At 65.8% G+C, this 102,076-nt stretch carries 99 protein-coding genes and 5 tRNA genes; 56 read left to right on the top strand and 48 right to left on the bottom strand.

Features of this window, described 5'->3' with window-relative positions; genetic code table 11:
- The first annotated feature begins 156 nt into the window (after window positions 1-156).
- The gene (locus U5A57_RS16820; RefSeq protein ID WP_321912639.1) at window positions 157-1,944 is read left to right on the top strand and encodes an acyl-CoA dehydrogenase; all 1,788 of its coding nucleotides are present in this window, start codon (window positions 157-159) and stop codon (window positions 1,942-1,944) included.
- 87 nt (window positions 1,945-2,031) lie between these two features.
- Here U5A57_RS16820 and U5A57_RS16815 read toward each other — a convergent pair whose 3' ends face one another.
- Window positions 2,032-3,318: a D-amino acid dehydrogenase gene (locus U5A57_RS16815; protein ID WP_321912637.1), complete on the bottom strand. Its 1,287-nt coding sequence runs from the start codon at window positions 3,316-3,318 to the stop codon at window positions 2,032-2,034.
- A gap of 177 nt (window positions 3,319-3,495) precedes the next feature.
- Between U5A57_RS16815 and U5A57_RS16810 the strand changes: the two genes are divergently transcribed.
- A complete protein-coding gene (locus tag U5A57_RS16810; protein WP_321912635.1) occupies window positions 3,496-3,984 on the top strand; it encodes an Lrp/AsnC ligand binding domain-containing protein in 489 nt (162 codons plus the stop codon).
- A 101-nt stretch (window positions 3,985-4,085) separates the two neighbouring features.
- A complete protein-coding gene (locus U5A57_RS16805; protein ID WP_321912633.1) occupies window positions 4,086-5,249 on the top strand; it encodes a PA0069 family radical SAM protein in 1,164 nt (387 codons plus the stop codon).
- A 14-nt stretch (window positions 5,250-5,263) separates the two neighbouring features.
- Here the strand turns inward: U5A57_RS16805 and U5A57_RS16800 are convergent, their stop codons facing one another.
- Both U5A57_RS16800 and U5A57_RS16795 read right to left on the bottom strand, forming a co-directional pair.
- Window positions 5,264-5,737: a TM2 domain-containing protein gene (locus tag U5A57_RS16800; protein WP_321912631.1), complete on the bottom strand. Its 474-nt coding sequence runs from the start codon at window positions 5,735-5,737 to the stop codon at window positions 5,264-5,266.
- A gap of 152 nt (window positions 5,738-5,889) precedes the next feature.
- Window positions 5,890-6,993: a PQQ-dependent sugar dehydrogenase gene (locus U5A57_RS16795; protein ID WP_321912659.1), complete on the bottom strand. Its 1,104-nt coding sequence runs from the start codon at window positions 6,991-6,993 to the stop codon at window positions 5,890-5,892.
- Window positions 6,994-7,274: 281 nt separating this feature from the next.
- On the opposite strand from U5A57_RS16795, the gene rpsP reads away from it, so the two are divergent.
- From rpsP to U5A57_RS16765, 6 genes are all read left to right on the top strand, one after another.
- Window positions 7,275-7,538 (top strand): 30S ribosomal protein S16, encoded by a 264-nt coding sequence (gene rpsP, locus U5A57_RS16790; protein WP_028206744.1) that lies wholly within the window; start codon window positions 7,275-7,277, stop codon window positions 7,536-7,538.
- A gap of 93 nt (window positions 7,539-7,631) precedes the next feature.
- Complete coding sequence (rimM, locus tag U5A57_RS16785) at window positions 7,632-8,396, top strand: ribosome maturation factor RimM (protein WP_321912629.1); 765 nt, start codon at window positions 7,632-7,634, stop codon at window positions 8,394-8,396.
- A 53-nt stretch (window positions 8,397-8,449) separates the two neighbouring features.
- The gene (gene trmD, locus U5A57_RS16780) at window positions 8,450-9,217 is read left to right on the top strand and encodes a tRNA (guanosine(37)-N1)-methyltransferase TrmD (RefSeq protein WP_321912627.1); all 768 of its coding nucleotides are present in this window, start codon (window positions 8,450-8,452) and stop codon (window positions 9,215-9,217) included.
- A 151-nt stretch (window positions 9,218-9,368) separates the two neighbouring features.
- The gene (gene rplS, locus U5A57_RS16775) at window positions 9,369-9,764 is read left to right on the top strand and encodes a 50S ribosomal protein L19 (protein WP_028206741.1); all 396 of its coding nucleotides are present in this window, start codon (window positions 9,369-9,371) and stop codon (window positions 9,762-9,764) included.
- A gap of 86 nt (window positions 9,765-9,850) precedes the next feature.
- Window positions 9,851-10,573, top strand: coding sequence for a CoA pyrophosphatase (locus U5A57_RS16770; protein WP_321912624.1), 723 nt, complete (start codon window positions 9,851-9,853; stop codon window positions 10,571-10,573).
- 148 nt (window positions 10,574-10,721) lie between these two features.
- Window positions 10,722-11,660 (top strand): CobD/CbiB family protein, encoded by a 939-nt coding sequence (locus U5A57_RS16765; protein ID WP_321912622.1) that lies wholly within the window; start codon window positions 10,722-10,724, stop codon window positions 11,658-11,660.
- A gap of 75 nt (window positions 11,661-11,735) precedes the next feature.
- Here U5A57_RS16765 and U5A57_RS16760 read toward each other — a convergent pair whose 3' ends face one another.
- From U5A57_RS16760 to U5A57_RS16750, 3 genes are read right to left on the bottom strand one after another with little or no spacing between them, the layout of a single operon-like run.
- Complete coding sequence (locus U5A57_RS16760; protein WP_321912620.1) at window positions 11,736-12,059, bottom strand: DUF2007 domain-containing protein; 324 nt, start codon at window positions 12,057-12,059, stop codon at window positions 11,736-11,738.
- Between the two features lie 22 nt (window positions 12,060-12,081).
- The gene (rsgA, locus tag U5A57_RS16755; RefSeq protein ID WP_321912618.1) at window positions 12,082-13,023 is read right to left on the bottom strand and encodes a ribosome small subunit-dependent GTPase A; all 942 of its coding nucleotides are present in this window, start codon (window positions 13,021-13,023) and stop codon (window positions 12,082-12,084) included.
- Complete coding sequence (locus tag U5A57_RS16750; RefSeq protein ID WP_321912616.1) at window positions 13,020-14,297, bottom strand: M48 family metallopeptidase; 1,278 nt, start codon at window positions 14,295-14,297, stop codon at window positions 13,020-13,022. Before U5A57_RS16750 ends, rsgA begins: the two co-directional genes overlap by 4 nt.
- 112 nt (window positions 14,298-14,409) lie before the next feature.
- On the opposite strand from U5A57_RS16750, the gene orn reads away from it, so the two are divergent.
- Window positions 14,410-15,039 carry an oligoribonuclease gene (gene orn / locus U5A57_RS16745; RefSeq protein ID WP_321912615.1) on the top strand — a complete coding sequence of 210 codons (630 nt, stop codon included), beginning with the start codon at window positions 14,410-14,412 and terminating at the stop codon, window positions 15,037-15,039.
- A gap of 96 nt (window positions 15,040-15,135) precedes the next feature.
- On the opposite strand, the gene mog is transcribed toward orn, so the two are convergent.
- Both mog and yjgA read right to left on the bottom strand, forming a co-directional pair.
- On the bottom strand, window positions 15,136-15,759 hold the full coding sequence (mog, locus tag U5A57_RS16740) for a molybdopterin adenylyltransferase (RefSeq protein ID WP_233882353.1): 624 nt from the start codon (window positions 15,757-15,759) through the stop codon (window positions 15,136-15,138).
- Entirely contained in the window at window positions 15,746-16,360 is a 615-nt protein-coding gene (gene yjgA, locus U5A57_RS16735) for a ribosome biogenesis factor YjgA (protein ID WP_321912610.1), read from the bottom strand. Before yjgA ends, mog begins: the two co-directional genes overlap by 14 nt.
- 254 nt (window positions 16,361-16,614) lie before the next feature.
- Between yjgA and pmbA the strand changes: the two genes are divergently transcribed.
- A complete protein-coding gene (gene pmbA / locus U5A57_RS16730; protein ID WP_321912609.1) occupies window positions 16,615-17,985 on the top strand; it encodes a metalloprotease PmbA in 1,371 nt (456 codons plus the stop codon).
- A gap of 115 nt (window positions 17,986-18,100) precedes the next feature.
- On the opposite strand, the gene U5A57_RS16725 is transcribed toward pmbA, so the two are convergent.
- The 9 genes from U5A57_RS16725 to U5A57_RS16685 all read right to left on the bottom strand — a co-directional run bounded on the left by U5A57_RS16725 (window position 18,101) and on the right by U5A57_RS16685 (window position 27,006).
- Window positions 18,101-18,598: a dihydrofolate reductase gene (locus tag U5A57_RS16725; protein WP_321912608.1), complete on the bottom strand. Its 498-nt coding sequence runs from the start codon at window positions 18,596-18,598 to the stop codon at window positions 18,101-18,103.
- Window positions 18,599-18,715: 117 nt separating this feature from the next.
- Window positions 18,716-20,245, bottom strand: a complete 1,530-nt coding sequence (locus tag U5A57_RS16720; RefSeq protein WP_321912606.1) for a sigma-54 dependent transcriptional regulator — start codon at window positions 20,243-20,245, stop codon at window positions 18,716-18,718.
- Between the two features lie 16 nt (window positions 20,246-20,261).
- Window positions 20,262-21,740, bottom strand: coding sequence for a hypothetical protein (locus U5A57_RS16715; RefSeq protein ID WP_321912658.1), 1,479 nt, complete (start codon window positions 21,738-21,740; stop codon window positions 20,262-20,264).
- A 164-nt stretch (window positions 21,741-21,904) separates the two neighbouring features.
- Entirely contained in the window at window positions 21,905-22,747 is an 843-nt protein-coding gene (locus tag U5A57_RS16710; RefSeq protein WP_321912604.1) for a peptidase C39, read from the bottom strand.
- A gap of 13 nt (window positions 22,748-22,760) precedes the next feature.
- Window positions 22,761-23,483 carry a C39 family peptidase gene (locus tag U5A57_RS16705; RefSeq protein WP_415765922.1) on the bottom strand — a complete coding sequence of 241 codons (723 nt, stop codon included), beginning with the start codon at window positions 23,481-23,483 and terminating at the stop codon, window positions 22,761-22,763.
- Window positions 23,484-23,597: 114 nt separating this feature from the next.
- The gene (locus U5A57_RS16700; RefSeq protein WP_321912602.1) at window positions 23,598-25,175 is read right to left on the bottom strand and encodes a cell wall anchor protein; all 1,578 of its coding nucleotides are present in this window, start codon (window positions 25,173-25,175) and stop codon (window positions 23,598-23,600) included.
- 27 nt (window positions 25,176-25,202) lie between these two features.
- On the bottom strand, window positions 25,203-25,841 hold the full coding sequence (locus U5A57_RS16695) for a hypothetical protein (protein WP_321912600.1): 639 nt from the start codon (window positions 25,839-25,841) through the stop codon (window positions 25,203-25,205).
- Entirely contained in the window at window positions 25,838-26,338 is a 501-nt protein-coding gene (locus tag U5A57_RS16690) for a hypothetical protein (protein ID WP_321912599.1), read from the bottom strand. The genes U5A57_RS16695 and U5A57_RS16690 overlap by 4 nt, the downstream gene beginning before the upstream one ends.
- Before the next feature lie 122 nt (window positions 26,339-26,460).
- Window positions 26,461-27,006 carry a hypothetical protein gene (locus tag U5A57_RS16685; protein ID WP_321912597.1) on the bottom strand — a complete coding sequence of 182 codons (546 nt, stop codon included), beginning with the start codon at window positions 27,004-27,006 and terminating at the stop codon, window positions 26,461-26,463.
- A gap of 549 nt (window positions 27,007-27,555) precedes the next feature.
- Here U5A57_RS16685 and U5A57_RS16680 point away from each other — a divergent pair.
- Together U5A57_RS16680 and U5A57_RS16675 are read left to right on the top strand one after the other, a co-directional pair.
- Window positions 27,556-28,941, top strand: coding sequence for a sigma-54 dependent transcriptional regulator (locus U5A57_RS16680; protein WP_321912595.1), 1,386 nt, complete (start codon window positions 27,556-27,558; stop codon window positions 28,939-28,941).
- Window positions 28,942-29,255: 314 nt separating this feature from the next.
- Complete coding sequence (locus tag U5A57_RS16675) at window positions 29,256-30,227, top strand: thymidylate synthase (RefSeq protein WP_321912593.1); 972 nt, start codon at window positions 29,256-29,258, stop codon at window positions 30,225-30,227.
- Window positions 30,228-30,322: 95 nt separating this feature from the next.
- Here U5A57_RS16675 and U5A57_RS16670 read toward each other — a convergent pair whose 3' ends face one another.
- From U5A57_RS16670 to U5A57_RS16660, 3 genes are all read right to left on the bottom strand, one after another.
- A complete protein-coding gene (locus U5A57_RS16670; protein WP_321912592.1) occupies window positions 30,323-32,851 on the bottom strand; it encodes a DUF6600 domain-containing protein in 2,529 nt (842 codons plus the stop codon).
- Between the two features lie 230 nt (window positions 32,852-33,081).
- Complete coding sequence (locus tag U5A57_RS16665) at window positions 33,082-33,798, bottom strand: helix-turn-helix transcriptional regulator (protein ID WP_321912655.1); 717 nt, start codon at window positions 33,796-33,798, stop codon at window positions 33,082-33,084.
- Window positions 33,799-33,984: 186 nt separating this feature from the next.
- On the bottom strand, window positions 33,985-34,161 hold the full coding sequence (locus U5A57_RS16660) for a hypothetical protein (protein WP_321912591.1): 177 nt from the start codon (window positions 34,159-34,161) through the stop codon (window positions 33,985-33,987).
- 111 nt (window positions 34,162-34,272) lie between these two features.
- Here U5A57_RS16660 and U5A57_RS16655 point away from each other — a divergent pair, with 111 nt between their 5' ends.
- Both U5A57_RS16655 and U5A57_RS16650 read left to right on the top strand, forming a co-directional pair.
- On the top strand, window positions 34,273-35,310 hold the full coding sequence (locus U5A57_RS16655) for a GlxA family transcriptional regulator (protein ID WP_321912589.1): 1,038 nt from the start codon (window positions 34,273-34,275) through the stop codon (window positions 35,308-35,310).
- A 130-nt stretch (window positions 35,311-35,440) separates the two neighbouring features.
- Window positions 35,441-35,944 (top strand): acyl-CoA thioesterase, encoded by a 504-nt coding sequence (locus tag U5A57_RS16650; RefSeq protein WP_069262939.1) that lies wholly within the window; start codon window positions 35,441-35,443, stop codon window positions 35,942-35,944.
- Window positions 35,945-36,038: 94 nt separating this feature from the next.
- On the opposite strand, the gene fumC is transcribed toward U5A57_RS16650, so the two are convergent.
- Window positions 36,039-37,448, bottom strand: coding sequence for a class II fumarate hydratase (gene fumC / locus U5A57_RS16645; protein WP_321912588.1), 1,410 nt, complete (start codon window positions 37,446-37,448; stop codon window positions 36,039-36,041).
- A 243-nt stretch (window positions 37,449-37,691) separates the two neighbouring features.
- Window positions 37,692-39,335 carry a phospholipase D family protein gene (locus U5A57_RS16640; RefSeq protein ID WP_321912586.1) on the bottom strand — a complete coding sequence of 548 codons (1,644 nt, stop codon included), beginning with the start codon at window positions 39,333-39,335 and terminating at the stop codon, window positions 37,692-37,694.
- Between the two features lie 256 nt (window positions 39,336-39,591).
- Here U5A57_RS16640 and U5A57_RS16635 point away from each other — a divergent pair, with 256 nt between their 5' ends.
- Window positions 39,592-39,987, top strand: coding sequence for a DUF2917 domain-containing protein (locus U5A57_RS16635; protein WP_321912584.1), 396 nt, complete (start codon window positions 39,592-39,594; stop codon window positions 39,985-39,987).
- 39 nt (window positions 39,988-40,026) lie between these two features.
- On the opposite strand, the gene panS is transcribed toward U5A57_RS16635, so the two are convergent.
- From panS to U5A57_RS16620, 3 genes are all read right to left on the bottom strand, one after another.
- Window positions 40,027-40,989 (bottom strand): ketopantoate/pantoate/pantothenate transporter PanS, encoded by a 963-nt coding sequence (gene panS, locus U5A57_RS16630; RefSeq protein ID WP_321912582.1) that lies wholly within the window; start codon window positions 40,987-40,989, stop codon window positions 40,027-40,029.
- A 322-nt stretch (window positions 40,990-41,311) separates the two neighbouring features.
- Entirely contained in the window at window positions 41,312-42,721 is a 1,410-nt protein-coding gene (locus U5A57_RS16625) for an MATE family efflux transporter (RefSeq protein WP_321912580.1), read from the bottom strand.
- 145 nt (window positions 42,722-42,866) lie between these two features.
- Entirely contained in the window at window positions 42,867-43,088 is a 222-nt protein-coding gene (locus U5A57_RS16620) for an RNA-binding S4 domain-containing protein (RefSeq protein ID WP_321912578.1), read from the bottom strand.
- A gap of 297 nt (window positions 43,089-43,385) precedes the next feature.
- On the opposite strand from U5A57_RS16620, the gene U5A57_RS16615 reads away from it, so the two are divergent.
- A complete protein-coding gene (locus U5A57_RS16615; RefSeq protein ID WP_321912576.1) occupies window positions 43,386-43,898 on the top strand; it encodes a hypothetical protein in 513 nt (170 codons plus the stop codon).
- A gap of 157 nt (window positions 43,899-44,055) precedes the next feature.
- The gene (locus U5A57_RS16610; protein ID WP_321912574.1) at window positions 44,056-46,314 is read left to right on the top strand and encodes an ATP-dependent helicase; all 2,259 of its coding nucleotides are present in this window, start codon (window positions 44,056-44,058) and stop codon (window positions 46,312-46,314) included.
- A gap of 37 nt (window positions 46,315-46,351) precedes the next feature.
- Here the strand turns inward: U5A57_RS16610 and U5A57_RS16605 are convergent, their stop codons facing one another.
- From U5A57_RS16605 to fdxA, 8 genes are all read right to left on the bottom strand, one after another.
- Complete coding sequence (locus U5A57_RS16605; RefSeq protein WP_321912572.1) at window positions 46,352-47,113, bottom strand: DUF4088 family protein; 762 nt, start codon at window positions 47,111-47,113, stop codon at window positions 46,352-46,354.
- Window positions 47,114-47,247: 134 nt separating this feature from the next.
- Window positions 47,248-47,571 (bottom strand): AzlD domain-containing protein, encoded by a 324-nt coding sequence (locus U5A57_RS16600; RefSeq protein WP_158758285.1) that lies wholly within the window; start codon window positions 47,569-47,571, stop codon window positions 47,248-47,250.
- Window positions 47,568-48,287, bottom strand: coding sequence for an AzlC family ABC transporter permease (locus tag U5A57_RS16595; protein WP_321912652.1), 720 nt, complete (start codon window positions 48,285-48,287; stop codon window positions 47,568-47,570). Before U5A57_RS16595 ends, U5A57_RS16600 begins: the two co-directional genes overlap by 4 nt.
- A 147-nt stretch (window positions 48,288-48,434) precedes the next feature.
- Window positions 48,435-49,343 carry an AraC family transcriptional regulator gene (locus U5A57_RS16590; RefSeq protein WP_321912571.1) on the bottom strand — a complete coding sequence of 303 codons (909 nt, stop codon included), beginning with the start codon at window positions 49,341-49,343 and terminating at the stop codon, window positions 48,435-48,437.
- A gap of 28 nt (window positions 49,344-49,371) precedes the next feature.
- Window positions 49,372-49,860, bottom strand: coding sequence for a CreA family protein (locus U5A57_RS16585; protein ID WP_321912570.1), 489 nt, complete (start codon window positions 49,858-49,860; stop codon window positions 49,372-49,374).
- Between the two features lie 166 nt (window positions 49,861-50,026).
- Window positions 50,027-50,102: transfer RNA gene (locus tag U5A57_RS16580), tRNA-Asn, on the bottom strand.
- 69 nt (window positions 50,103-50,171) lie between these two features.
- Window positions 50,172-50,247: transfer RNA gene (locus U5A57_RS16575), tRNA-Asn, on the bottom strand.
- Between the two features lie 107 nt (window positions 50,248-50,354).
- On the bottom strand, window positions 50,355-50,678 hold the full coding sequence (gene fdxA, locus U5A57_RS16570) for a ferredoxin FdxA (protein WP_321912568.1): 324 nt from the start codon (window positions 50,676-50,678) through the stop codon (window positions 50,355-50,357).
- Between the two features lie 326 nt (window positions 50,679-51,004).
- Here fdxA and pncB point away from each other — a divergent pair, with 326 nt between their 5' ends.
- The 5 genes from pncB (at window position 51,005) to U5A57_RS16545 (ending at window position 57,006) form a co-directional block, all read left to right on the top strand.
- Window positions 51,005-52,207, top strand: coding sequence for a nicotinate phosphoribosyltransferase (gene pncB / locus U5A57_RS16565; protein WP_321912566.1), 1,203 nt, complete (start codon window positions 51,005-51,007; stop codon window positions 52,205-52,207).
- Window positions 52,208-52,300: 93 nt separating this feature from the next.
- Entirely contained in the window at window positions 52,301-52,963 is a 663-nt protein-coding gene (locus tag U5A57_RS16560) for a lactate utilization protein C (protein WP_321912564.1), read from the top strand.
- Window positions 52,953-54,389 (top strand): sodium:proton antiporter, encoded by a 1,437-nt coding sequence (locus U5A57_RS16555; RefSeq protein WP_321912563.1) that lies wholly within the window; start codon window positions 52,953-52,955, stop codon window positions 54,387-54,389. Before U5A57_RS16560 ends, U5A57_RS16555 begins: the two co-directional genes overlap by 11 nt.
- 104 nt (window positions 54,390-54,493) lie before the next feature.
- On the top strand, window positions 54,494-55,483 hold the full coding sequence (locus U5A57_RS16550; protein WP_321912562.1) for a D-glycerate dehydrogenase: 990 nt from the start codon (window positions 54,494-54,496) through the stop codon (window positions 55,481-55,483).
- A complete protein-coding gene (locus tag U5A57_RS16545; RefSeq protein ID WP_415774634.1) occupies window positions 55,480-57,006 on the top strand; it encodes a DNA recombination protein RmuC in 1,527 nt (508 codons plus the stop codon). The genes U5A57_RS16550 and U5A57_RS16545 overlap by 4 nt, the downstream gene beginning before the upstream one ends.
- A 79-nt stretch (window positions 57,007-57,085) precedes the next feature.
- Here the strand turns inward: U5A57_RS16545 and U5A57_RS16540 are convergent, their stop codons facing one another.
- The 6 genes from U5A57_RS16540 to U5A57_RS16515 form a co-directional block, all read right to left on the bottom strand.
- Window positions 57,086-57,583, bottom strand: a complete 498-nt coding sequence (locus tag U5A57_RS16540; protein ID WP_321912561.1) for a GNAT family N-acetyltransferase — start codon at window positions 57,581-57,583, stop codon at window positions 57,086-57,088.
- Window positions 57,583-57,858: a hypothetical protein gene (locus U5A57_RS16535; RefSeq protein WP_028212919.1), complete on the bottom strand. Its 276-nt coding sequence runs from the start codon at window positions 57,856-57,858 to the stop codon at window positions 57,583-57,585. The genes U5A57_RS16540 and U5A57_RS16535 overlap by 1 nt, the downstream gene beginning before the upstream one ends.
- A 67-nt stretch (window positions 57,859-57,925) precedes the next feature.
- On the bottom strand, window positions 57,926-59,230 hold the full coding sequence (gene glp / locus U5A57_RS16530; protein WP_321912560.1) for a gephyrin-like molybdotransferase Glp: 1,305 nt from the start codon (window positions 59,228-59,230) through the stop codon (window positions 57,926-57,928).
- A 101-nt stretch (window positions 59,231-59,331) separates the two neighbouring features.
- The gene (gene mobA, locus U5A57_RS16525) at window positions 59,332-59,955 is read right to left on the bottom strand and encodes a molybdenum cofactor guanylyltransferase MobA (protein ID WP_321912558.1); all 624 of its coding nucleotides are present in this window, start codon (window positions 59,953-59,955) and stop codon (window positions 59,332-59,334) included.
- Window positions 59,956-59,971: 16 nt separating this feature from the next.
- On the bottom strand, window positions 59,972-61,093 hold the full coding sequence (gene moaA, locus U5A57_RS16520) for a GTP 3',8-cyclase MoaA (RefSeq protein WP_321912557.1): 1,122 nt from the start codon (window positions 61,091-61,093) through the stop codon (window positions 59,972-59,974).
- Window positions 61,094-61,255: 162 nt separating this feature from the next.
- Complete coding sequence (locus U5A57_RS16515; RefSeq protein ID WP_321912556.1) at window positions 61,256-64,510, bottom strand: Rne/Rng family ribonuclease; 3,255 nt, start codon at window positions 64,508-64,510, stop codon at window positions 61,256-61,258.
- 860 nt (window positions 64,511-65,370) lie between these two features.
- Here U5A57_RS16515 and U5A57_RS16510 point away from each other — a divergent pair.
- The 4 genes from U5A57_RS16510 to U5A57_RS16495 are packed head-to-tail and all read left to right on the top strand — an operon-like array spanning window position 65,371 to window position 68,549.
- On the top strand, window positions 65,371-66,420 hold the full coding sequence (locus U5A57_RS16510) for an RluA family pseudouridine synthase (protein WP_321912554.1): 1,050 nt from the start codon (window positions 65,371-65,373) through the stop codon (window positions 66,418-66,420).
- Between the two features lie 33 nt (window positions 66,421-66,453).
- Window positions 66,454-67,113 (top strand): HAD-IA family hydrolase, encoded by a 660-nt coding sequence (locus U5A57_RS16505; protein ID WP_321912553.1) that lies wholly within the window; start codon window positions 66,454-66,456, stop codon window positions 67,111-67,113.
- On the top strand, window positions 67,110-67,514 hold the full coding sequence (locus U5A57_RS16500; RefSeq protein WP_321912552.1) for a Rieske (2Fe-2S) protein: 405 nt from the start codon (window positions 67,110-67,112) through the stop codon (window positions 67,512-67,514). Before U5A57_RS16505 ends, U5A57_RS16500 begins: the two co-directional genes overlap by 4 nt.
- 30 nt (window positions 67,515-67,544) lie before the next feature.
- Window positions 67,545-68,549: a S49 family peptidase gene (locus U5A57_RS16495; RefSeq protein ID WP_321912551.1), complete on the top strand. Its 1,005-nt coding sequence runs from the start codon at window positions 67,545-67,547 to the stop codon at window positions 68,547-68,549.
- Between the two features lie 99 nt (window positions 68,550-68,648).
- Here the strand turns inward: U5A57_RS16495 and U5A57_RS16490 are convergent, their stop codons facing one another.
- Window positions 68,649-69,371 carry an SAM-dependent methyltransferase gene (locus U5A57_RS16490; protein WP_321912549.1) on the bottom strand — a complete coding sequence of 241 codons (723 nt, stop codon included), beginning with the start codon at window positions 69,369-69,371 and terminating at the stop codon, window positions 68,649-68,651.
- The gene (locus U5A57_RS16485; RefSeq protein ID WP_321912547.1) at window positions 69,368-70,006 is read right to left on the bottom strand and encodes a Maf-like protein; all 639 of its coding nucleotides are present in this window, start codon (window positions 70,004-70,006) and stop codon (window positions 69,368-69,370) included. Before U5A57_RS16485 ends, U5A57_RS16490 begins: the two co-directional genes overlap by 4 nt.
- A 366-nt stretch (window positions 70,007-70,372) precedes the next feature.
- Between U5A57_RS16485 and U5A57_RS16480 the strand changes: the two genes are divergently transcribed.
- The 22 genes from U5A57_RS16480 to nagZ all read left to right on the top strand — a co-directional run bounded on the left by U5A57_RS16480 (window position 70,373) and on the right by nagZ (window position 90,772).
- Window positions 70,373-71,014: a DUF177 domain-containing protein gene (locus tag U5A57_RS16480; RefSeq protein ID WP_321912545.1), complete on the top strand. Its 642-nt coding sequence runs from the start codon at window positions 70,373-70,375 to the stop codon at window positions 71,012-71,014.
- A 133-nt stretch (window positions 71,015-71,147) separates the two neighbouring features.
- Entirely contained in the window at window positions 71,148-71,327 is a 180-nt protein-coding gene (rpmF, locus tag U5A57_RS16475) for a 50S ribosomal protein L32 (RefSeq protein WP_018441573.1), read from the top strand.
- Window positions 71,328-71,462: 135 nt separating this feature from the next.
- Window positions 71,463-72,602 (top strand): phosphate acyltransferase PlsX, encoded by a 1,140-nt coding sequence (gene plsX / locus U5A57_RS16470; protein WP_201698203.1) that lies wholly within the window; start codon window positions 71,463-71,465, stop codon window positions 72,600-72,602.
- Window positions 72,602-73,591 (top strand): beta-ketoacyl-ACP synthase III, encoded by a 990-nt coding sequence (locus U5A57_RS16465; RefSeq protein ID WP_321912544.1) that lies wholly within the window; start codon window positions 72,602-72,604, stop codon window positions 73,589-73,591. Before plsX ends, U5A57_RS16465 begins: the two co-directional genes overlap by 1 nt.
- Window positions 73,592-73,715: 124 nt before the next feature.
- On the top strand, window positions 73,716-74,654 hold the full coding sequence (gene fabD / locus U5A57_RS16460) for an ACP S-malonyltransferase (RefSeq protein WP_321912542.1): 939 nt from the start codon (window positions 73,716-73,718) through the stop codon (window positions 74,652-74,654).
- Window positions 74,655-74,688: 34 nt separating this feature from the next.
- Window positions 74,689-75,438: a 3-oxoacyl-ACP reductase FabG gene (gene fabG, locus U5A57_RS16455; protein ID WP_321912541.1), complete on the top strand. Its 750-nt coding sequence runs from the start codon at window positions 74,689-74,691 to the stop codon at window positions 75,436-75,438.
- Between the two features lie 167 nt (window positions 75,439-75,605).
- Window positions 75,606-75,845 carry an acyl carrier protein gene (gene acpP / locus U5A57_RS16450; protein WP_004197638.1) on the top strand — a complete coding sequence of 80 codons (240 nt, stop codon included), beginning with the start codon at window positions 75,606-75,608 and terminating at the stop codon, window positions 75,843-75,845.
- Between the two features lie 190 nt (window positions 75,846-76,035).
- Window positions 76,036-77,277 (top strand): beta-ketoacyl-ACP synthase II, encoded by a 1,242-nt coding sequence (fabF, locus tag U5A57_RS16445; RefSeq protein WP_321912540.1) that lies wholly within the window; start codon window positions 76,036-76,038, stop codon window positions 77,275-77,277.
- Window positions 77,278-77,360: 83 nt separating this feature from the next.
- Window positions 77,361-77,780 (top strand): protein YgfX, encoded by a 420-nt coding sequence (locus tag U5A57_RS16440; RefSeq protein WP_321912538.1) that lies wholly within the window; start codon window positions 77,361-77,363, stop codon window positions 77,778-77,780.
- Window positions 77,781-77,893: 113 nt separating this feature from the next.
- Window positions 77,894-78,493 carry an RNA polymerase sigma factor RpoE gene (gene rpoE / locus U5A57_RS16435; protein WP_158758258.1) on the top strand — a complete coding sequence of 200 codons (600 nt, stop codon included), beginning with the start codon at window positions 77,894-77,896 and terminating at the stop codon, window positions 78,491-78,493.
- Window positions 78,494-78,584: 91 nt separating this feature from the next.
- On the top strand, window positions 78,585-79,226 hold the full coding sequence (locus U5A57_RS16430; RefSeq protein ID WP_321912535.1) for a sigma-E factor negative regulatory protein: 642 nt from the start codon (window positions 78,585-78,587) through the stop codon (window positions 79,224-79,226).
- Window positions 79,227-79,231: 5 nt separating this feature from the next.
- A complete protein-coding gene (locus U5A57_RS16425) occupies window positions 79,232-80,293 on the top strand; it encodes a MucB/RseB C-terminal domain-containing protein (RefSeq protein ID WP_321912648.1) in 1,062 nt (353 codons plus the stop codon).
- Between the two features lie 23 nt (window positions 80,294-80,316).
- The gene (locus tag U5A57_RS16420; RefSeq protein WP_321912533.1) at window positions 80,317-81,840 is read left to right on the top strand and encodes a DegQ family serine endoprotease; all 1,524 of its coding nucleotides are present in this window, start codon (window positions 80,317-80,319) and stop codon (window positions 81,838-81,840) included.
- An 18-nt stretch (window positions 81,841-81,858) separates the two neighbouring features.
- Complete coding sequence (locus tag U5A57_RS16415; protein ID WP_321912531.1) at window positions 81,859-82,182, top strand: glutaredoxin family protein; 324 nt, start codon at window positions 81,859-81,861, stop codon at window positions 82,180-82,182.
- Window positions 82,183-82,356: 174 nt separating this feature from the next.
- The gene (gene lepA / locus U5A57_RS16410) at window positions 82,357-84,150 is read left to right on the top strand and encodes a translation elongation factor 4 (protein ID WP_321912529.1); all 1,794 of its coding nucleotides are present in this window, start codon (window positions 82,357-82,359) and stop codon (window positions 84,148-84,150) included.
- A gap of 33 nt (window positions 84,151-84,183) precedes the next feature.
- Entirely contained in the window at window positions 84,184-85,080 is an 897-nt protein-coding gene (lepB, locus tag U5A57_RS16405; protein WP_321912527.1) for a signal peptidase I, read from the top strand.
- Window positions 85,081-85,301: 221 nt separating this feature from the next.
- Entirely contained in the window at window positions 85,302-86,471 is a 1,170-nt protein-coding gene (rnc, locus tag U5A57_RS16400; RefSeq protein ID WP_321912525.1) for a ribonuclease III, read from the top strand.
- 52 nt (window positions 86,472-86,523) lie between these two features.
- On the top strand, window positions 86,524-87,429 hold the full coding sequence (gene era, locus U5A57_RS16395) for a GTPase Era (RefSeq protein WP_321912524.1): 906 nt from the start codon (window positions 86,524-86,526) through the stop codon (window positions 87,427-87,429).
- A gap of 18 nt (window positions 87,430-87,447) precedes the next feature.
- On the top strand, window positions 87,448-88,452 hold the full coding sequence (recO, locus tag U5A57_RS16390; protein WP_321912522.1) for a DNA repair protein RecO: 1,005 nt from the start codon (window positions 87,448-87,450) through the stop codon (window positions 88,450-88,452).
- Complete coding sequence (gene pdxJ, locus U5A57_RS16385) at window positions 88,449-89,213, top strand: pyridoxine 5'-phosphate synthase (protein WP_321912520.1); 765 nt, start codon at window positions 88,449-88,451, stop codon at window positions 89,211-89,213. Before recO ends, pdxJ begins: the two co-directional genes overlap by 4 nt.
- A 53-nt stretch (window positions 89,214-89,266) precedes the next feature.
- A complete protein-coding gene (gene acpS / locus U5A57_RS16380) occupies window positions 89,267-89,677 on the top strand; it encodes a holo-ACP synthase (protein ID WP_321912519.1) in 411 nt (136 codons plus the stop codon).
- Between the two features lie 54 nt (window positions 89,678-89,731).
- The gene (gene nagZ / locus U5A57_RS16375; protein WP_321912518.1) at window positions 89,732-90,772 is read left to right on the top strand and encodes a beta-N-acetylhexosaminidase; all 1,041 of its coding nucleotides are present in this window, start codon (window positions 89,732-89,734) and stop codon (window positions 90,770-90,772) included.
- 101 nt (window positions 90,773-90,873) lie between these two features.
- On the opposite strand, the gene U5A57_RS16370 is transcribed toward nagZ, so the two are convergent.
- The 4 genes from U5A57_RS16370 to earP form a co-directional block, all read right to left on the bottom strand.
- A complete protein-coding gene (locus U5A57_RS16370; RefSeq protein ID WP_321912516.1) occupies window positions 90,874-92,259 on the bottom strand; it encodes a sigma-54 dependent transcriptional regulator in 1,386 nt (461 codons plus the stop codon).
- A gap of 329 nt (window positions 92,260-92,588) precedes the next feature.
- Window positions 92,589-92,798 (bottom strand): CsbD family protein, encoded by a 210-nt coding sequence (locus tag U5A57_RS16365; RefSeq protein WP_028206671.1) that lies wholly within the window; start codon window positions 92,796-92,798, stop codon window positions 92,589-92,591.
- A gap of 312 nt (window positions 92,799-93,110) precedes the next feature.
- Window positions 93,111-93,668, bottom strand: coding sequence for an elongation factor P (gene efp / locus U5A57_RS16360; protein WP_321912514.1), 558 nt, complete (start codon window positions 93,666-93,668; stop codon window positions 93,111-93,113).
- Window positions 93,669-93,849: 181 nt separating this feature from the next.
- A complete protein-coding gene (gene earP / locus U5A57_RS16355; protein ID WP_321912512.1) occupies window positions 93,850-95,034 on the bottom strand; it encodes an elongation factor P maturation arginine rhamnosyltransferase EarP in 1,185 nt (394 codons plus the stop codon).
- Between the two features lie 212 nt (window positions 95,035-95,246).
- Between earP and uvrC the strand changes: the two genes are divergently transcribed.
- From uvrC to U5A57_RS16320, 7 genes are all read left to right on the top strand, one after another.
- On the top strand, window positions 95,247-97,487 hold the full coding sequence (gene uvrC / locus U5A57_RS16350) for an excinuclease ABC subunit UvrC (RefSeq protein ID WP_321912510.1): 2,241 nt from the start codon (window positions 95,247-95,249) through the stop codon (window positions 97,485-97,487).
- 123 nt (window positions 97,488-97,610) lie between these two features.
- On the top strand, window positions 97,611-98,201 hold the full coding sequence (gene pgsA, locus U5A57_RS16345) for a CDP-diacylglycerol--glycerol-3-phosphate 3-phosphatidyltransferase (protein ID WP_042261239.1): 591 nt from the start codon (window positions 97,611-97,613) through the stop codon (window positions 98,199-98,201).
- A gap of 178 nt (window positions 98,202-98,379) precedes the next feature.
- Window positions 98,380-98,455, top strand: a tRNA-Gly gene (locus U5A57_RS16340).
- Between the two features lie 76 nt (window positions 98,456-98,531).
- Window positions 98,532-98,607: transfer RNA gene (locus U5A57_RS16335), tRNA-Gly, on the top strand.
- Window positions 98,608-98,744: 137 nt separating this feature from the next.
- Window positions 98,745-98,818, top strand: a tRNA-Cys gene (locus tag U5A57_RS16330).
- Window positions 98,819-98,919: 101 nt separating this feature from the next.
- Window positions 98,920-99,192 (top strand): DUF2164 domain-containing protein, encoded by a 273-nt coding sequence (locus tag U5A57_RS16325; protein ID WP_321912508.1) that lies wholly within the window; start codon window positions 98,920-98,922, stop codon window positions 99,190-99,192.
- A gap of 86 nt (window positions 99,193-99,278) precedes the next feature.
- A complete protein-coding gene (locus tag U5A57_RS16320; RefSeq protein ID WP_321912507.1) occupies window positions 99,279-99,767 on the top strand; it encodes a GNAT family N-acetyltransferase in 489 nt (162 codons plus the stop codon).
- Here the strand turns inward: U5A57_RS16320 and U5A57_RS16315 are convergent.
- The 3 genes from U5A57_RS16315 to U5A57_RS16305 form a co-directional block, all read right to left on the bottom strand.
- Complete coding sequence (locus U5A57_RS16315; RefSeq protein WP_321912647.1) at window positions 99,743-100,612, bottom strand: cytochrome c oxidase assembly protein; 870 nt, start codon at window positions 100,610-100,612, stop codon at window positions 99,743-99,745. The genes U5A57_RS16320 and U5A57_RS16315 overlap by 25 nt on opposite strands.
- An 86-nt stretch (window positions 100,613-100,698) precedes the next feature.
- A complete protein-coding gene (locus U5A57_RS16310) occupies window positions 100,699-101,166 on the bottom strand; it encodes a copper chaperone PCu(A)C (RefSeq protein WP_321912506.1) in 468 nt (155 codons plus the stop codon).
- Between the two features lie 80 nt (window positions 101,167-101,246).
- Window positions 101,247-101,876 (bottom strand): SCO family protein, encoded by a 630-nt coding sequence (locus tag U5A57_RS16305; RefSeq protein WP_321912646.1) that lies wholly within the window; start codon window positions 101,874-101,876, stop codon window positions 101,247-101,249.
- Between the last annotated feature and the right edge of the window lie 200 nt (window positions 101,877-102,076).

The following is a 102,076-nucleotide window of genomic DNA, read 5'->3' as shown; positions in this document are numbered from 1 at the left end:
ACTCGTGAAGGAACTCGGCTGAAGCTGGCCGGTGTATCTTGCGACGAGCGCCGCGATCATGATTGAGTGCGCGGCGTGAGACGAAGCAACAAAGGGGCGCTGCGGCGCCCCTTTGTCATTTGAGGAGCCGCACTCTGGAAAGGGGAGGAGACTGACATGTACCAGGCGCCAACGAGCGACATGCTGTTCGTCATGAAGGAATTGGCCGGCCTCGAAGAGATCGCGAAGCTGCCGGGCGGCGAAGACGCCACGCCCGAGACCGTCGAAGCGGTGCTGCACGAAGCGGCCAAGCTATGCGGCGAAGTGCTGGAGCCGCTGAACGCCGAAGGCGACCGCAATCCGAGCCGCTGGGAAAGCGGCAACGTGCATGCCACGCCCGGTTTCAAAGCGGCATTCCGGCAGTACGTGGAAGGCGGCTGGCAGGGCGTGCAACATCCTCAGGAATACGAAGGACAGGGCTTGCCGAAACTCGTCGGCACACCGTGCGTGGAAATGCTCAACGCGGCGAATCTCTCGTTTGCGCTGTGTCCGCTGCTCACCGACGGCGCTATCGAAGCACTCCTCACCGCCGGAAGCGAAGTGCAAAAGCAGCGCTTCGTGCCAAAGCTCATCTCGGGCGACTGGACCGGCACGATGAACCTCACCGAGCCGCAGGCGGGCTCGGATCTCGCGGCCGTGCGCACGCGCGCCGAGCCGCAAGGCGATGGTACGTTCAAACTGTTCGGCACGAAGATCTTCATCACGTGGGGCGAGCACGACATGGCGGAGAACATCATCCATCTCGTGCTCGCGCGCACACCCACTGCGCCTGAAGGCGTGAAGGGCATTTCGCTTTTTATCGTGCCGAAGTTCCTCGTGGGCGAAGACGGAACGCTCGGTGCGCGCAACGACGTGCACTGCGTGTCGATCGAGCACAAGCTTGGCATCAAGGCGAGCCCGACCGCCGTGCTGCAGTTCGGCGATCATGGCGGCGCGATCGGCCAGCTGATCGGCGAAGAGAATCGCGGCCTCGAATACATGTTCATCATGATGAACGCAGCGCGTTTCGCCGTGGGCATGCAAGGCGTGGCCGTTTCCGATCGCGCGTACCAGAAGGCGCTCGCCTATGCGAAGGAGCGCGTGCAGAGCCGCCCGGTGGATGGTTCTGCGAAAGCAGCGGTGAGCATCATCCATCACCCGGACGTGCGCCGCATGCTTGCGACGATGCGCTCCCTCACCGAAGCCGCGCGTGCACTCGCTTACGTGGCGGCGGGCGAGAGCGATCGCGCGCATGGCGATCCCGATGAGGCGGCCCGCGCGCGGCATCAGGCGCGTTACGAATACCTCGTGCCGATCGTGAAGGGCTGGAGTACCGAACTCGCGCTGGAAGTGACGAGCCTTGGCGTGCAGGTGCATGGCGGCATGGGCTTCATCGAGGAAACGGGCGCGGCACAGTTCTACCGCGACGCGCGCATTCTGCCCATCTACGAAGGCACGACGGCGATTCAGGCGAACGACCTCATCGGGCGCAAGACGCTGCGCGACGGCGGCGCGGCGGCGAAGGCGTTGCTTGCCGATATCGCGCAGACCGTCGACGCGCTAGCAGCGCAACAAGGCGCGGCGTTCGAGTCGATGCGCAAGCATCTTGCACTCGGCCGCGAGGCGCTCGCCTCGGCCGTGGACTTCGTGCTCGCGAAGGCGAAGAGCGATCCGAACGCGGTGTTCGCGGGCAGCGTGCCGTATCTGAAGCTGGCGGGCATCGTGCTGGGCGGCTGGCAGATGGCGCGGGCCATGCTCGCCTCACAGCGTCTCATGCAGGACGACCCGAAGTTCCATGGCGCGAAGATCGCCACGGCGCAGTTCTTCGCGCAACACGTCTTGCCCCAGGCTGTGGCGCTCGAAGCGGCGATCGTCAGCGCAAGCGGCAGCGAGGGCGTGCTGGCGCTGGCGGAAGATCAGTTCTGACGCCGCGCGCCAATCGTAGCGAGCGAGTCGAGAAATGAAACACGGCGCCCCAGAGGCGCCGTGTTCGTTCATGCTGAAAGCGTTGCTTCAGGCATAAGCCGGGCGATGCGAGCCCTGCGTGTCGCCGAGATAGCGGTGAACCGAAAGATCGTCGGCGCGGATCGCGGGTTGCTTGCCCGAGATCAGGTCGGCGAGCAGTTGGCCCGAACCGCACGACATGGTCCAGCCGAGCGTGCCGTGGCCTGTGTTCAGGAACAGGTTCGAGATCGGGGTGCGGCCGACGACCGGCGTGCCGTCCGGCGTCATCGGGCGCAGGCCGGTCCAGAAGGTGGCCTTCGTCGTGTCGCCGCCGCCCGGGAACAGGTCGTTCACGCACATTTCGAGCGTTTCGCGACGGGCTTGCTTGAGCGACTTGTCGAAGCCGACGATCTCGGCCATGCCGCCCACGCGGATGCGATCGTCAAAACGCGTGATCGCGATCTTGTAGGTTTCGTCGAGCACGGTCGAGACCGGCGCGGCGTCGGCGTTGACGATCGGCGCCGTGATCGAATAGCCCTTGAGCGGATAGACCGGAATCTTCACGATGTCCGCGAGCATCTTCGTCGAGAAGGAGCCGAGCGCGACCACGAACGAATCCGCGCGCACCAGTTCCCTGCCGCATTGCACGCCCGCGATACGGTCGCCTTGCAGGACGAGCTTGTCGATCGGCGTGTTGTAGCGGAATTTCACGCCCAGCTGTTCGGCCATCGCGGCAAGGCGCGTGGTGAACATCTGGCAGTCGCCGGTTTCGTCGCCGGGCAGACGCAGGCCGCCCGTGAGGTTGCCCGACACCGCGGCGAGCGCGGGTTCGGCGCGGCCCAACTCGTCGGCGGTGAGCAGTTCGTACGGAACGTTCGCGTCCTTCAGCACGGCAATGTCCTTCGCCGCGCCTTCGAACTGCTGCTGTGTGCGGAACACCTGGAGCGTGCCGCCCGTGCGGCCTTCATATTGAATGCCCGTGTCGGCGCGCAGCGCCTGCAGGCAGTCGCGGCTGTATTCGGCGAGGCGCACCATGCGACCTTTGTTGAGCGCGTAACGCTCGGCCGTGCAGTTCTGCAGCATCTGCCACATCCACTGCAGCTGGAATTTCGTGCCGTCCAGACGAATAGCGAGCGGCGCGTGCTTCTCGAACATCCACTTGATCGCCTTGAGCGGCACGCCAGGCGCGGCCCACGGCGCAGCGTAGCCCGGCGAGATCTGGCCGGCGTTCGCAAAACTGGTCTCGAGCGCGGGACCGGCTTCGCGGTCGATCACCGTCACTTCGTGGCCCGCGCGGGCGAGATACCAGGCGCTGGCCACACCGACCACACCACTGCCCAACACGACGACTCGCATAGCTGCTCCGTATAGATTCGTTGGGGCTACGCCGTGTTGCCGGGGCCCTGGAAGCGGTGTTTTGGCACCGATAGGGTGGAAGGCATGAAAATTCGCGTGTAGCCAGTATTTGTAGCTATGCTATTGTTGTATGCCTAGGTTTTGTTATCGTATTTTTCAGATTTTCGGGAAGAAATCATGAGAACGCAACGCCAGCCGGTCCGCGCGCTCGACCGGCTCGATCACCGCATCCTGAAACTGCTCCAGGAAGACGGCCGCATGGCCATGAAGGACCTCGCGGAACAGGTCGGGCTTTCGGTGACGCCGTGCATCGAGCGGGTGAAGCGCATGGAGCGCGACGGGGTCATCACGGGCTATTTCGCGCGCGTGAATCCCGCGGTGCTGGGCGCGGCGCTGCTCGTGTTCGTGGAGATCACGCTCGACCACAAGAGCGGCAATATGTTCGACCAGTTCCGCCGCGAAGTGCAGAAGATTCCCGAAGTGCTGGAGTGCCATCTCGTCTCGGGCGACTTCGACTATCTGATCAAGGCCCGCATCGGCGAGATGGCAGACTATCGCAAGCTGCTGGGTGACATCCTCTTGCAACTGCCCGGCGCGGTTCAGTCGAAAAGCTACGTGGTGATGGAAGAGATCAAGGAGACGCTGACCATCGCCGTGGGGGAGTGAGCGGCTGTCAGCGCCCCGTTTTTAGGACTCGACAACGCGGCTCAGTACTGTATATTTGTACAGTATTGAGCCGCGTTTTTTATGTCCTGTTCACTTTAGCCGTGACCGATTCCCGCCACCCCGATCCCGATACCGATACCTGGTATCCCGTTGCGCCGCCCACGGCACGCAAAGGGCGCGGTGCGGTTACGAACCTGCAAGGGCGCTATGAAGTGGACCAGCGCGAAGCGTTCGACGATGGTTGGCAGCAGGCGGGCGAAGGCGAGGAGGGCCAAGGGGACCAGGCCGACCACAACAGTGAGCCGAAGTTGCGCACTGAAGTCTTCGAAGAGCGTGCGAAAAGCATCCTCACGCGCAACCAGTCGCCGGACATTCCGTTCAACGTCTCGCTCAATCCATATCGCGGTTGCGAGCACGGTTGCATCTATTGCTTCGCGCGGCCCACGCACAGCTATCTCGGTCTCTCGCCGGGGCTCGATTTCGAAAGCCGTATCTACGCGAAGGTGAATGCCGCAGAACTGCTGGCGCGGGAGATCGCGAAGCCTTCGTACGAGCCCGAGCCCATTGCGCTCGGCGTGAATACCGACGCCTGGCAGCCGGTGGAGCGCGACATGCGCATCACGCGGCGCGTGGTCGAGGTACTGGCCGAGCGTCAGCATCCGTTCGCGGCCATCACGAAGTCCTCGCTGATCGAGCGCGATCTCGATCTGCTCGCGCCGATGGCCGCGCGCAAGCAGTTCATGGCGGCGATCACGATCACCACGCTCGACGCCGATATCGCCCGCTCGCTCGAACCGCGTGCGGCGACCCCTGCGCGTCGCCTGCGCACCATTCGCACGCTAGCCGAAGCCGGTGTGCCGGTCGGCGTGAGCATCGCGCCTGTCATTCCGTTCGTGACCGAGCCCGACATGGAGCGTGTGCTCGAAGCCTGCGCCGAGGCCGGCGCAACGAGCGCGAGCTATATCGTGCTGCGTTTGCCATGGGAGGTCGCGCCGCTCTTCCAGGATTGGCTGGCGGCGCATTTCCCGCAGCGCGCCGAGCGCGTGATGAGCCGTGTGCGCGACATGCGCGGCGGCAAGGACTACGAGTCGGCGTTCTCGCAGCGCATGAAGGGCACGGGGCTTTGGGCCGACCTGCTCAAGCAGCGCTTTCACAATGCCGTGCGGCGCCTCGGGCTCAATGAGCGGCGTCACGGCATTCTCGATATGTCGGCGTTCGTGCAGTCGAAAACCGAGCGCGAGAAGCCGCAACTCGACTTGTTCTGATCGGGCTCGCGGCGTTACTGCGAGATGGCCTTTGCGGCCTCGACCTGCGACTCGAAATAGGTCTGGAAAGAGAGCGCGAGTCCCGTCATCAGCAGGAATGCGCCAATCAGCAGCGAAAAGATCACGACGAAGATGACCGTCCAGCCCGAGCGGCTTGTGCGGCCTTGCTCCACGAACGCGGCGTTGAACTGCGCGTCCCATTTGGCGTCGGGGCGCAGCCCATAGACGATTGCCGCCAGAAACGCCGAAATGACGGAAACCGCGCCGATCACGGCGAGGCCCCAGCCGGGAATCGAGGCGCGTTCGGTTGCGACGAGCAGCATCACGCCCGGAATGCCGATTAGCGTGCCGAACAGATGCGCCCAGCCCCACACGTCGCGCGGACCATACAGATAGAAGCGATGTGCGCCGAGGCTGCCAAACAGGAACGCGAGGGCGGCGGTGAGGGTCTTGGAGCGAAAGCGTGCGGGGTTGTTTTCGTTGGGCATGGGCTCGGGCATAACGTGAACGTTTGGCCGTCATGGGCGCATCACGTCATCGCACACGGGCCGCCGGGCATTGTATGCCGCGCGCCTCGCTTGCAGCACAAGCGCACGCTTATGCCTGGCACCAGGCCAGCAGCTTTAACGCGGCGCGCGCGTCACGGTTTGGCGTACGTCACGCGATAGATCGCGCCCGCGTAGTCGTCGCTGATCAGGAGCGAGCCGTCGGGCAGCGGCAGCACGTCGGCGGGGCGGCCCCATTGGGTCTCGTCGGCGTTGAGCCAGCCCTGTGCGAACACGTCCTGACGTGCGTTCGTGCCGTCGGGGTTGGCGCTCACGCGCACTACGCGGTAACCGACCTTCTTGCTGCGGTTCCACGAACCGTGCTCGGCGATGAACAGGCTGTTCTTGTAATCGGCCGGGAACATCGAGCCGGTGTAGAAGCGCATGCCGAGCGACGCCACGTGCGCGCCGAGTTTCGCGACCGGGGGCGTGAAGCCGCTGCAAGGATGGCCCGCGCCGAACTCGGGGTCGGCGACGTTGCCGCCATGGCAATACGGAAAGCCGAAGTCCTCGCCGGTGTGCGCGAGGCGGTTGAGCTTGTCGTCGGGGATGTCGTCGCCGAGCATGTCGCGGCCGTTGTCGGTGAACCAGAGTTCGTGCGTCTGCGGATGCCACGCGAAGCCGACCGTGTTGCGCACGCCGCGCGCAATGGTCTCGTAGTGCGAGCCGTCGGGGTCCATGCGGCCGATCATCGCGAAATGCACGCGCTGCGGGTCGCTTGCCGGCAGGCAGACGTTGCACGGCGCGCCTTGCGGCACATATAGCCTGCCGTCGGGGCCGAAGGCGATGAACTTCCAGCCGTGGTGGCGCTCGGTGGGCAGCGAATCCGTGACGACTACGGCCTTGGGCGGATCGTCGAGATGACGGTCGATGTCGTCCAGCCGCACGATCGACGACACCGCCGAGACGTATAATGCGCCGTTGCGCCAGGCCACGCCCACCGGCATCGTCAGCCCGGATGCCACGATATGGCGCTTCGCCGCTTTGCCGTCCTTGAGTTCGAGCGCGTACACGTCGCCGCTCATGCTCCCTACATATAAGATGCCGTTGCCCGAGAGCGTCATTTCGCGCGCGCCGGGAACGTCCTCGGAGAGCGCCGCTATGTGGAAGCCTGGCGGGAGCTTGATGCGCTCGATGGGAAGCGCCCCGTGAGCGAGCGGTGCCGCGAGCAGGGCGGCGGCAAGGCCGAGCCACGCCAGTGCGAACCGTCCGGCCGACGCTCGGGGTGCCCGAAAAAGGGAGCTGTCACGCCCGCCGGCGCCGCAAGTGCGACGCAGCCATTGCACGAGTCGTCTGAAAGTCGCCACAATTCGCTCCAGGGCCCGCCCGCCGTGGCCACGAGCGGCACTTTGACTGCCGCGTCTTGCCGCTTTCCCGGCGCCAGCGCGCAATTTCCCGTTAAGTGTTTGTTATGCCTCCGGTTTCGGGCTATAATCGCATGTTTCAGTAGTCCCGAACCCCGGTTTTCAAGGATTTTAGTATGGTCATCATCCGTCTGGCACGCGGCGGCTCGAAGAAGCGCCCGTTCTACAACATCGTCGCAACCGATTCGCGCAACCGTCGCGACGGCCGTTTCATCGAGCGCGTGGGCTTCTACAACCCGGTCGCTACCAAGGGTGAAACGCTGCGTATCGCTCAAGATCGCGTGACGTACTGGAAGGAAAACGGCGCGCAAATGTCGCCGGCAGTCGAGCGCCTCGTGAAGGAAGCGCAAAAGACCGCCGCCGCTGCGCCGGCTGCTTAAGTTTTTAAGCGTCTTTCAGTCTGTTGTCCGTGTTTTACCCGCGTACGCGCTCCATGAGCGTGTGCGATATCAAGCTGGTCGCAAGGGGTGCCGATGTCCGCGCATGACGCTAAATCTGCCGTAAAGGCGAACGACGCGTCGGAAAGCGGGGCGCCCGACGTTGCAACAAGTGCTGCGACCAGCGGCGCTGGCAAAGCTGCGGCCCGCAGCGCGCCTTCGTTTGGTGCGTTCGTGCGCAAGCCTGCGCGCGAGAGCGCCGCGAAAGCTGCGCCTGCAACCGAGGGCCTGCGCGCCGAAACCGAAGCGAGCTGGCCGGACGACGCCGTTGAAGTCGGCGCCGTGATCGACGCCTATGGCCTCAAGGGCTGGTTGAAGATCGCGCCGCACGCGCAGGACGGCCGCGCGCTGCTTTCCGCTAAACGCTGGTGGCTTCTCAAGGGCCGCGAGGGTCAGGGGCATCGCGAGCGTCATTCCGCGGTGCGCGTGAGCGCCAAGGTTCATGGTGACAGCGTCGTCGGCGAGCTTTCGGGCCTGGCCGACCGCGACGCCGCGCTGCTGTTGCGCGGCGCGCGCGTGTACGTGAGCCGGGCCGAATTCCCGGCGCCCGCAGCCGATGAATATTACTGGGTCGACCTGATCGGCCTCGACGTCGCCAACGAGGCGGGTGTCGAGCTCGGCAAGGTTGCCGACCTGATCGACAATGGCGCGCAATCGGTGTTGCGTGTCACTTACCCGTCTACGGACAAGGATGGCAAGCCGGTCACCGGCGAGCGCCTGATCCCGTTTGTGGGCGTGTTCGTGAAAACGGTGGACCTGGCGGCGAAGCGTATCGTCGTCGACTGGGAAGCCGATTACTAAGCAACACGGCAATACCGCGCGCCGTGATTCAATTTCGCTGAACGGAGAGAGCGATGCAGTTCGATGTCGTCACGCTCTTTCCCGAGATGTTCCGCGCGCTGACCGACTGGGGTATTACCAGCCGGGCGGCGAAGCAGCAGCGTTACACGTTGCGCACGTGGAATCCGCGTGATTTCACGACCGACAACTATCGCACGATCGACGATCGCCCCTACGGCGGCGGCCCCGGCATGGTCATGCTGGCCAAGCCGCTCGAAGCGGCGATCGATGCGGCGAAGGCCGCGCAGGCGCAAGCCGGCGTGAGCGCTCCGCGTGTGCTGCTGATGTCGCCGCAAGGCAAGCCGCTCACGCACGAACGCGTCATGCAGTTCGCGCAGGAGCCAGGTCTCGTGATGTTGTGCGGCCGCTACGAAGCGATCGACCAGCGTCTCGTCGACCGCTGCGTGGACGAAGAAGTGAGCCTCGGCGACTTCGTGCTCTCGGGGGGCGAATTGCCCGCGATGGCCTTGATGGACGCCGTGGTGCGCAATCTGCCGGGTGTGCTCGGCGACGCGCTTTCGGCGGTGCAGGACAGCTTCGTCGACGGTTTGCTCGACTGTCCGCATTACACGCGCCCCGAGGAATACGACGGCGTGCGCGTGCCCGATGTGCTGCTTGGCGGCCATCACGCGGAAATCGAGTTGTGGCGGCGCCGCGAGGCGTTGCGCAACACGTGGAACAAGCGGCCCGATCTGATCGAGCGGGCCAGAAAGAACAAGATGTTGAGCCGTGCCGACGAGGCGTGGCTCACTAGTCTCGCGAAGGGCTCGAACGAAGCCTAAGGCTTCGGGCGTGCGCGACAAGGGGCGCAAAAGGCGGTGCCGCTTCATGCGTGAACGGCGCCAGTTGTGAATCCATCCTCTATCGGGGCCGTAGTTGCAGGTCATCCTGCACAGGTACGAACGCCGACAAGATGGCATACGGAGTCATTCCATGAATCTGATTGAAAAACTCGAGCAGGAAGAAATCCAGCGCGTGCTGGGCGAGAAGACCATCCCCGAATTCGCCCCCGGCGACACGGTGATCGTCAACGTGAACGTGGTTGAAGGTAACCGCAAGCGCGTTCAGGCATACGAAGGCGTCGTGATCGCGAAGCGTAACCGCGGCCTGAACTCGTCGTTCATCGTGCGCAAGATCTCGTCGGGCGAAGGCGTCGAGCGTACGTTCCAGACGTACTCGCCGCTGCTGGCCAGCATCGTGGTGAAGCGCCGCGGCGACGTGCGTCGCGCGAAGCTGTACTACCTGCGCAACCTGTCGGGCAAGAAGGCACGTATCAAGGAAAAGCTGGTGTCGAAAGACCGCGCAGCTGCTCCGGCCGATCAGGCGTAAAAGCTGTAAGAAAGAAGCACCCTTCGGGGTGCTTTTTTCTTTTTGGCCGCAAAATAATCTCGTGTACGTGTAATCCGGGACCGCCGTTGATCCGCCCAGTATTTGAACCCGAAAGCCTGCCGATCGAATCGACGGGCGCGAGCCTCCCGCAGGTCGCCGCGGAGCGCCTGACCGCCGCCGGCTTGCGCGCGCGCTTCGAGCAGCGTCTGCCGTGGGACCCCGAACCGCAGGAAGCCCGTCTCGCCGAGGTGCGCGATCCGCGCGAGGCCGCCGTGCTCGTGCCCATCGCCATGCGCGCGGGCGGCCTGACCGTGCTGCTCACGCAGCGCGCCGACAATCTCAGCAATCACGCGGGGCAGGTGAGCTTTCCCGGCGGCAGTCGCGAGCCTTCCGACCCCACACCCATTGCCGCCGCGCTGCGCGAAGCGCAAGAGGAAGTGAATCTCGACCCCGCGCGCGTCGAGGTGCTCGGCGCATTGCCCGAATATCTCACTGGCACGGGCTTCAGGGTCACGCCCGTGGTCGGCCTCGTGCACGAGCCGTTCAGCCTTGCCGCCGATTCGCTCGAAGTGGCGAGCATCTTCGAGGTGCCGCTCAGCTTTCTCATGAACCCGGTGCATCACCAGGTGCGCGTGTTCCGTTGGGAGGGAGGCGAGCGGCGCTTTTACGCGATGCCTTATCCCGACCGCAATGCACCCGACCGCAATGCGCCGGAATCCGCTAACGCGTCAGGCGTCGGGTCCTCGCACTTTATCTGGGGGGCCACGGCGGGCATGCTGCGCAACTTCTACCGCTTCCTGCTCGCGTAACACGTCTGGCGGCACGCGCAAGCGCCGCCGTGCACTGTTGCGAGATTGCCGCCCGATTGACCGGCGATGGTCAGGCACATCTGGCCCTGTGATATCGTTGCAACACTTTCTAAAACCCTTTCGCAACTCGATCTGCACGGCGCGTCGCATGACCTTCTTTTCCGTATTGCTGGCCCTCGTCATCGAACAGGTGCGGGCGCTGTCGCCCAATAATCCAGTCATGGCGCTCGTGCGCCTCAATGCGGAGTGGGCCGCTCACGGCTTCGACGCCGGCAAGCAGAAGCACGGCCTCATCGCCTGGCTCGTGGTCGTGTTGCCGTGGACGCTCGCCACGGCGCTCGTCTACTACGTGCTGTACCACATCAGCTTCGTGCTGGCCTTCCTGTGGAACGTGGTGGTCGTGTATTTCACGCTCGGCTTTCGCCAGTTCAGCCACTATTTCACCGACATTCATCTCGCGCTGAACAACGACGACGTGCCGCGCGCGCGCGAAATTCTCCACGAATGGACCGGCCTCGACGCGGTGGACATGCCCGTGAGCGAGATCGTGCGTCACACGCTCATTCATGCGGTGATCGCCTCGCATCGGCACGTGTTCGGCGTGTTCTTCTGGTTCCTCGTGCCGATCGGGCCCGCGGGCGCCGTGCTGTACCGCATTGCCGAATACCTCGCGCGCGAGTGGGCGCGTCCGGCGGAAGACCGCACCGAGGCGTTCTCGAACTTCGCGCAGCACGTGTTCTTCGTGATCGACTGGGTGCCGGCGCGGCTCACGTCGCTGGGCTTTGCGATCGTCGGCAACTTCGAGGACGCGATCTACGCTTGGCGCAATCACACGAACCAGTGGCCCGATACCAACGAAGGCGTGCTGCTCGCGACCGGCAGCGGGGCGCTCGGCGCTCGCCTCTCGGGTCCGCTCGCAGAGCAGTCCAGCGTCGATGCGCTGGCGCAGCCGGGCGAGGGCGGTCCGTACACGGTGGGCGACGACTGCACGCCGCGCACGCTGCAATCGGCGGTGGGCCTCGTGTGGCGCGCCGTGATCCTGTGGATGATCCTGCTCCTCATGCTGACGATCGCCGTGTGGCTCTGAGCGCCGGATCGCCAGCCGCGAACATGCAAATGGGCCGCTAAAAGCGGCCCATTTGCATTTGCGACGGTGCTTGCGTCATTCGTCGCGCACGTCGCGGTCGCGCCCGCAATTCCAGCACACGGTGAACTGCGCCTCGAGCACCTCGCCGCAGCGCGCGCAGCGCCATGTGGGCGAGCCTGGCGGCGGTCCGCTCACCGCCTCGTCGATCAAACGCCGGGCGAGCTTCTCGTCGCGTTCGTCCACGAGCCACAGTTCGGGTGCGCACTGCTCAGCGGGAATCTCGCCCATCGCGCCGCTCAGGTAGCGGTTGTGCAGCTCGCAGGGCACGCCCGCCGTCGCCAGGATGTTCATCCAGTGCTGGGCGATCAGCAGATTCGGCGCGCGTACGAGTTTGAGCATAGGCGCAGGGGCAGGCGGCGCGTCAGCGCACGACCTGGCTGATCTCGTGCATGAGCTGCGCGTAGAGCGCCTGGCGCTCCGGCGCGATGCGGCCATCGTCGACAGCTTCCAGAATCGCGCAGCCCGGCTCGTGCAGGTGATGGCAGTTGTAGAAGCGGCAGTGCGCGAGCAGCGGCCGGAATTCGGGAAACGCGCGCTCCAGCTTGCCTTCGGTTAGGTGATAGAGGCCGAATTCCTGGAAGCCCGGCGAGTCGATCAGCGCGCCACCCTCGGGCAAGCTGTAGAGCCGCGTGAACGTCGTGGTGTGCCGCCCGCTGTTGAGCGCCGTCGAAATCTCGCGCGTGGCGGCTTCGGCATCGGGAATCAGCAGGTTCACGAGCGTCGACTTGCCCATGCCCGACTGGCCGAGCAGGATCGTCTGATGGCCGTGCAGGTGCTCGGCGAGCACCGCGCGCGCCTCCTCGGGGCGGCCCTTCACCGAAACCTCGAGCACCGTATAGCCCAGCGCGCGATAGCGTTCGAGCCGCTCCCGCGCGAGCGGCAGCGCGCCCTGGACGTCGATCTTGTTGAGGACGATGAGTGGCTTGAGGTCGTTGGCCTCGGCGGCCACGAGCGCGCGCCCGAGCAGGTCTTCGCTGAAGTGCGGCTCGGTGGCCAGCACGATCAGCAGCTGGTCGAGGTTCGCCGCGAAGAGCTTCGACTTGAACTGGTCGGAACGGTAGAGCAGGTTGCGCCGCTCGCCAATCGCGACGATCACGCCCTGATCGGCGGAAGTCGATTGATACTCGACGCGGTCGCCGACCGCCACCTCGCTCTTCTTGCCGCGCGGGAAGCACTGCAGATGTGCGCCGCCGCCGTCGGGCGCGACGAGATAATGGCGCCCGTGGGCGGCGATCACCACGCCGTGCAGCGTGGCGCCTGCGGCTTTAGCATTGCCGGCGGCTTTCGTTGCGCGCCGGTTCATGCGTGCGCTAGCAGTCGGTCGATCCGCTGCGAAGCCGGCGGATGCGAGTAGTAGAACGCGGTATAGAGCGGGTCGGGCGTGAGCGTCGACGCGTTGTCCTCGTAGAGCTTCACGAGCGCGTTGACGAGATGCTGCGCGTCGGTTTGCGTGGCGGCAAAGGCGTCTGCCTCGAACTCGTGCTTGCGCGACGAGAGGCTGCCAAGCGGCGTGACGAAGAACAGGAACACCGGCACGGCGAGGAAAAACAGCACGAGCGCAAGCCCTTCGTTGCCGCCGAGCAGCGACGGCCGCACACCGAGGCCTTCATAGAACCACACGCGCTGTGAGAGCCAGCCGAGCAGGGCGAGCAGCGCGAGGCTGATCGCGAACGTGACAATCATGCGCTTGATGACGTGACGGCGCTTGAAGTGGCCGAGTTCGTGCGCGAGCACGGCCTCGATCTCGCTGCCGGAGAGGCGCGCGAGCAGCGTGTCGAAGAACACGATGCGCTTGGCTGCGCCAAAGCCCGTGAAATAGGCGTTGCCGTGCGCGGAGCGGCGGCTGCCGTCCATCACGAACAGGCCCTTGGCCGCGAAGCCGCAGCGCTGCATGAGCGCTTCGATGCGCGAGCGCAGGGCTTCATCGCGCAGCGGTTCGAACTTGTTGAAAAGCGGCGCGATGAAGGTGGGGTAGAGCACCAGCACGAGCATCTGGAAGGCGACCCAGACGGCCCACGTCCAGAGCCACCAGAGGCTGCCCGCCTGCTTCATGAGCCAGAGCACGACGAAGAGCAGCGGAATGCCGAATGCGGCGCCGATCAGGAGCCCCTTGATGCGGTCCATGATGAAAATGCGCTTGGTCATGCGGTTAAAGCCGAAGCGCTCCTCGACCACGAATTGGCGGTAGTAGTCGAGCGGCAGTTCGACCACGCCGGAAATGGCGAGCACGGCCCCGATCAGCGCGATCTGGCCCACATAGTCGCGCCCGATCGCGTCCGAAATGCCGAGGTCGAGCGCCTGCACGCCGCCGAGCAGCGTGAGCGCGATCAGCACCACGGCGCCGAGCACGATTTCGATCATGCCAAGGCGCGTGCGCGCGACCGTATAGTCGGCGGCGCGCTGGTGCGCGGCGAGCGGGATGGTCGCGGTGAACTGCGCGGGCACCGCGCCGCGGTGGGCGGCCACGAAGCGGATCTGGCGCGACGCGAGCCAGAGCTTGGTCGCGACCATGGCGAGCACGGCCACGACGAAGAGCACGCTGAAGTACAGCGCAGGGGAGGGGGACAGATTAGGCATCCAGGAAGTCCGTGGTATCTATGCGACAATTATATGTTCTCGCCGGCCGGGCATCGCATCCTGTCGATGCCGCGCACGCGCCGCGCCTCCAACGCTCTCCGGGTTGCCTTTCATGACTGACATTACCGCTGCCGGCGCGCCGCTCATCGAGCGCACCGACATGAACCTGATCTGGCTCGATATGGAAATGACGGGGCTCGATCCCGACAACGACCGCATCATCGAGATCGCCGTGGTGGTGACGAACTCGACGCTCGACAAACTCGTGGAAGGTCCCGTGCTGGCCATCCATCAGCCGGAGTCGGTGCTCGACCGCATGGATGAATGGAACCGCAACACGCACGGCCGCTCGGGCCTCACCGAGCGCGTGCGGGCCTCGACGGTCACGGAAGAAAGCGCGACCGAGGAGATCATGGCGTTTCTTTCGCAGTACGTGCCGCCGGGCAAGTCGCCGATGTGCGGCAACTCGATCTGTCAGGACCGCCGCTTCATGGCGCGCTGGATGCCCACGCTCGAGCGCTTCTTCCACTACCGCAACCTCGACGTGAGCACGCTCAAGGAGCTGTGCCGCCGCTGGCAGCCAACCATCTACAAGGGCTTCCAGAAACGCGCGATGCATACGGCGCTCGCCGACATCCACGAGTCGATCGACGAGCTCAAGTACTACCGCGAGCATTTCCTCGTGCCGGCGCCGGGCATCGTGCCGGATAACGCAACGGGCGAAGCCGGTCCGGCGCTTTGATCTGAGCCGACACGGCAACGCCGAGGCGGCGGGTTCGTCCCGTCGCCGCCGCGTTGTGGCACGCGTTGTGTCATAACGCAGCAAGAAGTTCGAGTCTTACGCGCGCGGCGCTCGCTGCGCGTTCTTTGGCCGGAACGCCGCCACGACGTTCGGATCGGTTTCGATATACGGGCCGCCGATCAGGTCGATGCAGTACGGCACCGCAGCAAAAATACCCGGCACCTTCACCGCGCCTTGATCGTCGCGCAGGCCTTCCAGCGTTTCCTTGATCGACTTCGGCTGCCCCGGCAGGTTGATGATGAGCGCCGCATGGTCGTCGTTTTCGCGGATCACGGCGACCTGGCGCGACAGAATGGCCGTAGGCACGAAATTCAGGCTGATCTGGCGCATTTGCTCGCCAAAGCCCGGCATCTCCTTGGTCGCCACGGCGAGCGTCGCCTCGGGCGTCACATCGCGGCGCGCGGGGCCGGTGCCGCCCGTGGTCAGCACGAGGTCGCAGCCCAGACCGTCCACGAGCGCCGTGAGCGTGGCGGAGATCGTCGCCGCGTCGTCGTGGATCAGGCGCGTTTCGGCGCGCCAAGGCGTTTTCAGCACGCTGCCGAGCCACTCCATCAGCGACGGAATGCCCTTGTCCTCGTAGACGCCGCTCGTCGCGCGGTCGCTGACCGACACAAGGCCGATCACGAGTTCGTCAGGGTGGCTGCGCTCAGGCTTCGTCATCTTCGCGGTCCTCGTCGGCGCGCTCGTCGTCGTGGTCGTCCGCCTCGCCGGCGCCTTGCGCGCTCACGTCCTTGATCCACTGGAACAGTTCGCGGAAGGACTTCGGCGGCCGGTTTTGCTCCTGCTCGCGGCGCGCGTTGCGGATCAGCGTGCGGCCTTCCTGCGGGTCGGCGGCGGGGTACTGGCGGATGAATTCGGTGAGCGCGGCGTCGTCGGCGAGCAGCTTGTCGCGCGTGCGCTCGATCCAGTGCAGGCGCGCCGTGGCGGCCCTGTTCACGCCGCGGTGCTCTTCGAACTTCGTGCGCAGCGCGGCGACTTCGGCTTCGGTCAGGCCGCGCATCATGCGGCCCACGTACTGGAGCTGGCGGCGACGGCCTTCGTGGTCGGTGATGCGGCGGCACTCGTGGACGGCGTCCGCGAGGTCTTCGGTCATCGGCATGCGCTTGAGCGCGTCCTTGGGCAGCTCCACGAGGGCCTGGCCCAGTTCCTGGAGCGCTTCCATGTCGCGCTTGAGCTGCGATTTGCTCGGGCGATCGTAGCCGTTGTCGTCCTGGTCGGCGACAGCGTCGTTCATCGGTTGAATGCGGGTTTTGCGTTTCATGGGGCGTATTGTAGCGTGCGCGGGCGTGCGGCCTGGGCTTGAAGGCGCCGCCGGCGGCCCGATATCGGTGTGAGGGTTCATGCGCAGCGCGAGGCGGCGAAAGCGCCTGTGATGCGTGTTCACATACCTTGCTATGATCGCGTGATGCGCTTTGCGAACGCAGCGCGTTCCGAAGCACCGGTCGCACTCGAAGCGACACCAGCGAAACACGACATCAGCGGGCCGCATCGGCCCAGAACCGGACCGTAACGACAATGGCAGCAGACATCGAAGCCCGGCAACGCTTTTTCCCGCACACCCAGGACGAACTGAAGGAGATCGCGTCCGACATCCTCCGGCACGCCAATGCGCTCGGCGCAAGCGACGCCGCGACCGAGATCTCCGAAGGCGACGGCTTGTCCGTCTCGGTGCGCCGCGGCGAGGTCGAGACGATCGAGCACAACCGCGACAAGATGGTCGGCGTGACCGTCTATATCGGCAACAAGCGCGGCAACGCGAGCACCTCCGATTTTTCGCCGCAGGCGCTCAAGGACACGGTGGCGGCCGCGTACAACATCGCGCGCTTCACCGCCGACGACGACTGCGCGGGCCTCGCGGAGCGCGAGCTGCTCGAAACCGCGCCGCGCGACCTCGACCTTTACCACCCGTGGAATCTCTCGGCCGACGAGGCCGTGGAAATCGCGCGCCGCGCCGAAGATGCCGCGTTCGCTGTCGATCCGCGCGTGAAGAACTCCGAAGGCGCGAGCGTGTCGGCGCAGCATTCGCAGTTCGTGCTCGCCACCTCGGGCGGCTTCATGCACGGCTATCCGTACTCGCGCCACTACATTTCGTGCGCGCCCATCGCAGGCGCCGGCCGCAACATGCAGCGCGACGACTGGTACACCTCGCGGCGCAGCGCGGCCGAGCTGGCCGCGCCCGAAGCCGTCGGGCGCTATGCGGCCGAGCGTGCGCTCTCGCGCCTGAACGCACGCAGCCTCGACACGCGCAAGGTGCCCGTGCTGTTCGAGGCCCCGCTCGCCGCTGGCCTGCTCGGCGCGTTCGTGCAGGCCGTGAGCGGCGGCGCGCTGTATCGCAAGACGTCGTTCCTCGTCGACAGTCTCGGCAAGCCCGTATTCGCGCCGCACATCCAGATCGTCGAGGACCCGCATGTGCCGCGTGCGGCCGGCAGCGCGCCGTTCGACGAAGAGGGCGTGCGCACGCAGCGGCGCGAAGTCGTCAAGGACGGCATCGTGCAGGGCTATTTCCTGTCGTCGTATTCGGCGCGCAAGCTCGGCATGCAGACCACGGGCAACGCCGGCGGCTCGCACAACCTGCATCTGCAAAGCTCGCTCACGAAGCCGGAGGACGACTTCGAAGCGATGCTCAAGAAGCTCGGCACGGGCCTCTTGCTGACCGAGCTGATGGGGCAGGGCGTGAACTTCGTGACGGGCGACTATTCGCGCGGGGCGTCGGGCTTCTGGGTGGAGAACGGCAAGATCCAGTACCCGGTCGAGGAAATCACGGTGGCTTCGACGCTGCAGGAGATGTTCCACCACATCGTCGCCGTGGGCGCGGATACGCTCGCGCGCGGTACGCGTCAAACCGGCTCGGTACTGATCGACCGTATGACGGTGGCGGGGCAGTAAGCGGCTTTTCCGCAGGCTCAATCCTCAATCAACAACGGCACGCCAAGGCGTGCCGTTGTGCTTTTGGGCGGCAGATTGCAGGCGCGCGCTCGGGTAGCATTGCGCGCCCAGTTAATCAATCGCGCCGCACGTAGCGTACGAACGCAAAGTCGAAGTCGTTCGGCGCATTCGCATGCAGCGTCTCGCGCGACGTTTCTTGCCACACGTCGGGGTCCGGTGCGGGAAAGGTGGCGTCGCCCTCGAAGTCCGCGGAGATTTCCGTCACCACGAGCTCATGCGCGAGGCCCAGTCCCTCGCCATAGAGCTGCGCGCCGCCGATCAGGAATGCCGTAGGCGCCTGATCCAGCGCCGCGAGCGCGAGCGCTTCGTCGAGGCTCGTGGCGGTGTCGCAGCCGGGAAAGCGCTTGCCCGCGTCGCGCGTCACGACGATGTTGCGGCGGCCCGGCAAGGCGCGGCCGATCGATTCGTGCGTTTTGCGGCCCATGATGATGGGCGCGCCCATGGTGGTGCGCTTGAAGAACGCGAGGTCTTCGGGGAGCCGCCAGGGCAGCGCGTTGTCGCGGCCGATCACGCCGTTGCGGGCACGGGCGACGATGAGGGTGAGCGTCGTCATCGAAAGGGTAGAGGTGCGAGGTTGTAAGCTGTTCGCAGCGATTCTACCTGAGCGCGCCGGGCGGCCCGGCGCGCTCACTCGTGCCCTGTCTTGCCCTGTCGTGCCCCGGCGTCCGTTTCACTCCTGCACGTCGGGCGGCAATTCCGCCTGGTTCTCCGCTTCGCCGTCGAAGAGCGTTTTTTCGTCGCGCAGGCCGTGCGTGCCCATTAGCCGGTAGAGCGTCACGCGCGAGATGCCGAGGTCGGCAGCGGCTTCCGTGAGCCGGTGCCGGTGCCGCAGCAGCGCCGCCTCGATCGCGCGCCGCTCCGCGGCTTCGCGCGCCTGCGCGAGCGTGACCGTCTGCTGCGCGGTGAAGTGCGCGAGATCGAGATCCTCCGCCGAAATCAGCTTGCTTTCAGCCATGACGATCGCGCGGCGCACGCGGTTGATCAGCTCGCGCACGTTGCCCGGCCAGTTGTAGTTGTACATCGCCTCGATGGCGTCGGGCGTGAAGCCGCGTATGCGGCGCGCGCTGTCCTGCTTGAACTTGTGCAGCACGTGGTGGGCGAGAATTTCGATGTCCTTGCCGCGTGCGCGCAGCGGCGGCTCGTCCACGCGCAGCACGCACAGCCGGTGAAAGAGGTCGGCGCGAAAGCGGCCGTCGCGCATCGCCGTTTCGAGATCGACGTGCGTGGCCGAGATGATGCGCAGGTCCACGGGAATCTGCTCGTGGCCGCCCAGCCGCTCGATCTTGCCTTCCTGCAGGAAGCGCAGCAGGCTCGCCTGGCTTTCCAGCGGCAAGTCGCCGATTTCATCGAGAAAGAGCGTGCCGCCGTTGGCCGATTCGACGCGGCCGATCTTGCGCTGGTTCGCGCCCGTGAAGGCGCCGCGCTCATAGCCGAACAGTTCGGATTGCAGAAGATGATGCGGGATCGCGCCGCAGTTGATCGGCACGAACGTCGCCTTGCGCCGCGCGGAGCGCTCGTGGATCGCGAGCGCGGTGAGTTCCTTGCCCGTGCCCGATTCGCCCGAGATGAACACGGTGGCGTCGGTATTGGCGACCTTGCGGATCGTGCGAAAGAGCTGCTGCATCGCCTCGCAGGTCCCGACCATCTCGTCGTCGTCCTGGCTCGCGGCGGCGGCGCCCGGCGCGTCGAGATCGCACAGCGACACCATGCCGAACGCGTGGCCCACGAGGTAGTCGAGCGTCGCGTGCGAGACCGGCACGTGCACGTAGTCGAAGCAGTAGTGGCGGATCAGGCGCCGCACTTCGGCGTCGGTCAAGCGCGAGTCGTCGGTGAGCGCGATCCATCCGACCTGCTGCAGCCGCAGGATCGTCTCGAGGCCCGCGAACTCGCGCGGCGCGAAGCCGGTGACATCGACGATGCCGGCATAGGCCGCCTCCGGCTTCACGAGGCGCGATGCCTCGTGCGCGGTGCGCGCGGTCGCGATTTCCCAGCCGCGGCTCTTCAGGTAGGCGCTGAGCAGCGGGTCGGGCGCGCGCGCGACGTACAGCAAGGTGCGATCGAGACCTGTCTCGGACTTCGCATCGCCCGGGTGGCCGGCGTCGGGTGCAGCGCCTGCAGGGGGCGGTCCGGTCACGGCGAGACGCTGACCGGCTCCTGCGAGCGGTGTCACGGTGGCGCCCAGATGTGAGGATTCGCGCACGATCGGCCTCATGACATCAGAAGGTATAAGGGAAACGCACGCCGACGACGAAGTTCGGTGCATCGGGCGTGAGCCCGACGGAGACCGCGCCGTTGATCGTCAAGTGCTTGTTGACCACGTGATTCAGGCCGAAGTTGAGCACCGAGGCGGTGGTCTCGCTGCCCGGCACGCCGGTCCAGCTGCCGCCGGGCGACTTCGTCTTCGACTGCGGTTCGATGGCCATGGTGTACGAAATGCTTGCCGAATCCTTGTCCGAGAAGGCGAGCGCAACGCCGCCGCCGAACTGGATGATGTCGCCGAGCTTCACTTCGGCGGGCTCGGTCTGCCCGATCACCGAGGAGATGTCGGCAAACGAGCGCGAGATGTTGTACGTGTACGAGAGGCTGCCGAACAGCACCACCGGGTCGTAGGTCTTCAGCACCGAGAGACCGGCCGTCACGTTCCAGAAGCCCGTGCCCGTGGGCAGCTTGCTCGGCGCGACGAGGTTGGTGTTGTCGGGCGTGATCTGCTGCACCTTGATGCCGAACGGCGAGGTGCCGGTCGCCGTCTTCACGCGCAGGCTGCCGACTACGTCGGGAATGCTGTTGGTCTCTTTCAGGAACTGGTAGTAGATCCCGAAGTTCACGTCGCCAATGGCGTTCGAATTGACCGATGCGTCCGTGAGCGTGCTCGCCGAGCCGCCCGCGCCGCCCACGATGAAGGTGCTGTGGCGGTACACGTACGGCACGTCCACGTCCACGCTCATGCGGTCGGTGAGGCCGTAGCGCGTGTCCAGGTCGGCCGTGATCTGGTGCGACTTGGTCTGCCCCAGATTGATGTTGCCGAGAAAGATCGCGTCGAGCGCGAGGAAGCCCGAAAGCTGCAGCTGGCGGCGATCGTAGTAGCTGTCGCTGATACCCCAGTCCAATGTCAGCTTGTGGTCGAAGAGCGGCGCGTGCTCGCGCTGCACGACCGCTTCTTCGGCTTGCGTGCGCGAGGGCTCGGCGTTCTTCTGGGTTTCGCCCACGGTCGGGCTGCCGTTGGGGTTCACGCCAACCGGCGCGCCCTGCTGCGGGCCGCTCGCGGCCGCGGTGCCGGTCGCGCCGCTGGTCGCTCCGGCGTCGGGCGAAGGCGGGTTCACCGGCACGCCGGTTGCCGTGCCGGTGAGCGCACCGGGCGCAGTGGCACCCGGCAGCGCCTGGGCGAGCGGCGGCAGGGGCACCGGCAGGCCGTCGGCGCCGGGCTGCTCCGCAACCGTTGCGTCCGACGCGGCGTCGGGCGCGCCTGCGCCCGGCATGCCTCGGCCGCGTTGCGCCATTTCGAGGTTCGTCACCTGGCGCTCCAGTGACTGGATTTGCCGCTGCTGCTCGTCTACCACCCGCATGAGGGTGTTCAGCCGCTCTTCGATCGACTGGCTTTGAAGCGCCTGCGCGTGGGCGGACTGCGAGAGCGCGAACAGCAAAACCGCTGCTGGTATGGCGGCCAGCGTCGCGTGCGGCGTGGCCGTCCTTGACATCATCTTCATTCTTCTTCCCCCGGGATCGAATGCGGGCGCGAACCGGAACCCCCTGGTTCCGCGCCCGCGCACGTCGATGCTCCTCATTCAAAGTGCTGCTGCTCGCGCGGACTCTTGCCCGCGTGGTGGTCTCCTTGTTGGTGCGCCTCGTGATGAGCCCTCGGTTAGTGGAGATTTCGCAGTGCCTGTAATACGCCGGACTGCCGGATCATTTGCGACGTCATCTGCTGCGTCTGCAGACTCAGTTGCAACTGGTTGGCGACCTGCTGGTTATTGCCTGCGACCTGGAGTAGCTGGGCGATCGCGCCGGCCTGTTGCGCGTTGCCCGGCAAGACGTTTTGCGTGGCGATGCCCGCCGGCGTTTGCAGCGTGACATTGACGCCGTTACTGCCGAACGAGATGCCCGATTTGATGCTGCCGCTCGCGTTAGAGGCGGACGCGCTCGACTGGTTGGCGCCTGGCAGGTTGGCGACCTGCGGCGCGTTGTTGTCGTAGGAGATGGTTGCGGCATTGGCGCCCGTATTACCATTGCCGGCCACCTGGGTGATCTGCGAGACGCCGTTGACCGAAACGTTCTGGCCGCCGGTGGCCGTCGCGTTCGGGTTGGCGCCGCTGTTCGCGCTCGTGGTTCCGCCCTGCGCCGGGTCGATCACGGCTGCATATGTCTTGACCTGCGCGCTCACCTGGTTGGCCGCGTTCTGGGCGACCGCGAGCGCGCCTTGCGCGACTGCGGCCGCGCCGTTTGGCAATTGCCATTGAGAAAGCAGGTTCAGAACGAACCCGGAAATCATGTTGCTGCCGGCATATTTGCCGGTCTGATGCGCGAGCACGTCGTCGCCGACGGCCTCGCAGCGGATGCCTGGCGCCTGCGCGTCGGCGTTCGAGAGAAACGCCGGCACCGGCTGCGGCAAGCCGATGCCATCGGCCGCTAGCGCACCGCTCGAGAAAGCGCAGGCGAGCGCGGAGACAGCTGCCGCGATGCCACACTGTGAGAGGTTGCGTTTCATGATTCTTCGGACTTCAGAACATGACGGCCTTATCGAGGCCGTATTCGAAGAAGGGAGTCGCGGCCGTGCCATTGAGCAGTGCGTTTTCACGCAGCTTGAGCGCGAGCGACTCGTTGTTCTGCAACAGCGGAGAATCCTCCAGGAACGGTTTTCCGAGCACCGCGAAGACGAGGCCGTTCCATGTCCTGGCAAAGTCGTCTTCGGCGACGATACGGTTGCCGAGCGCGGGGTCCGCAATGAAGATGCGGCTGTTCTCGGCATGCTTGACGATCACGAAGTGCTCGTAGCCATCGATGTTCATGAGCACCAGCACGGGAATCTGCAGGTGGTAGAGCGCGTCGGTGTTGACGCGAAAGCCGCGGCCGCGCAAGCCGATCGTCTCCACGAACTTCTTCATGTCGAGCATGGAGAAGCCGTTCTTGACGACCACCTCGGGTGTGGAGAACACCATCATCTGGCGGATCAACTCAGGTTCGGGGATGTCGATGCCGTAGCCGTACTTGAGCAGCGTGGCGAGTGCGGCAGCGCCGCAGCTGTAGTCATACTGCTGGCTGACGATGCTGCGATAGCGCAGGTCCCGCATCGAGTGGACCGGAAGCTTCACCGGCACGCCGATGAGGTGGGTCGCGTCGAGCGTCGACTGCTGTGCATGCACAGGCACAAGCGCCGCGCTGGCGGTAAGCGTCAGCGCGAGCACAAACATCCTTGACGCCGGGGTCGAGAGGGGCCCGGACATGGTGGTCTCCTGCCTTCTGGTTTGCGCGCCGGCTGCGGTGGGACAGCCGGCGCGCGTTGCTTGCTGCGTTACTGCCTGGGACGAGCCCAGTTCCTGCGGTACTGCCAGCCGTGCTTAGTGGCCGTTGTTCATCGCGGCGATTGCCATGCCGTTGTGCTGCAGGTTGCCGATGCCGCCGGCGATGTTCACGCCGATGTTGCCTTGCGCGCCGGTGAGCGTATTGGCGCCGAGGCTAGCCGTGCCCTGGAACTGGCCGGTTGCCGACATGTTGGCGTTCTGCACGTTGTTATCCGTCGCGACCATTGCAACCGTCGAGGCCGAACCCGGGTTTGCCGTCGTCACCGAGCCGGCGAGGCTGTTGTTCTGCGCGTTGCCGATACCGGATGCGACGTTCACGCCGACGTTGCCCGAGACGTTCGCAAGCGAGCCGTCACCGACCGACGCGTTCAGATTGAAGTTCTTCACGTTCGCGCGGCCACTGGAGCTTTGCGTGTTGAAGATCTGCGCGTTGCCGAAGACGTTGCCCATGTCGACGGAAGCGAGCGCGACATCGTTGCTTTGCGCGTTGTTGATGCCTTCCGCGATGTTCACGCCAAGGTTGCCCGTCACGCCGGTTGCCGCGTTGCTGCCTGTGTTGGCGTCGAGCGTGCCGGCTTGTTGCGTGTTGATGTGCTGCGTGACGTAGCCGGTCGTGTGCTCGTCGACGGTGTTGAGCGTGTCGCTCACGCTATAGCCCCAGCTCTTGGTCGAGCTCGATTGGTGCGACGACTGATGTTCATGCGAATTCGCGCTGGTGCTCGATTCGCTGTACGTATGGGCATACGTGTTGCTCGAGTCCTTCGTCTTGCTGCTCGAGCCGCTCACGCTGGCCGAGAGTGATGCGCTCGCCGTGCCGTCGGCGTAAGCCGTGTTGGCGGTGGTCGAGCTGTTGCTCGTGTTTTTGGCGTTGTTCACATCCCACGCTGCGCCGACGTTCGTCGTGTCGCTGTTGTTATGCGAATTCGTCTTCGTGTGCGACGTGCTTTCCGAGCCGCTGAGGTTCAAGCTTGCCGAGCCATTGTGCGGGTTGCCGCTGTGCGACCACGACGCGTTGGCTGTCAGGCTGCCATTGCCGCTCTGCGACTTCGTGGACGTGTTGTTGCCTACGCTGCTGTAGCTCGTACCGAGAGCCGCGCTGCCCGTATCGCTAAAGGTGCTCGATGTCGTGTGGTCGTGCGTGCTGCCGTTATCGGTCTTGACGTGATAGTCGGCGCTCGCGCTTGCGTCGAGCGACTTGCTGAAGGTCGAGCTGCTCGACGAGCTCTTCGTGGTCGATGCATTGACATCATGCGTCCTCGACTGGCTGCTCGACGATGACGACATGCTCGACTCGCTCGAACTCGACGACTTCGTGAACGTGTTGCTGCCCGTGCCCATCACGCTGAAATTCGTGTTGTTGAACGTCGTCGTCACCTTGCCGCTGTTATAGCTTTGCGCTTGCGGAATGAGCGTGCCGCCGCCGGTAGTCTGGTTGTTGTTGATGACGGCGCCAGCGGTGCTCGAAACCGAGACGCAGCCGAACAGCGCGACAAAGCCTTCGATGCCGACGTACTGGGTTACGCCTGTGGCGTTGAACAGATACGCCGAATTAGCCGCGTGAGCGGAACCTACCGCCGACGCGAGAACTGCCGCTGCTATGAGGGTGCGCTTCATGATTTCGCTCCGATACTGAGTGGTCAGTTAAAAAAGAGTGCCCGCCGGGGGACGGAGCACAAAACTGTTTGCCGTAGCGTTACCGGCGCCGGCTGTCTGGTTCACCTGCACGAGGCCCGTCGCATTCCTGAATGCCGCATTGTCGATGCGTACCTCACGAATACCCCCTGCCTGGGCCATTTGCCCCCGACTGCCGTTTTGGGCAGCCGCCGCGGACAATTCCCCGTCCGAGACCGCCACCACACCAATCGCACCACTGCTGATGAGTGCAGTGTTGCGCTGGACATTGCCCACGCCCGCCGACTGATTCACCATCATTGCGCCGTTCGCGTTTGCAAAAGCTCCTGTACCTATCGTCGCGGTCGCGCCCTTGAGCCGCGCCGTGACGGTGGCGAGCTGGTCGTCGCCGTTCACGTTGATCGACACGTTGCCGGTCGTGATCGTCAGCTGGTTGGCCTGGGCGTTGTCGACCCCCGCTGTTTCGTTCACGGTGAGCGCGCCCGTCGTCGAGGTGGCGGCGCCCGGGGCGATGCTTGCCGTCGCGCCGACGCTGACCTGGGCCTGCGCGCCGCTGGCAAAGGCGAGCGCGGCGGCGCAGACGAGCACGCCCGGAAGCGCCGTGCGCAGCGTGCGCCACGTGCATGGCGTCTGGATCGAACGGCTCATTTCATGCCTCCCATGGCGCCCGAGAGTGGGGCGAGCGCGCCTGTGATCGTCGAGGAAATCGTGCCGCCGAGGCCGCCGCCTACGCCGGCGCTCGCGCCGGGGCCGGCCGCCACGTTCGCGCCGGTCGCGCTGCCCGTGAGAATGCGCGTGAGCGCCTGCACGCCGGCGGTTTGCGCGCTCAAGGCGCCGTTCGCGTTCACGCCACTCGAGCCGTGCGCGTTGGTGAGGTCCGTGTCGGTGACGAGCGTCGCGATCGCCGGGTCGAAGCTGTTCTTGGGGAAGGTCGTGGCGCGCACGAGCACGGGGTCCTGGCTCTTTGGCACGTTGTCGAAGGCGCTGCGCGGCGTGATGTCGCGTTCGACGATGATGTCGCCGGGATTCGTCACCTGCTGGGCGTACACGCCCGCTGTGACGCTCGCGGCCAGGGCGCCGCACAGGGCGGCGGCGGCCTGGATCGAGCGGCGGCTTGCGCCGCGCGTCGAGTTGCGTGCTGTCATTCTGGTCTCCTCCTGGCCGGAGTCGGCGCATGGGCGCCTTGTCCGGTCCATTTGTCCTGGCTTCGCGTTATTCACCGCGAACCGGACACCGCGCCGCAGGCGGCACGGGTGCTATCTCATCGTCACTTTCTCGTGTAGCTTGCGAGGTTGCCCTGCGCGTTCTGCGTGGCGTCGACGGGGATCGGCAGCGGTGCAGGCGGCGCGATTTCGTCCCAGAGCGTCACGTTGTTGTTTCCACGCATCAGTTGTGGCGTGGCCGCAACCATCACCATGCCGACGGCGCCGCCGCGCTGGCGCGAGAGCGTCTGATCGTCGAGTGAGCCGATGCCCGCGAAGGCGCCATCGTTGCCAGAGGCGACAGGGTCGGCCGGCGCCTGCGCGCTGGTGGCCGTGGCGCTGGTCGAGTCCGTGGCGGCGGCGTTTGTATCGTCGGCCGGCGCGCTTACGGCGAGCGTGGCGGGGACGAGTGCCGCAGGTGTTGCAGGAACGACATCCGGGGCGGCGTTCGCGACGCTGACAACCGTGTTTGGCGCGGCTGACGCATCGTCCGGCGCCTGTGCGCGAGCGGCGGGCGAGAGGACGAGGAGGGCGGCCGGTACGAGCATGGCGGCGCATGCGCTGCCGTAGCCGATGACACTGCGCAGGACCTGCTGGATGTTGAGTCGCATGGCGTATCTCCTGGTGCGAGACATTTAGCGAAACGTGTGCCATCGCCCGCAATCCATTGATACGCTTCGAACCGCACTATTCTCTGCAAACTTTGAATGGCGGATATTCGCCAAAATGTTTCAGCGCTGAAACGTGAGGCCGTTTAAACCCATTTGGAATGCCATATGGTTTCAAAGGAGAACGTTTGCGCGCCAGACGCTTAACTATTCAGAGAATGGAAACATCCGTAATTATTTCTGCACTGACAAAATGCCGGGAAACAGGTGGAAACATTTCCATCAGTCCCTTATGCATTCCAATTGCATAAATTCTATCCAAGTGCCATGAGGCTATAGTAAGCTTCAGAAAAAGCCGTAATGCCTAAAAGAAAAAGCCCGCAACTGGGCAAGTTGACACACACGCCACAACTCGGGGATTCACTGTCAGCAAAAGCATGCGCGTTCACTGTTTTTTTGCAGGTACGCGAAAGTCGCTTTTTGCTGCGTGTCTGTACATTCAGGTGCGTGCCGTCATTCCCAAACGATGGTGTTGGCAAGAGGATCTGAATAATGGAACCTGCAACGCGGCAATTGGTGTACGTGACGCGAAAACCGGTCGAAGCGTTGAACGAGCGGTTCCACGAGCGTGGCTGGCAGGTGGAGATCGTCGGCAACGCACGGGACGCGCGGCGGGCGCTTCGCGCAGGTATGCCCGCGGGGGGCTTGCTCGATCTATCAAGCGAATTTCATCTGCATGAAATCGGCTCATTCGAGCCGTGCCTCACGCTGCCCAACGTCGGCTGGGTGGCGGCGACCACGACCGGGCAACTGCAGGACGCAACGCTGCGCCGTCTGGTGCGCGATTACTGTTTCGATTACGTAACGGTCCCCTGGAACGGCGATCGCATCGTCGATTCCGTCGGCCACGCGTATGGCATGGTATCGCTCGGCGAAGTCGCCTCGAACGACACCACGGGCGGCAGCGAAGGCGAAATGGTCGGCTCGTGCGAGGCGATGCTGGCGCTGTTCCGCTCGATCCGCAAGGTCGCGCTGACCGACGCGCCGGTGTTCATTTCGGGCGAATCCGGTACGGGCAAGGAACTCACGGCGGTGGCGATCCACGAGCGCTCGTCGCGCCGTAGCGCGCCGTTCGTGCCGATCAACTGCGGCGCCATTCCCCCGCACCTGCTGCAGTCCGAGCTGTTCGGCTACGAGCGCGGCGCGTTCACGGGCGCGAGCCAGCGCAAGGTCGGGCGCGTCGAATCGGCCAACGGCGGCACGCTCTTTCTCGACGAAATCGGCGACCTGCCCATGGAAAGCCAGGCGAGCCTGCTGCGCTTCCTGCAGGAAGGCAAGATCGAGCGGCTGGGCGGCCATCAGTCGATTCCGGTGGACGTGCGCATCATCTCGGCCACCCACGTCGACATGCGCGCGGCGATGGTGGAAGGGCGCTTCCGCCAGGACTTGTATCACCGCCTGTGCGTGCTGCAGATCGACGAGCCGCCGCTGCGCGCGCGCGGCAAAGACATCGAACTGCTCGCGCGGCACATGCTCGAGCGCTTCAAGAAGGACGGTAGCCGGCGCCTGCGCGGCTTTTCGCCCGACGCCATCGCGGCGCTGCACAACTACAGCTGGCCCGGCAACGTGCGCGAGCTGATCAACCGCGTGCGGCGCGCCATCGTGATGTCGGAGGGCCGCGCGATCACGGCGCGCGATCTCGAACTCGGCGACTACGTCGAAGTGGTGCCGGTCTCGCTCGCCCAGGCGCGCGAAGCCGCCGAGCGTCAGGCCATCGAACTTGCGCTGCTGCGCCACCGCGGCCGTCTTGGCGACGCCGCCCAGGAGCTTGGCATCTCGCGCGTGACGCTGTACCGGCTCTTGTGTGCGCATGGCATGCGCCACATGGAAAGCGAGCCACTCGCGCCGCATCCGGGCGGGCTGGCGTCGGGCGGTTGAGGCGCGGTGAGGTTGTTCGAGTCTGATTCAGGTTGCTTGAAGCGGCCGGCGCTTTCGTGCGCCGTGCGTTGAGCGCGCGCCGTCGCTTGTGGCGGGTCATTGTCATGGTGTTTCATCTCGCTGCGACTCGTTGCGCCGCGAGCTTTTCCCAGGGCTCTTCGTAGCCCGTCCTGCGGGCGTTTCGCCCTTGTCCCCGTTTCGTGACGGACTCGCGCTTTCGGCGCGGCCGACCCGGGACGCGCGCGCCGGGTAAAATCCTCCTTTTCCATCCTGAATCCGACCCGGGCGCTATGTGCCCGACGAGGGAACCGCGCATGAAACAGTATCTCGAGCTCGTCCGCTCGATTCTCGACACCGGCACCTGGCAGGAAAACCGCACCGGTATCCGCACGATCAGCCAGCCGGGCGCCATGCTGCGCTTCGACCTGCAGGACGGCTTCCCGGCGGTGACGACGAAGAAACTGGCGTTCAAGTCGGCGGTGGGCGAGCTGATCGGATTTTTGCGCGCCTCGCGCAGCGCTGCCGATTTCCGCGCGCTGGGCTGCAAGGTCTGGGACGCCAACGCGAACGAGAACGCCCAGTGGCTAGCCAATCCGTACCGCGAAGGCACGGACGATCTGGGCGACGTGTACGGCGTGCAATGGCGGCGCTGGCCAGCCTACAAGGTGCTCGACGCCCAAGCCGCCGCGCAGCTCGCCGACGCGCAATCGCGCGGCTACGCGCGCGTCGCAGAATTTACCGAGGATGGGCGAGCCAAGGTGCTGCTCTACAAGGCGGTCGACCAGCTGCGTCAGTGCCTCGACACGATCATGAACAACCCGACCGACCGTCGAATTTTGTTTCATGGCTGGAATCCGGCGGTGCTCGAAGAGATCGCGCTGCCGGCTTGCCACTTGCTGTATCAGTTCGTGCCGAACCCGACGAAGCGCGAAATCTCGTTGTGCCTGTATATCCGCAGCAACGACGTGGGCCTCGGCACGCCGTTCAACCTGACCGAAGGCGCGGTGCTGCTGCACCTCGTGGGCCGGCTGACGGGTTATACGCCGCGCTGGTTCACGTACTTCATCGGCGACGCGCACATTTACGAGAATCAACTCGATATGCTCAACGAGCAGTTGCGCCGGGAGCCGTATGCAAGCCCACGTCTGGCCATTTCCGAGCGCGTGCCCGAGTACGCGAAGACGGGCGTCTATGAGCCGGAGTGGCTCGAAAAGGTCGAGCCGTCGGACTTCTCGCTCGTGGACTACCGCCATCATGAACCGCTCACTGCGCCGATGGCGGTGTGAGGCGCTTGCATTGACGGTAGTGGCGCGATGACAGCGCCATGAAAAAAGCCCGCGAACGGCGACGTTCGCGGGCTTTTTCGTTGCTGGCGCGGCGATCAGCCGTGGTGGCGATCGTCGTGATTGTTGCCGCTTGCGCGCTCTTGCGGGTGAGGCGCGGGTTGCGGTTGCGGACGCGGTTGAGGCTGCGGCTGCGGGCGGGCTTCAGCGTGCTGCTGCGGCTGAGGCTGCGGATGGAACTCCTGGCGCGGTTGGGGCTGCGGCTGCGGACGGGCTTCGGCGCGCGGCTGCGGCTGAGGTTGCGGATGGAACTCCTGGCGCGGCTGGGGCTGCGGTTGCGGACGCGCCTCCGCGTGCTGCTGCGGCTGGGGCTGCGGATGGAACTCCTGACGCGGCTGGGGCTGGGGCTGCGAACGAACCTCAGCACGCTGTTGCGGCTGCGGCTGAGCTTGCGCCTGCGGATGGACCTCGGGGCGCGCCTCGGCTTGCGGCGCGCGTTGCGCCGCGGCGGGCTCGGGCATGCGTTGCTGCGGTTGCGCCTGCGGCTGGCCACGTGCCGCGTCACGCTGCTGTTGCATCGCGACGACGGGCGGTCTGCCTGCCTCGTTGCCGCCCGGTTGGCCACGCGTGGCCATCGGCGCGTGCGGCTGCGTCCATGCTGGCTGATGCGCTTCGCCGCGCGGCGCTGCATTCGCCGCGTTCATGGCGCCCGGACCCGGCTGGCCCGCTGCGGGCGCGCCGCCTTCCGGACGGCCGGCGAACTGCGGCGGGCGCGGCACACCGTGTTCTTGCGCGGCGGGTGCCATGCCCGGCTGGCCATGCTCGGCGCCACGCGGCATGGCGTTGGCGGCCGCGGCGCCCGCTTGAGGTGCGCCGCCAGGCATGCCTTGACGGCCAGCCTGCGCCTGCGGGGCAGCCGGCCTGCCGGCCGCGCCGAGCACCGGCGAATGCGGCGGCACGACGCGCACGTTCTGCGCGGGCCACGCGCCATGCGAAGCCGGCGCGAACGGCGAGGAGGGCGCATGCGCCGGCGCCGAGACGCGCACCACGGGCGCACCCGCGCCCGGCACCGCGCCGCCGGTGTGGGCGAAGCGCTGCGCGAGGTTGTCGTGGAACGCAGGCGGTGCGACCGGCGCGCGCGTGGCTACGACCTGGCGCTGGTTGAGCGCTGCGGGCGGCCGGTAGTTGGCGCGGCGCATGTTGGGTCCGAAACTGCCCTGCACTGGCGCGATGCCGGGCGTACCCGGGTTGATCCGCGCATTACGCCATTGCTGCGGATCGACATGCTGCGCGAAGCGCGAGACCGGCTGACCGTGGACGAACGCCGTGGCCGGCACGGCGGTCACTGCGCCCGGCGCGCGATAGTTCACGTAGGTGTTGTGAACGTTGATATTCGTGATGTTGACGTCGCGCCGGTAGTTGTTGACGACGACGGTCTGGTTCACGCGCTGGTAGTAGTTCGGACTCCAGCCGCCCCAGTGCGGATGCCACGGCTCGCCGGGTCCGAGCGCGAACCACGCGACGCCCGCGGCCGCGACGCCGCCCACGGCGAGGTTGACGCCCCAGTCCGTGCCGCCGTCACCGCCGCCTACGAACGCCACCAGCGCCGGCGCATAGACGGGCGGTGCGCTCTCGACGACCGGGCCGGGCACCCAGGCCCACGAATCGTCGACGTACGCCCAGCGGCCGTAGTGGTACGGCGCGAAGCCCCAGGGCGCGTCGTCGACCCACGTCCAGCCCCACGGCGCCTGCCACACCCAATGGCCGTCGTGATACGGCGCCCAGCCGGCGGGCACCGAGTTCGGCGTCCAGACTTCACCGTACTGCGGATCGCTGCGCCACGTGCCGTTGTTGTCGAGGTCCTGGTAGCCCGGGACGTCACGCGAGACATAGCGCGCCGAGACCGAGCGGTCTTCGGCGGCGTCGCGTGCGAGAGCCCACTGGTCGAAGGTGTCCGGCGGCGGCGCCTGGTCGCTCGCCACCTGCTGCAGGTCGGTGCCGGCAAAGCGGATCTGCTGACCGGCCGTCATCGGCATCTGACCGTTTTCGCCGTACACGGTCACGCTGCCGTTGCGCACGGTCACGGTCGTGCTGCTGCCATCGGGCGCCACATCCACGCGGTAGTCGCCGGGGCTCGTCACGCCGAGCGCGAGGTTCGGCGTGTCGATCTCATACGAGGTGCCGGGCGGGACTTCGCGCACACGAGTCGAGAGCGTGCCTTGCGGCACTTTGAGCTGCGCCGTTTGATCGTCGAGGTTGAGGACGTCGAGGCTCGTCTGCGCGCCGAGGCGCACCGCCGTCGAGCCGATGTGCAGCTCGGAGCGCCCGTTGGCGTCGTTCCAGAGCTGGTCGCCGGTCGTGAGCGGGCGGTTGAGCTGCGCGTACGACCAGTCGCTCGCGCCGGCCGGCTCGGTGGTCACGGCGCCGGCCATGTAGTCGAGGCGCGCCACGCGGCTGGGCGGATCGCCGCCCGTAGCAGTGGGGCTGGCCGCCGCATCGGGGGGCGCCACCTGCGCGAAAACCGCGCTCGTGCCGGCGAGGTTCAGCGCCGCGAGCGCGGCGAGTGCGAACAGCGTGCGGCGGGACGTGCGGCGAAACTGGGTGATCGTAGGTGTGCGCGTTCTCATCTTTGTTCTCCTGTCCATGGGATCGGGCGCTTTGGTGCTGTTGCGCCGATTGCCATCCCATGCAGGGCACTGTATCCGGCAGGCTTGTTTCCATGCTCGCGGATTTGTTAAGGCTTATGCAGCAGATGTAACAGAACGTGTGGCCGCGGGAGAAACACGACCTTTTGCGCGCGAAATCCGCGATTTCGTTGGGTATTTGTCAGTTAATACGGCCTCGCTCGCGCGCTGTGTTATGCGCCGACGAGCGCATCGAATTCGTGTTGTCCTTTAGGTGTGATGCGCAGCACGCGCGGGCGGCTCGTGCGCTCGATCCAGCCGCTGTGCGTCCACGAATCGAGCAGCGCCGCGCCGAGTGCGCCGCCCAGGTGCGGCCTGCGCTCACTCCAGTCGAGGCAGGTACAGGCAAAGCGCCGCCGCCGTGCGCGCAGCGCGGCAACGTCCACGCCCCACGCCGCGAGACGCGCCGCGCCCTCCGGCGTGGCTTCGAGCATGTCGCCGTCGCGCACCAGCAGGCCGCCGTCCACGAGGCGCTCGAACACTTGCACGGCGACTTCGCCGGCCATGTGGTCGTAGCAGGTGCGCGCATGGCGCATCTCCAGCGGCACCGTCCGCGCGGGGCGGGGTGTCGGGCGCTGCGACGCGACGGCATTGGACACATGCGCGACGTTCATGAGCGCCTCGATCGCTGCTGCGATCTCGGGGGTGGCGATCCGGTAGTACCGGTGGCGGCCGCGCACGTCGAGCGCGAGCAGGCCGCCATCGGTCAGGCGCGCGAGGTGGCCGCTCGCCGCCGAAGGCGAGAGGCCCGCGATCATCGTGAGTTCGCCCGCGGGCCGCGCGCTGCCGTCCATGAGCGCCCATAGCATGGCGGCGCGGCCGGGATCGGCGAGCAGCGCGGCAACGCGTGCGAGACCCGGAAAGTGGCTCGATTCGTCGGTGGCGGGCAGGGTCATGGCGGCTCCTTCATGGTTGGCGATGGCGGCGGATTTCACCCACACCGTCACTTTAGCGAAATGGCGCATTCGACGTTTCACTCTGCGATGAAGTGTCGATTGCAGCCGCTCGATGAGTGCCGAGTCGCGCGCGGTGGTACGTACTGCGGCGCGCGGGAGCGCCGCGCTAGAATCGTCTATTCACGCTATCGGCTTGCCCTTTATGAAACGCTTCCTGGCTCTTTTCGCCGCCGCCGCGCTCGCCGCCTTGTGCGCCGCCTGTGCAGGCGGTTCCACGCCGCCGTCGAACAGCACGAGCGGCATCACGATGTACGGCACGATCGACGAAGGCGTCACGTTCCATAAGTGAGCGGCCACGCGTGATCCTGTCGTCACCGTCGACTGGCAGGATTTGACGTTACTTTGACCTGACTGCCAATCGCGCGCGTGCGATGATGAGGGCACTTCGTCAGCATCGAGTTCGCCGTCATGCCGTCTGAACCGACTTTCCCTGCCGCTGCACGCCACGTCGTATTTGCCGTCGCGCCCGAGCTTGTGCTGCTCGACGCCTGCGGACCCATCGAAGCATTCTGGCGCGCCGAGCTGGCGATGCGCACGGCCGGCGGCGCGAGCGGCAGTGCAAACGGCGCGCAGCCTTGCGCCTACCGCACGACGCTCGCCTCGGTCGCTGGCGGCGTGCTGCCGACCTTCGCGGGCATGCCCATCGTCACCGAGCGGCTCGACACGCTCGACCCCGCCACGATCGACACGCTGATCGTGCCCGGCGTCCCCGTCGACGACACCACCGTGCTGCAACCCGAACTCGTCGCCTGGATCGCGGCGGCCGCGCCGCATGCACGCCGTGTCGCGTCGGTCTGCACGGGCGCGTTCTATCTCGCCACGGCGGGCCTGCTCGACGGCCGCCGCGCCGCCACGCACTGGCGTAACGCGTCCCAGCTCGCGCGGCGTTTTCCCCGCGTGGAAGTCGATCCTGAGCCGATCTTCATCCGCGACGAGCGCGACGGCCGTGTGGTCTGGACGTCGGCGGGCGTGACGGCGGGCATCGATCTCGCGCTCGCGCTGATCGAGGAGGACTGCGGCCACGCGGTCGCGATGCAGGCGGCGCGCCGCCTTGTCGTGTTCATGAAGCGGCCCGGCGGCCAGTCGCAGTTCAGCGAGGCGCTTGCGGCGCAAGCCACCGCGGGCGGGGAGTTCGACGCGCTGCACGGCTGGATGGCCGCCAACCTGTACGGCGCGCTCAGCGTCGAGCGCCTCGCCGAGGAAGCGCGCATGAGCCCGCGTACCTTCGCGCGCCGCTATGTCGACGCCGTGGGGCGCACGCCTGCGCGCACGGTTGCGGCGATGCGCGTGGAGGCCGCTGCGCACGCGCTCGCGCAGTCGCGCCGGCCGCTCAAGCGGATTGCGGCCGATTGCGGTTTCGGCACTGAGCAGAATCTGCGGCGCGCGTTCGAGCGATGCTATGGCGTGCTGCCGCTCGATTACCGGGCGCGATTCGCGGCGAGCTGAATCAATCGCGAATGGGGTTTCGCAAGCGGCTGCGACTGTCTGTCTTATTGCACTCGTATAATCGACGCCTCTATTCCCCACACTACGATACGGGCCGCCGTATGCGGTAATCGCCATGAGCCAAGCCGAGATGAAGACGCCTACCCAGCCGCTGGACCGTTCGGAAACGACGTTCCGGTTCCTCGCCGAGCCGACTTCGGTGAACTTCGGCGGCAAAGTGCACGGCGGTGCGCTGATGAAATGGATCGACGAGACGGCATATGCGTGTGCCGCGGTCTGGTCCGGCCGCTATTGCGTGACGGTGAGCGTGGGCAACATCCGCTTTCGCCGGCCAATTCTCGTCGGCAACATGGTCGAGCTGCGCGCGCGCGTGGTCGCCACGGGCCGCACGTCCATGCACATCCACATCACCGTGCATGCGGGCGACCCGAAGAGTGGCCAGCTGCGCCTCACCACCGACTGCCTGATCGTGTTCGTGGCCGTCGACGAAAACGGCAACCCGATTCCCGTGCCGACGTACGTGCCAGAAACGGACGAGCAAAAGCGCCTCGCGAAATACGCGCTCGACGTGAAGGAAGCGCTCGACGCGATCGTCGAACTCAAGCCCGAGGAGGTGGCGAAAGGGCAGGTTTGATCCGCATGCGCGCCGTTGCGGCCGCATGAAAAAAACGGGCGGCGAAGGTGTGAACCTCGCCGCCCGTTATGCATTTCAGCCCTTCAAACAGGGCTTATTTCTTCGCCTCGCCCACCATCTCGCCGGGCTTCACCCACTCGTCGAACTGCTGCTCGGTCACGTGGCCGAGTGCGAGCGCGGCGGCCTTGAGCGTGGTGCCTTCCTTGTGCGCCTTCTTCGCGATCTGCGCGGCCTTGTCGTAGCCGATGTGCGGATTGAGCGCCGTCACGAGCATGAGCGACTCGTTGAGCAGCGTGTCGATGCGCGAGCGGTTCGGCTCGATCCCCACGGCGCAGTGGTCGTTGAAACTGAGCGCGCCGTCGGCGAGCATGCGGATGGACTGCAGCACGTTGTGCGCGATCATCGGGCGGAACACGTTCAGCTCGAAGTTGCCGCTCGCGCCGCCCATGTTCACGGCCACGTCGTTGCCGAACACCTGACAACAGAGCATCGTCACTGCTTCGGACTGCGTAGGGTTCACCTTGCCCGGCATGATCGAGCTGCCCGGCTCGTTCTCGGGAATCGACAGTTCGCCCAGACCGCAGCGCGGACCGCTGGCGAGCCAGCGGATGTCGTTGGCGATCTTCATGAGGCTCGCGGCCACGGTCTTGAGCGCGCCGTGTGCGAACACGAGCGCGTCGGCGGCGGCCATCACTTCGAACTTGTTGGGCGCGGTGACGAAGGGCACGCCCGTGAGCTTCGCGATGCTTTCCGCAACCTTGTGCGCGAACTGCGGATGCGCGTTCAGGCCGGTGCCCACGGCCGTGCCGCCCTGCGCGAGTTCGTACAGATGCGGCAATGAAGATTCGACGTGCTTGATGCCGTGATCGAGCTGCGCGACGTAGCCCGAGAACTCCTGGCCGAGCGTAAGCGGCGTGGCGTCCTGCAGGTGCGTGCGGCCGATCTTCACGATGTCGGCAAAAGCCTTGGCCTTGGTGTCGAGCGTATCGCGCAGCGTCTTGAGCGCCGGCAGCAAATGCTTGACGATGCCGTAGGCGGCCGCCACGTGCATCGCGGTCGGGAACACGTCGTTGGAGGACTGGCCGCGGTTCACGTCGTCGTTCGGATGCACCTTGCGCGCCTCGCCGCGCTCGCCGCCCAGAATCTCGCTCGCGCGGTTCGCAATCACCTCGTTGAGGTTCATGTTGGTCTGCGTGCCGGAGCCCGTTTGCCACACGGCGAGCGGGAACTCGCCGGGGTGCTTGCCCGCGATGATCTCGTCGGCGGCCTGCATGATCGCTTTCGCTTTGTTCTCGTCGAGCACGCCTAGCGAGAGATTCACTTCGGCGGCGGCGCGCTTGATCGTCGCGAGCGCGGTGATCAGTTCCGGCGACTGCTTTTCGGTGGAGATGCGAAAGTTTTGCAGGGATCGCTGCGTTTGCGCGCCCCAAAGCTGCTGGGCGGGCACGGCGATCTCGCCAAACGTGTCGCGCTCCATGCGGACGTTTTCGTTGCTTGCGGTCATTTGATACTCCGGTGATTGAGGCGGCGCATCCTCGCTCGCGCGAGGGCGCCGCTTTCGTGACGGGTTCGGATCCGCGTGGTGGCTGGGCGGCGGCGCTATGCTGGCGCGGCCGCTGCGAAGGCGCGACGCTCATGGCGATGAAGGCGGCTTCGCGGCTGGCTCGACGGCGGACGTTACAACGTAAATCAAGCGATCTTGCGCGGGCGACAGCCAGGTCGTGCTCACAGTCGCTTCACGACCGGTTCACAGCTGGCTGTCGACCGGCAACAGCAAGAATAGCCCGGTTAGGACATTTCTGTAGAAACCCGCACCAGGGTCGAGGTTGTAGGTGCGGATCATGCCGTTTTCCTCGTCGGTCCAGACGAGCGGCGAGTTGACCGTCGTGCCCTGGAGCTGCGCCAGTTGCGCGGGCGTTGCGAGCGTCACGTGATAGCTCACCTGCGGCGAGATCGCACGCTTGAACAGGTCGGCCACTTCGTGCGCGATCGGTGGGCTCTCCACGGTGAGTGCAAGCTCGGTATTCAGACGCGCGGAGCGCGGGTCGAGATTGAGCGAGCCGATCACGAGCGTGCTGTCGTCGATCACGTAGGCCTTGGCGTGCAGGCTCGCGCGCGAGCGCGAACCGACCACGCCGAAGCGCCGCTGGTCGGCGTGTTCGGGCTGCAGCGGCTTGAACTCGTAAAGCTCGGCGCCGGCCTCGAGCAGCGGCACGCGGTAAGGGCTGTAGCCGGCCTGCACCGCAACGGCGTCGGTGGCAGCGAGCGAATTGGTGAGGATCGCCACGCGCACGCCGTGCGCAGTGAGCGTGCGGATGGTCTGTACGCCCGTGTCGTGCGGCACGAAGTACGGCGAGAACACCAGCACGCTGCTATGCGCCTGATGGATGCGGTCGAGCAGCGAGCGCATGGCGTCGCCCAGCTCGCCTTTCTCGCTGCCCGCGATCTTGCCTGGCGAGTCGGCCACGAACGCCCATTTCGCCCAGACGAGCGCGAGCGTATTGCCCGTGATTTGCTGCGCGAGCGGCGTGGCGTTGAGCGGTTTGGCGTTGTAAGGCTCGGCGCTTTCGCGCCAGTGCTTGCGCAGGTCGTCGCGCGCGGTGTCGAGATCGTGCGCGTCGAACTTCTGATGATTGAGCACGCTCAAGGGGTACGAGATCGAGCTGTTCCAGTACTCGTCGAAACTTGCCGAAACGCTTTGCGCGACCGGCCCGGCCGTGAGCACGTCGAGGTCGCGGAAGTCGAGCGTCGGGCTGGCGTTGAAGTACTCGTCGCCGAGATTGCGCCCGCCGACGATCGCCATTTCGTTGTCGACAATCGTCGCCTTGTTGTGCATGCGCCGTGTGAACTGGTCGACGTTCGAGAAGAAGTTGCGCGTGCGCAGGTACATCGACTCGCTCGTGCTGCCGTACGGGTTGAACACGCGGATCTGGATGTTCGGATGGCTGTTGAGCGCGGCCATCAACTGGTCGATGTCGTGAAAATTCAGGTCGTCCACCAGCATGCGCACGCGCACGCCGCGGTCGGCCGCATAGAGCGCCGAGCCTAGCAGCAGCTTGCCGGTGGTGTCCTCGTTGGCGATGTAGTACTGCATGTCGAGCGTTTTCGTCGCCGCACGCGCGAGCGCGACGCGCATCTGCAGCGAGTCCGGCCCGGTGGCGAGCAGGCGAAAGCCCGATTCGCCCGGGTGCGCGGCTTCGGGCGCGGCGAGCGCGGCGCCAAGCGGCGTGGCGCTGGCCTGCGTGGCCGGCAGGGCCGCGCTCGTCTCGCGCGGGTAGTCGGTGGCGGGCGGGCGCGTTGCGCAGCCGGCGACCAGCGCAAGGCAAACGAGCGCAAAGCGGGCATACAGCGCAACCGTGGGCGCGCACGGCGAGGCGCCCGGCTTCGTCATGCGTCGCGTCGCGGCTGCGGTTGGGGCGGGATGCGCGGGCAAGCGGATTCTCCATGGCGGCACGCCGCATGATGGTTCGTTTTCATTGCACGACTTCACGAAAATTCTACGGGAAGCGGCCTACTGGTCCTGCGGCGGCGAGCAAGTCCCTTGAGCAATTTTTGGGCCGCATGCAACTGACGTTTCAGCGCGGCCGGAAACGTTCGTGGGGCTTGCGGCGCGACACTGCGCGCATCTCGAACGAACGGAGCGCGCAATGAGAGCAGAAACCCGCGTGGTGATGCACGCAGACTTCAAGGACGCGTTGGCGCTGTGGGTGCCGTGTGACGCTTGCCGCACGATTCGCGCGGCGCAGGGCGGCGTGGTGATGGCGCTCGAGGGCCGCGTCTGGATGACGGTCGAAGGCGATACCGAAGACTACTGGCTCGAACCGGGCGAAGCACTGCCGCTTGCGCCTGGTGAGCGGGCGCGCATCAGTGGATGGCGGGAGGGGGTGCGCTTTGAAGTGCGCTGCGAGGGCGAGCTTCTGGCACAGCCGCGCGAATGGCGCTTCGCGAGGCTGCGAGCATGGCTGCAGGTGAGGCTAACGCGGCGTGCGCCCCGCAGGCTGGCGGGGGCGCGAGACCGCGCACCGCAGGAGCGTGTGGCGTAAGCGCCGGAACGCTGGCCCGGCGCTTGACCACCGTATCGATCAACCGCGCTCGGGCGACGCGTTCGCGGCGCTTTGCGCATTGCGCGTGCTGCCGCGCGCCGGCTTGCCGGCCCAGTAACCCGCGAGCACCGAGCCCGAGAGGTTGTGCCACACCGAGAACAGCGCGCCCGGCAGGGCCGCGAGCGGCGAGAAGTAGAGCTTGCCGAGCGTCGCGGCGAGCCCCGAGTTCTGCATGCCCACTTCGATGGCGAGCGTACGGCACACCGACTCGTCGAAGCCGAGCAGGCGCCCGCCCCAGTAGCCGCCAAGCAGCCCGATGCCGTTGTGCAGCACCACGCCGAGCGCGACGAGCGGGCCGACCGTGGCGATGCTCGCATGCGTGCCGCCCACCACGGCGGCGATGATCGCGAGGATCGACACCATGGAGACAAGCGGCAGCACAGGCTCGACGCGGCGCACGAGGCCGCCTGCGAGCCGGTTGACGACGAGGCCGATGGCGATCGGCAGGCCGACGATCTGCAGGATGCTCATGAGCATGCCGCGCACGTCGACGACGATCGACGCATCGACGTAAAGACGCGTGAGCAGCGGCGTCGCGAACACGCCCACCAGGGTGGAAAGCGCGCTGATCGTCACCGACAGCGCGACGTCGCCGCGCGCGAGATAGATCATCACGTTGGACGCCGTGCCGCTCGCGACGCTGCCGACGAGCACCATGCCTGCCGTGAGATCGGGCGGCATGTGCAGCACCTTGGCGATCGCCCAGGCGGCGAGCGGCATGACGAGGTAATGCAGGAAGATGCCTGCCGCGACCGGCGCGGGCCGCGTGAAGACGCGCTGGAAGTCGGCGAACGAGAGCGTGACGCCCATCGACAGCATGATGATCATCAGGAGCGTCGTGACGTGCGGCGCTATCGGCGCGACGAGGCCCGGATCGAAGTAAGCCAGCAATGAGACGAGGACGGCCCAGAGCGGAAAGAGTCGGGTAATCGGGGCAAGCATGAAAGGGTGGTCCGTGAGTGGATTCGTTATATGTCGTGGCGCGGGACGCTTCAGCGGCACGCGCGCTGGGCGTGTGCGCTTGCATGGCGCGCTGTTGCGTCGCGTGTTTGTTTCGCGCTTTGCGTCGGATCGTGGCGGGGTGTCGATGCGTGCGACCTGAGCGCTCCGCGCGCGGCAAGCGTAGCCGGGGTGGCCGGCGGCGCTCGCGGGGCGCGGCTGTCTCCAAACTGTTCTTGCCCTCGTGGGACGGACGCCGCGTGCGGCGCCAGGCGCGTATTTTACCCGGTCGCGCCGGTACGGCCTGGCCGGTTAAGTGAACGCTTCAACCAACGCGGCTTGTGGCGGCAGCGTGAGCCTGCGCGCGCCGGCTCATACGGTGAAAGCGCCACGTCATGAGCACGGCGACCGTGGTGAGCCCGGCGGCGAGCCCCCACCAGAGCCCGAGCGCGCCGAGCCCGAAGTGGAACGCGAGCACGTAGCCGAGCGGAAAGCCGATGCCCCAGTAGCCGAGCGTGGCCGCGAGCATCGGCACACGCGTGTCTTTCAGGCCGCGCAGGCAGCCCGAACCGACGGTCTGCGCGCCGTCGACGATCTGGAAAATCGCCGCGACGCCGAGCAGCGTGGCCGCAAGCGAGACCGTGTGCGCGTTGGCCGGGTCGTCGAGGTGCAGGTAGAGCCCGACGATCCAGTGCGGCGCGAGCACCATCACGAGCGCCGACAGCGACATGAAGCCAACGCCGAGCCCGAGCGCGACGAAGCCCGCATGGCGCGCCGCGCGCGGCACCCCCGCGCCCGACCAGTACCCCACGCGCACGTTGGCCGCCTGACCGATCGCGAGCGGCACCATGAAGGTGACGGAGGCCACGTTCAAGGCGATCTGGTGCGCCGCGAGCGGCGTTGCGCCGAGCAGGCCCGCGAGCAGGCCGGTGGCGAGAAAGAGCGTCGCCTCGACCGCATAGGTGATCGCAACCGGCCAGCCAATGGTGAAGAGTTCGCCCATCAGCGGCGCCGTCGGCCGGCGCGCAACGACGAAATGCTGGTGCGAAGGCCGCAGGTGCAGCAGCGCCATCAGCACGAACGCGGTGAGCCACACGGTGATCGTGGTGGCCACCGCCGAGCCGAGAAAGCCCAGGCGCGGCAGGCTCCACGCACCGTGGATCAGCCCGTAGTTGAGAAAGCCGTTGATGAACACGCACGCGATCGACACCCACAGCAGGCGCCGCGCCGCGCCGATGGCGGGCAGGAACGAGCGCATGAGCCCCACGCCGATCAGGCTCGCGGGCGCACCCCAGCGCAGCACGGCCGTGTACTCGCCGATGTGATGCGCGAGCAGCGTAGGCTCCCCGAGCGCGCGCAGGATCGGCTCGGCGAAGGAGAGCAGCGCGAACGCCGGCACTGAGAGCAGCAGCGAGAGCGCGAAGCCGGTCCAGTAGATGTGCGACACGTGGCTTTCGTTGTCGGCGCCGCGCGCCTGCGCGACGCTCACGCTGACCGAGGTCAGCACGCCTTGCAGCACGGTCACCACCACGAAGAACATGTTCGCGCCAAGGCCGCCCGCGGCGAGCGCATCGGCGCCGAGCGAGCCTAGCAGGACCGTGTCGGTCACGCTCATCGCCATCTGCGAGAGCTGGGCGATCGCAAGCGGGCCGGCGAGGCGGGCGGTGTCGGCGGCGTGGCCGCGCAGCGTGGGCGGCGCCGAAACGGCGCGGCGGGAAAGCGTGGTTCGAGTCATGAAAAACAAGCGGCGCGAGAAAAGCGCGCCGCGCGGCAGGGTTCGTCTGTCGAAACTGAAAGCTTATTGCGAGACAGCGACCTTGTCGATCCAGATGCTCAAATCTGGTGCATAGCTGGCGCCTGCGGGCAAGTTTCGGGGCGGTTCACTCGTGCGCCTTGACGGCAATGCGCGTGTCGCCCAGCAGCACGGCCTGGCCCGCGCGGATCTTGCACGTCTTGCGCAGCTCGACTTCGCCGTCCACCTTCACCGCGCCCGAGGCGACGATCTGTTTGGCCGAGCCGCCGCTGTCGGCGAGCCCGGTGATCTTCAGGAGGTTGTGCAGTTCGACGTAGTCGCCGGTCAGCGTGAAATCGAGGTTGGGCATGGCGGATTGGAATTTCAAAGGCGTGCGGCAAGCGCGCGAAGGGTGAGCATCATAAGCGATGGCGGCTTTGCCGCGGCGGCTGTCACATCTCGGGGCCAGATGTTATGAATTCGTCAGAAAATGAAACGTTGAGTAACGTTGCGGGACCCCACGGCGATCTTCATACCAAAATGGTTTCACCCGGATCGACAGCGCCGCTCAGGTTTGCGTTGCGCGGCTTCGTCGAGCGGGGGCGCGATTCCGGCGGGCCTGCCCGCTGCCAACGCGCCTTCGGAACCACTGCAAGGAGGATACGCCATGACCCAGATTCGCAAGCTGCTCACTGCTACCGCCGCTTTTGCCACCGTGACCACTGCCGCCGTCTTCGCGCAGGGTGCGTATGCGCAAAACGCCGCTCAAAACGCGACCCAGGGCGCGGCACAGGCCGGCGAAGCCCCAACGATGGCGCCTTCCGGCGCGCCGGGTGCTGCGCCTGGTCAAGCGCCGGGCCAGGTGACGGGCCACGCGCCGGCGGCCGCCGGGATCGCGCAACCCGCGCCCGCCCCGCAAGCGCTGACTGCTCCGCAATCCGCTGACCCGCTGGTGCAAAAGCGCAACGCCAACGCCGCCGCGAACGCGGAATACCGCAGCGCGAAGAAGTCGGCGAACGCCGAGTACAGCGACGCGAAGAAGCAGGCGAAGTCGCAGTACAAGGCGCAGGTGAAGGACGCGAAGATCAACCACAAGGCCGACCGTCAGGCCAACGATTCGGAAATGAAGGATCAGATGAACGGCATGTCGGCCCAGCAGCAGGGCGGCCAATCGGATTAACGCGCTAACGCGCGGCCGGTGCAGGCGGCGTCCGTGTACTGGGCGCTGACCTTGTTCGCACACCGAGAGCGGCGGCGTCCGGCAACGGACGCCGCCGCTTCGCTTCATGATGCTCGAAACGCGCCGCGGCGTTGTCGTTAAATCCCGCCAGATCGCCATGGAATCAGGCGCTTGCGGATGCGGGGTGTATGGATATACAGTATGCGTCGCCTCTTTCCGATTCGCCACGTCCATCGTCCCAGCGCCCGCCGTGTCCACAGTTTCCGTTGCCGATTCTTCTGTCTCCGACGCCAGCCAGGCGCGTGCCGACGCAGCCACTGCCGTTTCTTCGTGGCTCGCGAAACTCAACGACGCGCAGCGCGAGGCCGTCGAGCACGGCGGCGAAGCGGGTTACGCGCCGGGCTCGACGCTGCCGGGCCCGCTGCTCGTGATCGCAGGGGCCGGGTCGGGCAAGACCAATACGCTCGCTCACCGCGTCGCGCATCTGATCGCGGGTGGCGCCGACCCTCACCGCATCCTGCTGCTTACGTTCTCGCGGCGCGCCGCGCAGGAAATGACGCGGCGTGTGGCGCGCATCGCCGCCAGCGCGCCGGGCGCGGCCGCAGTGCTCGCGCAAGGGCTTGGCTGGGCGGGCACTTTTCACGGCGTGGGCGCACGGTTGTTGCGCGAGTACGCGGATCACATCGGCCTTTCGCCGGCGTTCACGATCAACGACCGCGAAGATTCCGCCGATCTGATGAACCTCGTGCGCCACGAGTTGGGACTCTCGGCGAAGGAAAAGCGCTTCCCCTCGAAGTCGACGTGCCTTGCGATCTACTCGCGCGCGGTCAACACGGGCGACTCGCTCGCCAGCGTGCTCAATCGGTCGTTCTCGTGGTGCCTCGAATGGGAGCCGCAACTGCGCGCGCTGTTCGCGGCCTACGTGGACGCCAAGCAAAAGCAGAACGTCCTCGACTATGACGACCTGCTGCTCTACTGGGCGCACATGGCCGCGGAGCCGGCCATCGCCGCCGATCTTGCGGGCCGCTTCGACCACATCCTCGTCGACGAATACCAGGACACCAACCGCCTGCAGGCCTCGATCCTGCTCGCGCTCAAGCCCGACGGCCGCGGCCTGACCGTGGTCGGCGACGACGCCCAGGCGATCTATTCGTTTCGCGGCGCGACGGTGCGCAACATTCTCGACTTCCCGGCGCAGTTCGATCCGCCCGCGCGCCAGGTGACGCTCGAGCGCAACTACCGCTCGACGGCGCCGATCCTCGCCGCTTCGAACGCCGTGATCGACGCCGCCGCCGAGCGCTTCACCAAGAACCTGTGGACCGATCGCCCCTCGCAGCAGCGCCCGCGCCTCGTCACCGTGGCCGACGAGGCGACTCAGGCGCGCTACGTCGTCGAGCAGATTCTCGAGGCGCGTGAAGCGGGCATGAAGCTCAAGCAGCAGGCTGTGCTGTTTCGTGCGGCGCACCACAGCGCCACGCTCGAGATCGAACTGGCGCGGCGCAATATCCCGTTCGTGAAGTTCGGCGGCCTGCGTTTTCTCGACGCCGCGCACGTGAAGGACGTGCTGGCGGTGTTGCGCTGGGCCGAGAATCCGCTCGATCGCGTGGCGGGCTTTCGCGTGACGCAATTGCTGCCGGGCGTCGGGCCCGCCAACGCCGCGCGCCTGCTCGACCAGGTGGCCGCGTGCACGGGCGCGTATCGCGCCGCCGAGGCGCTCGCGGCCTTCGCGCCGCCGCCGCGCGCGGCCGAGGACTGGCCGGCGTTCGCGTCGCTCATCGACAGTCTCTCCATGCGCGCCACACCGTGGCCCGCCGAATTCGAGCGCGTGCGGCGCTGGTACGAGCCGCATCTCGAGCGCAATCACGAGGACGCCCAGGTGCGTCTGGCCGATTTGCTGCAAATGGAGAGCATTGCGAGCACTTACGCCTCGCGCGAGCGCTTTCTCACCGAACTCACGCTCGATCCGCCGGACGCCACGAGCGCCGAATCCGCCGATCCGCTGCTCGACGAGGACTATCTGATCCTCTCGACGATCCATTCGGCGAAAGGGCAGGAGTGGCGCAACGTGTTCGTGCTCAATGGCGTGGACGGCTGCATTCCGTCCGATCTCGGCGCGGGCAGCGACGAGGAGCTGGAGGAGGAGCGGCGGCTGCTCTATGTGGCGATGACGCGCGCGAAAGAGGATCTGCACATCGTCGTGCCGCAGCGCTTTTACGTGCACAACCAGGTGGCGTCGGGCGACCGGCACGTATGGGCCTCGCGCACGCGCTTCATCGCCGCGCCGATGCTGCCGCTATTCGAATCGCGCGCATGGCCGCCCGCGCCCGTGGCGAGCGCACCGAGCGCGGCGGGACTCGCCGCCGCCGCGCATGCGAAGGTCGAGATCGCCGCGAAACTCAGGAAGATGTGGGACTAATGAGCGCGCCTGGCGGGGCGTTCTCAGCGAGGCGCGTCTAGCGCCCCTGTTCGCGCGCGGTGCCACGCTGCGGCGGCATGAAGAAGTTGCGCAGCCACGCGGCGAGGCGCGTGAAGACGTCGTCGGGCTCCTCGACGAAAATCTCGGGCTTGAGCAGGCGCAGATATTCCATGATCTGTTGCGCTTCCTGCTTCTGGAACACGCCATGCGTGACGCCGAGCCTCAAGAGCCCGCGCAATTCACCCAGGCGCTCGCGCGCCAGGCTGCCGCTAGCCTGCTCGCAGCCGATCTTCGCTTCGTACACCCGCTGACGCAGCGACTCGGTGAGCCGCCACGCGGGCGTCTGCATCGTCTCTTCGAGCGTCTGGATGTCCTGCACGCCCGATTTGATCTGCGCAGCCAGCGGATCGATCAGCGCTTCTTCGCCTTGGGCTTCGCTCACGATGGCGGCCGCCCAGTCGCGGCACTGCTTCGAGAGTTCGTCCGGTGTCCACTCGGGCCGCGACGCAAAGCCGAAACCGAATTCGCCCGCCTGACGCATCAGGATCGAGACGACCTCGGGGAACTCCTTGTCGAGCGTGCGCTTGGCCCATGCGTACTGGCCGCCTTGCAGGAGCCGCTGGACAGCGTGCTCCGTGAGCGGCGTCATGTTGTCGAGCAGCTTCGCACGCAGGTAGTCCTCGAATTCCGGCGTGGCGAACTGCGGGTCGAGTTTGAGCGAGACGCGCAGGAACGCGTCGAAATCCTTGCGCAGCGACGCAAGCGTTTCATCCTTCAGGTTAAGGGTGATATGCCCCATTGTGGTTGCCCCGGTGTAATCCTTATCGCTTCTCGCGTGCTCTCGCCGTTCGAGCAGTGGCCTGCCAGAGCAGGCCTTGACGGGTTTAACGGCGCGCCGGGGTGAAACTTGAGCGTAAGGGGCGAGGGGACGCTCTAGCGCAGCACGACGCCTTGCCAGAGGAAGAACACGCCGAGCCCGACCGCGATGGTGAGGAGCGGCCGCTTCGTGAGCGCGCTGACAACAATGGCCGCGAGCGCGCCGACGAGCTGCGGGTTGCGCCAGGTCAGCTCGGCGCCCTGGCCGTGGGGCGAGACCGCCATCGGCACGATGATGGCCGTGAGTACGGTAACGGGCACGAAGCCGAGTGCGGTGCGCACGAGCGGCGGGAACACCAGCCGGTCGCCGAGCACGAACACCGCCGTGCGAATGACGAGGGTGATGAGGGCCATGCCGAGAATCAGGACGACGTAGTTCATTGCCCGGCTCCTGCGGTGCGTTGGACGTTGGTGGGCTTGCGGGCGGAGTCGCTTGCGGCGCGGACGCCGCGCGAGGAGCCCGGGCGCGAGAGGACGACGCCCACGACCACGCCTGCGAGCACGGCGCCGAGCAGCCCGAGCTTGTACGGCCAGCCCTGCCAGAAAAAGGCGAGCGCGCCCGCGGTCGCGGCAGCGGCGAGGTAGCGCACGGCAACCAACTGTGGCACGACGATGGCGATGAAGGTCGCGACCATCGCGAAGTCGAGGCCGAGTGACTGCAGGCCCGGGAACGCCGCGCCGAACAGCAGGCCGGCCGCGGTCCAGAGCTGCCAGTTCAGATACATCGACACGCCCGACCCGAGGAAATGCCACGGCGAGACGTCGTCGCCGGGCGGATGGCGGCGGAAATGCGCCCACGCGACGGCGAAGACCTCGTCGGTGAGCAGGCCGCCGAGCACGAGACGCCAGCGCAGCGGCAGATGCGAGACATAGGGCGCGAGCGTTGCGCTGTAGAGCACGTGCCGCAGGTTCACGATAAACGTGGTGGCAAGAATGACAGCGAAGCTCGCGTGCGAGGCGATCAGCCCGAGCGCGATGAACTGCGCGGAGCCGGCGAACACGGCGAGCGACATGAACTGGCCGTGCCAGAGCGAAAGCGGGCCCGAGGTGACGAGCGTGCCGAAGATCACGCCGAACGGCGCGGCGCCGATCATCATGGGGATCGTGTCGCGCGCGCCGGCGATGAATTCGGTGAAGCGGTTGGGATGCGTGGTCAAACTGTCCTCCTGATACAAGGGGACAGCATAACGGCCGCCCGTGCGGGTGGCTTGTACGTTCTTGCGGCGCGAGGCGGGCTTGCGCCTTCAGGACGACTGCCAGCGCCCCGGCGGCACGCCGAACATACGCCGGAAGTGCCGTGTGAAATGGCTCTGGTCGGTGAAGCCGCTCGCCGCGGCGACGTCGGCCACCGAGGCGCCTTCGCGCAACGGGCCGAGCGCGCGTTGCAGGCGCAACTGCGTGCGCCAGGCGTGCGGCGGCAGCCCGGTCGCCTGCGTGAAGAGCCGCGTGGCGTGAAAGGGCGAAAGGCCGACTGCGTGGGCGAGATCGGCTACGCGCAGCGGCATGGCGAGATCGGCGGCGAGGAGCGCCTTCATCGTTTCCACACGCGGATCGTTCGGGCCATGCCTGAGCGCGGCCTCGCGCGTGCGGCCGTAGCGCGTGAGCAGCGTCGAGAGCGCGTCGAGCAGTGCACCTTCTACGGCGAGCAGATCGGAGCGCTGCGCATCGGAAGCGGTGGGAAGCGCCGCCAAGCCGGCGCTCGTGCTGGATTGCGCTGCGGCGCGCCGCCAGTCGGCGTCGGCTTCGAGCAGACGGTGTGCGCGCGAGAGCCGATGCGCGAGATCGAGATCGTGGATCACCTCCGTGTCGAACCACGGCAGCGGCTGCGCGCGCCCCGCGATTTCGCCGGCGAGATCGTGCAGGAAGTCGATCGGCACGTACATCACCCGATAGCTCCAGCCTTCCTCGGCGGCGCGCGAGCCCGTGTGCAGCTCGCCGGGATTGATGACCGGCACGCTGCCCGTTTCGGCGACGTGCTGCGCGCCGCGATAGCGATAGCATTCGGCGCCGCCCTCGATTACGGGGATCGTGTACGCCTCGTGCCAGTGGGGCGCGAACGTATGTTCGTTGTATTCGGCCGTGACGAGATCCGCGCCGGGCAGAAGCGGCGTGCGCCAGTAGCGGGCGGAATCTCGAAAACGGGAATCGGTCATGGTGAGGGATCCGGCTCAGATCCCCAGTTTAGCGCAGCGGAATCGTCGTGCCCGCCGGCACCGGTACGGCCGTGACGCTGTTCTTGGCGCTGCCGCTCACCACCCGGTCGCTGTAGGTCAGATACACGAGCGCGTTGCGCTTCGCGTCGACCACGCGCACGACGTGCAACGTCTTGAACAGGAACGACATGCGCTCGTTGAAGACGTCGTCTTGCTGCTTGAGCGGGCCTGTGAACGAGATCGGCCCGACCTGCCGGCACGCGATCGACGCCTCGGTCGGATCTTCCGCAATGCCGAGCGTGCCCTTCACGCCGCCCGTGCGCGCGCGGGAGACATAGCAGGTGACGCCTTGCACCTGCGGATCGTCGTAGGCTTCGACGACGACTTTGTCGGAACCGGTCACGCGGAAGTTGGTGTTCACGCTGCCGATCTGTTCGGCGTGGGCAGCGGCCGAGGCGACGAGGCTCGCGCCGGCGAGGAGGGCGGTGAGGCGGGCGGTGAGGCGGGCGGATTTCATGCGGATTCCCGAAGATGACGAATCGACATTATCGGGGAGGGTGGGGAGTGTCAGGGTGAGACTGCGAAGACATTCGGCTGCACTGACGATGCAGCCTCGCTGTATGCACAACACGCGCAGCAAAAGAAAAAGGGGTTGCGTGCAAACACGCAACCCCTCGATATTTTGGCTCCCCGACCTGGGCTCGAACCAGGGACCTACGGATTAACAGTCCGGCGCTCTACCGACTGAGCTATCGGGGAACAACAATACAGCTACAACTCTTTACGTCATAAAAAAGCCCGTTGTGATTAACGGGCTTTTGCGAATCTTGGCTCCCCGACCTGGGCTCGAACCAGGGACCTACGGATTAACAGTCCGGCGCTCTACCGACTGAGCTATCGGGGATCAACAAAAGCAGAGAACGAGATTCTATGGGGTATGGCTAGACCTGTCAATACCCCGTCGCTATCTCTTTAAGGGCAATCCGCGATCAGCGTGCGATTAACGTGCAATCAGCGTGCGAGAAGCGCGAGCTTGTCCTTCACGTCCTTGAATTCGTCGGCTTCCGGCAGCGGCGCCTTGGTCTTGGTGATGCTCGGCCAGTTCTTGGCGAGGTCGGCGTTCAGCTCGATGAACGATTGCTGGTCGCCAGGCACGTCTTCCTCGGCGTAGATGGCGTTCACCGGGCATTCCGCAACGCACACGGCGCAGTCAATGCACTCGTCCGGGTCGATCGCGAGGAAGTTGGGACCTTCGCGAAAGCAGTCCACCGGGCACACATCGACGCAGTCGGTATAGCGGCACTTGATGCAGCTTTCGGTCACAACGTGAGTCATTCAGGCAGCTCCTGCAAGCTTTTTGTATCGGGGGATGGCGGTTCGCCAAAGGCGCTATTGTAACTGATGAGGAATTACCCCAACCACGGGCCCGTAACCGTCCTTATATCGTTTCGTGATTAGTTTATATGATGGGGTGATCCGCACCGTTTTACCCCTTGCGAACAAGGGGACGTGCCGGCGGGCAAGCGGGGCGCGCAGGCATTCGGGTAACATGGGCGCACCGCTGGCGCTCGCCGCCCGGAGCCGCTGCGAGGCATCTGCCGCGCAGCGGCTCCGGTTCCCGCTTCGCGGGCGCTATCCGATTGCAGTCCGGCTGGCCCATCATGATCATTACTTCGCTGCTCGATACCGATCTGTACAAATTCACGATGATGCAGGTGGTGCTGCATCATTTCCCAGCGGCCAATGTGGAATACCGTTTCCGCTGCCGCACGCCGAACGTCGATCTCGTGCCCTACATCGACGAGATCCGCAGCGAGATCCAGAAGCTCTGCAGGCTGCGCTTCGCCGAGCCCGAGCTCGAGTATCTGCGCAAGATGCGCTTCATCAAGGGCGACTTCATCGACTTTCTCGCGCTCTTTCACCTCAACGAAAAGTACATCTCGATCACGCCGTCGCCCAAGGGCAACGGCGAAATCGACATCGAGATCAAGGGGCCGTGGCTGCACACGATCCTTTTCGAGATCCCGGTGCTCGCCATCGTCAACGAGGTGTATTTCCGGAACACGCAGCATCATCCGCAGTATGAGGAGGGGCGCGAGCGCCTGCGCCACAAGATCGAACTGCTCGGCGCAAAGCCCGAATTCGCCGACTGCAAGATTGCCGACTACGGCACGCGCCGCCGTTTCTCGAAGCGCTGGCACGAGGAAGTCATCCTCACGCTTAAAGACGATCTCGGCGAGCAGTTCACCGGCACGAGCAACGTCTACTACGCGATGAAGCACAACCTCACGCCGCTCGGCACGATGGCGCACGAGTACCTGCAGGCGTGTCAGGCGCTCGGGCCGCGTCTGCGCGACTCGCAAATCTATGGCTTCGAGATGTGGGCGAAGGAGTATCGCGGCGACCTCGGCATCGCGCTCTCGGACGTCTACGGCATGCAGGCCTTCCTGCGCGACTTCGACATGTACTTCTGCAAGCTCTTCGACGGCGCACGGCACGATTCGGGCGATCCGTTCGAGTGGGGCGAGCGCCTGCTCAAGCACTACGAGGACAACCGCTGCGACCCGCGCACGAAGACGATGATCTTCTCGGACGCGCTCGACATTCCCAAGGTGCTGCGCCTGTACGAGCGTTTCGGCGACCGCTGCCGCCTCGCGTTCGGCGTGGGCACGAATCTCACCAACGACCTCGGCTATCAGCCGCTGCAGATCGTCATCAAGATGGTTCGCTGCAACGGCCAGCCTGTTGCCAAGCTCTCCGATTCGCCGGGCAAGAACATGTGCGACGACAAGGCGTATCTCGCCTATCTGCGCCAGGTGTTCGGCATCGAGCAGCCCGTGGAAGAGGAGTGCGCGGGCAAATAGGCGCGTAAAGAAGCGCACACGGAACCCGTCAATCACAAGGCGACGCCCCGGTATAATCGGCGCGTCGCTTTTCTTCATCTGACGAGGACGTTCATGGACACGACGGCCGCCCGCCGCAGCATATTCGCGCGCATTCGCGCGGCGCAGGGACGCGAGGCTACGCCCGCGGCGCACGAACGCGAAGCCGTGGCCGATTACCTCGCGCAGCATCCCGAAGGTCCGCGTCCGCCGCTCGAAGGCGACCTCGTTGCGCGCTTCGTTGGCGAGGCGCGCAAGATGTCGAGCACCGTCGACGAAGTCCAGCAGATGGCCGACGTGCCCGCCGCCGCGCAACGTTATCTCGCCGAGCGCAGCCTGCCGATGCAGGCTGTCGCGTGGCAAACGCTCGAAACCTTCGACTGGGCCGGCGCGGGTCTCGCGGTTCAATTCCGCAAGCCGGAAGACCGCGATCTCGTCGGCCTCACAGGGTGTTTTTGCGCCACGGCCGAAACCGGCACGCTGGTGCTGCTCTCCAGCCCGCAAACCTGGGCCTCGGGCGCGCTGTTGCCCGAAACGCACATCGCTGTCGTGCCCGCTTCGCGCATCGTCGCGGGCCACGAGGACGCCTTCGCGCTCATGCGCGCCGAGCGCGGAGAACTGCCGCGTGCGGTCAATTTCGTTTCGGGGCCCTCGCGCACCGGCGACATCGAGCAGACCATCATTCTTGGCGCGCACGGGCCGTATCGCGTGCATGTGATCGTCGTGCATGGCGCGTAAGCGCAACGCGGCGAGCGCCTGCGCGGGAGCGCTCTTCGCTGCACTCACACTGTTCAGCGCGAGCGCACACGCTGCGACGTTCGACGGCGCCTCGCTTGGCGCGGCCTGGGCGCTGCCGTTCGCCGGCATGCTTCTGTCGATCGCGTTCTTCCCCATGTTCGCGGCCACGTTCTGGCATCACCATTTCGGCAAGATCTCGGCGGCCTGGGCGCTGGCCTTCCTGCTGCCATTCGCGGCCACGCACGGTCCCGGCGCGACGTATCCGCTCTTCGTGCACGCCGTGATCGACGAATATCTTCCGTTCATCGTGCTGCTCGGCGCGCTTTATACGATCGCTGGCGGCATCTGCGTGTATGGGAATTTGCGTGGCTCGCCGCGCATGAATACGTCGATCCTCGCGCTAGGCACCGTGCTCGCGAGTGTGATGGGCACGACGGGCGCGGCGATGCTGCTGATCCGGCCGCTCCTGCGCGCCAACGACAATCGACGGCACAACGTGCACGTGGTCGTGTTTTTCATCTTTCTCGTCGCGAACGCGGGCGGCTTGCTCACGCCGCTCGGCGACCCGCCGCTTTTCCTCGGATTCCTCAACGGCGTGGGATTCTTCTGGACTGCGCAGCATCTAGCGCTTCCGATGCTGTTCGTCTGCGGCGTGCTGCTCGCGGCGTTTTACGCGCTCGATAGCGGGTACTTCCGTCAGGCCGGCGAAGTGCGCGCCGCCTCGCTCGACCCGACGCCGGACACCGGCGCGCTCGCGATCGGTGGCAAGGCGAATCTCGTGCTGCTCGCGCTGCTCATCGCGCTCGTGCTGATGAGCGGCATATGGCGTCCGGGTATCGTCTTCGAAGTCGCGGGCGCGCATGTGCAGCTGCAGAACCTCGTGCGCGATGCGGGACTTGTTGCGCTCGCACTCATCTCACTTGCGTTCACGTCGAAACAGGCGCGCGCCGACAACGGTTTCGAGTGGGCGCCGATCGTCGAGGTGGCCAAACTCTTCGCGGGCATTTTCGTGACGATCGCGCCGGTCATCGCGATGCTGCGCGCGGGCGAGGCGGGCGCATTCGCCGCGCTGATCCGCTTCGTGAACGACGCGCCGGGCCGCCCCAACGAAGCGATGTACTTCTGGGCGACGGGTCTGCTCTCGTCGTTTCTCGACAACGCGCCCACGTACCTCGTGTTCTTCAATCTCGCGGGCGGCGACGCCAATGCGCTCATGTCCGGCGGCGCGAAAACGCTCGCCGCGATTTCGGCGGGCGCCGTGTGGATGGGCGCGCTCACCTATATCGGCAACGCGCCGAACTTCATGGTGAAGGCGATCGCGCAGTCGCGCGGCGTGCGCATGCCGGGCTTCTTCGGCTATCTTGGCTGGTCGGGCCTGCTGCTCACGCCGGTCTTTCTCGCGGCCACCTGGCTCTTTTTCGTCTAGCCGCAAGCCGCCTGGAAACCGCTTTCGAAAGGCGCGCGAGACTTCCCTGAGCGCCCCGTCACGCGCAACAATGACGGACAACGACTGAAGTGTGGAGAGCAACGATGCAAAAGATTCTCGTGGCGCGCCCGATCTTTCCCGATGTGATCGATCGGCTGAAGCAATATTTCGACGTGGACTGGAACAACGGCGAGGCGCTTGCCCCCGAGGCGCTGCACGAGCGTCTCGCGGACAAGGACGGCGCGCTCACCGCGGGCGACCCGATCGGCGCCGCAGCGCTTGCCGCCGCGCCGCGCCTGCGCGCGGTGTCGAACATGGCCGTGGGCTACAACAACTTCGACATGGCCGCCTTCAACGCGGCCAACGTGCTTGGCACCAACACGCCCGACGTGCTCAACGAAACCACGGCCGACTTCGGCTGGGCGCTCATGATGGCAGCCGCCCGCCGCGTGACGGAGTCCGAACATTTCCTGCGCGCGGGCAAATGGGACAAGTGGTCGTTCGACGCGTTTCTCGGCTCGGACATCTATGGCGCCACGCTCGGCGTGATCGGCATGGGGCGTATCGGTCAGGCGCTTGCGCGCCGCGCGCGCGGCTTCAACATGCGTGTGGTCTATCACAACCGTTCGCGCGTCGCGCCTGAGATCGAGCGCGAACTGAACGCCGACTATCTCTCGAAGGAAGACCTGCTCAAGCAGGCCGACCATGTCGTGCTCGTGCTGCCCTATACGGCTGAAAACCATCACACGATCGGCGCAGCGGAACTCGCGCTGATGAAACCCACGGCCACGCTCACCAACATCGCACGCGGCGGCATCGTCGACGACGGGGCGCTCGCGCACGCGCTGCGCACGCGCCAGATCGCGGCGGCGGGCCTCGACGTGTTCGAAGGCGAGCCGCGCGTGCATCCGGCGCTGCTCGAAGTGGAGAACGTCGTGCTCACGCCGCACATTGCAAGCGCGAGCGAAGCCACGCGCCGCGCCATGGCGAACCTCGCCGCCGACAACCTCATCGCCGCGCTCGGCGAAGGGCCGCGCGCGGGGCAGCCGCCTAACCCGATCAACCCCGCCGTGCTGGGGAAAGCGCGTACATGAGCCCGTTTGCAGTCATGTCGCTGGCGATCATCGCACTGGCGATCGCGTTCGTCGTGACGCTCGTCGCGTTGCTGCGCGCGCGTCACGGTCATGGCGAGGGCGACACCGAGGCGACGCTCGACGCGCTCGATCAGCTGAGCGATCGCCTCGCCGCCTCGACCGACACGCAGGCGCGCGCGGCCGAGCGCATCGAGCGCGAACTGCGCAACGAGATCGCGCGTACCGCGCAAAGCTCGCGCAGCGAATTCGGCGGCGGCTTCGCGCAGGTGCAGCAGGCGCTGGCAGCGCAGCTCGGTAGCATGGCAACGGTGCAGAACAGCCAGATCGACGGCTTCGCCCAGCAGCTCGCCAAACTCACGGCGACCAATACGCAACAGCTCGACGCCGTGCGCCAGAGCCTGCATCAACAAGCCCAGGTGGCGCGCGACGAGCAGGGCGCCGCGCTGCGCCACTTCGGCTCGTTGCTCACGCAGCAGCTCGCGCAACTCACCGAAGTCAACGACCGGCGCTTCGCCGAAGTGCGCGCGACGCTCGAACAGCGTCTGAAGGACATCGAAGCGAACAACGCGGCGAAGCTCGAGGAAATGCGCCGCACCGTCGACGAGAAGCTGCACGCGACGCTCGAACAGCGCCTTGGCGAATCGTTCAAGCTCGTTTCCGACCGGCTGGAGCAGGTCCATCGCGGACTTGGCGAGATGCAGACGCTGGCGGCGGGCGTGGGCGACCTGAAGAAGGTGCTCACCAACGTGAAGACACGCGGCACGTGGGGCGAGGTGCAGCTCGAAGCGTTGCTCGAGCAGATGCTCACGCCCGACCAGTTCGCGAAGAACGTGGCGACGGTGCCGAGGAGCAGTGAACGCGTGGAGTTCGCGATTCGTCTGCCCGGGCGTGGCGTCGGCGCTGGGGAAACCGGCGAGCCGGTCTGGCTGCCCATCGACGCCAAATTTCCGCGCGAGGACTACGAGCGTCTGATCGACGCCCAGGAGCGCGCGGACGCGCTCGCGATCGAGGAGGCGGGCCGCGCGCTCGAACTGCGCATTCGCGCGGAGGCGCGCACCATCGCCGAGAAGTACGTCGCGCCGCCGCACACGACCGATTTCGCGCTGCTGTTCCTGCCGACCGAAGGGCTGTACGCGGAAATCCTGCGCCGCCCCGGTTTGACCGATGTGCTGCAGCGCGACTACCGCGTGAGCGTCGCCGGGCCGACTACGCTTACGGCGCTCCTCAACAGTCTTCAGATGGGGTTCCGCACGCTTGCCATCGAGCGTCGTTCGAGCGAGGTGTGGCAGGTGCTCGGCGCGGTGAAGACGGAGTTCGGCAAGTTCGGCGACGTGCTCGCGCGCACGAAGTCGCAGCTCGAAACCGTCACGCGTTCCATCGAGGCGGCCGAGGTGCGCACGCGCGCGATGAACCGCAAGCTGCGCGACGTCGAGGCGCTGCCGGGCGAGGCCGCCGCGAATCTGCTCGGCGACGCGCTGCGCAACGGCGAAGCGGGGAGTGAAGGCGGATTCGGCGACGAGTGAGGAAAACCGCCGCGCCAAAAGGGAACGGGCCGCCTGAATCAGGCGGCCCGTTTGCATTCGAGCGTGCGGTTCGGTTGTGTTACCCGAGCGCCGTCTCGCCAGGCGCTGCGAGCTTGTCGAGCGCGTCGCCGGTCATGCGCACCACACGCCAGTCGGGCAGCACGGTGGCGCCGAGCTTTTCATAGAAGCCGATCGCCGGCGTGTTCCAGTCGAGCACGGTCCATTCGAAGCGGGCGCAGCCGCGTTCGACAGCGATCGCCGCGAGCGCGCGCAGCATTGCCGTGCCGAGACCGGTGCCGCGTTGCGACGGCTGCACGTACAGGTCTTCGAGATAGAGACCGCGGCGGCTCAGGAAGGTCGAGTAGTTGTGGAAAAAGAGCGCGTAGCCGACGATGCGGCCGGCGTCTTCCGCCACCAGCGCTTCGGCAGCGGGGCGCGCGCCGAACAGGGCGTCGGCGAGACCATCGGCCGTGCCCGTGAACAGATGCGTGAGTTTTTCGAACTCAGCGAGTTCATACATCAGCGCGTGCATGGCGCCGACGTCGGCGGGCGTGGCGGCGCGAATCGTTGCGGTCATCACGCTTCCTCGGGCACGTCGGAGAGATGGATCTCGATGCCGCCAAAGCGCGAGGCCACCCAGTTGTACGCGTGGCAGGCGATCCACAGCAGGATGAAGCCGACGATCGCATTGAGCAGCAGCGCGCTGAAGATGGTCGAGAGTTCGACCGAGCCATAGCGCACGAACGCCACGAGCACGCCGAGCAGCACGATAGGCACGCTGAAGGTCAGGTACACGAGGATGAGCGCCTTGGCGGTCTGGCCCGCAGCGATGAACGAGATCTGTTTTTTCATAGTAGTCGGTCCGTTATGCAGGTGTGGACGTGTGGATACGTTTGATGGCCTCTGCGGCGCCGTCGCGCTAGACGAGCCCATCGAACAGCATGATGTCGACGGCGTCGCCGGCGTCGAGATCGCCGGCTTCGTGGGCGAGCACGATGAAGCAGTTCGCCTCGCTCATCGTGCTGAGTGCGCCCGAGCTTTGCGAGCCGGTCGGCGTGACGCGCCACTGGCCGCTGTTATCGCGGCGCGCAAGGCCGCGCTGGAACTCCGTGCGTCCCGCACGCTTTCTGATCGGCTGATCGCTCAGTGCCGGCACGAGCGGGACGGGCTGCGCTTGCGCGCCCGCCATTGCCATGAGCGCGGGGCGCACGATCTGGTAGAACGAGACCATGGTCGCGACCGGGTTGCCGGGCAGGCCGAACAGGAGCGCCGCGCGGCCCGCGCCCGGGCGTCCGCCCGACCAGATGCGGCCGAACGCAAGCGGGCGGCCAGGACGCATGGCGAGGCCCCAGAACGAGACGTCGCCGAGCGTTTGCAACTGGGTGCGCGTGAAATCGGCTTCGCCGACCGAGACGCCGCCGGAGGTTAGCACGACATCGGCGCTTTCGGCAGCCTTTCTAAGCGTTGCCGCGAGTGCCGCCGGGTCGTCGCGCACGACGCCCAGGTCGATCGCCTCGACGTTCAGGCGCTGGAGCATCGCGCCGAGCGCGTAGCGGTTGCTGTCGTAGATGCAGCCGGGCTCGAGCGGCTCGCCCGGCGAGCGCAATTCGTCGCCGGTCGAAAAGTAGGCCACGCGCAGGCGTTGCTTGACGTTCGCCTCGACGAGTCCGAGCGAGGCAAGCAAGCCGATATCCGAAGCGCGCAGTACGCGGCCTGCCGCGAGCGCCACGCCGCCGTGCGCGAGATCCTCGCCCTTGCGGCGCGCATTCGCGCCTCGCCTGACGACGTTCGCTTCGAACGAGATGGCGTCGCCGTGTGCCGACACGTGCTCTTGGGGCACGACGGTGTCGCAGCCCGCGGGCATCGGCGCGCCGGTCATGATGCGCACGCAGGCGAGCGCGGCGACGTCGCCCGGGTAGGCGTGACCGGCGAAGGCCTTGCCGCACACAGTGAGCGAGAGACGGCCGGAGGCGTCGGCCAGCGCCGCGCCGTCGAACGCATAGCCGTCCATCGCGGCGTTGTCGTGCGCCGGGACGTCGATGGGCGAAATCACGTCTTCGGCCAGCACGCGCGCGAGCGCCTCGCGTAGCGGCACGCGCTCGCTCGCCGCGAGCGGCGTCACCCACTGCAGCACGATGGCCTGTGCGGCGCTGACGGGCAAAGCTTGCGGATCGTACTGGCTGATGCACCCGGCGTTGCCGGAGGGATGGTTAAGCGTGGTCATCGAATGAGGAAGCGTGGCACGGCCTGTGCGGCGATCGTCCAGGCGGGCGTGCCGGCCGTGTGCCGGGGACGGCGGCTGGCCGGGCGCCGCCCGATTGCAATTCAGGCGCGTTCGAGTTCGGCCAGTTCCTGTAAGGAATTGATATTGTAAAACGCACGTTCATCGGCAAAGGCGACTTCGGCGGCCGTGTGGCGCGCGTACCACGCACGCACCTTGCGCTCGCCGGCAGCCAGAAAGGCGGCGAGGTCGTCGGCGAGGGCGGTGCGCACGAGTGCGAAGACAGGGTGCAGCGAGACCTCGCCTGCTGCATTCGTCGTGGTCGCGGTCACGATGTCCGCTTGCCGTGCCAACGCGGCGTGGCTCAGGCGCTCGGCGAGATCGGCTGGCAGCCAGGGCGAGTCGCAGGGCGCCGTGAGGAGCCAGTCGGTTTGCGCCGCGCGCAGTCCGGCGAGCAGCCCCGCGAGCGGGCCGGGGAAGTCGGGCAGCGTGTCGGCGAGCACGCGGGCTTGCCATGGCGCGCCAAGTGCCGCGTAGGCGTCGCCGTTGCGGTTCGCGCTGATCGCTAGAGCGCCCACCTGCGGAGCGAGGCGCTCAAGAACGTGGGCCGCGAGCGGCCTGCCGTGCAGCATCTGCAAACCTTTGTCGGCGCCGCCCATGCGCTGGCCGCGCCCGCCCGCGAGCACGAGGCCCGTGATCGATCCGGTGGCAATGATGCTGGCGCTCATCGGCGTCGCTGGCTTCTCAGCCGCCGATGTAGGACATTTCGATGCGCCGCTCTTCGGCGGAACCCGGCGCCTGCGCGCTCCCTCGCAATTGCGAGTAGCGGTCGGCGCGGCCTTCCCACACCTGCGCGATGGCGCCGGAGATCGCCGTGTCGGTGGCGCCGTTGCGCAACAGCGCGCGCAGGTCGTAGCCCATCGAGGCAAAAAGGCACAGGTACAGCTTGCCTTCGGTCGAAAGGCGCGCGCGCGTGCAGTCGCCGCAGAACGCGCGAGTCACGCTGGAGATCGCGCCGATCTCGCCCGCGCCGTCCGCGTAGCCCCAGCGTTGCGCCGTTTCGGCGGCAGTGTGGGGCTCCAGCGGCACGAGCGGCCAGTGCTCGGCAATCCGCGCGACGACCTCGGCCGAAGGCAGCACTTCGGCCATGTTCCAGCCGTTCGAGGTGCCCACGTCCATGTACTCGATGAAGCGCAGCGTCACGCCCGTGCTGCGGAAATGCCGCGCAAGCGGCACGATCTCGCCATCGTTCGTGCCGCGCTTGACGACCATGTTGACCTTGATCGGCGCGAGACCCACGGCTTGGGCCGCCTCGATGCCGTCGAGCACGTCGGCCACTGCGAAGTCGGCGTCGTTCATGCGGCGAAAGAGGGCGTCGTCGAGGGCGTCGAGGCTCACCGTCACGCGCGTGAGGCCTGCGTCGCGCAGGGCGCGCGCCTTGCGCGCAAGCAGCGAGCCATTGGTGGTGAGCGTGATGTCGAGCGCCTCGCCGTCGGGCGTGCGCAGCGCGGCGAGGCGCTCGATCAGGAATTCGATGTTCTTGCGCAGCAGCGGCTCACCGCCCGTGAGGCGGATCTTGGTGACGCCGTGCGCGACGAAAAGCCGCGCGAGCCGCTCGATTTCTTCGAGTGAAAGCAGCGCGGAATGGGGCAGAAACGGGTAGTCCTTGTCGAACACCGCACGCGGCATGCAGTACACGCAACGGAAATTGCAGCGGTCGGTGACCGAGATGCGCAGGTCGCGCAGGGGTCTGGCGAGCGCGTCGAAGACCGCGCCAGACGGCGCGCGCACGGGCCCCGCAGCCTGACCGGGCAATGCCGGCGGCAGCGATCGAACATCGGCAACGGGGATGATGCGTCGTGTCATGGTCTCTTCGTTCTCGCGTTGTTTCGATTTTAGCCGAACCCGCGCGTACCGACAGACGAGGGAGAACGCTGATATATCAAAAAAAAGCCCGCCGGGAAGGGCGGGCTCTTCGGGGCGCGCCGGACTCAAGGCCCGGCGCGCGGCCAGTTGCGCTTGCGGCGCTTACGGCTGACGCGAGGTTTCGACCTGCTGCATCGGCGCGCTGTCGACCGGCGGCAGCGGCTTGCGCTCGCGCGGCGCGCGCGCGGGCTTCACCAGCTGCGCGGCGGCTTGCTGGGCGGCGCGCAGTTTGTCGGCGTCGGTGTTGACCCAGACGAGACCCGCCGATTCCAGCATCGGGCGCAGCGTGTCCGCGGCGGCCGGTGCGGGCGAGGGTGCCACTGCTGCGACCGGGGCCGGTTGCGCTGCGGCCGGCTCGGGGATCGCGACGACCGCCGGAGCAGCGGCTACCACTTCTTGCACCGGCTCCGGTTGCGCGGCGGGCGCTGCCGCCAGCACTTCGGTTTGCGGGGCTTCGACGCGGTCTTCACGCACCACGACAGGCTGAGTCTCGGCCTGGACCGGCTCGGCGGGGGCTGCCGGCGCGACCTGTTCGTCCGCTGCGGCAGGCGCCACAGGGGCGGCAGGCGCCACCGGTGCCACCACTGCTGCGTGCTCCTCGGCCTTCGGCTCGACCACGTGCGCGGTTTCGACGTTCACCGGTGCGGCTTCGGCCGGGGCCGGAGCCTGCTCTGCAGCGGGCGCAACGGTTTCGACCTGCGTAGTCGTCACGGCGGCGGACACGTGAGCGGCTTCGGCGACAACGGCTGCGGCCGGCAGTGCGGTCACGACAGTCTCGACCACAGCTTCGGTGCGCGTTTCCACGACCGGCGCTTCGTGCACTTGCGCAGCAACGGCAGGCTGCTCGATGGCCGGTTGAGCCGGTGCGCCTTCCTCTTCGCCTTCCGGCGCGTCCGCGCCCGGCGTGAGGCCTGCTGCATCCGTCTCGCGCTCGCGGCGGCCACCGCGGCGGCCACGACGGCGACGGCGGCGTTCTTCGCCTTCACGCGGAGCGCCTTCTTCGTCGGCACCCACGCTCATCCCTTCGGGCAGCTCTTCCGTCTGCGCCGGTTCGACGCCTTCGGTGCCTGCCGATGCGGCGTCAAGACGCGCTTCCTGGGCTTCCGCGGCCTCGGCTTGCTGACGGCGACGCTGCTCGTTGCGTTCACCGCGCTCGCCGCGTTCACCACGTTCGCGGCGCTCGCCTCGTTCCTGGCGCTCGCCGCGCGCGGCGCCGGCTTCCGCCGTCACATCGCTACGGTCCTGGCCGCGCTCGACGCGCTCGATGCGCTGTTCGCGCTCGCCGCGTGCTTCGCGGCTTTCACGCGGCTCACGTTGCTCGCGCGGTTCGCGTTGCTCACGCGGTTCACGCGGCTCGCGCGGTTCGCGGGCGCCACGACCTTCGCGTGCTTCACGCGGTTCACGTTGCTCGCGCGGTTCGCGTTCCTCACGGCGTCCAGCCTGCTGGCCGGTGCGTGCGCCGCCTGCGCCTTCGCCGCGGCCAGCCGCGTCGCGGCCGCCGGTGCGGCGATTGCGGTTACGGTCGCCGCCGCTCTTCTCGCTGCGCTCGGTACGCGCTTCGCGGGTCGGACGGGTTGCCTTTTCGGGTTGAGCGGCCGGTGCCGGTGCGGGTGCCGCAGCCGGCGCGCCGAAGAGGCGCTTGACCCAGCCGAAGAAGCCGCCGCCCGCGGGCGTGACGGCCACTTGTGCCGCGACCGGTGCGGCTTCGGCAGCCTTGACCGGTGCGCTCGGCGCCGGACGCTCCGGCGTGATGCCCTTCACCGCGGCTTCCTGCTTGGGCTTGGCTTCGGCGGTGCGCTTGCTGTAGCCGGTTTCCGACTCGAGTTCGCGAGCCGCTTCCTCGGCCATCTTCCACGAAGCGCGCGGGTCGTCGAGGCGCGCGTCGTCGTGACGCAGGCGCTCGAGCTTGTAGTGCGGCGTTTCGAGGTGCTTGTTCGGGATCAGAACGACGCCAACCTTGAAGCGCGACTCGATCTTGTTGATTTCCGCGCGCTTTTCGTTGAGCAGGAAGGCGGTCACTTCGACCGGCACCTGGCAATGGATTGCCGCGGTGTGCTCCTTCATCGCCTCTTCCTGGATGATGCGCAGGACCTGAAGCGCCGACGATTCCGTATCGCGGATGTGACCCGTGCCGTTACAGCGCGGGCAGGTGACGTGGCTGCCTTCCGAGAGGGCGGGGCGCAGACGCTGGCGCGACAGCTCCATCAGGCCGAAGCGCGAGATCTTGCCCATCTGCACGCGCGCGCGGTCATGGCGCAGCGCGTCCTTCAGACGTTGCTCGACTTCACGCTGGCTCTTGGCCGACTCCATGTCGATGAAGTCGATCACGATCAGGCCGCCGAGGTCGCGCAGACGCAGCTGGCGCGCCACTTCGTCGGCAGCTTCGAGGTTGGTGCGCGCGGCAGTTTCCTCGATGTCGGCGCCCTTGGTGGCGCGCGCCGAGTTCACGTCGATGGCCACCAGTGCTTCGGTGTGGTCGATCACGATCGCGCCGCCCGAGGGCAGCGGCACCGTGCGCGAATACGCCGTCTCGATCTGGTGCTCGATCTGGAAGCGCGAGAACAGCGGTACGTCGTCGTGATACCGCTTCACCTTATTGACATTGTCCGGCATCACGATATCCATGAAGGCGCGTGCCTGGTCATAGATCTCGGTGGTGTCGATGAGGATTTCGCCGATGTCGGGCTGGAAGTAGTCGCGGATCGCGCGAATGACGAGGCTCGATTCCAGGTAGATCAGCATGGGCTGACCGGACTGGCCGGCCTGCGACGCGGCTTCGATGGCGCGCCACAGTTGCAGCAGGTAGTTCAGGTCCCACTGGAGCTCTTCGGCGGAGCGGCCGATGCCGGCCGTACGCGCGATGATGCTCATGCCGTCCGGCAGTTGCAGCTGCGCCATAGTTTCGCGCAGTTCCTGACGGTCGTCACCCTCGATGCGGCGCGAGACGCCGCCGCCGCGCGGGTTGTTCGGCATGAGGACGAGGTAGCGGCCGGCGAGCGAGATGAACGTGGTGAGGGCGGCGCCCTTGTTGCCACGCTCTTCCTTCTCGACCTGGACGATCAGTTCCTGGCCTTCCTTGAGGGCGTCCTGAATGCGCGCGCCGCGCATGTCGATGCCTTCGCGGAAATACTGGCGCGCGACTTCCTTGAACGGCAGGAAGCCGTGGCGGTCTTCGCCGTAGTTGACGAAACACGCTTCGAGCGAAGGCTCGATACGGGTGACGATCCCCTTGTAGATGTTGCCTTTGCGCTGTTCGCGCCCGGCGGTTTCGATGTCGATGTCGATGAGCTTCTGTCCATCGACGATGGCGACACGCAGTTCTTCCTGCTGTGTCGCGTTGAACAGCATTCGTTTCATTGAACGACTCCAGTGCGTTCGCGCGCGAGCCGCACGGTGCGCGGCGGCGACGCCAGGCAGCACGGTGCGGGCAGCGGCGAGCCGCGCCTTATTGTGTTGTCACAAGCACGCTGGAGCGGGAACGATGGCGGGGAGAATTGCCTTTTATGGGCGCCGGTCCGGCGTTGCGTTGCCGAGGACGGGGCCGCGTGGGCTCATGCGAAATACGTCTTCAAGAAGCGAAGAGACATGCCGCGGGTTCGCGACGGCAACGTTTTCCTGCGCTTCCGGTTCACCTGGCTGCCGTGGCCACATATGTGCCGATGGTTGTATTCATCGTGTGCACATCGCACTGGCCGTGACAGACGCCTGCCGCAGCGGCGAACCGCGCGCGCTTGCGACTGGATCAGGTTCGCGGCCTCTCAATCAGGGCCGCGCACGGGAAGCTTTTCAGGAACGCCCGCCTTCCCCCTCGGGGTGTCTCGCCACTTTTGACGTCGCCTTGTCCCGCACATTGCCGGGATGCTTCGGGCGCTCGCCGTATTTTCGCCACCAGCGCCTCCTTCGGCGGTCACTTCGACCGCGCGGCGGGACGCGCCGGATAAATTCTTTATACCAATGTTCCGTTACCGTCGGAGCCGCTCCTGACCGAACGTGCCTGTGGGCGCCGTCCCTGCCGGAGTGGTGATCCGTGCGTGCAACTCGTTGCTTCTCATCAAGCGGGGTGAGCAACCAGCCCCGGGCGCAAGTAAAATAACCGTTTATTGCTTGCAGCCTGCGCTCGCCGCGTGGTCCGAGTCCAGGATAACCCTCTTGGGGTTCGCAGGACATTTGGCCGTTTGGCCTACCATTGCGTCGGCGCTGGGCAAATTATATTCAGAATGAAAGGGTTAGGCAAAACATCCCAGAATCAGGTCGCAAGCGACCAGGTTTCGTTCGTCGAAATCGACGAGGGCGCGGCCGGTCAGCGCATCGACAATTTTCTCGTGCGCGTCTGTAAAGGCGTGCCGAAGAGCCACATCTATCGCATTTTGCGCAGCGGGGAAGTGCGCGTAAATAAGGGCCGGGTCGATGCGCAATATCGGCTCGCGGAAGGCGACATCGTGCGGGTTCCGCCCATTCGCACGTCGCAATCGAGCACGCCGGCCGGTGCCGCGCCGGTGCCGGCCGCCCAGTTTCCCATCATTTATGAGGACGACGCGCTGCTTGTCATCGACAAGCCCGCCGGCGTGGCCGTGCACGGCGGCAGCGGCGTGGCGTTCGGTGTGATCGAGCAGTTGCGCGAGGCGCGCCCGCAGGGCAAGTTTCTCGAACTGGTCCACCGGCTCGACCGCGAAACGTCGGGCGTGCTCATGCTCGCGAAGAAGCGCGCCGCGCTCGTCGGCCTGCATGCGCAGATGCGCGACAACCAGACCGACAAGCGCTATTTCGCCTGCGTCCACGGCGAATGGGCGAGTGACTGGGGCCGCCGGCGCGCCGTGAAGGAGCCGCTTCACAAGTATCTGACCCCGGAAGGCGAGCGCCGCGTGCGCGTGCAGCCGGACGGCATGCCCTCGCATACGGTGTTCAATCTCGTCGAGCGCTGGCCGGGTTACGCGCTGCTTGAAGCCGAGTTGAAAACAGGCCGCACGCACCAGATCCGCGTGCACCTCGCTCACCTCGGGCTGCCGATCGTCGGCGACGCGAAGTACGGCGACTTCGCGCTCAACAAGGAACTTGCACGCTCTGGCGCGCGGCCGGGCATCAAGCGCATGTTCCTGCATGCGCACCGGTTGAAGCTCGCTCACCCGATTACGGGCGCCCCGTTGCAGTTCGAGGCGCCGTTGCCGCCGGATTGCCGCGGCTTCGTCGATGCGCTGCGCGCGCAGCGCGAAAGCGGCGCTGGCGAAGACAGCGCGCCGGCCCGGCCTGGCGCGGCCCGTCCCGAATGACACCGAATCTGACAGCGTTTGGAGAAGTCCTGCATGGCTCGAGAGTTATTTGATCTGATTGTGTTCGACTGGGACGGCACCCTGATGGACTCGACCGCCCATATCACGCGCAGCATCCAGGCGGCGTGCCGCGACCTCGGTCTGCCCGTGCCCGGCGACGAGGCGGCGAGCTATGTGATCGGCCTCGGCCTGCGTGAGGCGCTGCAGATTGCCGCGCCCACGCTCGATCCGGCCGACTACCCGCGGCTCGTGGAGCGCTACCGCATCCATTATTTGTTGAAGGACCAGCAGACCGAGCTGTTCGCAGGCGTACGCGAGATGCTCACGGAACTGCGCGATACCGGCTACCTGCTTGCCGTGGCGACGGGCAAGAGCCGGGTGGGGTTGAACCGCGCACTGGCGGATTCGCGGCTCACGAGCCTCTTCGACGGCACGCGCTGCGCCGACGAAACCTTCTCGAAGCCGCATCCGGCCATGCTTCAGGAACTCACGCGTGAATTGGGGCAGGATCTCGGCCGCACGGTGATGATCGGCGACACGACGCACGACCTGCAGATGGCGATCAACGCGGGCGCGGCGGGCGTTGGCGTCGCGTATGGCGCGCATGCGAGCGGCGCGCTCGAAAAGCTCGAGCCGCGCTTCGTCGCGCAGGACGTGGCCGCGCTTGCGCTCTGGCTGCGGGAGAACGCATGAGCGCGGCGCCGCAGGCACCGGCGGGCGAGCCCGTGCGCGTGTGCGCGGCCGAAGAACTCGCCGAGGGCGGCGAGGGGCGGCGCATGAACGCGACTTACGCGGGCGGCGACGCTGTGGTGTTCTTCGTGCGCTACGGCGGCGAGGTGTACGGCTATCTGAACCGCTGCGCGCACGTGCCGATGGAGCTCGACTGGGTCGAGGGCCAGTTCTTCGAGTCGTCGGGGCTCTATCTGATGTGCGCCACGCATGGTGCGATCTACCAGCCCGACACGGGCAAGTGCGTGGGCGGACCGTGCCGCGGCGGCCGTTTGCGCCCCGTGCAAGTCGAGGAACGCGACACGCCGGAGGGCCGTGCGGTATTCTGGCTGCCGGACGACGCTTTGCGTCCGACCCCAACCTGACCACTGACCTTCGACCCGTTATCCGCTCGCATGTCCGACAATCCGACCCCTGATTCGAACGAAGCGCCGCGCGCGGCTTCGTCAGACCGCGGCGCGTCCGCGCCTGGCTGGGAGCGCGAGGCGCTCGAACGCATCGCGCTGGCGGCGATCACCGAACAGCGTGCGGCGCGGCGCTGGCGGATCTTCTTTCGCTTCGCGTTTCTCGCGGTATTCGTGGTCATCGCGTGGGCGATCCTCGATCTTTCGGGCGCGCGCGTGGAGAGTGAAGGGCGCCATACGGCGCTCGTTTCGCTCGACGGCGAAATCGGCTCCGACACTCCCGCGAACGCCGAGGACATCATCAGCGCGCTGGACAGCGCCTTCGACGACGACGGCACTGCGGGCGTGGTTCTGCACATCGACAGCCCCGGCGGCAGCCCGGTGCAGGCCGGCATCATCAACGACGAGATCCACCGTCTGCGCACGAAGTACCCGGCCATCCCGCTGTATGTGGTGGTGGGCGACATGTGCGCTTCGGGGGGGTATTACGTCGCGGCCGCCGCCGACAAGATCTACGTCAACAAGGCGAGCATCGTGGGCTCGATCGGCGTGCTGATGGACGGTTTCGGCTTTACCGGACTCATGGACAAGCTCGGGGTTCAGCGGCGCCTGCGCACCTCCGGCGAAAACAAGGGCTTCTTCGATCCCTTCTCGCCCGATACGCCGAAAATGGACGCGCACGCCCAGGAGATGCTCGACCAGATCCACCAGCAGTTCATCGACGCCGTGAAGGCGGGCCGCGGCAAGCGCCTGAAGGACTCGCCGGACATTTTCTCGGGCCTGTTCTGGACCGGGCAGAAGAGCGTGGAACTCGGTCTCGCGGATGGCTACGGCGACACCGATTACGTGGCGCGCGAAGTCATCAAGGCGCCGGACGTCGTCGACTACACGGTCAAGCAGAGCCTCACCGACCGCGTGGCGAAGCGTGTGGGCGCGAACATCGGCTCGGCCGCCGTGCATTCGCTGCTGATGGGCGGAAAGCTGTCGGTGCACTGAGCGCTAACGGCGCTTCGATTTCCGGGCGTCCGCAAAGAAAATCGGCCGCTGCGCGAGGGTTGCGCAGCGGCCGATTCGTTTTTGCGCGGCGAGGCGCGTTCAGTTCGCGAGCAGCAGGAAAATCGCCGGCCGTTTTTGCAATTCGGGCGCGGGCTTCTTCTTCCAGTCCGACACGGCGCGGCTCACGATCGTCTCGGTGGGCAGCGTGAGATCGGCGGCGACGCACACGAGCGTGGAGGGCGCGCAGGTCGCGAGCAGGGCGTCGAGCAGCGTGCGGTTGCGATAGGGCGTTTCGATGAAGATCTGCGTCTGCTTGCCCTTGCGCGAGGTCTGCTCCAGTTCGCGTAGCTTTTTCACGCGCTCGTTCGCGTCGACGGGCAGGTAGCCGTGAAACGCGAAGCTCTGGCCGTTCAGGCCCGACGCCATCAACGCGAGCAGGATCGAACTCGGGCCTACGAGCGGCACGACCTTGATGCCGCGCTCGTGCGCGCGACGAACGAGCAGCGCGCCCGGATCGGCGACCGCCGGTACGCCCGCTTCGGACACGAGCCCCGTGTCGATGCCCGCGAGGAGCGGCGCGAGCAGCTTCTCGACTTCGCCTGCCGGCGTGTTGACGTTCAGCTCACGGATGTCGATTTCCTGGATCGGGCGCGTCGTGCCCACGCGCTTGAGGAAGGCGCGCGTGGTCTTCGCGTTTTCGCCGATATAGCTTGCGAGCGTGCCCGCGCGTTCGCGCACGGGCATGGGGAGGACCGCGTTGAGCGCGGCATCGTCGCCTTCGCCGAGCGTGTTGGGGATCAAATAGAGGGTGCCGAGGCTCATGCTTGCATCTCCAGCAGCGGATAGCCCGCGGCAAGCAGCATGCGCGTGAGCGCAATGAGCGGCAGGCCGATCAGGGCGGTGGGATCGTCCGATTCGATCGCTTCGAGCAGCGCAATGCCGAGCCCTTCCGCTTTCGCGCTGCCCGCGCAGTCGTAAGGCGTTTCGGCGCGCAGATAGGCGTCGAGCGCGGCATCGGGCAACTCGCGAAAGCGCACCTTCGTCACGATATCGACGGTATCCGTTTGGCCAGTAGCGGTGTCGAGCAGGCTCAGGGCACTATGGAACAACACGTCGCGGCCGCGCATGGCCTGCAACTGCTCGAGCGCGCGCTCGTGCGTGCCGGGCTTGCCGATCTGGCGGCCATCGAAGGTGGCAACCTGGTCAGAGCCGATCACGAGCGTGCGCGCGGCGCCGGCGGGCAGGGCGGTGGCCACGGCACGGGCCTTCGCTGCTGCGAGGCGCAGCGCCGTCGCCTCGGGCGTTTCGCCGGGGTGCGGCGTTTCGTCGATGGCGGGCACGGCAGTCTCGAAAGGAATGCGCAGACGTTCGAGCAGCTCGCGCCGGTAGCGCGAGCTGGAGGCGAGGATGAGGGCGGGGCGGCCCGTGCGCGGGGCCTGCGAGGGAGAATCCTGCATGTTCGATCGAAGTATGAAAACGGCTGCGAATATGACTGGAACGTACGGCTGTGGTTTGGGGTTTTCGGGTCGATTTCGTCTCGAAAACGGGGGCGGATTTCCCGCAAAACGTCATCAAAGGCGCCCGAAAACCGCGCTCGCACAGACACTTGCGTACGCGAGCTTAAGTGTTTGACTCGCAAAGATAAAGGCGATATGATTTTGGGCTTTTCATCGGTATGCTCTCGTCGCACGTCTTGTGCGGGCGCCTGTGCCGATGGTCAATGCAGGCCAGTGCGGGCCGGTACAAGCTGGATTGCTGCGAGCCGCTGTCGGCTTTCGCGCATCGCTCGCCGGTTACCCGGGCCGTGAAGCAGGAGAGCGCACATGACCGAACATTCTGGTAAGCCTGCTGGCGCCGAACTGAATCCGCGTGACTTCGATCTCTTCGAATTCGCGCGTAGCGAGCGCGAGGCGGCGGGCGTCGTGCGCGTCTCGCAACTGCCGCGCATGTTAAACGAAGTCCCGGCCGAGGCGCCAGATCGCGATAGCGCGTTCACCTGGCAGGCTGCGGGCTTTACCCAGCAGGAATTGCAGGACAACGGCACTGAAGGGCCGCAGCCATACCTGCGCCTTGCCGTTCACGGTGGTGCGTGGCTCACGTGCCAGCGGTGCCTGGCTCCGTACGAGCAGGCATTCAATGCGGATGCGACCTTCCGTATCGTCCAGACGGAAGAAGAGGCGGACGAGTTTCCGCTCGACGACGATGAAGTCGAAGTGATCGTGGGCTCGCGCCATTTCGATCTCGTCGACTTGATCGAAGAGGAGCTGTTGCTCGCACTGCCGCTGGTGCCGAAGCACGAAGTCTGTCCGGAGATTCACGAAAGTCTCGCCTCGGGTCCCGACGGCGCGGAGGGCGTGGATTCCGTGGACGACGTGCCGGAGCAGGAAATCGAGCCGGAAGAGCGCGTCAACCCGTTTGCGGCGCTCGAATCGCTCAAGAAGGACGGTCCCGGCAGCAAGCACTAAGGTCAGCCTTAGGCGGCTGCGCGGGGCAGGCAGTACCAGACGCGTGGGCCTGAGCCCGGAGTCCGGCCACCCCCAAGGGTGGCGGCGGCCGGATCGGGCTGTGTTAGAATTCGGAAAATTTTCAGGAGTTATCATGGCAGTTCAACAAAACAAGAAGTCGCCGTCGAAGCGCGGTATGCACCGCTCGCACGATTTCCTCACGGGCGCGCCGCTGGCCGTCGAGCCGAGCACGGGTGAAGTGCATCTGCGTCACCACATCAGCCCGAACGGCTACTACCGCGGCAAGAAAGTCGTCAAGACCAAGAACGACTAATCGTTTCAGCGTGCGGCGCATGGCTTGCAGCCTGGCGCCGCATCTGACGATCCCGTTCGCTTGACCATATTTCGGCTCGGCAAAAAAGGCGGCATTCAACTGCCGCTTTTTTATGCCTGAAATCCGTCGCATTCCATGACTGTTACGCTCACGATAGATTGCATGGGAGGCGACCACGGCCCGTCTGTGACGGTGCCTGCCGCAGTCCATTTCGTCCGCTCGCACCCCGACGCGCATCTCATGCTCGTGGGTGTCGAGTCGGCGGTTCGCGCCCAGTTGAAAAAACTGAAGGCGGCGGACCATCCCGCGCTTACCGTCGTGCCCGCCACCGAGGTCGTCGAAATGGACGATCCGGTCGAAGTCGCCCTGCGCAAGAAAAAAGATTCGTCGATGCGCGTCGCGCTCAATCGCGTGAAAGAGGGCGAGGCGCAAGCCTGCATCTCGGCCGGCAACACCGGCGCGCTCATGGCCGTTTCGCGCTACGTGCTCAAGACCCTGCCTGGCATCGAACGTCCGGCTATCGCCTTTGCGCTGCCCAATCCGCGTGGTTACACGACGATGCTCGACCTCGGTGCGAACGTCGACTGCGAGCCGCAGCATCTGCTGCAGTTCGCAGAGATGGGCCACGCGCTCGTTGCGGCGCTCGAGGGCAAGGATCGCCCAACCATCGGGCTCCTGAATATCGGCGAAGAAGTCATCAAGGGCAACGAGACCATCAAGCGCGCGGGCGAGCTCCTGCGCGCGAGCACGCTGAACTTCCGCGGCAACGTCGAAGGCAACGACATTTACAAGGGCACCGTCGACGTCATCGTCTGTGACGGTTTCGTTGGGAATGTCGCGCTCAAGACGTCTGAGGGCCTCGCGCAGATGCTCAACGACATGATCAAGGAAGAGTTCGGCCGCTCGTGGCTCACCAAGCTCATGGCGATTGCGGCTCTGCCCGTGCTGATGCGCTTCAAGAAGCGCGTGGACCATCGCCAGTACAACGGCGCGGCGCTGCTCGGCTTGAAGAGCCTCGTCATCAAGAGTCACGGCTCGGCCGATGCCTACGCGTTTGAGTGTGCGATCAATCGCGGGTATGATGCCGTCAAAAATGGCGTGCTGGAGCGCCTCGCGCGCGCCATGGAAGAAAACGCCGGTTCGCTCGAACAGGCGGCAGACGAGCCCGGCGGCGCCCAGAATGTGCAAGCCGCGCAGGCGGGGCAGGCGACTAGCGCGCCCAGCCAGGCAGCGGGCGAAGTACCGCCCGGCGCCGCATCATCCTCGAAGGCATAATGGCTCAATCGACTCTCTATTCCCGCGTGATCGGCACGGGCAGTTACCTTCCGCCTGATCGCGTCACCAACCAGGAACTGGCCGAACGGCTCGCCGCAAAAGGCGTCGAGACGAGCGACGAGTGGATCGTGGCCCGCACGGGCATTCACGCGCGCCACTTCGCCGCGCCCGACGTCACGACGAGCGATCTCGCGCTTGCGGCGTCGCAGCGCGCGATCGCGGCGGCCGATGTCGATCCGCAGTCGATCGACCTCATCATCGTCGCCACGTCCACGCCCGATTTCGTGTTCCCGAGCACGGCCTGCCTGTTGCAGAACAAGCTCGGCATCCGCAATCACGGTGCGGCGTTTGACGTGCAGGCTGTGTGTTCGGGCTTCGCGTACGCCGTTTCGGTGGCCGACAGCCTGATCCGCAGCGGCCAGCACCGCACGGCGCTCGTGGTCGGTGCGGAAACCTTCTCGCGTATTCTCGACTTCAACGACCGCACGACCTGCGTGCTGTTCGGCGACGGCGCCGGCGCGATCGTGCTGCAGGCGTCGAACGAACCGGGCGTGCTGTCGAGCGCGCTGCACGCCGACGGCAGCTATGCGCACATCCTGTGCACGCCGGGTAACGTGCATGGCGGCGTGATCGCGGGCAACGCGTTCCTGCACATGGACGGCCAGGCGGTGTTCAAGCTTGCTGTGAACGTGCTCGAAAAGGTCGCGATCGAGGCGCTCGACAAGGCGCAGCTCACCGCCGACCAGGTCGACTGGCTGATTCCGCACCAGGCCAACATCCGCATCATGCAGGGCACCTGCCGCAAGCTCGGCCTGCCCGCCGAGCGCATGGTGGTGACGGTGGGCGAGCATGGCAACACCTCGGCGGCCTCGATTCCGCTCGCTTTCGACGTCGCGGTGCGCGACGGCCGCATCAAGCGCGGCCAGAACGTGCTGATCGAAGGCGTGGGCGGCGGCTTCACCTGGGGCGCTTCCGTCATCCGCTTCTAAGCATCCTGAGCGGGCTTTCGCGCTCCCGCAGCCGGGCTGTGCGCACGACATGCACGTTGTGCGCAGCCGGCGGCGGTTCATCCGAGCGCATTGCCCACCCGTATTGAACGAATTTGGGGACGTTATGAAATTCGCGTTCGTTTTTCCCGGACAAGGCTCGCAGGCCGTCGGCATGCTCGACGCCTTCGCCGATAACGCCATCGTGCGCGAGACGCTGCAAGAAGCGTCCGACGCGCTCGGCCAGGACCTTGGCAAGCTGATCGCCGAAGGCCCCGCTGAAGAGCTCAACCTCACCACCAACACCCAGCCGGTCATGCTCACCGCCGCCTACGCCGTGTATCGCGCGTGGCAACAGGCGGGCGGCCCGGCGCCGGCGATCGTCGCGGGCCACAGCCTCGGCGAATACACGGCGCTCGTCGCCGCCGGCGTGCTCGCGTTCCGCGACGCCGTGCCGCTCGTGCGCTTTCGCGCCCAGGCCATGCAAAGCGCGGTGCCGGTGGGCGAGGGCGGCATGGCCGCCGTGCTCGGCCTCGACGACGACACGGTGCGTGCAGTCTGCGCCGAAGCCGCGGCTGCAAGCGGCGGCGTGGTCGAAGCCGTGAACTTCAACGCGCCGGCGCAAGTCGTGATCGCGGGCCACAAGGGCGCGGTCGAGAAGGCCTGCGAAGTCGCCAAGGGCAAGGGCGCCAAGCGCGCGCTGCCGCTGCCGGTTTCGGCGCCGTTCCACTCGTCGCTGCTCAAGCCCGCCTCGGATCAGTTGCGCGACTACCTCGCGAGCGTCACGCTGAACGCGCCGCAAATTCCCGTGGTGAACAACGTCGACGTGGCCTTCGAAACCGATCCCGCGAAGATCCGCGACGCGCTCGTGCGTCAGGCCGCGGGCGCGGTGCGCTGGGTCGAGTGTGTGCAGGCCATCGCCGCGCAAGGCGCGACGCACGTGGTCGAATGTGGTCCGGGCAAGGTGCTCGCGGGCCTCACCAAGCGTATCGACGGCAACCTGGTCGGCGCCTCGGTGCTCGATCCGAAGTCGCTCGACGAAGCGCTTGCGCTTCTGAAGGCCTAAGCGCCTACGTCACCACCGCTAACGGATTCAAACGATGGAAAAGACTCTCGACAATCAAGCCGCAATCGTGACCGGCGCCACGCGTGGCATCGGCCGTGCGATCGCGCTGGAACTGGCGCGCCAGGGCGCGACGGTGATCGGTACGGCAACGAGCGAAGCCGGCGCGCAGGCGATCTCGGCCGCCTTCGAAGAAGCGGGCCTGAAGGGCCGCGGCGCCGTGCTCAACGTGAACGACGCCGCGGCGGCAGAAGCGCTCATCGACGCAACGGTCAAGGAATTCGGTGGTCTTGCGATCCTCGTGAACAATGCGGGCATCACGCAGGACAACCTGGCGATGCGCATGAAGGACGACGAATGGGATTCGGTCATCGACACGAACCTGAAGTCGGTGTTCCGCCTCTCGCGCGCCGTGCTGCGCCCGATGATGAAGGCCAAGGGCGGCCGCATCATCAACATCACGTCGGTGGTGGGCTCGTCGGGCAACCCGGGCCAGGCCAACTACGCGGCCGCGAAGGCCGGCGTGGCGGGCATGACGCGCGCGCTTGCACGCGAGATCGGCAGCCGCGGCATTACCGTGAACTGCGTCGCGCCGGGTTTCATCGACACCGACATGACGAAGGACCTGCCGGCTGAGCAGCAAGCCGTGCTCAAGCAGCAGATTCCGCTGGGCCGCCTTGGCAGCCCGGACGACATCGCGCACGCGGTCGCGTTTCTCGCGTCGCCGCAGGCGGCCTATATCACGGGCACGACGTTGCACGTGAACGGCGGCATGTATATGTCTTAACCGGATTCAGGTACTATCCGCGCCTTGATGCGCTTGTGTAAAAACCTTGCTCAAGCGCCGTCGCGGATAGCCTTCCGGAACCTTGAGCGCCGCTTTTCAGCCAGGTCAAACCTGATAAAATGCGCGCACTCGCATTCATGAGCTAACTTTTTTCCCTTGGAGGGGTAATGGACAACATCGAACAGCGCGTCAAGAAGATCGTCGCCGAGCAACTGGGCGTCGCCGAAGCTGAAATCAAGAACGAAGCTTCGTTCGTGAACGATCTGGGCGCCGACTCGCTCGACACCGTTGAACTGGTCATGGCTCTGGAAGACGAGTTCGGCATGGAAATCCCGGACGAGGAAGCCGAGAAGATCACGACGGTTCAGCAAGCGATCGACTACGCTCGCGCGAACGTCAAGGCCTAAGCGCCCGATTCCCGCCTGGGCCGCGCAACGCTTGCGCTGGCGGCCCGCGAGGACGCTCGCCCGTGAAACCGCATACGCCTGCCGCACTCGCTGCGGGGCATCTGCTGGTCAACTAGCCACAGGGCTCACAGGAGCATTTCCTGTGGCCTCTGTGGCTTTTGTTTTTGTCATCTATGGATAAGGGGTTACCGTGAGCCGTCGTCGAGTTGTTGTTACAGGCCTGGGGCTGATTTCGCCTGTTGGCAATAATGTTGCCGACGGCTGGGCCAATCTGGTCGCCGGGAAGTCCGGCATCGCCAACATCACGAAGTTCGACGCGACGAACTTCTCGACCCGTTTTGCCGGCGAAGTGAAGGGCTTCAACGTCGAAGACTACATGCCGGCGAAAGAAGCGCGCCATATGGATACGTTCATCCATTACGGCATCGCTGCGGGCATGCAGGCGATCCAGGACAGCGGTCTCGAAGTCACTGAAGCGAACGCGGAGCGCATCGGCGTGAACGTCGGCTCGGGCATCGGCGGCCTGCCGATGATCGAAGTCACGCAAACCGAACTGCTCAACCGCGGTCCGCGCCGCATCTCGCCGTTCTTCGTGCCTGCCTCGATCATCAACATGATCTCGGGCCATCTGTCGATCAAGTACGGCCTCAAGGGCCCGAATCTGGCAATGGTCACGGCTTGCACGACCGGCTTGCACTGCATTGGTGAAGCGTCGCGTCTGATCGAATACGGCGACTGCGACGTGATGATTGCGGGCGGCGCGGAATCGACCGTTTCGCCGCTGGGCATCGGCGGCTTCGCGGCCGCGCGTGCGCTCTCGCAGCGCAACGACGATCCGGCAACGGCGAGCCGTCCGTGGGACAAGGACCGTGACGGTTTCGTGCTCGGCGAAGGCGCAGGCGTGATGGTGCTCGAAGAGTACGAACACGCGAAGGCGCGCGGCGCAAAGATCTACGCGGAAATCGGCGGCTACGGCATGAGCGGCGATGCGTATCACATGACCGCTCCGCTCGAAGACGGCGACGGTGCGCGCCGCTGCATGTTCGCCGCGATGAAGAACGCGGGCGTCAACACCAGTGAAGTGGACTGGTTGAGCGCGCACGGCACGTCCACGCCGCTCGGCGACCTCGCGGAAACCACGGCGATCAAGCGCGCCTTCGGCGATCATGCGAAGGATATCGTCGTGAACTCGACCAAGTCGATGACGGGCCACCTGCTGGGTGGCGCGGGCGGTCTGGAGTCGGTGTTCACGGTGCTGGCCGTGCACAACCAGGTGTCGCCGCCGACGATCAACATCTTCAACCAGGATCCGGCATGTGACCTGGACTACTGCGCGAACACCGCGCGGGACATGAAGATCGACGTCGCGCTGAAGAACTCGTTCGGGTTCGGCGGCACGAACGGCACGCTCGTATTCAAGCGTCACGCTTGATTCCGCACGACGAGACAGCGGCCGCGCCGCGTAGTACACACGCTACTTCGGCCGGCCGCGTTCCTGCTTTCCCCTCGCGGCGCGTGCTCGCGCCGCTCCTTTCCCTGCGTCCCTCCCTCGCGCTGCAACTGCTCGTTGCCGCAGGTCTCGGCGTGGCAACGGCCGCCGTCTACACGACGCTTGCGCCATGGCTCGGCGGCTGGCAAGCGTTGCCGCTTACGCTGGCGTTCCTCGCGAGCGGCGGCCTCGTGGCTGCGGCGTGGCGTCGCAAGCAACCGGCATTCATCGAAATCGGGTCAGATTACCTGGCGGCGTATTCACGCGATGGCGCCTGCCTCGCGGCCGGGCGCCTTGCCGGTGCGTCGCAATGGGGTACATGGCTGCTCGCACTCGTCGTGGAGCAGGGTGCACGCCGCGCGACGATTCTCGTTGCCGCCGATGCTGTTGCCGCAGATACCTTCCGTACGCTCGCCGTGCGCGCGCGCAGCGCGGCCGGCCGCTGAGCTTCCCTTCGCTGTAAAGCTTGTAACCGCTGTTACTCGCGTAACGTGAGACCGTGGCGAGGACGCTACAATGGTGCCCCCATGTCTCCTTCATGTGCTAACGGATTTTTCAGGTGAGCGAAAAAGAAATTGATCAGGTTCTGGTCGAGCGCGTGCAACAAGGCGACAAGGCCGCGTTCGAGCTCCTGGTCTCGAAATACCACCGCAAGATCATCCGGCTGATCTCGCGCCTCGTGCGGGACCCCGCCGAGGTCGAGGACGTGGCCCAGGACGCCTTCATCAAGGCTTACCGCGCACTACCGCAGTTTCGTGGCGAATCGGCTTTCTATACGTGGTTGTACCGGATTGCTGTCAATACGGCGAAGAACTACCTTGCGACCCAGGGAAGACGCGCGCCGACTTCTACTGAGGCAGATGCAGAAGAAGCGGAAACTTTCTCGGACGCCGATCAACTAAGGGATATCAATACGCCCGAGTCGATGTTGATGAGCAAGCAGATCGCACAGACGGTCAATGCTGCGATGGCGGTTTTACCGGAAGAGCTGCGCACCGCCATTACGCTTCGGGAAATAGAAGGCCTAAGCTACGAAGAGATCGCCGAAATGATGGGGTGCCCGATCGGCACCGTCAGATCGAGAATTTTCCGCGCTCGGGAAGCCATTGCGGCAAAATTGCGTCCGCTGCTGGACACTCCGGAAGGCAAGCGCTGGTAAGAAGAACAACCAGTTTCGCCCCGGGCGGCGACGCGATTCATCAGAATGAGTAGGTGTCACCAGGGACGTCTGTCAGGAAATGGGGAGCATCATGGGTTCGGTCTCGATGCAATCGGTATCAAGCTCGCGCGGCGAGCGTCTGTCCGCCTTCGTCGACGGTGAAGCGTCGGCGCAGGAGCATCTGAACGGAAAATATCTGGAACTCGACGGCGAAGGGCGCGCAGCCTGGTCGGAGTACCACCTGATCGGCGACGTGCTGCGCTCTGACGATCTGGCACTTAGCCAGGCCGCGAGCCGCGCTTTCATGACGGGTTTCGCCGCGCGTTTCGAAGCGGAGCCGCATCTGCTCGCACCGGGCGCGCTGCCGCAGGTGCAGGCTGGCCGCAACGAGCGCGTGGGCCGCATTCTGGCGCTGCGCCGCCGCGTGGTGCCGTCGTTGGCCGTGGCGGCCGCCGCTGCTACGCTCACGTGGATCGTCATGCCGCAAATGCGCGGCGTGGGCATGGCCGGCGCGCCGCAAATCGCAGCCGTCCAGTCGCAGGGCGACGGCGTGCAGCGCGTGGCGATGAACACCACGCCGGCGCCTCTCGCCGGCGCTCAGGACGGTAATATCATCCGCGACGCGCGCCTCGACGAATACCTCCAGGCGCATCAGCAGTTCGCGCAGCAGCCGGTTATGTCGGATTCCATGCCGTACATCCGCTCAGCCGCTCTCACCACGCAAGGCCAATAAGTTTGATGCAGACATTGCGGTTGAATAAAAAGACGATCTGGGGGCGGTTGCCGGCATTCCTGTGCTGCGCAGCCGTGATGTTCACCGCTCTGTCTGTCGCCCCGCGTGCCCACGCGCAAGGCGCGTCCGCGGCCGATGCCGCCACGCGCCAGAGCGCGGCGCAGTTGCTCGACCGCATCCAGCAGGCTGCTCAGCAGCAAAGCTACGAAGGCACCTTCGTCTACCAGCGCGGCGAGTTCGTGCAGTCCTCACGCATCACGCACTACGCCTCGAAGCAGGACGGCGAGTTCGAGAAGCTCGAAAGCCTCGACGGCAAGCCGCGCACGATGCTGCGCCACAACGACGATCTTTATACCTTCGTGCCCGAGCGCAAGCTGCTCGTCGTCGAAAAGCGCCAGAACAAGGACGCTTTCCCGGCGCTGCTCTCCACCAGCGGTGACCAGGTGCTGGGCGTGTACGAGCCGAAGCTGCTCGGCAACGACCGTGTGGCGGGCCTCGACAGCCAGGTGATCCAGCTCGACCCGAAGGACAATTTCCGCTTCGCCTACAAGCTGTGGGCCGACGCGAAAACCGGACTGCTGCTGCGTTCGCAGATGCTCGACCCGTCGAACGGCCAGGTGCTCCAGCAACTCGCGTTCACGCAGGTACGCATCGGCGGCCCCGTCGACAAGACGCCTATCGTGAACGGCATGCGCAATATCGAGGGCTGGAACGTGGTGCGTCCGCCGCTGCAGCCGGTCGATATCGAAGCGCAGGGTTGGTCGTTCGGCCAGGCCGCGCCGGGCTTCCAGAAGATTCGTGAAGTGCGCCGGCCCATGGCCGCACGCGACGCCAGCGATCCGCCTATTCCGGTCGATCAGGCTGTGTTCTCTGACGGACTGTCCACGCTTTCCGTCTTTATCGAACCGGTGAAGAACAACAGTCGCAAGGAAGGCTCGGGCAGCAGTGGCGCGACCCACGTGCTCGTGAAGCGCAACGGCGATTACTTCATCACGTTGCTCGGAGAAGTGCCCCAGACCACGTTGCAGCAGTTCGCGTCTGCCATAGAATACAAGGCTCCCAGGTAACTCCTCCTTCGGCTGACTTCGATATGACGATTCTCCCGCTGCGCAAATTCTTCGCGGCCGCGGTCGTGGCGGCATGCCTGCCGTTCGCACCGCACGTGGCATCGGCGGCGCCAGCTGCCAACCTGCCCGATTTCGCCGACCTCGTGGACAAAGTGGGACCATCGGTCGTCAATATTCGCACCACCACACGCGTCTCCACGGCGCAGCGCGGCCTCCCGCCGGGGATGGATCAGGGCGACATGTCGGAATTCTTCCGCCGCTTCTTTGGCATCCCGCTCCCGCAAGGGCCGCAGGGTGGACAAGGCGGCGGTCAGGGCGGCGGCGGTCAAGGAGGAAGTCAGGGCGGTGGCGGTTCCGATTCGGGCCCGGACAGCGGCAACGATACCGAACAGAACAGCGGCGTCGGCTCGGGCTTCATCCTTTCGAGCGACGGCTACGTGATGACCAATGCGCACGTGATCGATGACGCGGACAGCATCTATGTGACGCTCACCGACAAGCGCGAATTCAAGGCGAAGCTGATCGGCGTGGACGATCGCACGGACGTCGCCGTGGTGAAGATCCAGGCCGCGAATCTCCCGGCCGTGACGATGGGCGATTCGAACAAGGTGCGCGTGGGCGAGTGGGTCGTGGCGATCGGTTCGCCGTTCGGCCTCGAGAACACCGTAACGGCGGGCATCGTGAGCGCGAAGGGGCGCGATACCGGCGACTATCTGCCGTTCATTCAGACCGACGTGGCCGTGAACCCCGGCAACTCGGGCGGGCCGCTCATCAACATGCAAGGCGAGGTGATCGGCATCAACTCGCAGATCTATAGCCGCACCGGCGGCTTCATGGGCATTTCGTTCGCGATTCCGATCGACGAGGCGATGCGCGTGGCAGATCAACTGAAGTCGACGGGCAAGGTCACGCGCGGCCGCATTGCCGTGGCGATCGGCGAAGTGACGAAGGACGTAGCCGACTCGCTCGGCTTGCCCAAGGCGCAAGGCGCGCTCGTCTCCAGCGTCGAGCCGGGCGGCCCGGCCGACAAGGCGGGCATCCAGCCGGGCGACATCATCCTGAAGTTCAATGGCGCGAGCGTCGACGCCGCGACCGACTTGCCGCGCATGGTTGGCGACACGAAGCCGGGCACCAAGGCGACTGTGACGATCTGGCGCAAGGGCGCGACACGCGATCTGCCGATCACGATCGCCGAGATGCAGACCGACAAGAGCGCGAAGGCCGACCAGAAAAAGGCGCCCGATCCCAAGCCGCGCGCGATGGGTGCGCTCGGTATCGCGGTGGTCGATATCCCCGCCGACCAGCTCGCCCAGCTCAAGATCAAGGGCGGTGCGATGGTGGATTCGGTGGACGGCCCGGCAGCGCGCGCCGGCCTGCAAAAGGGCGACATCATTCTGCGCGTGGGCGACACGGATATCACGGGCGCGAAGCAGTTCCAGGACGTCACAGCGCATCTCGACCCGCAGAAGATGGTGGCGGTGCTCGTGCGGCGCGGCGACAACACGCAGTTCGTGCCGCTGCGCCCGCGCGCACCGGGTCAGAAGTAACGCGCGGTGCGCCCGCCCTTGCGGTCTTCGCCGGCGTCGCCGGGCGCGCTCGAGCGTGCGAGCGCGCACCTCGTGCTGTACGGGCGCGCGTGGTGTCATCTGTGCGAGGACATGCGCGTCGCGCTCGAGCCGCTTGCCGCGGCGGCGGGTGCGCGGCTCGACGTGATCGATGTCGATTCCGACCCCGCGCTGCAGGCCCGTTACGACGAACTCGTGCCGGTGCTGCTTTGCGACGGCATCGAGCTGTGCCATTACCATCTCGACGAGGCGCGCGTGCGCGCGACGCTCGGGCTCGCCGCCGACGCGCCGGGCGCGCTGCTGAAGCCGCCGAGCGGTGCGTGAAACGCGCGTGCGGTGGGCCGCGCAACATGCAAGCCCGCCATGACACATCCGTTACATCAGCGGACGGTTCGCCCGTGGGACCCCTTTTCGGCTAAAATAGTCCGGTTTTTCATCTGTTTACGAGGCGTGCCACGCAATCGTTGGGGCGCGCCTTTTTCGCTTGATCGGCACTGAATGGATCATATTCGTAACTTCTCGATCATTGCGCACATCGACCATGGCAAGTCGACGCTCGCCGATCGCATCATCCAGCTGTGCGGCGGCTTGTCCGACCGCGAAATGGAATCGCAGGTGCTCGACTCGATGGATCTCGAGCGCGAGCGCGGCATCACCATCAAGGCGCAGACCGCCGCGCTCTCGTACAAGGCGCGCGACGGCAAGGTCTACAACCTGAACCTGATCGACACGCCCGGGCACGTCGACTTCTCGTACGAGGTGAGCCGCTCGCTCTCCGCGTGCGAGGGCGCGCTGCTCGTGGTGGACGCGAGCCAGGGCGTCGAGGCGCAGACGGTGGCGAACTGCTACACCGCGATCGAACTCGGCGTGGAAGTCGTGCCGGTGCTCAACAAGATTGACCTGCCCGCCGCCAACCCCGAAAACGCCATCGAAGAAATCGAGGACGTGATCGGCATCGACGCGACCGACGCCACGCGCTGCAGCGCGAAGACCGGCCTCGGCGTGGAAGATGTGCTCGAAGCGCTCATTGCCAAGGTTCCGCCGCCCAAGGGCGATCCGGAAGCACCGCTGCAGGCGCTCATCATCGACTCGTGGTTCGACAACTACGTGGGCGTGGTGATGCTCGTGCGTATCGTCAACGGCACGCTGCGTCCGAAGGACAAGATCAAGCTGATGGCCACCGGCGCGCAGTATCCGGTCGAGCACGTCGGCGTGTTCTCGCCGAAGTCGCGCAACCTCGATTCGCTGTCGGCGGGGCAGGTGGGCTTCATCATCGCGGGCATCAAGGAACTCGCCGCGACGAAGGTGGGTGACACCGTTACGCTCGCCACGAAGCCGGCGTCCGAGCCGCTGCCAGGCTTCAAGGAAGTGAAGCCGCAGGTGTTCGCGGGTCTCTATCCGGTCGAGGCGAACCAGTACGACGCGCTGCGCGAATCGCTCGAAAAGCTCAAGCTCAACGACGCTTCGCTGCAATACGAGCCGGAAGTTTCGCAGGCGCTCGGCTTCGGCTTCCGCTGCGGCTTCCTCGGTCTCTTGCACATGGAAATCGTGCAGGAGCGTCTCGAACGCGAGTTCGACATGGACCTCATCACCACGGCACCAACCGTGGTGTACGAAGTCGTGCAGGCGGACGGCACCCTGATCAAGGTCGAGAACCCGGCGAAGATGCCGGAGCCCTCGAAGATCGGTGAGATCCGCGAGCCGATCGTCACGGTCAACCTGTACATGCCGCAGGACTATGTGGGTTCGGTCATCACGCTCTGTACGCAGAAGCGCGGCAACCAGATCAACATGCAGTACCACGGCCGCCAGGTGCAGCTCACGTACGAAATTCCGATGGCGGAGATCGTGCTCGACTTCTTCGACCGTCTGAAATCGGTGTCGCGCGGCTATGCGTCGATGGACTACGAGTTCAAGGAATACCGCAGCTCGGACGTCGTGAAGGTCGACATGCTGATCAACGGCGACAAGGTCGATGCGCTGTCCGTCATCGTGCACCGCACGCAGTCGCAGTACCGCGGGCGCGAAGTGGCGGCGAAGATGCGCGAGATCATTCCGCGCCAGATGTACGACGTGGCCATCCAGGCCGCGATCGGCGCGCACATCATCGCGCGCGAGAACATCAAGGCGCTGCGCAAGAACGTGCTGGCCAAGTGCTACGGCGGCGACATCACGCGTAAGAAGAAGCTGCTCGAAAAGCAGAAGGAAGGCAAGAAGCGGATGAAGCAGGTCGGCTCTGTCGAGATTCCGCAAGAGGCCTTCCTCGCCATCCTTCGTGTCGAAGATAAATAAGTAACGCGAATAAGCCGGACAACGGATCTCTACATGAATTTTGCGCTGATACTTTTTGTGCTCGTTCTCTTGACGGGCGTTGCGTGGGTTGCAGACAAACTGGTGTTCATGCCGCGTCGGCGCCTCGCCGCCGATGCGGCGGTCGCGGAGTTCGACCGTCAACAGGAGCGTATCGGCGAGCGTTTTGCCGATGAAAACGCGCCTGCCACGCGTCAGAACCTGCGCAACGAAAAGCTGCGCCAGCCGTGGTGGCTCGAGTACACGGCGAGCTTCTTTCCCGTCATCCTGATCGTGTTCCTCGTCCGCTCGTTCGTCGTGGAGCCGTTCAAGATTCCGTCGGGTTCGATGGTGCCGACGCTGCTCGTGGGTGACTTCATCCTCGTGAACAAGTTCGACTACGGCATCCGCCTGCCGATCACGAACACGAAGGTTACGCAGGGCAGGCCGCTCGAGCGCGGCGACGTGGTCGTGTTCCGCTATCCGAAAGACGAGTCGGTCGACTACATCAAGCGCGTGATCGGCCTGCCGGGCGACGTGGTGTCCTATCAGGACAAGCAGCTCACGATCAACGGCAAGCCGGTGCCGGAAGTGCCGCAAGGCGACTTCTTCGACGAAGAGCGCATTGGCTACGCGAAGCAGTTCACGGAAGACCTCGGCAACGGCCGCAAGAACAACATCCTCAACAACCCCGCGGTGCCGCCGTTCATCGTGGGCGCTGAGGACTACCCGTATCGCGACAACTGCCAGTACAACGCGCGCGGCGTGATCTGCAAGGTGCCGGCGGGCAACTACTTCATGATGGGCGACAACCGCGACAACAGCGCGGACAGCCGCTACTGGGGCTTCGTGCCCGATGCGAACATCGTGGGCCGCGCGTTCTTCATCTGGATGAACTTCAGCAACCTGCGTCGCATCGGTTCGTTCGAGTAATGTGTGTTTGATCGACGTGCGATGCACGTTGATCACGCCGCGCGAAGAAGCCAAAGAAGCCGCAACAAAAAGCGCATGCGCGAACACGAGTCTTGCTCGCATAACTCGCATCGCATCTTCGCGCGCTACTTGAAGAATCCTCGGTAACGTCGCTTCATCACGGTTTTTCGCCCGCCGCCCCCTGTTTTCGCCGGGGGCGGCGGGCGCGTTATACTCTCCCCATGCCCCAATCTCCGTTGGAAAGCCGTTTGCGCTACGAATTTCGCAATGCGGAATTGCTGCGCCAGGCTTTAACCCACCGCAGTCACAGTGCCACGCATAACGAACGCCTCGAATTCCTCGGTGATTCGGTTCTGAATTGCGCGGTGGCTGCCCTATTGTTCCAACGTTTTGGCAAGCTGGACGAGGGCGACCTCTCGCGCGTGCGTGCGAATCTGGTCAAGCAGCAGTCGCTCTACGAGATCGCTCAGGCCCTCAATATTGCCGACGGCCTGCGTCTCGGCGAAGGCGAGCTTCGCAGCGGCGGCTTCCGCCGCCCGTCGATCCTCGCGGACGCGCTGGAAGCGATCTTCGGCGCGATCTTCCTTGACGGCGGCTTCGACGCCGCGCAGACGGTCATCAAGCGCCTCTACGTGCCGATCCTCGATCACATCGATCCGCGCACGCTCGGCAAGGATTCCAAGACGCTGCTGCAGGAGTACCTGCAAGGCCACAAGATCGCGTTGCCGACCTACACGGTCGTCGCGACGCATGGTGCGGCGCACAATCAGCAGTTCGAAGTCGAATGCACGGTGCCGAAGCTCGACGTGAAGGTGTCGGGCTCGGGCGCGAGCCGTCGCGCGGCGGAGCAGGCCGCGGCGAAGAAGGCGCTCGACGAGGTCATGGCCGCGGCGCCGGCGCTCGTTGCGAAGCCGCGCCGCTCGAAGGGCGCGCGTGCGCCCAAGCCGGAGCCTGAGGTCGTCCCGGGCGTGACGGGCGTGCAGGGCGCGCTCGATCTGCGCTCGCCGGAGCGCCGTGAGCGCGCCTCGGCGCGCAGCGAGCGTCCGGTGCAAACCGCGGCGGCCGAAGGCGCGCCGCTCGCGGTGATCCGGGCCGCGCACGTGCAGGAGCGCCCGGCGGAGAAAGCCGAACGCGGTGCGGAGAAAGCGGGCGACAAGCCAGCGGGCGACAAGCCAGCGAGCGACAAGCCAGCCGATAAAGCGGCGGGCTTCGATGCCGTACCGAGCGCCGGCGCCATTGGCCACCGTTCACCCCCTGTGAAGGCCGAATCGGCGCTGCGCACCGTCGAGCGCGCGCAAACCGCGACGTCCGGCGGCACCAGCACCAATGCTGAGACGCATGCCGAAGCCAGTACGGCTATTCCCGTGCGCGCGGCCGATGCCGGCCACTGATTCCACCGAGGCGCGCCGCGCGCGCCTCCCGTTTTTCTATTCCGGTCCGATCATGAACGCTCCCACTTCCACTCCTGCCGGTTTTCGTTGCGGCATGGTCGCGATCGTCGGCCGTCCGAACGTTGGCAAATCGACGCTGATGAACGCGCTGGTCGGCCAGAAGATCAGCATCACGTCGCGCAAGGCGCAGACCACGCGCCATCGCATTACCGGCATCAACACGATCGACGACGCGCAGTACATCTTCGTCGATACGCCCGGCTTCCAGACGCGCCACAGCACGGCGCTCAACCGTTCGCTCAACCGCGCGGTGACTTCCACGCTCAGCTCGGTCGATGCCGTGCTGTTCGTGATCGAGGCCGGCAAGTTCGGCCCCGACGATCAGAAGGTGCTCGACCTGATTCCGCCGAATGCGCCTACGATCCTGATCGCCAACAAGATCGACCGCGTGAGCGACAAGGCCACGCTGTATCCGTTCATCCAGCAGGTGCAAGGGCTGCGCGAGTTCCGCGAGATCGTGCCGCTCTCGGCCATGAATCCCGACGACATCAAGCGCCTGCTCGTGACTCTCAAGCCGTATCTGCCCGAAGGCGAGCCGATCTACGGCGAAGACGATCTCACCGACCGCAGCGAGCGTTTCCTCGCCGCCGAAATCCTGCGCGAGAAAGTGTTCCGCTGGACCGGCGACGAACTGCCGTACACGAGCACGGTGCTGATCGACAAGTTCGAGCAGGAAGGGCGCCTGCGCCGCGTTTTCGCGACGATTCTCGTCGAGCGCGACACGCAGAAGGCGATGGTGATCGGCCAGAAGGGCGCGAAGCTCAAGCAGATCAGCACTGATGCGCGCCTCGACATGGAAAAGCTCTTCGACGGTCCCGTCTATCTCGAAACCTTCGTGAAGGTGAAGAGCGGCTGGGCCGACAACGATGCCGGGCTGCGCGCCTACGGTTACGAGTAAGCACGACGGGCACCGCGTATGAGTGACGGCGCAGCCGGAACCCTGCACGACGACTGGCCCGCGCACGACGAGGCGCAGGCCGACGAGGCATTCGCACCGGGCGAAGCGTCCGAATCCCGCGGCACGCGGCGCTCGCCCGCAAAAGGCACGGCGCTTGCGCGCAGCACGAAGGCGTCGAAAGGCGCCGCCACGCGCAACGCGATGACCGAAGGCGCCGACGCCACGCTCGAAGGCCGCGCCGAACCGCGGCCCGCCCGCAAGACCACTGCGCGCTCGCAACTGCCGCGCGCTTCACGCAGCACGACCCCCGATTACCGCATCGCCGAGCAGCCGGCTTTCGTGCTGCACAGCTATCCGTACCGCGAGACGAGCCTGATCATCGATGTGCTTTCGCGCGATCACGGCCGCGTGGCGCTCGTCGCGAAGGGCGCGAAGCGTCCGCACTCGGCGTTGCGCGGCGTGTTGCAAACGTTCCAGCCCCTCGCGCTGTCGTGGACCGGCAAGGGCGAGGTGCGCACGCTCACGGGCGCCGAGTGGGTCGGCGGCATGTTGCCGCTGACGGGCGACGCGCTTCTGTGCGGCTTCTACGTGAACGAACTGCTCGTGAAGTTCATCGCGCGCGAAGACCCGCATCCCGAACTCTTTCGCCACTACGTCGTCACGCTTACGCGCCTCGCGCACGACGAGCCGCCCGTGCAGGTGCTGCGCTCGTTCGAGCGCGTGCTGTTGCGCGAGGCGGGCTACGCGCTCGCGCTCAACCGCACCGTGAACCGCAAGGCCGTGGTGGCTGAAGGCCGCTACGTATTCGATCCGGAGCGCGGCGTGCGCGACGCATCGGACGAATGGCCCGCGCAATGGCCCCTGCTTTCGGGCCAGACGTTGCTCGACATGGAAGAGGACGATTACCATCGACCCCAGACGGTTGCGCAGAGCAAGGCGCTCATGCGTTTCCTGCTGAACACTTACCTTGGCGGCACGCCGCTCGCGACGCGCCAGATTCTGATCGACTTGCAGAACCTATGAGCTTCTTTCTCACTTCGCCCAACGTGATCGACCTCGGCGTGAACATCGACCACGTCGCCACGCTGCGCAACGCGCGCGGCACCGCTTACCCCGACCCCATCCGCGCGGCGTTGCTCGCCGAAGAGGCGGGCGCCGATGCGATCACACTGCATCTGCGCGAGGATCGCCGCCATATCGTCGACGCCGACGTGCGTGCGCTGCGCCCGCAACTGAAAACGCGCATGAATCTCGAATGCGCGGTGACGGCCGAGATGCTCGACATCGCGTGCGAGATCAAGCCGCACGACGTCTGCCTCGTGCCCGAAAAGCGCGCGGAACTGACGACCGAAGGCGGCCTCGACGTCGCAGGCAACTTTGACGCTGTTGCCGCCGCCTGCCGTCAGCTTGCGGATGCGGGCTGCCGCGTGTCGCTTTTCATCGACCCGGACGAAACGCAGATCCGCGCTGCGCACGAAACGGGCGCGCCCGTGATCGAGCTGCACACGGGCCGCTACGCCGAAGCGCACGACGCCGGCGAGCAGGAGCGCGAATTCGAGCGCGTGGTGACGGGCGTGAACTGCGGCAACAGTCTCGGACTGAAGGTGAACGCCGGCCACGGCCTGCATTACACGAACGTGCAGCAGATCGCGGCCATCGACGGCATCGTCGAGCTGAATATCGGCCACGCGATCGTTGCGCACGCAATCTTCGCGGGCTGGGAGAACGCAGTGCGCGAAATGAAGGCGATCATGGTCGCGGCGCGCCTCGGCACGCGCGGCTGATTGCAGCTCCGCACGTAGCGCTCACGCAATCGATCTATCTCGACGGGAGTCTCATGGCGATCTACGGTATCGGCACCGACATCATTCAGGTGAGCCGCGTGGCGGCGGTCATGGAGCGCACCAACGGGCGCTTCGCGCCGCGCGTGCTCGGCCCGGATGAACTCGCCGTGTACGAGGCGCGCAAGGCGCGCTCGGAAGTGCGAGGCCTCGCGTACCTGTGTACGCGGTTTTCCGCGAAAGAAGCGTTCTCGAAAGCGATCGGCCTTGGCATGCGCATGCCGATGACCTGGCGCGCCATGCAGACCCTCAACGAGCCCGGCGGCCGGCCCGTGATCGTCGCCTCGGGCGAACTCGCGCGGTGGCTCGACGAACGCGGCATCACGGCGCGCGTGAGCATCACCGACGAGCACGACTACGCGGTGTCGTTCGTGATCGCCGAAGTGAACGCCGCAGTCAACGGCTGATATCCATCGCCGTGCGTCGCGCGGCATCTACGCACAACTCAGCAAAACTCATCGATGAAGAATAATCCCGGGCCGGTAATGCTCGACGTGGTGGGCACCACGCTGAACGACGACGACGTGCGCCGCCTCGCGCATCCGATGACCGGCGGCGTGATCCTGTTCGCGCGCCACTACGAGAATCGCGCGCAGCTCGTCGCGCTGACCGACGCCATTCGCGCGGTGCGCGAAGACTTGCTGATCGCCGTCGATCACGAAGGCGGCCGCGTGCAGCGTTTTCGCACCGACGGCTTCACGGTGCTGCCCGCCATGGGGCGCCTCGGCGCGCTGTGGGACAAGGATGTGCTGCTCGCCACCAAGCTCGCAACGGCCGTGGGCTATATCCTCGCGGGCGAGCTGCGCGCGTGCGGAATCGATCTGTCATTTACGCCTGTGCTCGATCTCGGCTATGGGCAGTCGAAGGTGGTGGGGGACCGCGCGTTCCATCGCGACCCGCGCGTCGTCACGTTGCTCGCCAAGAGTCTCAACCACGGACTGTCGCTTGCGGGCATGGCCAATTGCGGCAAGCATTTTCCGGGTCATGGCTTCGCGACGGCGGACTCGCACGTCGCGGTGCCCGTCGATGAGCGTCCGCTCGAAGCGATCCTCGGCGAAGATGCGCTGCCTTACGACTGGCTCGGCCTCTCGCTCACGGCGGTGATGCCGGGGCACGTGATCTATCCGAAGGTCGATTCGAAGCCCGCGGGTTTTTCGCGCATCTGGGTCGAGGAGATTCTGCGCAAGCGGCTGCGCTTTACGGGCGCGATCTTCAGCGACGATCTCTCGATGGAGGCCGCGCGCCAGGGCGGCACGCTGACCGAAGGCGCGCGCGCCGCGCTCGAAGCGGGCTGCGACATGGTGCTGATCTGCAACCAGCCGCACGAGGCCGAAAAGGTGCTCGACGCGTTGCGCACCACCGAGCCGCGCCGCGCCGCCAAGGCGTCGGACCTGCGCATCAAGCGCATGCGCGCGCGCGGCAAGGCGCTGCGCTGGGACAAGCTGGTGGCCGACCCAGGGTACATCGAGGCGCAGGCGTTGCTGCGCAGCGTGCTGCCTTGACGCCCTGATTGCCGCGCCGGTAAAACGAAAAAGGCGGTCCTCCGGAAACGAAGGGCCGCCTTTTTACATGCCGGGCGCCGGGAGCGTTTGGCTTCGTGGGCTCAGTTCAGCCGCATACGCTGCAGCTTGTTGTAGAGCGTCTTGGGGCTGATGCCGAGCAACGACGCGGCGCGGTGCCGCGTACCGCCTACGGCGTCGAGCGTCGCGCGGATCAGCATCTCTTCCACGTCGGCGAGCGGCGTGCCCACGGTCACCTGCACGCGGCCGCCGTTCATGTCGCGCGGCCCCGCGCCGCTGCTTTCCTCGGCCTGCAAGGTTTCCAGCACCTCGCCCGAGGCGTGCCACGCGCGCCTCACGCGTTCGTGCAGCTCGCGCACGTTTCCGGGCCAGTCATAGGCCAGGCACTCGCGGATGAACGATGGCGCGACGAGCCGCGTCGCGCCGGCCAGACCGTGCGACTGGGCGTCCTGATTGAGCTCGTCGACGCACGCGAGCGCGAGCAGGGCGGCGTCGTCGTCGCGCTCGCGCAACGGCGGGAGCGGGATCGCCGCTGCGTCGAGACGCATCCACAGATCGTTGTGCAGCGCGCCTTGCTGGACGGCTTCACGCGGCACCGCGCGGGTGGCGGCAATCAGGCGGAAATCGGTGCCCACCTCGCTGCTGCCGCCCACGCGCATGAAAGTTTGCGAATCGAGCGCGCGCAGCAGCGTTTCCTGCTGCTCGCGCGTAAGGTCGGTCAGCTCGTCGATAAAGAGCGTGCCGCCGCTCGCCTGATCGACGAGGCCTGGCTCGCGCTGTTCCGCGCCTGTGAACGCGCCGCGTTCATGGCCGAACAGCACGCTCGCGAGCGGACGTCCGGCGGCCGCTTCTGCCACGAGCGAGTGCGCGTCGCACACGACGAACGGCCCTTTGCGGCGGCGGCTCAACTGATGCAGCGTGCGCGCGGCGACTTCCTTGCCCGTGCCGGCTTCGCCGTGCACGAGCAGCGCCGATTCGGTGGGCGCGAGCTGTTCGAGCGTGTCGTAGACATGCTGGATCGCGCTGCTGCGTCCGAGCATGGGCCCGAAGTGGCCCATCTGGCGCAGCGCGGCGCGCAGCGTGCGCACTTCTTCGGTCAGCTCGTAGGGACGCGGAATGCGTGCGAGCAGGCTGCGCAGGCGCGGAATGTTGACGGGCTTGAGCAAATAGTCCCAGATGCCGTGGCGCAGGCCTTCGATCGCGCTTTCGACCGTGGCATTGCCGGTCATGACGATCACGGGCAGCGCGCCGCCCGGCGGCTGCGCGGGCAAGTACGGAAGCAGTTCGAGCCCGCCGCCGTCGGGCAGGTTCAGGTCGACGAGTACGACATCGGGAATGAAGCGGGCAAGGGCGGCGCGCGCTTGCGCGAGCGTGGCAGCAGTGTCGACGGAGAACCCGTCGGCCGACAGGATCGCTGACAGACCTGACAGGCTATTGGGATCGTCTTCGACAATCAGGGCATGTGGCATGGCGGTAGCGGCTTACGGATGAGCGCATTCGCGCCGGCGCTGCGCACGCTGGGTAGCGCGCGCGCCCCGGCAGACAGCCGCGCGGCGCGGGCAAGCGCGGCACGATGCGAAAGATTTCACCGAGATCACGGAGATGTCTCGTAGCAGGGTGTTCAGTTCCGGTCCTCCCAGTTGTGCTGCGCCAGAGCGGGGGCGCGACGGCTATGCCCGGCAGCGTGGCGGCCGGGCAGCAGCACAAGGCCGAAGCGCGTGGCGCCTGGGCGTGCGTGCAACCCCCTGTTTGCCTGCAAGTGGGCGGCGACCGTACCGGCCGTGCCGCGGACGCGGCCTTAGTCGCGCGGCCGGTGTGCGTCGAACCAGCGGCGCACTTCCAGTTCTGCCTCGTCACGCGTCTTGCCGTAACGTTCCTGGATGAGCCCGGCGAGTCGGTCCGCACGGCCTTCGGCTTTCGCGAGTTCGTCGTCCGTCAACTCGCCCCATGCCGCTTTGGCCTTGCCGATCAACTGCTTCCACTTGCCTTCAGCAATGTCGTTATTCATTTGCTTCTCCTGATAAAGGGAAAGAGTGTGGAACGCATGCTCTCTCACCTCACAGCAGAAACCGTGCCGCGGGAGTCAATCTGACCGGCGCGCGCTGCGCTTGCTTGCCGCCTGCTTGCGGCAGGCGGCAAGTACGCAATCCGTTGCGCATAACCGGTAAGGTTTTCCGTGGCAGTCTCAAACATACACGTTCAGCAAAAAAAGAAAAAGCGCCCCGAGGGGCGCTTTCACGACGCTTGCCGCCTTGCCCGCCAAGGCGGGCGGGGCAGGCGTTCTTGCGCTGCAGTATGCCGCGGTTACCCGCAGTTACATTTAGGCGCGGCTGCGGTACTCGTTCGTACGCGTGTCGATTTCGATCTTGTCGCCGATGTTGCAGAAGAGCGGCACTTGCAGTTCGAACCCGGTGTTCAGCTTGGCGGTCTTCAGGACCTTGCCCGACGACGTGTCGCCCTTGACAGCCGGTTCCGTGTAAATGATTTCGCGCACGAGCACGGTCGGCAGTTCGACCGAGATGGCCTTCTCGTTGTAGAACACGACTTCGCAGCCCATGCCGTCTTCGAGGTAGTTGAGGGCGTCGCCCATCATCTCGCCTTCGACTTCGAACTGGTTGTAGTCGGCGTCCATGAACACGTACATCGGGTCGGCGAAGTACGAGTACGTCACTTCCTTGCGATCCAGCACGACGACGTCGAACTTGTCGTCTGCCTTGTACACGGTTTCCATGCCGGCGCCGGTCAGCAGGTTCTTGAATTTCATCTTCACGACGGCGGCGTTGCGGCCCGACTTGTTGTATTCGGCCTTTTGCACGACCATCGCGTCGTTACCGATCATCACGACGTTGCCGACGCGGAGTTCCTGTGCGGTCTTCATAATAAAAAACTGTCCTGTCCAGATTGAAGTAGCTTCGAGTGTGCTCGACGGCAAACGTCGCAAGCGGATTCGGTTGGTGTTGCGGGTGCTGCGGTTGCAACTGCTGCGACCCTCATTCGCGTATGTGCGATGTGGGGCGCGAAACTCGAAGCGCTTGAGACGGCTGCCGTCGGATAACCGCTTATTTTAACTGAGTTTTTGCGAATTCGGCGAGATTTCCGGCGAGATCGCCGACCTGCCCGAGTTCGGCGGCCCAGGCGTTCGCGCGCGCCGCGTAGACGGGCAGATGCTGCGCGAATTCGGCCCAGTCCGGCGTACCGCGGCCATTCCACGCATGCCAGAAGCGTTCGAGCGTGGCGCGCGGCGCCTGCGGCAGCGTGCGGCCGTAGTGCGCGAGCGCTGCGTCGAGTTTTGGCAGATGAGCATCGTCGGCTTGCGGATAGATGTGCCAGACAAACGGTCGCGCGGCCCATTGCGCGCGCACGAACGAATCTTCGCCGCGCACGAAGTTCAGATCGCTCGCCCAGAGCAGTGAGTCGTAACCGCGCTGCTCGGTGAACGCCAGCGCGTGCGCGTGCAGCGCGCCGCGCGTGGCCTGAGCGCGCGCGCCGAACGCCGGCTCGCCGAAAAAGCGCGCGAGCGCGCCGGAGATGCGGCCCTCGGGCACAAGCAGAACCACTGGCTTTGCCCCGTCGCGCCATTGCTCCAGCAGGTGATCGACGGCTGGGTTCTCGTAGGCGAAAAGCGAGATCACGGTGGCTTCCGGCCCCGGAGGCGCGCCGCCCGTGGCGCGCTGCCACCACGCGGCGCGGGCGTCTTGCGAGCGCTCGAAGTCCGCGCGCGCGGCGTCGAGCGTGCGCTCCTTCAGTACGCCCCCCGTGCCGGGCCCGAGACCAGGAAAGAAGAAGTGCTTGGCGAGCGCGTAGCGCGGGTGCGGCGAGGGCCGCAGGTGGAAATCGGCCACCCAGTCTTCTGCGCTCAGATATTCGAGGTTGAGCCAGACGGGTTTGCGCTCGCGTTCGGCCATCGCCGCGACGTACACGGGCGGCAGCTCGCACGCGAACGCTTCGATCACGACATCGGCGATCTGCAGCGTGTCGCCCGCATGCTCGGGCTCGTGCCAGTGCTCGACGAGCACGCCCTCGACCGATTGCGTGGCGCGGCTCGCGTCTAGCGCGGGGCAGAGCTTCTGGAACGCGTGCAAGTCGTCGACGAACAGGCGTACCTGCCAGCCGTGCTCATGCGCGAGCTGGCGCGCAAGCCGCCAGCACACGCCGATGTCGCCGAAATTGTCGATGACGGCGCAAAAGAGGTCGCAGGCGATGGCGCTATCGCTAGCGGCGGCGGGAGTGTGGGCTTCTGTCATGGGTAGCTTGGGTGGCGCGCGACGCGGCGCAAACATGACTGCCATGCCTCAGGCGGGCGTAGAACGCCCGGCTGGCAAGTTCGGCACGGGTTCCGTGCGGCATGGAATGATCTAAACTTGCGATTCTAGGACACAGCCATGAACGCGTCGCGACGGCGGCGCGCTGTGCAACGTCTCACCTCTCTCGACGCACCGCCCGTCCCCGAAACTGGATGACCGACACCGACGTTTTCGACCCGAAAAAGGCGCTCGCGCAGCTGCCGCATCTGCCGGGCGTCTATCGCTACTACGACGCGCAAGGCGCGGTCCTCTACGTCGGCAAGGCGCGCGACCTGAAAAAGCGCGTGTCGAGCTACTTCACCAAGACGCAGCTTTCGCCGCGCATCGCGATGATGGTCACGCGTATTGCGCGCATCGAGACCACGGTCACGCGTTCCGAGGCCGAGGCGCTGCTGCTCGAAAACAATCTCATCAAGGCACTCACGCCGCGCTACAACATCCTGTTTCGCGACGACAAGTCGTATCCGTTTCTCAAGATCACCGGGCACACGTTCCCGCGCATGGCGTACTACCGCGGCGCGGTCGATCGCAACAACCAGTACTTCGGGCCGTTTCCGAGCGCCTCGGCCGTGCGCGAGAGTATCCAGATCCTGCAGCGCGTGTTCCAGTTGCGCACCTGCGAAGACTCGGTGTTCAACAACCGCACGCGGCCGTGCCTGCTGCATCAGATCGGCCGCTGCACGGCGCCTTGCGTGGGGGCGATCAGCGAAGAGGATTACGCGCGCGACGTGAACAACGCATCGCGCTTTCTGCTGGGCCGCCAGAACGAGGTGATGAAGGAACTGGAGACGAAGATGCACGCGTTCGCCTCGGAGCTGAAGTTCGAGCAGGCGGCATCCGTGCGCAACCAGATGAGTTCGCTTTCGACCGTGCTGCATCAGCAGGCCATCGAAACGGGCAGCGAGAGCGATGTCGACATTCTTGCCGTGGTGGCGCTGGGCGGGCGCGTGTGCGTGAATCTCGCGATGGTGCGCGGCGGCCGGCATCTGGGCGACAAGGCGTATTTCCCGACGCATGTGGAGCGCGCGCTGACCGACGAAGAGGGCGGCGTTGCCGAGGAAATCGACAGCGACACCGTGGTTGCGGCGAGCGCGCTGAAGTCGCTGCCCTCGCTTGCGCGCAAGACGGTGGAGGATTACGTCGAAGAAGCGCAAGAGGCCGACGCTCGAGACGATGCGGCGCTCGAAGCCGATCCGCTCGCCATCGCGGCCGACCTCGCAGAGGATGAAGACGACGCGAGCGACGATGCAGGCGATGCCGAATCCGATACCGCCACCGCGCCCGCGATCGAGTCGCAAGCGGGCACGCGCACGAAGCGCGAGATCGGCGTTGAATCCGAAGTGCTCGACGCCTTCATTGCGCAGCACTACTTCGGCAACCGCGTGCCGCCCGTGCTGGTCGTGAGCCATCCGCCCGCAAACCGCGAGCTTGTCGATGTGCTGAGCGAACAGGCCGGGCACAAGGTGACGCTGCTGCGTCAGCCGCAAGGTCAGAAGCGCGCGTGGCTCGCCATGGCCGAACAGAACGCGCGGCTCGCGCTCGCGCGCCTGCTCTCCGAGCAGGGTTCCCAGCAGGCTCGCACGCGCACGCTCGCGCAACTGCTCGGGCTCGAACTCGACGACCTCGCGCATTTGCGCATCGAGTGCTTCGACATCAGCCACACGATGGGCGAGGCGACGCAGGCGTCGTGCGTGGTCTATCACCATCACAAGATGCAGTCGGCCGAATATCGCCGCTACAACATCACCGGCATCACGCCCGGCGACGATTATGCCGCCATGCGTCAGGTGCTCACGCGCCGCTACGAGAAGATGGTCGCGCAAGCGGCGCGCGCCGAAACCGAAGAGGCGCCGCCGCCCGTGCCGGCCCCCGATCCCGCCGACCCGAATGCAGCGTCCGAAGCCGCGGAAGCCAGCGAGGCAGTCGAAGCCCCGCCGCCCGGTAGCATGCTGCCCAACATCGTGCTGATCGACGGCGGCAAGGGGCAGGTCGAGATCGCGCGCCAGGTGTTCACTGAACTGGGTCTCGATCCGGCGATGCTGGTGGGCGTGGCGAAGGGCGAGGGGCGCAAGGTCGGTCTCGAAACGCTCGTGTTCGCCGACGGCCGTGCGCCGCTCGAACTCGGCAAGGAGAGCGCGGCACTCATGCTCGTCGCGCAGATTCGCGACGAGGCGCACCGCTTCGCCATCACGGGCATGCGCGCGAAGCGCGGCAAAACGCGCCAGACTTCGCGTCTCGAAGAACTGGAAGGCGTGGGGGCGAAGCGCCGTCAGCGCCTGCTCGCGCGCTTTGGCGGCCTGCGCGGCGTGATGGCGGCCAGTGTGGAGGATCTGGCGAGCGTGGAGGGCATCTCACACGCGCTCGCCGAGCAGATCTACCAGCAGCTTCACTGATGCGGCGGCCTTGCGGGCCGGGTGCGGCCCGGCCAATCCTTACGGTTGCTTGTGGCAGGTGCGGCGACGCGGCACAATTGCATCTCCCATAATTGCATCTCCCCCGACAGATAGCGCCAGCCGATGCCGTTCAATATTCCGATTCTCCTGACCTGGCTGCGGATCCTGGCGATTCCGCTCGTGGTCGGCGTGTTCTATCTGCCGCAGACAATGCTTTCCCCGATGCAGCAGAACGTACTGGCGATGCTGCTCTTCGTGCTCGCGGCGCTCACCGACTGGTTCGACGGTTTTCTCGCGCGCAAGTGGAATCAGACGTCCTCGTTCGGTGCATTCCTCGATCCCGTCGCAGACAAGCTGATGGTGACCGCGGCGCTACTCGTGCTCGTGCATCTGCAGCGGCTTGACGCCGTGATCGCGCTCGTGATCGTCGGACGCGAAATCGCGATTTCGGCGCTGCGCGAATGGATGGCGCAAATCGGCGCGTCGAAGAGCGTGGCCGTGAATTCGCTCGGCAAGTTCAAGACCGCGTGCCAGATGGTCGCGATTCCCATGCTGTTGTTCTACGCACCGCTTACGCTCGGCGGCGTGACGCTGTTCGACTCGCGCGTGTGGGGCGCGTGGCTCATCTATGTGGCGGCGTTCCTCACGATCTGGTCGATGCTCTACTACATGAAGCTCGCGTGGCCGCAGATCCGCGAACGGGGAAGCCTGTGAGCGGCGTGGTGTGAATCCCATGTGTCTTTTTCCAAAAAGATCACACGAAGGGGTTGACACGATTCTGCGGGTTATACATAATCTCACTTCTCCGCTGCACGACGCAGTAGCAAGCAAGCAGATGCGGTGGAGATAGCAGAAGATAAGCCGAAGTTAGGCATATATCTGAAGCGAATATGCGGGAGTAGCTCAGTTGGTAGAGCGCAACCTTGCCAAGGTTGAGGTCGCGAGTTCGAGACTCGTCTCCCGCTCCAGAATTTAAGGTGCGGCGTTTTGTAGTAGTAAAAACGAAGCGCTGAAGCAGGAAAAATGCAGTAAAGCAGGACATTTGCGGGAGTAGCTCAGTTGGTAGAGCGCAACCTTGCCAAGGTTGAGGTCGCGAGTTCGAGACTCGTCTCCCGCTCCAAATGCCAAGGGGAAGCAACGCTTCCCTTTTTGTTTGGCAGGCTTGCATCAGTATCAAGCCATCAAACAAATCTGTCCGGTCGTTGCGGGCTCAAGCAGTTTGCCTGATGTTCGCCGCGTTCCAGTCAGTCCGCTTCTGGCGCGATAGCAAAGCGGTTATGCAGCGGCCTGCAAAGCCGTGTAGGCCGGTTCGACTCCGGCTCGCGCCTCCAGATGCAAAACAAAAGCCACCTTCGGGTGGCTTTTGTTTTTTGCTGCGCGCTCGCGCACGTGGCGCACAATAGCCGGCACCCATCCTCTCCGGTTGCCCGACATGTCCATCGAACTTCCCGAAGACGCGCGCAGCGAAGCGATCGCCTCCATCCAGCGCTATTTCGACGCGAACATGGAAGAGCCGATCGGTAACATCGCGGCGGGCGCGCTGCTGGGCTTCTTTCTCGAAGAGATCGCGCCGGCGGTCTACAACAAGGCCATTGCCGACGCGCAGGAGAGCATGCAGGCGCGCATCGTCGATCTCGACATCGATCTGCATGAAGAGCCGTTCCAGTACTGGCGCAAGTACGAAGCGCCGCGCCGGCGAAAGTGAGCGCCGCCTGAGTCGCGGGTTTGTAGCATGCGCGGCGCGCGGCATAATCGTGGTCATTCACTATGCTTCGATGGAAATCGCAGACCATGACCGTGCAGTCCGCCGCCTTGCCGCTACCCCAATTCGACTGGCAATGGAAAGCCTTCGACGCGCTCGACGCGCGTGAAGTCTACGCCATGCTCAAATTGCGCTCCGACGCGTTCGTCGTCGAGCAGAACTGTGTGTATGGCGATATCGACGGTCTCGACTTCGGCGCGTGGCATCTGTTCGCATGGAGCGAAGAGGGCGGCGAGCGAGCGCTCGCGGGTTATCTGCGCGTGCTGCTACCCGATGCAGAGGATGCTGATGTGCGTATCGGCCGCGTGGTGACGTCGCAGAACCATCGCGGCATCAAGCTCGGCAACGCGCTGCTCGAACGCGCCATCGCGCAGATCGCGCGCCAATGGCCGGACGTCGCGATGCGTCTGCATGCCCAGGCGCATCTGCAGAAGTTCTACGGTGCGTTTGGCTTCTCACCCGTTGGCGAGATTCACGACGAGGACGGCATTCCTCACGTGTGGATGCGCTCGGCCTGATTCGATGTTGGTCGCGCGCCACGCCGGTGCTGCGGCAAACGTCCGCGCGCGGATAGGCGCATCCAGTGGCGCAGCGCGATCAGTGCGCCGACCACACTCATCATCGACCCCGGAATCCACAGCAGCAGCCCGCCGATCTGCTGGTCGCGCATGGGCGAAAGCCAGGTGAATGCGCGGCCGCAGATCGAATAAATCGGATATAGCTCGCGCGGCGTGAAGAAGATGAACGCGCCGAGCACGATTTGCGGCGGAATCGCCGCGATCACGACGAGCACGCGCTTGCCCGGCGAGAGGCGCGCGGGCGGAGCGGGGCGCGAGTCGAGCACGAGCCACCAGAACAGCAGCCCGTCGATCACCATGCTCCAGTTCATGACGCGGTAGAGGCGCCAGTCGAGCATCGCGATGAAGTGGATCGGCGAAAAGAGCCAGAAGTAGATGAGCCCGACGAAGAGTCCGACCGCGACGACGGGATGCATGACGATGTCGAGCGCCACGCGCACGGGTCGCGCGGCGAGCACGGGGCGCACGAAGCGCTGGCGCCACTTGAACGGAATGCCCGCGCGCAGCGCCGCGCCCGGGTAGGCGAGCGCGATGAAGAACGGCCCCAGATGATGCAGCACGAGGTGCTGCGCGCGATGCATGAAGAACTCGTGCTCGAAGTAGTAGTCGAGCCGCGTATGCAGCACGACATAAAGCGCGCCGAGCCCGAACCAGAATGAGAGCTGGCGCGCGAGCGACACCCGCGCGTGCCGTTTGCCGCGCACGAACAGCACCGCCGCGAGCAGGGTGCAGATCATCACGGTCGGCGAGGGCTCCCACGGCTGGAGCCAGTAGATCAGGGTCATCGCGAGCATGGCGGCGGCCTCATCGCGGATTCAACATGCTTGCGCGCGCAACCATACGGGATGCGCGCGTTGGTTTTGCTGCGGCCTTACTGCCCTGAGGGCGACTTGACTGCGAACGGCGTGTCGAGCGTTTCGCCGTCCGAGAATTGCAGCTTCACGTTCACCGTGTCGCCCGGTGCGATCTTGTGCTTCGCCTTCTCCAGCATCAGGTGGTAGCCGCCCGGTGCGATCGCCAGCGTGCCGTGCGCCGGCACCGTTGCCTTGTGCACCATGATCATCTTCTGCGTCGAGCCATTCGAGACCGTCTGATGCAGCATGACCATGCCGTAAGCGTTGCTCGATACGCCCACGAGATCGACCGGCTGGTCGCCATCGTTCTTGAGCGTCACATAGCCCGCCGCAGGCAGGTCGTTGGGCAGCCAGCGCACCCACGCGTCCTGCGTGCTCAGCGCGCCCGGGGCGGCGTGTGCGGCGGGCGCGAAAGCGGCGAGCGCACCGAAGGTGCTCAGCGCGCAGCCGAGCGAGACGGTGAGTGACTTGAGGTTCTTCGTCATAACGTTTCCTGTTGCGGTTTGCTGTTGCGCCTTGCTGTTACATCAAGGCTCGATGATAGGACCCGCGACGCGGCATGCGTTCACGCCGTGTCGTTGATCACGCGGCGCAGGTCGTGCGCGATCGCGTCTGGGGTGTTGCTGTCGGTGGCGAGCAGGCGCGCGTGGCCCTGCGCGTCGAACACATAGACGGCCGAACTGTGCGTGACTTCGTAGCTGCCGTCGGGGTCGCGCTTTTCCATCTGGTAGGCCACGCGGTAGCGCCGCGCGAGCGACTCGATCTGGCTGTCGGTGCCGGTCAGGCCGCGCGCATGCTGGGCATCGAATGCGCCGACGTAGGCGTGCAAGGCCTGCGGCGTGTCGCGCGCCGGATCGACGCTGATGAAGAGTATCCGCACTTTCTGCGCATCGGGGCCGAGCTTCGCTATAACCTGCATCAGGCGCGCCATTGTCTCCGGGCAGACGTCCGGGCAATGCGTATAGCCAAAATAGACGAGCGTCGTGCGCCCGCGAAAACTCGCGCCCGTTACGGGCTGGCCATTGTCGGCCGTGAGTGCGAAATCGAGGTCGGGCAGGTGGCCGCTTACGTTCGTCAGCTGCCACGGCTCGCCCGGGTGCGAGCATGCCACGAGCAGCAAGGCGCCCGCCGCGAGCGCCGCGTGCCGCAGGCTGCGCAGGCCGCTGCAAAGGCGGGTGCGGAACGTGCGCAGCATGGGCTCGAAGGTGAGGAACAAAAGCAATCTCGTCGACTCGATTGGATTACGTTAGCCGCGCTCGAACAGGGCATTGGGCCCGGCTTGTCGCTGCGACTGTAGCAAAATTGGGGCTGCCCGGTCGCGAGCGCCCCGGTCGTGCTAATCGCTCGCGTCGATATGCCGCATCGGCTCGCATCGGCTGAATCACCGCCCTGGCA

The organism is Paraburkholderia sp. J11-2 (genome assembly GCF_905220185.1).
GTDB lineage: Bacteria > Pseudomonadota > Gammaproteobacteria > Burkholderiales > Burkholderiaceae > Paraburkholderia.
This window is presented reverse-complemented; position numbering and strand designations above follow the sequence as displayed.

What these genes read in the sequence shown, in the direction of transcription:
- lepA (WP_321912529.1), top strand. Translation starts at nt 82,357, where the DNA reads ATGGATCATATTCGTAACTTCTCGATCATTGCGCACATCGACCATGGC.
- pmbA (WP_321912609.1), top strand. Translation starts at nt 16,615, where the DNA reads ATGGCAGCAGACATCGAAGCCCGGCAACGCTTTTTCCCGCACACCCAG.
- U5A57_RS16820 (WP_321912639.1), top strand. Translation starts at nt 157, where the DNA reads ATGTACCAGGCGCCAACGAGCGACATGCTGTTCGTCATGAAGGAATTG.
- U5A57_RS16590 (WP_321912571.1), bottom strand. Translation starts at nt 49,343, where the DNA reads ATGACCGATTCCCGTTTTCGAGATTCCGCCCGCTACTGGCGCACGCCG.
- U5A57_RS16750 (WP_321912616.1), bottom strand. Translation starts at nt 14,297, where the DNA reads ATGCCTAATCTGTCCCCCTCCCCTGCGCTGTACTTCAGCGTGCTCTTC.
- U5A57_RS16500 (WP_321912552.1), top strand. Translation starts at nt 67,110, where the DNA reads ATGAGCGCGGCGCCGCAGGCACCGGCGGGCGAGCCCGTGCGCGTGTGC.
- U5A57_RS16540 (WP_321912561.1), bottom strand. Translation starts at nt 57,583, where the DNA reads ATGACCGCAACGATTCGCGCCGCCACGCCCGCCGACGTCGGCGCCATG.
- U5A57_RS16315 (WP_321912647.1), bottom strand. Translation starts at nt 100,612, where the DNA reads ATGACCCTGATCTACTGGCTCCAGCCGTGGGAGCCCTCGCCGACCGTG.
- U5A57_RS16625 (WP_321912580.1), bottom strand. Translation starts at nt 42,721, where the DNA reads ATGACTCGAACCACGCTTTCCCGCCGCGCCGTTTCGGCGCCGCCCACG.
- rpmF (WP_018441573.1), top strand. Translation starts at nt 71,148, where the DNA reads ATGGCAGTTCAACAAAACAAGAAGTCGCCGTCGAAGCGCGGTATGCAC.
- mog (WP_233882353.1), bottom strand. Translation starts at nt 15,759, where the DNA reads ATGACGAAGCCTGAGCGCAGCCACCCTGACGAACTCGTGATCGGCCTT.
- U5A57_RS16760 (WP_321912620.1), bottom strand. Translation starts at nt 12,059, where the DNA reads ATGCTCAAACTCGTACGCGCGCCGAATCTGCTGATCGCCCAGCACTGG.
- moaA (WP_321912557.1), bottom strand. Translation starts at nt 61,093, where the DNA reads ATGACACGACGCATCATCCCCGTTGCCGATGTTCGATCGCTGCCGCCG.
- mobA (WP_321912558.1), bottom strand. Translation starts at nt 59,955, where the DNA reads ATGAGCGCCAGCATCATTGCCACCGGATCGATCACGGGCCTCGTGCTC.
- U5A57_RS16615 (WP_321912576.1), top strand. Translation starts at nt 43,386, where the DNA reads ATGACCCAGATTCGCAAGCTGCTCACTGCTACCGCCGCTTTTGCCACC.
- glp (WP_321912560.1), bottom strand. Translation starts at nt 59,230, where the DNA reads ATGACCACGCTTAACCATCCCTCCGGCAACGCCGGGTGCATCAGCCAG.
- nagZ (WP_321912518.1), top strand. Translation starts at nt 89,732, where the DNA reads ATGAAGAATAATCCCGGGCCGGTAATGCTCGACGTGGTGGGCACCACG.
- U5A57_RS16595 (WP_321912652.1), bottom strand. Translation starts at nt 48,287, where the DNA reads ATGATGATCGGCGCCGCGCCGTTCGGCGTGATCTTCGGCACGCTCGTC.
- U5A57_RS16650 (WP_069262939.1), top strand. Translation starts at nt 35,441, where the DNA reads ATGAAGACGCCTACCCAGCCGCTGGACCGTTCGGAAACGACGTTCCGG.
- U5A57_RS16600 (WP_158758285.1), bottom strand. Translation starts at nt 47,571, where the DNA reads ATGAACTACGTCGTCCTGATTCTCGGCATGGCCCTCATCACCCTCGTC.
- uvrC (WP_321912510.1), top strand. Translation starts at nt 95,247, where the DNA reads ATGACCGACACCGACGTTTTCGACCCGAAAAAGGCGCTCGCGCAGCTG.
- fabG (WP_321912541.1), top strand. Translation starts at nt 74,689, where the DNA reads ATGGAAAAGACTCTCGACAATCAAGCCGCAATCGTGACCGGCGCCACG.
- U5A57_RS16485 (WP_321912547.1), bottom strand. Translation starts at nt 70,006, where the DNA reads ATGCAGGATTCTCCCTCGCAGGCCCCGCGCACGGGCCGCCCCGCCCTC.
- U5A57_RS16725 (WP_321912608.1), bottom strand. Translation starts at nt 18,598, where the DNA reads ATGACGACGCTCACCCTCATCGTCGCCCGTGCCCGCAACGGCGTGATC.
- U5A57_RS16370 (WP_321912516.1), bottom strand. Translation starts at nt 92,259, where the DNA reads ATGCCACATGCCCTGATTGTCGAAGACGATCCCAATAGCCTGTCAGGT.
- U5A57_RS16320 (WP_321912507.1), top strand. Translation starts at nt 99,279, where the DNA reads ATGACCGTGCAGTCCGCCGCCTTGCCGCTACCCCAATTCGACTGGCAA.
- U5A57_RS16365 (WP_028206671.1), bottom strand. Translation starts at nt 92,798, where the DNA reads ATGAATAACGACATTGCTGAAGGCAAGTGGAAGCAGTTGATCGGCAAG.
- era (WP_321912524.1), top strand. Translation starts at nt 86,524, where the DNA reads ATGAACGCTCCCACTTCCACTCCTGCCGGTTTTCGTTGCGGCATGGTC.
- U5A57_RS16620 (WP_321912578.1), bottom strand. Translation starts at nt 43,088, where the DNA reads ATGCCCAACCTCGATTTCACGCTGACCGGCGACTACGTCGAACTGCAC.
- U5A57_RS16710 (WP_321912604.1), bottom strand. Translation starts at nt 22,747, where the DNA reads ATGAAACGCAACCTCTCACAGTGTGGCATCGCGGCAGCTGTCTCCGCG.
- U5A57_RS16675 (WP_321912593.1), top strand. Translation starts at nt 29,256, where the DNA reads ATGAAACAGTATCTCGAGCTCGTCCGCTCGATTCTCGACACCGGCACC.
- U5A57_RS16430 (WP_321912535.1), top strand. Translation starts at nt 78,585, where the DNA reads ATGGGTTCGGTCTCGATGCAATCGGTATCAAGCTCGCGCGGCGAGCGT.
- recO (WP_321912522.1), top strand. Translation starts at nt 87,448, where the DNA reads ATGAGTGACGGCGCAGCCGGAACCCTGCACGACGACTGGCCCGCGCAC.
- yjgA (WP_321912610.1), bottom strand. Translation starts at nt 16,360, where the DNA reads ATGAAACGCAAAACCCGCATTCAACCGATGAACGACGCTGTCGCCGAC.
- U5A57_RS16480 (WP_321912545.1), top strand. Translation starts at nt 70,373, where the DNA reads ATGACCGAACATTCTGGTAAGCCTGCTGGCGCCGAACTGAATCCGCGT.
- U5A57_RS16670 (WP_321912592.1), bottom strand. Translation starts at nt 32,851, where the DNA reads ATGAGAACGCGCACACCTACGATCACCCAGTTTCGCCGCACGTCCCGC.
- U5A57_RS16765 (WP_321912622.1), top strand. Translation starts at nt 10,722, where the DNA reads ATGACCTTCTTTTCCGTATTGCTGGCCCTCGTCATCGAACAGGTGCGG.
- U5A57_RS16635 (WP_321912584.1), top strand. Translation starts at nt 39,592, where the DNA reads ATGAGAGCAGAAACCCGCGTGGTGATGCACGCAGACTTCAAGGACGCG.
- panS (WP_321912582.1), bottom strand. Translation starts at nt 40,989, where the DNA reads ATGCTTGCCCCGATTACCCGACTCTTTCCGCTCTGGGCCGTCCTCGTC.
- U5A57_RS16685 (WP_321912597.1), bottom strand. Translation starts at nt 27,006, where the DNA reads ATGCGACTCAACATCCAGCAGGTCCTGCGCAGTGTCATCGGCTACGGC.
- acpS (WP_321912519.1), top strand. Translation starts at nt 89,267, where the DNA reads ATGGCGATCTACGGTATCGGCACCGACATCATTCAGGTGAGCCGCGTG.
- fabD (WP_321912542.1), top strand. Translation starts at nt 73,716, where the DNA reads ATGAAATTCGCGTTCGTTTTTCCCGGACAAGGCTCGCAGGCCGTCGGC.
- earP (WP_321912512.1), bottom strand. Translation starts at nt 95,034, where the DNA reads ATGACAGAAGCCCACACTCCCGCCGCCGCTAGCGATAGCGCCATCGCC.
- rsgA (WP_321912618.1), bottom strand. Translation starts at nt 13,023, where the DNA reads ATGAACCGGCGCGCAACGAAAGCCGCCGGCAATGCTAAAGCCGCAGGC.
- rimM (WP_321912629.1), top strand. Translation starts at nt 7,632, where the DNA reads ATGTCCGCGCATGACGCTAAATCTGCCGTAAAGGCGAACGACGCGTCG.
- U5A57_RS16610 (WP_321912574.1), top strand. Translation starts at nt 44,056, where the DNA reads ATGGAATCAGGCGCTTGCGGATGCGGGGTGTATGGATATACAGTATGC.
- U5A57_RS16420 (WP_321912533.1), top strand. Translation starts at nt 80,317, where the DNA reads ATGACGATTCTCCCGCTGCGCAAATTCTTCGCGGCCGCGGTCGTGGCG.
- rnc (WP_321912525.1), top strand. Translation starts at nt 85,302, where the DNA reads ATGCCCCAATCTCCGTTGGAAAGCCGTTTGCGCTACGAATTTCGCAAT.
- pncB (WP_321912566.1), top strand. Translation starts at nt 51,005, where the DNA reads ATGATCATTACTTCGCTGCTCGATACCGATCTGTACAAATTCACGATG.
- U5A57_RS16655 (WP_321912589.1), top strand. Translation starts at nt 34,273, where the DNA reads ATGCCGTCTGAACCGACTTTCCCTGCCGCTGCACGCCACGTCGTATTT.
- fumC (WP_321912588.1), bottom strand. Translation starts at nt 37,448, where the DNA reads ATGACCGCAAGCAACGAAAACGTCCGCATGGAGCGCGACACGTTTGGC.
- pgsA (WP_042261239.1), top strand. Translation starts at nt 97,611, where the DNA reads ATGCCGTTCAATATTCCGATTCTCCTGACCTGGCTGCGGATCCTGGCG.
- U5A57_RS16640 (WP_321912586.1), bottom strand. Translation starts at nt 39,335, where the DNA reads ATGACGAAGCCGGGCGCCTCGCCGTGCGCGCCCACGGTTGCGCTGTAT.
- acpP (WP_004197638.1), top strand. Translation starts at nt 75,606, where the DNA reads ATGGACAACATCGAACAGCGCGTCAAGAAGATCGTCGCCGAGCAACTG.
- U5A57_RS16515 (WP_321912556.1), bottom strand. Translation starts at nt 64,510, where the DNA reads ATGAAACGAATGCTGTTCAACGCGACACAGCAGGAAGAACTGCGTGTC.
- U5A57_RS16545 (WP_415774634.1), top strand. Translation starts at nt 55,480, where the DNA reads ATGAGCCCGTTTGCAGTCATGTCGCTGGCGATCATCGCACTGGCGATC.
- trmD (WP_321912627.1), top strand. Translation starts at nt 8,450, where the DNA reads ATGCAGTTCGATGTCGTCACGCTCTTTCCCGAGATGTTCCGCGCGCTG.
- U5A57_RS16305 (WP_321912646.1), bottom strand. Translation starts at nt 101,876, where the DNA reads ATGCTGCGCACGTTCCGCACCCGCCTTTGCAGCGGCCTGCGCAGCCTG.
- U5A57_RS16700 (WP_321912602.1), bottom strand. Translation starts at nt 25,175, where the DNA reads ATGAAGCGCACCCTCATAGCAGCGGCAGTTCTCGCGTCGGCGGTAGGT.
- U5A57_RS16555 (WP_321912563.1), top strand. Translation starts at nt 52,953, where the DNA reads ATGGCGCGTAAGCGCAACGCGGCGAGCGCCTGCGCGGGAGCGCTCTTC.
- U5A57_RS16325 (WP_321912508.1), top strand. Translation starts at nt 98,920, where the DNA reads ATGTCCATCGAACTTCCCGAAGACGCGCGCAGCGAAGCGATCGCCTCC.
- U5A57_RS16550 (WP_321912562.1), top strand. Translation starts at nt 54,494, where the DNA reads ATGCAAAAGATTCTCGTGGCGCGCCCGATCTTTCCCGATGTGATCGAT.
- U5A57_RS16680 (WP_321912595.1), top strand. Translation starts at nt 27,556, where the DNA reads ATGGAACCTGCAACGCGGCAATTGGTGTACGTGACGCGAAAACCGGTC.
- U5A57_RS16535 (WP_028212919.1), bottom strand. Translation starts at nt 57,858, where the DNA reads ATGAAAAAACAGATCTCGTTCATCGCTGCGGGCCAGACCGCCAAGGCG.
- efp (WP_321912514.1), bottom strand. Translation starts at nt 93,668, where the DNA reads ATGAAGACCGCACAGGAACTCCGCGTCGGCAACGTCGTGATGATCGGT.
- U5A57_RS16505 (WP_321912553.1), top strand. Translation starts at nt 66,454, where the DNA reads ATGGCTCGAGAGTTATTTGATCTGATTGTGTTCGACTGGGACGGCACC.
- U5A57_RS16510 (WP_321912554.1), top strand. Translation starts at nt 65,371, where the DNA reads ATGAAAGGGTTAGGCAAAACATCCCAGAATCAGGTCGCAAGCGACCAG.
- U5A57_RS16310 (WP_321912506.1), bottom strand. Translation starts at nt 101,166, where the DNA reads ATGACGAAGAACCTCAAGTCACTCACCGTCTCGCTCGGCTGCGCGCTG.
- U5A57_RS16425 (WP_321912648.1), top strand. Translation starts at nt 79,232, where the DNA reads ATGCAGACATTGCGGTTGAATAAAAAGACGATCTGGGGGCGGTTGCCG.
- U5A57_RS16605 (WP_321912572.1), bottom strand. Translation starts at nt 47,113, where the DNA reads ATGGGGCATATCACCCTTAACCTGAAGGATGAAACGCTTGCGTCGCTG.
- U5A57_RS16465 (WP_321912544.1), top strand. Translation starts at nt 72,602, where the DNA reads ATGGCTCAATCGACTCTCTATTCCCGCGTGATCGGCACGGGCAGTTAC.
- pdxJ (WP_321912520.1), top strand. Translation starts at nt 88,449, where the DNA reads ATGAGCTTCTTTCTCACTTCGCCCAACGTGATCGACCTCGGCGTGAAC.
- U5A57_RS16585 (WP_321912570.1), bottom strand. Translation starts at nt 49,860, where the DNA reads ATGAAATCCGCCCGCCTCACCGCCCGCCTCACCGCCCTCCTCGCCGGC.
- rpsP (WP_028206744.1), top strand. Translation starts at nt 7,275, where the DNA reads ATGGTCATCATCCGTCTGGCACGCGGCGGCTCGAAGAAGCGCCCGTTC.
- fdxA (WP_321912568.1), bottom strand. Translation starts at nt 50,678, where the DNA reads ATGACTCACGTTGTGACCGAAAGCTGCATCAAGTGCCGCTATACCGAC.
- rplS (WP_028206741.1), top strand. Translation starts at nt 9,369, where the DNA reads ATGAATCTGATTGAAAAACTCGAGCAGGAAGAAATCCAGCGCGTGCTG.
- U5A57_RS16495 (WP_321912551.1), top strand. Translation starts at nt 67,545, where the DNA reads ATGTCCGACAATCCGACCCCTGATTCGAACGAAGCGCCGCGCGCGGCT.
- U5A57_RS16560 (WP_321912564.1), top strand. Translation starts at nt 52,301, where the DNA reads ATGGACACGACGGCCGCCCGCCGCAGCATATTCGCGCGCATTCGCGCG.
- U5A57_RS16810 (WP_321912635.1), top strand. Translation starts at nt 3,496, where the DNA reads ATGAGAACGCAACGCCAGCCGGTCCGCGCGCTCGACCGGCTCGATCAC.
- U5A57_RS16705 (WP_415765922.1), bottom strand. Translation starts at nt 23,483, where the DNA reads ATGTCCGGGCCCCTCTCGACCCCGGCGTCAAGGATGTTTGTGCTCGCG.
- orn (WP_321912615.1), top strand. Translation starts at nt 14,410, where the DNA reads ATGACTGACATTACCGCTGCCGGCGCGCCGCTCATCGAGCGCACCGAC.
- U5A57_RS16695 (WP_321912600.1), bottom strand. Translation starts at nt 25,841, where the DNA reads ATGAGCCGTTCGATCCAGACGCCATGCACGTGGCGCACGCTGCGCACG.
- U5A57_RS16715 (WP_321912658.1), bottom strand. Translation starts at nt 21,740, where the DNA reads ATGTCAAGGACGGCCACGCCGCACGCGACGCTGGCCGCCATACCAGCA.
- U5A57_RS16815 (WP_321912637.1), bottom strand. Translation starts at nt 3,318, where the DNA reads ATGCGAGTCGTCGTGTTGGGCAGTGGTGTGGTCGGTGTGGCCAGCGCC.
- plsX (WP_201698203.1), top strand. Translation starts at nt 71,463, where the DNA reads ATGACTGTTACGCTCACGATAGATTGCATGGGAGGCGACCACGGCCCG.
- U5A57_RS16490 (WP_321912549.1), bottom strand. Translation starts at nt 69,371, where the DNA reads ATGAGCCTCGGCACCCTCTATTTGATCCCCAACACGCTCGGCGAAGGC.
- U5A57_RS16800 (WP_321912631.1), bottom strand. Translation starts at nt 5,737, where the DNA reads ATGCCCAACGAAAACAACCCCGCACGCTTTCGCTCCAAGACCCTCACC.
- lepB (WP_321912527.1), top strand. Translation starts at nt 84,184, where the DNA reads ATGAATTTTGCGCTGATACTTTTTGTGCTCGTTCTCTTGACGGGCGTT.
- U5A57_RS16690 (WP_321912599.1), bottom strand. Translation starts at nt 26,338, where the DNA reads ATGACAGCACGCAACTCGACGCGCGGCGCAAGCCGCCGCTCGATCCAG.